The 115,343-nt window shown below is 33.8% G+C and carries 108 protein-coding genes and 1 riboswitch (2 of these 109 cut by a window edge); of the genes, 39 read left to right on the top strand and 69 right to left on the bottom strand.

Annotated elements, in window-relative coordinates; translation table 11 throughout:
• The 5 genes from AC1Q7L_RS10455 to AC1Q7L_RS10435 form a co-directional block, all read left to right on the top strand.
• Positions 1–563: the 3' portion of a sensor histidine kinase gene (locus tag AC1Q7L_RS10455; protein WP_492305341.1), read on the top strand. 682 nt of this gene lie to the left of the window's left edge; the window shows 563 of its 1,245 coding nt (coding positions 683–1,245); its start codon lies off the left edge, out of view; its stop codon occupies positions 561–563.
• 17 nt (positions 564–580) lie between these two features.
• Positions 581–1,261 carry a response regulator transcription factor gene (locus tag AC1Q7L_RS10450; RefSeq protein WP_492305340.1) on the top strand — a complete coding sequence of 227 codons (681 nt, stop codon included), beginning with the start codon at positions 581–583 and terminating at the stop codon, positions 1,259–1,261.
• Positions 1,262–1,573: 312 nt separating this feature from the next.
• Positions 1,574–3,871, top strand: coding sequence for a GH92 family glycosyl hydrolase (locus AC1Q7L_RS10445; RefSeq protein ID WP_492305339.1), 2,298 nt, complete (start codon positions 1,574–1,576; stop codon positions 3,869–3,871).
• A 316-nt stretch (positions 3,872–4,187) separates the two neighbouring features.
• Complete coding sequence (locus AC1Q7L_RS10440) at positions 4,188–5,189, top strand: aldo/keto reductase (protein WP_492305338.1); 1,002 nt, start codon at positions 4,188–4,190, stop codon at positions 5,187–5,189.
• Between the two features lie 188 nt (positions 5,190–5,377).
• Complete coding sequence (locus AC1Q7L_RS10435) at positions 5,378–6,274, top strand: helix-turn-helix domain-containing protein (RefSeq protein ID WP_492305337.1); 897 nt, start codon at positions 5,378–5,380, stop codon at positions 6,272–6,274.
• Positions 6,275–6,407: 133 nt separating this feature from the next.
• On the opposite strand, the gene AC1Q7L_RS10430 is transcribed toward AC1Q7L_RS10435, so the two are convergent.
• Entirely contained in the window at positions 6,408–7,745 is a 1,338-nt protein-coding gene (locus AC1Q7L_RS10430) for a dihydroorotase (protein WP_492305336.1), read from the bottom strand.
• 202 nt (positions 7,746–7,947) lie between these two features.
• Here AC1Q7L_RS10430 and AC1Q7L_RS10425 point away from each other — a divergent pair, with 202 nt between their 5' ends.
• The 8 genes from AC1Q7L_RS10425 to ribA all read left to right on the top strand — a co-directional run bounded on the left by AC1Q7L_RS10425 (position 7,948) and on the right by ribA (position 15,003).
• Positions 7,948–9,375 (top strand): oligosaccharide flippase family protein, encoded by a 1,428-nt coding sequence (locus tag AC1Q7L_RS10425; RefSeq protein WP_492305335.1) that lies wholly within the window; start codon positions 7,948–7,950, stop codon positions 9,373–9,375.
• A 156-nt stretch (positions 9,376–9,531) separates the two neighbouring features.
• The gene (locus AC1Q7L_RS10420; RefSeq protein ID WP_492305334.1) at positions 9,532–10,548 is read left to right on the top strand and encodes a sugar phosphate nucleotidyltransferase; all 1,017 of its coding nucleotides are present in this window, start codon (positions 9,532–9,534) and stop codon (positions 10,546–10,548) included.
• A gap of 108 nt (positions 10,549–10,656) precedes the next feature.
• The gene (gene lolB1, locus AC1Q7L_RS10415) at positions 10,657–11,502 is read left to right on the top strand and encodes a lipoprotein insertase outer membrane protein LolB1 (protein ID WP_492305333.1); all 846 of its coding nucleotides are present in this window, start codon (positions 10,657–10,659) and stop codon (positions 11,500–11,502) included.
• Entirely contained in the window at positions 11,499–13,058 is a 1,560-nt protein-coding gene (locus tag AC1Q7L_RS10410) for a peptidoglycan DD-metalloendopeptidase family protein (protein ID WP_410694131.1), read from the top strand. Before lolB1 ends, AC1Q7L_RS10410 begins: the two co-directional genes overlap by 4 nt.
• Before the next feature lie 31 nt (positions 13,059–13,089).
• Positions 13,090–13,299, top strand: a complete 210-nt coding sequence (locus AC1Q7L_RS10405) for a twin-arginine translocase TatA/TatE family subunit (RefSeq protein ID WP_492305332.1) — start codon at positions 13,090–13,092, stop codon at positions 13,297–13,299.
• 15 nt (positions 13,300–13,314) lie between these two features.
• Positions 13,315–13,926, top strand: coding sequence for a DUF4254 domain-containing protein (locus AC1Q7L_RS10400; RefSeq protein ID WP_410694130.1), 612 nt, complete (start codon positions 13,315–13,317; stop codon positions 13,924–13,926).
• Positions 13,923–14,381: a hypothetical protein gene (locus AC1Q7L_RS10395; RefSeq protein ID WP_492305331.1), complete on the top strand. Its 459-nt coding sequence runs from the start codon at positions 13,923–13,925 to the stop codon at positions 14,379–14,381. The genes AC1Q7L_RS10400 and AC1Q7L_RS10395 overlap by 4 nt, the downstream gene beginning before the upstream one ends.
• 25 nt (positions 14,382–14,406) lie before the next feature.
• Positions 14,407–15,003, top strand: coding sequence for a GTP cyclohydrolase II (gene ribA, locus AC1Q7L_RS10390; RefSeq protein ID WP_410694128.1), 597 nt, complete (start codon positions 14,407–14,409; stop codon positions 15,001–15,003).
• 75 nt (positions 15,004–15,078) lie between these two features.
• Here the strand turns inward: ribA and AC1Q7L_RS10385 are convergent, their stop codons facing one another.
• Positions 15,079–15,570, bottom strand: coding sequence for a hypothetical protein (locus AC1Q7L_RS10385; RefSeq protein ID WP_492305330.1), 492 nt, complete (start codon positions 15,568–15,570; stop codon positions 15,079–15,081).
• A 151-nt stretch (positions 15,571–15,721) separates the two neighbouring features.
• Here AC1Q7L_RS10385 and AC1Q7L_RS10380 point away from each other — a divergent pair, with 151 nt between their 5' ends.
• Genes AC1Q7L_RS10380 through AC1Q7L_RS10360 form a run of 5 tightly spaced genes read left to right on the top strand, consistent with a single transcriptional unit; the run spans position 15,722 to position 20,646 of the window.
• On the top strand, positions 15,722–17,470 hold the full coding sequence (locus tag AC1Q7L_RS10380; RefSeq protein WP_492305329.1) for a glycoside hydrolase family 3 protein: 1,749 nt from the start codon (positions 15,722–15,724) through the stop codon (positions 17,468–17,470).
• Positions 17,470–18,618: an N-acetyl-alpha-D-glucosaminyl L-malate synthase BshA gene (gene bshA, locus AC1Q7L_RS10375; protein ID WP_066752650.1), complete on the top strand. Its 1,149-nt coding sequence runs from the start codon at positions 17,470–17,472 to the stop codon at positions 18,616–18,618. The genes AC1Q7L_RS10380 and bshA overlap by 1 nt, the downstream gene beginning before the upstream one ends.
• Before the next feature lie 26 nt (positions 18,619–18,644).
• Positions 18,645–19,907: a DUF2851 family protein gene (locus AC1Q7L_RS10370; protein WP_492305328.1), complete on the top strand. Its 1,263-nt coding sequence runs from the start codon at positions 18,645–18,647 to the stop codon at positions 19,905–19,907.
• 1 nt (position 19,908) lies between these two features.
• On the top strand, positions 19,909–20,130 hold the full coding sequence (locus tag AC1Q7L_RS10365) for a PspC family transcriptional regulator (RefSeq protein WP_034712816.1): 222 nt from the start codon (positions 19,909–19,911) through the stop codon (positions 20,128–20,130).
• A 3-nt stretch (positions 20,131–20,133) separates the two neighbouring features.
• On the top strand, positions 20,134–20,646 hold the full coding sequence (locus AC1Q7L_RS10360) for a GNAT family N-acetyltransferase (RefSeq protein ID WP_410694124.1): 513 nt from the start codon (positions 20,134–20,136) through the stop codon (positions 20,644–20,646).
• A gap of 165 nt (positions 20,647–20,811) precedes the next feature.
• Here the strand turns inward: AC1Q7L_RS10360 and AC1Q7L_RS10355 are convergent, their stop codons facing one another.
• The 3 genes from AC1Q7L_RS10355 to AC1Q7L_RS10345 all read right to left on the bottom strand — a co-directional run bounded on the left by AC1Q7L_RS10355 (position 20,812) and on the right by AC1Q7L_RS10345 (position 23,234).
• Positions 20,812–21,546, bottom strand: coding sequence for an SIMPL domain-containing protein (locus AC1Q7L_RS10355; RefSeq protein ID WP_410694123.1), 735 nt, complete (start codon positions 21,544–21,546; stop codon positions 20,812–20,814).
• 84 nt (positions 21,547–21,630) lie between these two features.
• Entirely contained in the window at positions 21,631–22,440 is an 810-nt protein-coding gene (locus tag AC1Q7L_RS10350) for a peptidase associated/transthyretin-like domain-containing protein (RefSeq protein ID WP_492305327.1), read from the bottom strand.
• Between the two features lie 47 nt (positions 22,441–22,487).
• Complete coding sequence (locus AC1Q7L_RS10345) at positions 22,488–23,234, bottom strand: hypothetical protein (protein WP_492305326.1); 747 nt, start codon at positions 23,232–23,234, stop codon at positions 22,488–22,490.
• Positions 23,235–23,417: 183 nt separating this feature from the next.
• Here AC1Q7L_RS10345 and AC1Q7L_RS10340 point away from each other — a divergent pair, with 183 nt between their 5' ends.
• Complete coding sequence (locus AC1Q7L_RS10340) at positions 23,418–26,558, top strand: UvrD-helicase domain-containing protein (protein ID WP_492305325.1); 3,141 nt, start codon at positions 23,418–23,420, stop codon at positions 26,556–26,558.
• A 1-nt stretch (position 26,559) separates the two neighbouring features.
• Complete coding sequence (locus AC1Q7L_RS10335) at positions 26,560–27,012, top strand: hypothetical protein (RefSeq protein WP_492305324.1); 453 nt, start codon at positions 26,560–26,562, stop codon at positions 27,010–27,012.
• Between the two features lie 72 nt (positions 27,013–27,084).
• Here AC1Q7L_RS10335 and AC1Q7L_RS10330 read toward each other — a convergent pair whose 3' ends face one another.
• The 8 genes from AC1Q7L_RS10330 to folE all read right to left on the bottom strand — a co-directional run bounded on the left by AC1Q7L_RS10330 (position 27,085) and on the right by folE (position 36,578).
• Positions 27,085–27,594 (bottom strand): ferritin, encoded by a 510-nt coding sequence (locus tag AC1Q7L_RS10330; RefSeq protein ID WP_066759553.1) that lies wholly within the window; start codon positions 27,592–27,594, stop codon positions 27,085–27,087.
• Between the two features lie 126 nt (positions 27,595–27,720).
• Positions 27,721–28,179 (bottom strand): DUF4890 domain-containing protein, encoded by a 459-nt coding sequence (locus AC1Q7L_RS10325; protein ID WP_492305323.1) that lies wholly within the window; start codon positions 28,177–28,179, stop codon positions 27,721–27,723.
• Positions 28,180–28,363: 184 nt separating this feature from the next.
• Positions 28,364–29,461 (bottom strand): hypothetical protein, encoded by a 1,098-nt coding sequence (locus AC1Q7L_RS10320; protein ID WP_492305322.1) that lies wholly within the window; start codon positions 29,459–29,461, stop codon positions 28,364–28,366.
• A gap of 139 nt (positions 29,462–29,600) precedes the next feature.
• Complete coding sequence (locus AC1Q7L_RS10315) at positions 29,601–32,252, bottom strand: 4-alpha-glucanotransferase (protein ID WP_492305321.1); 2,652 nt, start codon at positions 32,250–32,252, stop codon at positions 29,601–29,603.
• A 123-nt stretch (positions 32,253–32,375) separates the two neighbouring features.
• Positions 32,376–33,542, bottom strand: a complete 1,167-nt coding sequence (locus AC1Q7L_RS10310; protein ID WP_492305320.1) for a T9SS type A sorting domain-containing protein — start codon at positions 33,540–33,542, stop codon at positions 32,376–32,378.
• 310 nt (positions 33,543–33,852) lie between these two features.
• Complete coding sequence (gene cysS, locus AC1Q7L_RS10305) at positions 33,853–35,319, bottom strand: cysteine--tRNA ligase (RefSeq protein ID WP_492305319.1); 1,467 nt, start codon at positions 35,317–35,319, stop codon at positions 33,853–33,855.
• Between the two features lie 150 nt (positions 35,320–35,469).
• Positions 35,470–35,901, bottom strand: a complete 432-nt coding sequence (locus tag AC1Q7L_RS10300) for a DinB family protein (RefSeq protein WP_492305318.1) — start codon at positions 35,899–35,901, stop codon at positions 35,470–35,472.
• 11 nt (positions 35,902–35,912) lie between these two features.
• Positions 35,913–36,578, bottom strand: coding sequence for a GTP cyclohydrolase I FolE (folE, locus tag AC1Q7L_RS10295; RefSeq protein ID WP_066752686.1), 666 nt, complete (start codon positions 36,576–36,578; stop codon positions 35,913–35,915).
• A gap of 98 nt (positions 36,579–36,676) precedes the next feature.
• Here folE and AC1Q7L_RS10290 point away from each other — a divergent pair, with 98 nt between their 5' ends.
• Complete coding sequence (locus AC1Q7L_RS10290; protein ID WP_492305317.1) at positions 36,677–37,831, top strand: hypothetical protein; 1,155 nt, start codon at positions 36,677–36,679, stop codon at positions 37,829–37,831.
• Positions 37,832–37,890: 59 nt separating this feature from the next.
• Here AC1Q7L_RS10290 and AC1Q7L_RS10285 read toward each other — a convergent pair whose 3' ends face one another.
• The 7 genes from AC1Q7L_RS10285 to AC1Q7L_RS10255 form a co-directional block, all read right to left on the bottom strand.
• Entirely contained in the window at positions 37,891–39,408 is a 1,518-nt protein-coding gene (locus AC1Q7L_RS10285) for a phage tail-like protein (protein WP_492305316.1), read from the bottom strand.
• Between the two features lie 194 nt (positions 39,409–39,602).
• Positions 39,603–40,559 carry a methylenetetrahydrofolate reductase [NAD(P)H] gene (gene metF / locus AC1Q7L_RS10280; RefSeq protein ID WP_492305315.1) on the bottom strand — a complete coding sequence of 319 codons (957 nt, stop codon included), beginning with the start codon at positions 40,557–40,559 and terminating at the stop codon, positions 39,603–39,605.
• 84 nt (positions 40,560–40,643) lie between these two features.
• Positions 40,644–43,304 carry a methionine synthase gene (gene metH, locus AC1Q7L_RS10275; protein ID WP_492305314.1) on the bottom strand — a complete coding sequence of 887 codons (2,661 nt, stop codon included), beginning with the start codon at positions 43,302–43,304 and terminating at the stop codon, positions 40,644–40,646.
• Positions 43,305–43,367: 63 nt separating this feature from the next.
• Positions 43,368–44,378, bottom strand: a complete 1,011-nt coding sequence (locus AC1Q7L_RS10270) for a homocysteine S-methyltransferase family protein (RefSeq protein WP_492305313.1) — start codon at positions 44,376–44,378, stop codon at positions 43,368–43,370.
• Positions 44,379–44,565: 187 nt separating this feature from the next.
• Positions 44,566–45,732: an O-succinylhomoserine sulfhydrylase gene (locus tag AC1Q7L_RS10265; protein ID WP_492305312.1), complete on the bottom strand. Its 1,167-nt coding sequence runs from the start codon at positions 45,730–45,732 to the stop codon at positions 44,566–44,568.
• A gap of 160 nt (positions 45,733–45,892) precedes the next feature.
• On the bottom strand, positions 45,893–47,431 hold the full coding sequence (locus AC1Q7L_RS10260; protein ID WP_492305311.1) for an ACT domain-containing protein: 1,539 nt from the start codon (positions 47,429–47,431) through the stop codon (positions 45,893–45,895).
• Between the two features lie 3 nt (positions 47,432–47,434).
• Positions 47,435–48,373, bottom strand: coding sequence for an alpha/beta fold hydrolase (locus AC1Q7L_RS10255; protein ID WP_492305310.1), 939 nt, complete (start codon positions 48,371–48,373; stop codon positions 47,435–47,437).
• Between the two features lie 65 nt (positions 48,374–48,438).
• Positions 48,439–48,546, bottom strand: a riboswitch (SAM riboswitch).
• Positions 48,547–48,733: 187 nt separating this feature from the next.
• On the opposite strand from AC1Q7L_RS10255, the gene AC1Q7L_RS10250 reads away from it, so the two are divergent.
• The 4 genes from AC1Q7L_RS10250 to AC1Q7L_RS10235 all read left to right on the top strand — a co-directional run bounded on the left by AC1Q7L_RS10250 (position 48,734) and on the right by AC1Q7L_RS10235 (position 59,363).
• Positions 48,734–51,349: an MGH1-like glycoside hydrolase domain-containing protein gene (locus tag AC1Q7L_RS10250; protein ID WP_492305309.1), complete on the top strand. Its 2,616-nt coding sequence runs from the start codon at positions 48,734–48,736 to the stop codon at positions 51,347–51,349.
• 328 nt (positions 51,350–51,677) lie between these two features.
• The gene (locus AC1Q7L_RS10245; protein WP_492305308.1) at positions 51,678–53,942 is read left to right on the top strand and encodes a T9SS type A sorting domain-containing protein; all 2,265 of its coding nucleotides are present in this window, start codon (positions 51,678–51,680) and stop codon (positions 53,940–53,942) included.
• Between the two features lie 21 nt (positions 53,943–53,963).
• On the top strand, positions 53,964–57,488 hold the full coding sequence (locus AC1Q7L_RS10240) for a DUF7619 domain-containing protein (protein ID WP_492305307.1): 3,525 nt from the start codon (positions 53,964–53,966) through the stop codon (positions 57,486–57,488).
• Between the two features lie 201 nt (positions 57,489–57,689).
• Positions 57,690–59,363 carry a T9SS type A sorting domain-containing protein gene (locus AC1Q7L_RS10235; RefSeq protein ID WP_492305306.1) on the top strand — a complete coding sequence of 558 codons (1,674 nt, stop codon included), beginning with the start codon at positions 57,690–57,692 and terminating at the stop codon, positions 59,361–59,363.
• A gap of 81 nt (positions 59,364–59,444) precedes the next feature.
• Here AC1Q7L_RS10235 and AC1Q7L_RS10230 read toward each other — a convergent pair whose 3' ends face one another.
• From AC1Q7L_RS10230 to AC1Q7L_RS10195, 8 genes are all read right to left on the bottom strand, one after another.
• Positions 59,445–59,864: an OsmC family protein gene (locus AC1Q7L_RS10230; RefSeq protein WP_410691298.1), complete on the bottom strand. Its 420-nt coding sequence runs from the start codon at positions 59,862–59,864 to the stop codon at positions 59,445–59,447.
• 18 nt (positions 59,865–59,882) lie between these two features.
• Positions 59,883–60,380 carry a YegJ family protein gene (locus AC1Q7L_RS10225; protein ID WP_492305305.1) on the bottom strand — a complete coding sequence of 166 codons (498 nt, stop codon included), beginning with the start codon at positions 60,378–60,380 and terminating at the stop codon, positions 59,883–59,885.
• 8 nt (positions 60,381–60,388) lie between these two features.
• Positions 60,389–61,714 carry a DUF58 domain-containing protein gene (locus AC1Q7L_RS10220; protein WP_492305304.1) on the bottom strand — a complete coding sequence of 442 codons (1,326 nt, stop codon included), beginning with the start codon at positions 61,712–61,714 and terminating at the stop codon, positions 60,389–60,391.
• Position 61,715: 1 nt separating this feature from the next.
• The gene (locus AC1Q7L_RS10215) at positions 61,716–62,747 is read right to left on the bottom strand and encodes an AAA family ATPase (protein WP_410691300.1); all 1,032 of its coding nucleotides are present in this window, start codon (positions 62,745–62,747) and stop codon (positions 61,716–61,718) included.
• A gap of 93 nt (positions 62,748–62,840) precedes the next feature.
• Positions 62,841–63,998 (bottom strand): DUF4350 family protein, encoded by a 1,158-nt coding sequence (locus tag AC1Q7L_RS10210; protein WP_492305303.1) that lies wholly within the window; start codon positions 63,996–63,998, stop codon positions 62,841–62,843.
• 16 nt (positions 63,999–64,014) lie between these two features.
• A complete protein-coding gene (locus tag AC1Q7L_RS10205) occupies positions 64,015–64,812 on the bottom strand; it encodes a DUF4129 domain-containing protein (RefSeq protein WP_492305302.1) in 798 nt (265 codons plus the stop codon).
• Positions 64,805–65,767: a DUF4013 domain-containing protein gene (locus tag AC1Q7L_RS10200; RefSeq protein ID WP_492305301.1), complete on the bottom strand. Its 963-nt coding sequence runs from the start codon at positions 65,765–65,767 to the stop codon at positions 64,805–64,807. The genes AC1Q7L_RS10205 and AC1Q7L_RS10200 overlap by 8 nt, the downstream gene beginning before the upstream one ends.
• Positions 65,751–66,734, bottom strand: a complete 984-nt coding sequence (locus tag AC1Q7L_RS10195; protein WP_066752729.1) for a stage II sporulation protein M — start codon at positions 66,732–66,734, stop codon at positions 65,751–65,753. The genes AC1Q7L_RS10200 and AC1Q7L_RS10195 overlap by 17 nt, the downstream gene beginning before the upstream one ends.
• A gap of 27 nt (positions 66,735–66,761) precedes the next feature.
• Here AC1Q7L_RS10195 and AC1Q7L_RS10190 point away from each other — a divergent pair, with 27 nt between their 5' ends.
• On the top strand, positions 66,762–67,511 hold the full coding sequence (locus AC1Q7L_RS10190; RefSeq protein WP_492305300.1) for an RDD family protein: 750 nt from the start codon (positions 66,762–66,764) through the stop codon (positions 67,509–67,511).
• A 171-nt stretch (positions 67,512–67,682) separates the two neighbouring features.
• Positions 67,683–67,973, top strand: coding sequence for a GNAT family N-acetyltransferase (locus tag AC1Q7L_RS10185; protein WP_066752734.1), 291 nt, complete (start codon positions 67,683–67,685; stop codon positions 67,971–67,973).
• Here AC1Q7L_RS10185 and AC1Q7L_RS10180 read toward each other — a convergent pair.
• The 5 genes from AC1Q7L_RS10180 to smpB form a co-directional block, all read right to left on the bottom strand.
• Positions 67,962–68,933, bottom strand: coding sequence for a glycosyltransferase family protein (locus tag AC1Q7L_RS10180; RefSeq protein WP_492305299.1), 972 nt, complete (start codon positions 68,931–68,933; stop codon positions 67,962–67,964). The two genes, AC1Q7L_RS10185 and AC1Q7L_RS10180, sit on opposite strands and share 12 nt — an antisense overlap.
• Positions 68,934–69,758: a UDP-2,3-diacylglucosamine diphosphatase gene (locus tag AC1Q7L_RS10175; RefSeq protein WP_066752742.1), complete on the bottom strand. Its 825-nt coding sequence runs from the start codon at positions 69,756–69,758 to the stop codon at positions 68,934–68,936.
• 56 nt (positions 69,759–69,814) lie between these two features.
• Complete coding sequence (locus AC1Q7L_RS10170) at positions 69,815–70,555, bottom strand: YebC/PmpR family DNA-binding transcriptional regulator (protein WP_492305298.1); 741 nt, start codon at positions 70,553–70,555, stop codon at positions 69,815–69,817.
• Between the two features lie 93 nt (positions 70,556–70,648).
• On the bottom strand, positions 70,649–72,151 hold the full coding sequence (locus AC1Q7L_RS10165; RefSeq protein ID WP_492305297.1) for an OmpA family protein: 1,503 nt from the start codon (positions 72,149–72,151) through the stop codon (positions 70,649–70,651).
• Positions 72,152–72,228: 77 nt separating this feature from the next.
• Positions 72,229–72,687, bottom strand: a complete 459-nt coding sequence (gene smpB / locus AC1Q7L_RS10160) for an SsrA-binding protein SmpB (protein WP_492305296.1) — start codon at positions 72,685–72,687, stop codon at positions 72,229–72,231.
• Positions 72,688–72,880: 193 nt separating this feature from the next.
• On the opposite strand from smpB, the gene AC1Q7L_RS10155 reads away from it, so the two are divergent.
• The gene (locus AC1Q7L_RS10155) at positions 72,881–74,503 is read left to right on the top strand and encodes an ABC-F family ATP-binding cassette domain-containing protein (protein ID WP_410691308.1); all 1,623 of its coding nucleotides are present in this window, start codon (positions 72,881–72,883) and stop codon (positions 74,501–74,503) included.
• 80 nt (positions 74,504–74,583) lie between these two features.
• Here the strand turns inward: AC1Q7L_RS10155 and AC1Q7L_RS10150 are convergent, their stop codons facing one another.
• The 4 genes from AC1Q7L_RS10150 to AC1Q7L_RS10135 form a co-directional block, all read right to left on the bottom strand.
• Complete coding sequence (locus tag AC1Q7L_RS10150; protein WP_492305295.1) at positions 74,584–76,326, bottom strand: T9SS type A sorting domain-containing protein; 1,743 nt, start codon at positions 76,324–76,326, stop codon at positions 74,584–74,586.
• A gap of 416 nt (positions 76,327–76,742) precedes the next feature.
• Positions 76,743–77,555, bottom strand: a complete 813-nt coding sequence (locus tag AC1Q7L_RS10145) for a M48 family metalloprotease (protein ID WP_492305294.1) — start codon at positions 77,553–77,555, stop codon at positions 76,743–76,745.
• A gap of 106 nt (positions 77,556–77,661) precedes the next feature.
• Positions 77,662–78,471 (bottom strand): ferritin-like domain-containing protein, encoded by an 810-nt coding sequence (locus tag AC1Q7L_RS10140; protein WP_492305293.1) that lies wholly within the window; start codon positions 78,469–78,471, stop codon positions 77,662–77,664.
• A 26-nt stretch (positions 78,472–78,497) separates the two neighbouring features.
• Positions 78,498–79,214 carry a ferritin-like domain-containing protein gene (locus AC1Q7L_RS10135; RefSeq protein WP_492305292.1) on the bottom strand — a complete coding sequence of 239 codons (717 nt, stop codon included), beginning with the start codon at positions 79,212–79,214 and terminating at the stop codon, positions 78,498–78,500.
• Between the two features lie 207 nt (positions 79,215–79,421).
• Between AC1Q7L_RS10135 and recJ the strand changes: the two genes are divergently transcribed.
• The 7 genes from recJ (at position 79,422) to AC1Q7L_RS10100 (ending at position 86,039) form a co-directional block, all read left to right on the top strand.
• The gene (gene recJ, locus AC1Q7L_RS10130) at positions 79,422–81,134 is read left to right on the top strand and encodes a single-stranded-DNA-specific exonuclease RecJ (RefSeq protein WP_410691313.1); all 1,713 of its coding nucleotides are present in this window, start codon (positions 79,422–79,424) and stop codon (positions 81,132–81,134) included.
• A 30-nt stretch (positions 81,135–81,164) separates the two neighbouring features.
• Positions 81,165–81,530: a four helix bundle protein gene (locus AC1Q7L_RS10125; RefSeq protein ID WP_410691314.1), complete on the top strand. Its 366-nt coding sequence runs from the start codon at positions 81,165–81,167 to the stop codon at positions 81,528–81,530.
• A gap of 27 nt (positions 81,531–81,557) precedes the next feature.
• Positions 81,558–82,142, top strand: coding sequence for a nicotinate (nicotinamide) nucleotide adenylyltransferase (gene nadD, locus AC1Q7L_RS10120; RefSeq protein ID WP_066752785.1), 585 nt, complete (start codon positions 81,558–81,560; stop codon positions 82,140–82,142).
• Between the two features lie 82 nt (positions 82,143–82,224).
• Complete coding sequence (locus AC1Q7L_RS10115; RefSeq protein WP_066752792.1) at positions 82,225–82,563, top strand: DUF3817 domain-containing protein; 339 nt, start codon at positions 82,225–82,227, stop codon at positions 82,561–82,563.
• Positions 82,564–82,806: 243 nt separating this feature from the next.
• A complete protein-coding gene (locus AC1Q7L_RS10110; RefSeq protein ID WP_492305291.1) occupies positions 82,807–85,098 on the top strand; it encodes a TonB-dependent receptor domain-containing protein in 2,292 nt (763 codons plus the stop codon).
• Between the two features lie 84 nt (positions 85,099–85,182).
• A complete protein-coding gene (locus AC1Q7L_RS10105) occupies positions 85,183–85,665 on the top strand; it encodes an alpha/beta hydrolase fold domain-containing protein (RefSeq protein ID WP_492305290.1) in 483 nt (160 codons plus the stop codon).
• Positions 85,626–86,039 (top strand): hypothetical protein, encoded by a 414-nt coding sequence (locus AC1Q7L_RS10100; RefSeq protein WP_492305347.1) that lies wholly within the window; start codon positions 85,626–85,628, stop codon positions 86,037–86,039. Before AC1Q7L_RS10105 ends, AC1Q7L_RS10100 begins: the two co-directional genes overlap by 40 nt.
• A gap of 44 nt (positions 86,040–86,083) precedes the next feature.
• Here AC1Q7L_RS10100 and AC1Q7L_RS10095 read toward each other — a convergent pair whose 3' ends face one another.
• The 12 genes from AC1Q7L_RS10095 to AC1Q7L_RS10040 all read right to left on the bottom strand — a co-directional run bounded on the left by AC1Q7L_RS10095 (position 86,084) and on the right by AC1Q7L_RS10040 (position 98,104).
• A complete protein-coding gene (locus AC1Q7L_RS10095) occupies positions 86,084–87,298 on the bottom strand; it encodes a serine hydrolase domain-containing protein (protein WP_492305289.1) in 1,215 nt (404 codons plus the stop codon).
• Positions 87,299–87,471: 173 nt separating this feature from the next.
• Positions 87,472–89,229: a discoidin domain-containing protein gene (locus AC1Q7L_RS10090; protein WP_492305288.1), complete on the bottom strand. Its 1,758-nt coding sequence runs from the start codon at positions 89,227–89,229 to the stop codon at positions 87,472–87,474.
• A gap of 59 nt (positions 89,230–89,288) precedes the next feature.
• Positions 89,289–90,314: a hypothetical protein gene (locus AC1Q7L_RS10085; protein WP_492305287.1), complete on the bottom strand. Its 1,026-nt coding sequence runs from the start codon at positions 90,312–90,314 to the stop codon at positions 89,289–89,291.
• On the bottom strand, positions 90,311–91,906 hold the full coding sequence (locus tag AC1Q7L_RS10080) for a flavin monoamine oxidase family protein (RefSeq protein ID WP_492305286.1): 1,596 nt from the start codon (positions 91,904–91,906) through the stop codon (positions 90,311–90,313). Before AC1Q7L_RS10080 ends, AC1Q7L_RS10085 begins: the two co-directional genes overlap by 4 nt.
• Complete coding sequence (locus tag AC1Q7L_RS10075; RefSeq protein ID WP_492305285.1) at positions 91,881–93,395, bottom strand: polyamine aminopropyltransferase; 1,515 nt, start codon at positions 93,393–93,395, stop codon at positions 91,881–91,883. The genes AC1Q7L_RS10080 and AC1Q7L_RS10075 overlap by 26 nt, the downstream gene beginning before the upstream one ends.
• Complete coding sequence (locus AC1Q7L_RS10070; RefSeq protein ID WP_492305284.1) at positions 93,388–93,603, bottom strand: DUF350 domain-containing protein; 216 nt, start codon at positions 93,601–93,603, stop codon at positions 93,388–93,390. The genes AC1Q7L_RS10075 and AC1Q7L_RS10070 overlap by 8 nt, the downstream gene beginning before the upstream one ends.
• Positions 93,604–93,615: 12 nt before the next feature.
• A complete protein-coding gene (locus tag AC1Q7L_RS10065) occupies positions 93,616–93,810 on the bottom strand; it encodes a hypothetical protein (RefSeq protein ID WP_492305283.1) in 195 nt (64 codons plus the stop codon).
• Positions 93,811–93,813: 3 nt separating this feature from the next.
• Positions 93,814–95,274 (bottom strand): DUF4178 domain-containing protein, encoded by a 1,461-nt coding sequence (locus AC1Q7L_RS10060; RefSeq protein ID WP_492305282.1) that lies wholly within the window; start codon positions 95,272–95,274, stop codon positions 93,814–93,816.
• A 3-nt stretch (positions 95,275–95,277) separates the two neighbouring features.
• A complete protein-coding gene (locus AC1Q7L_RS10055; RefSeq protein ID WP_492305281.1) occupies positions 95,278–95,637 on the bottom strand; it encodes an S-adenosylmethionine decarboxylase family protein in 360 nt (119 codons plus the stop codon).
• A 24-nt stretch (positions 95,638–95,661) separates the two neighbouring features.
• Positions 95,662–96,585: a citrulline utilization hydrolase CtlX gene (gene ctlX / locus AC1Q7L_RS10050; RefSeq protein ID WP_492305280.1), complete on the bottom strand. Its 924-nt coding sequence runs from the start codon at positions 96,583–96,585 to the stop codon at positions 95,662–95,664.
• Between the two features lie 101 nt (positions 96,586–96,686).
• Positions 96,687–97,088, bottom strand: a complete 402-nt coding sequence (locus AC1Q7L_RS10045) for a four helix bundle protein (protein WP_492305279.1) — start codon at positions 97,086–97,088, stop codon at positions 96,687–96,689.
• Positions 97,089–97,189: 101 nt separating this feature from the next.
• On the bottom strand, positions 97,190–98,104 hold the full coding sequence (locus AC1Q7L_RS10040; RefSeq protein WP_410691328.1) for a dimethylarginine dimethylaminohydrolase family protein: 915 nt from the start codon (positions 98,102–98,104) through the stop codon (positions 97,190–97,192).
• Positions 98,105–98,429: 325 nt separating this feature from the next.
• Between AC1Q7L_RS10040 and AC1Q7L_RS10035 the strand changes: the two genes are divergently transcribed.
• On the top strand, positions 98,430–98,576 hold the full coding sequence (locus tag AC1Q7L_RS10035; RefSeq protein WP_492305278.1) for a hypothetical protein: 147 nt from the start codon (positions 98,430–98,432) through the stop codon (positions 98,574–98,576).
• Positions 98,577–98,635: 59 nt separating this feature from the next.
• On the opposite strand, the gene AC1Q7L_RS10030 is transcribed toward AC1Q7L_RS10035, so the two are convergent.
• Complete coding sequence (locus AC1Q7L_RS10030; protein WP_492305277.1) at positions 98,636–99,013, bottom strand: winged helix-turn-helix transcriptional regulator; 378 nt, start codon at positions 99,011–99,013, stop codon at positions 98,636–98,638.
• A 123-nt stretch (positions 99,014–99,136) separates the two neighbouring features.
• Between AC1Q7L_RS10030 and AC1Q7L_RS10025 the strand changes: the two genes are divergently transcribed.
• On the top strand, positions 99,137–99,931 hold the full coding sequence (locus AC1Q7L_RS10025) for an SDR family oxidoreductase (protein ID WP_492305276.1): 795 nt from the start codon (positions 99,137–99,139) through the stop codon (positions 99,929–99,931).
• Between the two features lie 22 nt (positions 99,932–99,953).
• Positions 99,954–100,277 (top strand): nuclear transport factor 2-like protein, encoded by a 324-nt coding sequence (locus AC1Q7L_RS10020; RefSeq protein ID WP_492305275.1) that lies wholly within the window; start codon positions 99,954–99,956, stop codon positions 100,275–100,277.
• A gap of 73 nt (positions 100,278–100,350) precedes the next feature.
• Here the strand turns inward: AC1Q7L_RS10020 and AC1Q7L_RS10015 are convergent, their stop codons facing one another.
• The 3 genes from AC1Q7L_RS10015 to AC1Q7L_RS10005 all read right to left on the bottom strand — a co-directional run bounded on the left by AC1Q7L_RS10015 (position 100,351) and on the right by AC1Q7L_RS10005 (position 105,062).
• Positions 100,351–101,637, bottom strand: coding sequence for a citrate synthase (locus AC1Q7L_RS10015; protein WP_410691333.1), 1,287 nt, complete (start codon positions 101,635–101,637; stop codon positions 100,351–100,353).
• A gap of 83 nt (positions 101,638–101,720) precedes the next feature.
• Complete coding sequence (gene eno / locus AC1Q7L_RS10010) at positions 101,721–103,013, bottom strand: phosphopyruvate hydratase (protein WP_410691334.1); 1,293 nt, start codon at positions 103,011–103,013, stop codon at positions 101,721–101,723.
• 186 nt (positions 103,014–103,199) lie between these two features.
• Complete coding sequence (locus tag AC1Q7L_RS10005; protein ID WP_492305274.1) at positions 103,200–105,062, bottom strand: glycoside hydrolase family 35 protein; 1,863 nt, start codon at positions 105,060–105,062, stop codon at positions 103,200–103,202.
• Between the two features lie 210 nt (positions 105,063–105,272).
• Here AC1Q7L_RS10005 and AC1Q7L_RS10000 point away from each other — a divergent pair, with 210 nt between their 5' ends.
• Positions 105,273–105,707 carry a hypothetical protein gene (locus AC1Q7L_RS10000; RefSeq protein ID WP_492305273.1) on the top strand — a complete coding sequence of 145 codons (435 nt, stop codon included), beginning with the start codon at positions 105,273–105,275 and terminating at the stop codon, positions 105,705–105,707.
• 40 nt (positions 105,708–105,747) lie between these two features.
• Here the strand turns inward: AC1Q7L_RS10000 and AC1Q7L_RS09995 are convergent, their stop codons facing one another.
• The 16 genes from AC1Q7L_RS09995 to rpsN form a co-directional block, all read right to left on the bottom strand.
• The gene (locus AC1Q7L_RS09995; protein WP_492305272.1) at positions 105,748–107,817 is read right to left on the bottom strand and encodes a T9SS type A sorting domain-containing protein; all 2,070 of its coding nucleotides are present in this window, start codon (positions 107,815–107,817) and stop codon (positions 105,748–105,750) included.
• Positions 107,818–107,893: 76 nt separating this feature from the next.
• Positions 107,894–108,418, bottom strand: coding sequence for a 50S ribosomal protein L17 (gene rplQ / locus AC1Q7L_RS09990; protein WP_034725967.1), 525 nt, complete (start codon positions 108,416–108,418; stop codon positions 107,894–107,896).
• Between the two features lie 6 nt (positions 108,419–108,424).
• Complete coding sequence (locus AC1Q7L_RS09985; RefSeq protein ID WP_123982592.1) at positions 108,425–109,420, bottom strand: DNA-directed RNA polymerase subunit alpha; 996 nt, start codon at positions 109,418–109,420, stop codon at positions 108,425–108,427.
• A gap of 33 nt (positions 109,421–109,453) precedes the next feature.
• Complete coding sequence (gene rpsD / locus AC1Q7L_RS09980; RefSeq protein ID WP_072407383.1) at positions 109,454–110,062, bottom strand: 30S ribosomal protein S4; 609 nt, start codon at positions 110,060–110,062, stop codon at positions 109,454–109,456.
• A 19-nt stretch (positions 110,063–110,081) separates the two neighbouring features.
• The gene (gene rpsK / locus AC1Q7L_RS09975; protein ID WP_034702879.1) at positions 110,082–110,471 is read right to left on the bottom strand and encodes a 30S ribosomal protein S11; all 390 of its coding nucleotides are present in this window, start codon (positions 110,469–110,471) and stop codon (positions 110,082–110,084) included.
• A gap of 12 nt (positions 110,472–110,483) precedes the next feature.
• Positions 110,484–110,861 carry a 30S ribosomal protein S13 gene (rpsM, locus tag AC1Q7L_RS09970; RefSeq protein WP_066752851.1) on the bottom strand — a complete coding sequence of 126 codons (378 nt, stop codon included), beginning with the start codon at positions 110,859–110,861 and terminating at the stop codon, positions 110,484–110,486.
• Between the two features lie 9 nt (positions 110,862–110,870).
• Positions 110,871–110,987 (bottom strand): 50S ribosomal protein L36, encoded by a 117-nt coding sequence (rpmJ, locus tag AC1Q7L_RS09965; protein ID WP_007839480.1) that lies wholly within the window; start codon positions 110,985–110,987, stop codon positions 110,871–110,873.
• Positions 110,988–111,050: 63 nt separating this feature from the next.
• The gene (infA, locus tag AC1Q7L_RS09960) at positions 111,051–111,266 is read right to left on the bottom strand and encodes a translation initiation factor IF-1 (RefSeq protein ID WP_047401287.1); all 216 of its coding nucleotides are present in this window, start codon (positions 111,264–111,266) and stop codon (positions 111,051–111,053) included.
• Positions 111,267–111,269: 3 nt separating this feature from the next.
• A complete protein-coding gene (gene secY / locus AC1Q7L_RS09955; RefSeq protein WP_034702876.1) occupies positions 111,270–112,649 on the bottom strand; it encodes a preprotein translocase subunit SecY in 1,380 nt (459 codons plus the stop codon).
• A gap of 9 nt (positions 112,650–112,658) precedes the next feature.
• Positions 112,659–113,108, bottom strand: a complete 450-nt coding sequence (gene rplO / locus AC1Q7L_RS09950; RefSeq protein WP_066752854.1) for a 50S ribosomal protein L15 — start codon at positions 113,106–113,108, stop codon at positions 112,659–112,661.
• Between the two features lie 18 nt (positions 113,109–113,126).
• A complete protein-coding gene (gene rpmD, locus AC1Q7L_RS09945; RefSeq protein WP_007839493.1) occupies positions 113,127–113,303 on the bottom strand; it encodes a 50S ribosomal protein L30 in 177 nt (58 codons plus the stop codon).
• A gap of 10 nt (positions 113,304–113,313) precedes the next feature.
• A complete protein-coding gene (gene rpsE / locus AC1Q7L_RS09940; protein ID WP_123982590.1) occupies positions 113,314–113,835 on the bottom strand; it encodes a 30S ribosomal protein S5 in 522 nt (173 codons plus the stop codon).
• Positions 113,836–113,854: 19 nt separating this feature from the next.
• On the bottom strand, positions 113,855–114,208 hold the full coding sequence (rplR, locus tag AC1Q7L_RS09935; protein ID WP_123982588.1) for a 50S ribosomal protein L18: 354 nt from the start codon (positions 114,206–114,208) through the stop codon (positions 113,855–113,857).
• A 15-nt stretch (positions 114,209–114,223) separates the two neighbouring features.
• Complete coding sequence (rplF, locus tag AC1Q7L_RS09930; RefSeq protein ID WP_410691338.1) at positions 114,224–114,769, bottom strand: 50S ribosomal protein L6; 546 nt, start codon at positions 114,767–114,769, stop codon at positions 114,224–114,226.
• Positions 114,770–114,786: 17 nt separating this feature from the next.
• Positions 114,787–115,185: a 30S ribosomal protein S8 gene (rpsH, locus tag AC1Q7L_RS09925; RefSeq protein ID WP_072407375.1), complete on the bottom strand. Its 399-nt coding sequence runs from the start codon at positions 115,183–115,185 to the stop codon at positions 114,787–114,789.
• Between the two features lie 146 nt (positions 115,186–115,331).
• On the bottom strand, positions 115,332–115,343 hold the 3' end of the coding sequence (rpsN, locus tag AC1Q7L_RS09920) for a 30S ribosomal protein S14 (RefSeq protein WP_034712998.1). Its footprint extends 258 nt past the window's final position; only the last 12 of its 270 coding nucleotides appear in the window; its start codon lies off the right edge, out of view; it ends in the stop codon at positions 115,332–115,334.

Raw genomic sequence — 115,343 nt, 5'->3', positions numbered from 1 at the left:
ACCCTAAGCTACAGACCTACACTTCTATCATTACCGATCAGGGTTATAAGCTTAATAATCATATTGAAAAAATATTGAATATCGCTAAAAATGATGCTTCCGGACTGTCATTAAAACCTCAGAAAATAGTTTTATTGCCGTTTATTCAGGAAATTGTCGACACAATAAAACAAAAGAATGAAAATCTTTCCGTTGAAATAGAAATTGATAGTAATACGTCAATCATTGCTGATGAATTTCACTTTACAAACATCAGTTATAACATTTTAGACAACTCCATCAAATACTGCGAAACGAAACCTACTATTATAATTTCTTCTTTTAAAGATTCAAAAGGTTTATATTTAAAATTTAAAGATAATGGAATGGGAATTCCGCCTAAAAATATTCCTCATATTTTTGATAAATTTTACAGAGTAAATACAAAAAAAAGTGATGAGGTAAACGGTTTTGGATTAGGTTTATTTTACGTAAAAAAAATCGTTCAGCAACATAACTGGAAAATTTCAGTTGAAAACAATAAGGATGAAGGAATTACGATAACTCTATTTTTACCGTCTTAAAAACATCAGCGCAAACCATGGAAAAATCTAAAATTTTATATGCAGAAGATGACAATACAATCGCTTTCCTTATTCAGGATAGCTTGGAGAGTTATTATGATATAGATTGTTATCCTGATGGAAAATCGGCATTGGAAGCATTCAATACCAAAACTTTTGACATTTGCCTTTTAGATATTATGATGCCCGAGCTCAACGGGTTTGAATTAGCACAATGCATCCGCGATAAAAACTCCGAAATTCCCATTATTTTTATTTCAGCAAAAGCTTTGAAAGAAGATAGGATTAAAGGATTAAAAATTGGCGCAGACGATTATTTGGTAAAACCTTTCAGTATTGAAGAGCTCATTCTAAAAATTGAAGTTTTTCTAAAACGTTCAAAGAAAACAAACACCACTCCATCAAAATATAAGGTGGGGAAATATGACTTCGATCCTAGAAACTATACTTTACAAGATTCATTAAGTACAATCACTCTTACCCAAAGAGAATCTGAACTGTTATTATATTTTATTAATCATAAAAACAGCGTTGTAAAAAGACAAGATATCCTTAAAGCAATTTGGGGAGATGACGATTACTTTATGGGACGGAGCTTGGATGTATTTATTTCAAGATTGCGAAAATTATTGGCTGATGAACAAAATGTAATTATTGAAAATCTACACGGAATAGGTTTTAGGTTTTCTGAAAAATAGCCTTTCAATAATTTACTACATTTTTGTTTTATCTCTAAATCTTAAATTCATTGAAAATTTAACCGCAAAAGGTACAAAAGCTCTCTGCAGATTTAACCATTGTTTAATTGTTAGAAAACAAAAGCTACTCAAAAGAATAAAAAATCAAAGATTTTTAAAAACTTATGTGCTCTTATTAGCGGTTTAATAATTAACTTAAAATACTAAAGTGTTAATCTTTTGTCTCTTTTGTGGTTAAAATAAACACCTTTTTTAAATAAATAATTATTCTTTGATTTTGATTACTTTTATCATTCGAAAATTTACTTATCCATGAAAAATTCGGGAACTTCTGTTTTTCTATTATTTTTATTATTTAGTTTACATCTTAAAGCTCAACAATTCGAAAAGCTCTATCAATATGTAAATCCATTGATTGGAACTGAAAAAATGGGACACACCTATCCCGGAGCAACGGCGCCGTTTGGAGCAGTCCAATTAAGTCCAGAAACAGATACAATTTCCTACGAACTCAACGGAAAATACAACGGTGATGTCTATAAATATTGTGCCGGATATCGTTACGAAGACAAAACAATTGTAGGTTTCAGTTCTACCCATTTTAGCGGAACAGGACATTCTGATTTAGGAGATTTCCTCGTAATGCCAACGGTTGGAAAATTACAATTGAATCCCGGAACTGCTTCAAATCCTGAAAGTGGTTATAGAAGTAGATTTTCTCATCAAAACGAAAAAGCAGAAGCCGGATATTATAAAGTAAAACTTGACGATCATAATATTTTAGCAGAATTAACAGCTACAACAAGAGCCGGAGTTCATCGCTACACATTCCCAAAGTCTGACCAAGCCCATATTATTTTGGATTTGATGGCTGGAATTTATAATTATGACGGTAAAAATGTCTGGACTTATGTTCGTGTTGAAAATGGAAATATCATTACAGGCTATCGACAAACCAACGGTTGGGCAAGAACTAGAACGGTTTATTTTGCGATGAAATTTTCAAAACCTTTTAAATCTTACGGTCAGAAAAATTATGACGGAAAACAAGTTTACAATGGTTTCTGGAGAAAATTTGACCAGACTAAAAACTTTCCAGAGATCGCAGGAAAGAATCTGAAAATGTATTTTGATTTTGATACCAATGAAAATGAAGCTATTGAAGTTAAATTAGCAATTTCACCTGTAAGTCAAGTCAATGCATTAGAAAATTTAGAAAAAGAAGTGGGTAATTTATCTTTTGATGAGGTGAAAGCACAAACTCAGGAAACTTGGAATAAAGAATTAAATAAAATTGTCATTAAAGGTTCTGAAGCTGAAAAGACAAATTTCTATACTGCGATGTATCACACTTTTATTAACCCAACAACGTATACAGATGTCAATGGAGAATATAAAGGTTTAGATCAAAACATTCACAAAGCAGAAGGTTTTACGAATTATACAACATTCTCTATTTGGGATACTTATCGTGCGCTTCATCCATTTTTTAACATTATTCAACCCAAAAGAAATGGAGATATGGTAAAGTCGATGATGGCTCATTACGATCAATTTTCGATGAAAATGTTGCCGATTTGGTCTCATTATGCGAATGATAACTGGTGTATGAGTGGTTATCACAGTGTGAGTGTAGTTGCCGATGCGATTATTAAAGGAAATTATAACGGCGACGCAAAAGCTGCGTTAATGGCTTGTGTAGAAACAGCCAACAAAAGAGATTATGAAGGTATCGGACAATATATTGATTTGGGATATATTCCTGCAGAAAAAAGTGGAACTTCTGTTTCCAACACCTTAGAATATGCGTATGATGATTGGGCCATTGCTCAATTGGCGAAACATTTAGGTGAAACAGAAATTTACAATCAATTCATCAAACGTTCTGAAAACTGGAAAAACAATTTTGATAAAACCATCGGATTTATGCGTCCCCGTTTAGCAGATGGAAGTTTCAAGAAAGATTTTAATGCACTGAGTACACACGGACAAGGTTTCATTGAAGGAAATTCTTGGAACTACAGTTTCTTCGTTCCTCAAAATCCGGATGAACTAATTAAAATGATGGGCGGAAAGAAAAAATTCGCTTCAAAATTAGATGAGCTATTCACAATGCATTTACCCGACGAGTTTTTTGCAGATACAGAAGATATTACAAGAGAAGGAATTATCGGCGGATATGTTCACGGAAACGAACCGGCGCATCATGTTGCTTATTTTTACAATTGGGCTGGGCAACCGTGGAAAACTCAGGCGCAGATCAGACGAATTTTAGAAATGCAATATAAAGCCACTCCCGATGGATTAGGCGGAAATGATGATACCGGACAAATGAGTGCCTGGTATATTTTGAGTTCACTTGGTTTTTATCCTTTAGCTCCGGGTTCGGAAGACTATGCGATTGGAAGTCCAGCTGTAGATCATGCCGTTCTGAATTTAGAAAACGGAAAAACTTTTGAAATTGAAGCGATCAATCAAAGTCCGAAAAATGTATATATTGAAAAAATTCTATTAAACGGTAAAGAAATAAAAAACTTTACATTGAAGCATTCTGAGATTATGAATGGCGGAAAATTGAGTTTTTATATGAGTTCTAAAGCTAAAAAATGATTTGTTTAAACACAAATAACACTAATATTTTACACTAATTTTCACAAATAAAATCTGCAAAGCTGTCATTCAGAGCGGAACGCAGTGGAGCGTGGAATCTAAGCATAGCTTTAGTTACATTGTTTAGATTCCTGCGGGATAACAAATATTATATAAAACTATACCACGGATTTCACGGATTTTCACAGATGATTGTGTATATTTTTTTTAATTGAAAAAAATACAATCCGTAATTTGAATACGACAATCATGGTTTTGCATACACCCGATTCTTAATTTCTGTCCAATTTTGTACTATAAAATCAACAACAAGAATATGGACAAAGTAAAATTAGGAAATCAAGGATTAATCATTCCGAATATCGGTTTGGGATGCATGGGAATGACCGGTTTTGGTGATGCAGATATGTATGGTAAAACCGATGAGAAAGAAGCGATTGCAACGATTCATCATTCTTTAGAATTAGGTGGGAATTTTTTAGATACAGCAGATTTGTACGGTCCTTTCAAAAATGAGCAATTGATCGCAAAAGCTATTGAAGGTAATCGAGATCAATATATTATCGCAACAAAATTCGGATGGGAAATTGATGATAACGACCAAGTAACCTGGAAAATTAACGGAACTAAAGATTATGTAAAAAAATCTGTCGAACGTTCTCTTAAAAATCTAAAAACTGATTATATCGATTTGTATTACATGCACCGTCTCGATAAAAACACTCCAGTTGAAGAAACAGTAGAAGCGATGAGTGATTTGGTTAAAGAAGGGAAAATAGGTTATATCGGTTTGTCTGAAGTCTCTTCTGAGACTGTAAAAAAAGCGCATGCCGTTCATCCAATTACAGCTGTACAAAGTGAATTTTCTCTTTTCGAAAGAACGGTTGAAGAAAAAGGCGTAATCAAAACTTTAAACGAATTAGGAATCGGTTTTGTTGCCTATTCACCTTTAGGAAGAGGATTTTTATCCGGACAGATCCGTTCTATTGATGATTTGCCTGAAAATGATTTCCGAAGAGGAATTCCGCGTTTTCAGGGGGAACATTTCCATAAAAATATTGAATTGGTAGAAGCGATTGAAAATCTGGCAAAGGAAAAAGACATCACTTCTTCACAACTGGCATTAGCTTGGATTATCAGCAAAGGAATTATTCCAATTCCGGGAACTAAGCGAAGAAAATACTTAGAACAAAATATTGAAGCAAGTAAAATTGTGTTAAGTGAAGCTGATCTTCAAAAACTGGAAAGCATTGTGCCGTTGGGTACAGACACCGGAGCAACATATGACGAATTCGGAATGGGACTTTTGGATTATTAATTTGTAACTTTAATTGTTAAAAATAGCTCAAACCTCATAGGTTTTTGAAACCTATGAGGTTTATATTAAAACGCAATACGATCGCGCCCCGGCTTGAACGGAGCTCTTTTTGTGGAGCGAAGCGGAACAAAAAAGCGGGAGTGGAAGACGGAAAAAGGCGCCATAAAAGATAAAAAAGTTAAAAAATTATGAACACGATACAATCTATTTCGGCATTTCACAGGTTGCTTTCACTTCCTGAACCTAAGCATCCGATGGTAAGTGTCATTAATCTTCATGAAAGTATTTTTATTGAAGATGATGTCTGGAAAGGTTTTGTAAGCAGATATTATTGTGTTGCCTTGAAACGAAATGCCACGGGAAAAATAAAATACGGTCAGCAACATTATGATTATGATAAGGGTGTTTTGAGTTTTACAGCACCCAATCAGGTTCAGTATCTGGATTTGCAAACGATGGATTGTGAAAACACAGGTTATCTACTGATTTTTCATGAAGATTTTCTGCTGAAACATTCGCTGGCAAAGACAATTTCTTCTTATGGATTTTTCTCGTATGCCGTAAACGAAGCCTTGCATTTGTCTGAAGATGAAGAGAATGATTTGCTTGAAATCATGAATAAAATCGATAAGGAATGTCTGCATATCGACCATCATACGCAGGAAATTATTTTATCGCAGATTGAATTATTGCTGAATTATTCGAAACGATTTTACGAAAGACAATTTATTACCCGAAAAAGTGGAAGTCATCAGCTTCTAACAAAATTTGAATCTTTTTTGAATGATTATTTTAATAAAGAATCTTCTGACAAAGGTCTTTTAACGGTTCATCAAATTGCCGAGGCGATGAATCTTTCTGCGAATTATTTAAGTGATCTTTTGCGAGTTCATACGGGACAAAATACACAACAGCATATTCACGAAAAGTTAATCAGTAAAGCAAAGGAAAAGCTTTCGACGACTGAGCTTTCGGTAAGTGAAATTGCTTATGAATTGGGATTTGAACATTCGCAGTCTTTTTCTACTCTATTTAAAAAGAAAACGAATATGTCGCCTTTGGAATTTAGGCAGTCTTTTAATTAATTCTCCCACAGATTTCTCAGATTTACACAGATGATTGTGTTTAAAAATTTGTGAGCAAAAATTATGTTTTGGCTAAAGCCAAATTTGAATATTAAATGAAAAAGCGGGCTAAAGCCCGCTTCTATTGATATTTTTATTCCTGAACTTCAAAAAGCAATCGCTCTCCGAATTTTTGTTCATTAATTTTTCCGTTATCGTAAACCAGATTTCCATTAACAAAAGTTTGGGTCACTTTAGAATGGAAATTCGTTCCTTCTAACGGGCTCCAACCACATTTATACAGGATATTTTCTTTGGCAACTGTCCAATTTTCATTTAAATCAACTAGAACTAAATCTGCTTTGTACCCTTCTCTTATAAAACCTCTTTTTTCAACTCTAAAAAGAATCGCAGGATTGTGAGACATTTTTTCAACGATTTTCTCTAAAGAAATTTTTCCGTTGATATAATTCTCCAACATCACAACCAAAGAATGTTGAACCAAAGGCGCTCCGGAAGGACATTTTGTATAAACATTTTGCTTTTCTTCCCAAGTGTGAGGCGCATGATCTGTTGCGATCACATCAATTCTGTCATCCAACAAAGCTTCCCAAAGTGCATCTTTGTCTTTTTGCGTTTTTACAGCAGGATTCCATTTGATTAATCCTCCTTTTGTATCGTAATCTTCATTCGTGAACGTCAAATGATGTACACAAACTTCTGCTGTGATTTTTTTATCTTTTAAAGGAATGTCATTTCTGAAAAGTTCCATTTCTTTTGCAGTTGAAAGATGGAAAACGTGAAGTCTTGCTCCTGTCTTCTGTGCTAATTCAATTGCTTTTGAAGAAGATTTATAACAAGCTTCTTCACTTCTGATCAAATGATGAAATTTAACCGGAATATCCTCACCATATTCATCAAGATATTTTTGAGTATTTGCTTTAATTGTGGCTTCATCTTCGCAATGAACAGCGATCAGCATTTTTGTATTGCTGAAAATATTTTCTAATGTTTCAGGATTATCAACCAACATATTTCCCGTTGAAGAACCTAAAAACAACTTAATTCCGGGAACATTTCTGGGATTTGTTTTCAAAACTTCTTCCAGATTATCATTGGTTCCACCCATCATGAAGCCATAATTGGCATAGGCTTTCTGAGAACCTATTTCGTATTTGTCAGCTAATAATTCTTGCGTAACGGCATTCGGAACAGTATTTGGCTGATCGATAAAACTTGTAATTCCGCCTGCGATGGCAGCTCTGGATTCGGTTTCAATATCACCTTTATGAGTTAGTCCCGGATCACGGAAATGCACCTGATCATCAATCACTCCCGGCAAAAGATATTTTCCTTCACCCTCAATAATTTGATCAGCCTCTTCCGAGATATTGGAATCTATTTTAGAAATTAAATCATTTTCAATTAAAATATCACCTTCAAAGATCTGGCCTTCGTTAACGATTTTTACATTTTTGATTAAGGTCTTCATTTATTTTTTTAGAAATTAGATGTTAGACATTAGAAGTTAGAAAAAGTTTTGAGTTATAAATTAGACGAATTTTTACCACTAATCTCTAACCTCTAATTTCTAGCTTCTACATAAAAGCAAAATTAAGGTTTATGAATGAATTTTAAGATCGTTCACAAAAATCTATTTCTAAATATTTACATTTGCAGAAAAAATTTCGACATTGTATAAGAAACTATTAGGGCAGACAATCATATACGGAGTAGGTGCAATTGCGCCAAGAATTATTTTATTTATTCTTAATCCACTTTTGATCTATAAAATTCCCAATGAAGGTTTTGCTACTTTCACACAGCTTTACGCATGGATTTCGTTTGTGAACATCATACTTTCTTTTGGTTTTGAAACAGCTTATTTTAGATTTTCTGCAGAAGAAGGAAATGAGAAAAAAACTTTCAATACTTCTTTTTGGTTTTTATTTTCAACCTCTACTGTTTTCCTTGCGTTGTGTTATTTATTTAATCAGCAGTTAGCAGATTATGCCGGATATCATGATAATCCTGAATACATTAAATGGTTCGCTTTAATTGCATTTTTTGATAATTTACTGGTGATACCTTTTGCTTGGTTACGTTTTCATAATAAACCAATAAAATATTCAGTAGTAAGGATCGTTCAAGCGATTTTTCAGGCGATTTTTACGGCTGCGTTATTTTTCTGGATTCCACAAAGTATTTCAAGAAGCTTTGGACTAGACCAAAATGTAGATTATCCCTTCTTTAGTAATCTTGCGGGAAGTGCATTAGGGTTTTTATTATTGCTTCCGATTATAGTAAAGGTAAGATTTCAATTCATTACTTCTTTGTTTAGGCGAATGATCAAATATTCATTCCCATTGATGTTAGCTGGTTTAGCATTTATGGTTAATGAGAATTTTGACAAATCGATTCAAAAAGGTCTTATATCAGATGAAGAGGCCGGTGCTTATGGCGGTTGTTACAAATTAGCCGTTTTGATGACACTATTTGTTACCGCTTACAGAATGGGTATTGAGCCTTTCTTTTTTAAACAAATGGACAAAGGCGATTCTAAAAAAACGTATGCAAAAGTTGCTGAATATTTTGCATTTTTTGCCTGCGCTGTTGCACTAGGAATTATTGCGAATATTTCTTGGTTAAAAAGCGTTTTTATTCCTAACAAATCTTATTGGATCGCGATAGATATTATCCCAATTATTGTCCTAGCTAATCTTTGCTTCGGAATTTACTATAACTTTTCGACTTGGTATAAAGTAACAGATAGAACAAGTGTTGGAACGATTATTTCTTGGCTTGGAGCGGGGATCAATATTGCATTGAACCTTTTAGCCTTAAAATATTTCCACAGCATGGTTGGTTCTGCATGGGCTACTTTTGGTGCTTATGTCATCATGATGATAGTTTCTTATCTATTAGGTCAGAAATATTATCCGATACCTTATAGAATGAAAAAAATGTCTTTCTTCCTGATATTACTTGGTGTTTTCAGTTTTATCATTGTGAAATATCTTAACTATAATATCTTAATGAGTAATATACTATTCTTAATTTTCATTGGAATTTTATTTTACTCCGAAAAAGATATGATCCTCTCCCGAATCAAAAAAAGCTAAAAATTGGTCTCTCTTTTGATAGTAATCAATTCTGTTTTTAAAAATTAAACAAACTCACTAAAGCTGATAAATATTACGAATAACAATAGTTTTAATTATTATCTTTAGCCGACAAATAAAAAATACTTAAATAATAAAACACTTAGAATTATATAAATGAAAATTATAGTACCTATGGCTGGACGCGGTTCCAGATTACGTCCACATACATTAACTGTTCCAAAACCTCTTATTCCTATCGCAGGAAAACCGATCGTTCAAAGATTGGTAGAAGATATTGCAAAAGTTGCTGGAGAAGAAATTGAAGAAGTTGCTTTTATCATCGGAGATTTTGGTCCTGAAATCGAAAAATCATTACTTCATATCGCTGAAAAATTAGGTGCAAAAGGAAGCATTTATTATCAGAATGATCCACTTGGAACGGCTCACGCTATCAAATGTGCCGAACAATCCATGACAGGAGACGTTGTGATTGCCTTTGCAGATACGCTTTTCCGTGCAGATTTTGTTTTAGATAAAAACTCAGATGGTGTAATTTGGGTAAAAAGCGTAGAAGATCCGTCTGCTTTTGGTGTTGTAAAATTAGACAACTACGGTTTCATTACTGATTTTGTTGAAAAACCTACAACATTCGTTTCAGACTTAGCTATTATTGGTATCTATTATTTTAACAGTGCCGAAAAATTGATGAGCGAGATCAATTATATCATGGATAATGATATTAAAAACGGTGGAGAATATCAATTAACGACAGCATTAGAAAACTTAAGAGCAAAAGGTGCAAAATTCTCACTAGGAAAAGTAAACGACTGGATGGATTGCGGGAACAAAAATGCAACCGTAGAAACAAACAGTAAAATTCTTGCTTACGAGATTGAAGAAATGTCAACCTACCCGGCTTCGGCAGTTATTGAAAATTCATTGATCATCCAACCTTGTTTTATTGGTGAAAATGTGAAAATTTCGAACTCAAAAGTAGGTCCTGGAGTTTCTTTAGGAAATAATACAATCGTTGTGAATTCAAATATTGAGAACTCGTTGATTCAGGAAAATACAAGAATCAACCACGGAAACCTTTCTAATTCTATGATTGGAAATTCTGCTCAGTATTTTGGAGTTTCAAGAGAGATTTCTTTAGGAGATTATTCTGTTTTAGATTTTTTGTCTAGATAAGATCAGAATTTATTATATTTAAATAACATATCTTCAAACCACACAAAATGTTTTGTGTGGTTTGGCGTTAATATTGCAAAGTATTATTTTAATCCAAAAGATAAATACATGAAAAACTGGATACCATTAATTTTACTGCTTCTCGTTTTGTCGTCCTGTAAGACAAGAAATGCCGCTAAAAAGAACAGCAACAACATACAAGACAGCACTATCGTAGTAAAAGACGATGGAAATCCTAAAGACGCCAATGAACCTGTAAGAGATAAGATTACATTCTTTGAACATGTAATTATTCCACCAAAATTTGATCAGATAAAAATCAGCAGTAAGGTAAATGTTGAAACAGGAAGTTTCATCCCGACTCTTGACGCTACCATTTATATTGAAAACAATAAAAAAGTTTGGATGAATCTTCAGGCATTTTTATTTACTGTTGCACGAGGAATTGCAACTCCTGAAGGAATAAAAGGGCAAGATAAAACCAGTAAATCTTATATCGATTCAGATTTTGAATATCTTAACAACTTATTGAATGTCAATTTCATTGATTATAAATCTTTGGAAAAAATATTGATGGGAAGAACGTTTGTAAAGATCAGTGATTCACAGTTTACGCTTACAAAAAACGCTCAGGGATTTAAAATGACATCCAATGGAAATCAAAAGATCGTCACTGATGAAAAAACACGGGAATATAAAATTACCTTGCAGTATGATACGAATTACGATTTATTGAATGTAAATTTAAAAGATGTTTTATCTCCTGATGAATTAGAAATATCTTACAGCAATTGGGATGAATATAATGGAATTCGTTTACCTAAAAATGTTAAAATAATTATAAAAGGGTCAAAAAGCAGTCAGATTTTACTAGAAAATACGAAATTTGACTTTTCCCCGATGGAAACACCGTATTCAGTACCATCCAGTTATAAGAAAATTGAAATTAAATGATTAAAAAATTTAGCTTTTTAATAGGTATTTTGCTGTTCTCATTGCAATATGGGCAAAAAAAAGAGCAATTACAAAGCCAGAATGCTGACCTTAAAAAACAAATTGCACAAATAAATTCAGATTTAGCTAAAACCAGAAGCGAATCTAAGCTTTCTATAGCATACCTTACCAACGTCAATAAAAAATTAGTTTTAAGAGAAAAAGTATATACTAATACTCAAAAAGAAAAACGTTTTATTGAGGATGACATTTACCTTCGTCAGTTGGAAATTAACCGTCAAAACAAAGAATTAGCGATTCTCAGAAAGAATTACGCTGAAGTTTTGGTAAATGCCTATAAAAATAAGGGAGTACAAAATAAGGTAACTTTTATTCTTTCTGCCAAAAATATGGGAGAAGCAATAAGAAGGGTTCAATATTTAAAACAATACGCTGATTATCAAGATAAAAAAGCTGCTGAAATTTCAAATGCTGCAGCCAAGATAAAAAACACCATTACGCAAAGACAAAAATCTATTAAAGATAAAGAGCAGCTTTTAGTAAATCAACAAAAAGATTTAACTACAATCAATGCTGAAAGAGCCCAAAAAGAACAACTTGTTGCAGAATTCAAGAAAAATGAATCTCAGTTAACGGTTGAGCTTAAGCAAAAACAAACTCAGTCTAAAGCTCTTGAAGGACAAATCAGATCTATTATTGCTGAAGAAATCAGAATCGCAAAAGCTGAAGAAGAAGCAAGAAGAAAAGCAGAAGCTGAAAAAATACGTCTTGCAAAAATCGCTGCAGAAAGAGAAAAGGCTAGAATTGAAGCTGAAAACAGAGCGAGAGCAGAAGCATTAGAAAAAGAAAGATTGCTGGCAGAAGCAGAAGCCAAAAGAGCAACAGAATTAGCTGCAAAACGAGCTGCTGAAGAAAAGAAACGTACAGAAGAAGCTGCAAGAGCAGAAGCTAATGCAAAAGATGCTGAAAGAAAAATAGCTGCTACTAAAGCGTCGGAAGAAGCCAATGCAAGAGCAAGAGAAGCATCAAACAAATTGATCGCTGCAAGAGCTGCAGAAGCTGCACTAACAAAGAAAAAAGACGACGAGAAAAAAGCTGCAGAAACCAAAGTAATGACCAACTTTGGAGTAAATTCTACAGTTGCAGGAAATAATTTCGCAGAAAACAGAGGAAGGCTAGGTTTCCCTGTAGATAAAGGACAAATTACCCACCGATTCGGAAGACAGCCTCACCCGGTTTTCAAAAATATTGTTGAAGAAAATAATGGGATCAAGATATCCGTGCCTTCAGGTACACGTGCAAAATCTGTATTCCCGGGAACAGTTTCTTCAATCTTGGCTAATAGTGACGGTACAAAAACCGTTATGATCAAACATGGAAGCTATTTTACAATCTATTCCAACTTAGGTGGTGTAAATGTTTCTAAGGGACAACAGGTCTCTGCAGGCACTCCGGTAGGTGTTGTAGGTCAGGATTTTGACGGATCTTACACCCTTGATTTCCAGGTATGGAGCGGAACTACACCAGTTGATCCATTAGGTTGGGTTTCCTATTAAAAAATAGATTAACTTTGTAAAAAATTAAGCAATGCAAACACTAACAATATTAGCCTTATCTTGGCAACATATCCTTATCGTAGCTGTACTTCTTGTGTTACTTTTTGGAGGTAAAAAAATTCCGGAATTAATGAGAGGTGTTGGTTCGGGTATCAAAGAATTTAAAGATGCGGTAAAAGAAGAAGACAAACCAGGTTCTGAAAAGAAATCTTCTTCTGATAATAATCCTACCAGCAACTAAAATTCTACAGAATTAATGAACTTTACAGAGATTGCATGGCAAGTCTTTAATACTTCTATTGAAGATTATCACGTGCTTGATGACGTTAACACTCTAATTAATAACCCGTTCGAAAAAGATAGTTTGGAACGAATTTTGTATGCAAAGAACTGGATTGATACCGTTCAATGGCATTTGGAAGATATTATTAGAGATGAAAATATAGACCCGACCGAAGCTCTTCAATTAAAGAGAACTATCGATGCTTCTAATCAGAAAAGAACTGATTTAGTAGAATTTATAGACAGTTGGTTTCTTACAAAGTATGAAAATATAACTCCTAAATCTGATGCAAAAATCAATACTGAAACTCCCGCTTGGGCTGTAGACAGATTGTCGATTCTTGCATTAAAGGTTTATCACATGTCATTAGAGGCCAACAGAGAATCCGCTTCTGAAGAGCACCGCCAGAATTGCCAGGCAAAACTAGATGTGCTACTAGACCAGAAAGAAGATCTGTTTACTTCTATTAATCAGTTGCTTACTGATATTGAGAACGGTAACGTTAAGATGAAAGTGTACAAACAAATGAAAATGTACAACGATGATAGTCTTAACCCAATCCTTTATCAAAAGGGGCAAAAATGAAACGACTATTTTTTTTCGGAGTACTAATAATTCTAACAACTTCCTGCGCAACGGAAAAATTAAATTTTTCTCCGCTGTCTAATAATTTTTATAGCGAAGCCAAAGGTTCAGATTCTGATAGAGGAGTAAAGAAAAGCATAGACATCAACATTAAAGAAAATGTAAATGCATCTGAGATCTCTAACCTAATTTCAACTTTTCCTAAGTTTAAAAATGCAGATTTGAATGAAGAAGTTACAAACTTGAAATACAGTTTGCAGAACTATCTTTATGCAATCGATGCAAGCAATGTGTCAGGAAAAAACAGATCTATTAAAAGCTTCGAAAAGTCTTATAAAAAAATTCAGAAACTGAGACAGAATCTTAACAAAGATGATGACGAAGTACTTAACAGATATTTGGTAAGATTAAAAACCAATATCACCGTTATCGAAGATTCCTTAAAAGGAAATTAAAACAACAAACAACAATTGAGCTTTAATGATTAAAATTCAGGCGGAGGCCAACGTTCCTACAGAACACGGCAGTTTCCGAATGATTGCTTTCTCTGAAAATGAAAATGATTGGATGCCTCACATGGCTATTATTGCCGAAAACACAGACTTTTCTAAGCCTGTAAATGTACGTTTCCACTCAGAATGTATTACCGGAGAAGTTTTCCATTCAAAAAAATGTGAATGCGGGCAGCAACTTGATGCCGCAATGAAATATACCCATGAAAATGGAGGAATGATAATTTACCTTCGACAGGAAGGGAGAAATATAGGAATCATCAATAAGCTTAAAGCTTACTCTCTTCAGGAAAAAGGTTTTGACACCGTAGAAGCTAACCTAAAACTAGGACTTCCGGCAGATGACAGAAACTTTGAAGTAGCCATTGAGATTCTTAATATACTAGATGTAAAAGATATCAACTTACTTACAAACAATCCTGAAAAGGTGAAACATGTAGAGAAAAGTAATATTCATCTTAATTCAAGGATACCTTTACAGATTCCAGCCAACGAGAACAGTAAAGAATACCTACAAACAAAGAAAGATTATTTTGGACATCTTCTGGATGACAACGATAATTAAAACTTAATAAAAGCAAAGGCTCCGAAAGAATTTCTTCCGGAGCCTTTTTAATTATAAAAAATTGAAAAGATATTCTTAATTTACTTTAGTGTTGCTAACATTAGAATCATTAAGATTGTAATATTTAACTACGGCGTTGTAATCGTTATAATCTACACTTGCAGATTTAGAAGCTTTTCCAGCAGCATTAGCAGGAACAAGTACAATTCTAAATGTCTGGTTTGTTAAATATTGATTTGTTTCTGTCCCTGTCATCTGTGTTGCCTGATTAAAGTTAGCAGTAGTTCTAATTTCAACATCCTGAGATGTAAAATCGAAATTATAATCTAACTCTCTACCTGTTGGCAAGTTTTGAACATCATCTAAATAATATGTCTTAGGTATAATTTGCCAAACATTCCCTACTCTTCTATATACTAAAACTACATCTGTACCTTCAATATTAATATCTAATCCAAGTGTAAAGTTATTACCACTTGAAAATGTGCCTGTAGCGTCTTTCATTACAGCAACAGTATCACTGTCAGCATCATCATTATTATCACAGCTAAATATGAATAAGCTCACAAAAGCTAATAGTAAAATTGGAAGAAATTTTTTCATTTTATAAAAGTTTAATTTATTATTGATATGGCTTATTCAAAACATATACCAAAAAACTCAAAAACTTTGTTTTCATCATTTTTTTAATTGTATTTTTGTTCATATTCAAAAAGTCATGAAGAAAGCAGTTTATATTTCCCTCTTTGTATTCTTATGTATTGGCACAAAAATTACAGCGCAATACCAGCCGAAAAACATTTCCCAAGCAGACATAAACAAAGCCAATCAATGGGTTGATGCAACATATAAATCTCTTTCTCAGGATGAAAAATTAGGTCAGCTTTTCATTGTTGCTTTATACACCAATAAAGATGAAAACCACATCAATCAGGTAAGAAACATTGTTTTAAATGATAAAATCGGTGGTTTGATTCTGATGCAGGATGATGCGGCGAGAGAAATTAATTTGGTTAATGAATTTCAGCAAAAATCTAAAATTCCATTAATGATCGGGATGGATGCAGAATGGGGTTTATACCAAAGAATTGCAGCTGCACATAAATTCCCTTGGGCAATGACTTTGGGAGCTATTCAGGATAAAAATTTAATTGAGCAGATGTCTGCCAAAATAGCCGAAGACTGCCACAGAATGGGCATCAATTGGGACTTTGCGCCAGTTGTTGACGTAAACACAAATCCAAATAATCCGATCATCGGAAACAGAAGTTTCGGTTCTGAGGTTGATAATGTAATTAATTCGGCATTATCTTATTCGAACGGACTTCAAAATAACAATATTCTTGCTGCAATAAAACACTTCCCGGGACACGGTGATACGAGTACAGATTCGCATCTTGATCTTCCTGTAGTTTCTCATAGTTTAGAAAGATTAAACAGTATTGAATTAGCACCTTTCAAAGCGTTGATGAATAAAGGAATCGGCGGTGTAATGGTGGCGCACTTGTACGTTCCAAGTTTAGAATCAGGAAAAGGAATTCCGGCTTCTGTTTCTAAAAATATTATTACAGGTTTATTAAAAGAAAAACTAGGCTACAAAGGTTTAATCATTACTGATGCCCTAAATATGGGTGCTGTAGCCAACAAATACAATCCGGGAGAATTAGATGCAATGGCCTTCAAAGCCGGAAATGATATTATGCTATTTTCTCAAGGTGTAGCTAACGGTAAAAAACTAATCCAAAAGGCAATTGACAACGGAGAAATTCCTCAATCTAGAGTTGAAGAAAGTGTAAAGAAAATTTTATTGACAAAATATTATTTAGGATTAACCCAATACACTCCAAAAAATCCTGAAAATGTTAATCAAGATCTTAATAATGATTCACATAAAAATTTAGTTCAAAACCTTTACGCAAACGCTTTAACATTACTAAAAGACGATAAAAAACTGCTTCCATTGAACGGAAAGCAAATATATTATGTTCCATTGGAAGAAGCACCTTATCAAACATTTGCCAATCAATTAGGTTCAAATATTATCATTAAAAAAGCTGGAGAAATTAATTCGATTCCAAAGAATTCTACTGTAATTGTTGGTTTTCATAAAGACAATTCAACAGCTTACAAACCTTATAAAATATCAGAAGCTTCTAAAAAAGTTTTATCTGATTTAACGAAAAATCAAAAAGTAATTTTAAATGTTTTTGGAAGCGCTTACGCTTTGAAAGACATCGATATTTCAAAAGTTTCAACCGTTCTCGTTTCTTACGAAAATAATGATGATTCAATGACTGCAACAGCAAACGCATTCAACGGAAAAACAAAAATCTGGGGCAGACTTCCTGTTTCAGTAAATGATAATTTGAAAGCAGGAATGGGAATTGATTTAAATCCAACTTCCGCTTCCAATACAAAAGTAAGTTCAACAGTGTTTACAACATCCAAAAAAACAACAATAAACTAATGAAAATAGGCATACTTTGCTATCCAACATACGGCGGAAGCGGAATTGTAGCTACAGAACTTGGAATGTCTCTTGCCAATAAAGGTTATGAGGTACATTTCATCAGTTCCGCGCTTCCCGCAAGACTAGACATCACCAATCCGAATATTTTCTTTCACAGAGTAAATGTTCAGACTTACCCGCTTTTCCAATATCAGCCTTATGATATCGCGTTAAGTTCGATGATTTACCGTGTCGTGAATCTTTATAAATTGGATTTACTTCACGCTCATTATGCGATTCCTTACGCTTATGCGGCTTTTACGGCTAAGCAAATGTTACAGGAGGACAACAACGACGTTCCATTGGTAACAACGCTTCACGGGACGGATATTACGCTTGTCGGGCAACATCCAAGTTACAAACATGCGGTAGAATTCTCAATTAACCAATCAGACGCGATTACTTCTGTTTCTGAAAGTTTAAAAAGAGATACGCTACAATTTTTCAAGATTAAAAAAGAGATTCAGGTGATTACCAATTTTATTGATAATTCTGAATTTGATGAACCAAGTGATTGCCAGAGAACGCAATTTGCAAATCCTGATGAAAAAATATTGATTCACGTATCCAATTTACGTCCTGTAAAACGTGTGGAAGAGGTTCTTCAGATTTTTAAAAATGTTCAGAAAAAAGTAAAATCTAAACTGATCATCATCGGAGAAGGTCCGGATATGGAAAAAGTGAATCAGTTTTTAGAAGAAAATCCTGATTTGATTTCGAAAATCCGTCTTTTAGGAAAAGTGAATGATCTTTACAGAATTCTTCAGCTTTCAGACGTGTTTTTATTGCCTTCTGAGCAGGAAAGTTTCGGTTTAGCGGCGTTGGAAGCAATGGCAGCAAACACGCCGGTTATCAGTTCAAATGCAGGTGGAATTCCGGAAGTTAACATTCAGGGAGAGACAGGTTTCTTGGCAGAAATTGGAAATGTAGAAGCGATGAGCAACTACACAATCAAATTATTGAGCAACGAGGAACTTTTAACCCAAATGAAGAAAAACGCGAAAGAACAGGCTATAAAATTCGATTTGAAAAACATTCTTCCTATATATGAAGAAATGTATAGAACAACGATAGAAAATTTTAAAAAGGAGTTGTCTAAAGTATAGCAGTCCGCTATATTTGTAAGACACTCATGACGGAAAAACTACTTCAATATCTTTGGAACTTTAAGGTTTTCAAACATTTTGACTTCAAGGATATTGAAGGAAATTCCGTTGAAATATTAGATTTCGGCAAATGGAACACCGATTCCGGACCCGATTTTTTATTGGCGAAAATTAAAATCAACAACGTAATTTTTGCCGGAAACATCGAACTTCACGTAAAATCCTCCGATTGGATTTTCCACAATCATTCTAAAGATCCCAATTATCAAAACATCATTCTTCACGTCGTCTTCCAAAACGATGCTGATATTGATGAACTGAAAAATAAAAATATTCCAACGCTAGAATTGAAAAATTTCATCGATGAAAATATTCTTTGGAAATATGAAAAATTGGTGAGCGAAAATCAATTTATTCCTTGTGAAAATATTTTTGATCAAACTAAAATTCCAGTCAATTTTCATGAAGAAAACGTTCTTAAAAAACTTCAGCAAAAATCTTTAGAAATAGAAAAAAGTTTAGAATTACATAAAAATAATTTCGAAGCTGTTCTTTTCCATAACCTCGCCTACTCTTTTGGTTTAAAAGTGAATGCTTTTATTTTTAAACAAATTGCAGAAAGCATCAACTTCACGACCATCAATAAAATCAAGCAAAATGAAACTCAGCTTGAAGCATTATTCTTCGGGGTTGCCGGTTGGTTAGAAGTTCCAAAAGACAACCAAATGCAAATTTGGAAACGAGAATTTGATTTTATTAAAGCTAAATTCAATATTTCAGAATTAAAATTTCGCCCAAAATTTTTAAGATTAAGACCTCCGAATTTCCCGACCATTCGTTTGTCACAATTGGCGAATCTTTATCATCAGCATCATTTATTTTCAAAAGTAATTTTTGCAAAAAGTTTTGATGAATTATTTGAAATATTTAAAGAGATAAAAGCTTCAGAATATTGGGATAATCATTTTAATTTTGGGAAAATTTCCCCAGTTGATCAACCTAAAGTTTTGACTAAAGATTTCATTGAATTAATTATTTTGAATACAATTCTTCCTTTAAAATATACCTATCATAAATATCACAATGAAGAAATCAATGATGAGATCTTAGCATTTTATACAAACATTTCATCAGAAAAAAATTCAATTATTGATCAATGGAAAAATCTTGGTTTAAAAACTAAAAATGCCTTAGAAAGTCAGAGCTTGATTTATCACTATAAAAATTCCTGTGAAGAAAAAAATTGCTTAAATTGCAGTATTGGATTTAAACTTTTAAAAGAAACCTAAAATGTTCGATAATATTCGCCATAAAATGGAAAGAGAATGGTTTGGCGTTCTTACGAGAATGGGCGCTAAATTGGGAATTCCTGTATCTAAACTTAGGGTTTTCTTTATCTACTCTACTTTTGCAACGGCAGGTTTTTTCTTTCTTATCTATTTAGGATTGGCATTTACCCTTTGGATCAAAGATATTTTTATCACAAGAAGACCCAGCGTTTTCGACTTATAAATTATGGAATTTTTACCGATTACATCACCAGACGACTTTAGAGTCCAAGAAATTTATTCTTCATATTCAAGTACTTTCCCTGAAGATGAAAGAAGAGATTGGAATAAATTTAAAAACCTTTTTTCAAATTCGAACGTTAAAATAATTTCTGTTTTACACGAATCAAAAACAGTTGGTTACCTCATTTTGTGGGAATTAAGTAATTATGTTTTTGTGGAGCATTTTGAGGTGTTTGAAGAATTTAGAAGTCAGAAATTCGGATCACATATTACAGGATATTTATTTGAAAACTATCCTAGAATTATTTTAGAAATCGAACCTGAACATTTAGGTGAAGACGCTAAAAGACGCTATTCCTTCTATCAGAAAAATGGCTTTAAACTTCTTGATGAAATGTATGTGCAGCCAAGTTATGGTGAAGGTAAAAAACCGCTAGACCTTTGGTTATTATCGAATTATACTCCTGAGAATTTGAAGGAGGTTAAAGATGAAATTTATGATATTGTTTATCATTAAAATATAGTAACGCTGGAAATTATTCTGGCGTTTTTTTATTTCCCACGGATTACACAGATTTTCACAGATGTTTATGTAAAATTTTATCTTTAAAAACTATGCGCAATCATCTGTGAAAATCTGTGTAATCCGTGGGAGAAAAAAATATTTTCAATCAATAAAAATTTAATTCACTTCATATTCCAATTTAATCGTAATACTCGCTTCTTTTTCTTTAGAAGAAGTATTAAAAGTTCCGCCGTAAGAATAATCTTCATTAGAATTTGGAGCTGTAATTTGAATAACTCCCATTGTCGCTTTTTTAAGATTCCCTAACTTACTTCCAGAATTTTCCGCAATTTTTTCGGCTCTTTCTTTCGCATCTTTTGTTGCGGAAGCAATCATTTCCTGCTTTACAGTCGCTAGTTTGGTATAAAAATAAGAAGGTGAAGAAGAAGTAAATTCTATTCCACGATTGATAATTTCTGTAATATTTCTGGAAAGGTTTTCAATTTTCGCAACCTCTTTGCTTTCAATAGAAACCCTTTGTGTTAGACTATATCCCGAAAATTCTCCCTGTACATTGTTTCCATTTGAATCCGTATAATTTCTAAACTGCTTCTGAATATCTACCGAAGAAAAAACGATTTCATTCTGTTTGATTCCTTTTGAAATAAGATAATCGTTGATAACTTTTCTGTCCATCGCCAATTCATCGTAAGCAGATTTCAAGTCGGCGTTGTTTTTAGAAAAACTTCCCGACCAGGTAATTAAATCGGAAGTAAATTGTTTAGTTCCAAGACCGGTAATTGAAATAGTATTTTCAGATTTATTTCTGTTTTTAATAGCACTTCCTAAAAGTCCAAGACCAATAATGAAGCCTAAAGATGCAACCGCGATTGCAATAATGTTTTTATTCATAAAAATTCGTGAATTTGGTTGATTTTAATTCTATGAGTATATCAATTTCTATTCCGAAATTTTAAGATTTTATTAACATTTAAATTATTGCTTAATTTGCTTTAATCTTTCGGCATAAAGAGGGATTGTTTCTTCGAGACTTAATAATACTCCGGAAAGGTTTTTGGCTTTAACGTAAGTTCTCGTTCGAGGTTTTGTCAGAAAAGAAAACTCTATAAATTCCGAAATTCTTTCAATAGGAATTCCCGCTTTTGTAAAGTAGTCATCGTCTACTCTTTTACGAATCCACAAAATATGTTCCTGCAGATCATCATATCGATATTGTCGTTTTTGTCTTCTCGCTTTTCCGCTCACCAGATCATAAACGCCCTGTACATTAAGATTTCCCAAAAGGATCGGAAGTAAAACGCTTTTCACTTCGGCGGGCGTTTCTCTCATTTTACCAATAGGTTGTGGAAGTCCAACCGCCTGTTGAACGATTTCGCCTTTGTCCACTTTTGCGACAGCTCTGGAATCATCAGCCAAATCACCTGTCAATTTTTTGGCGACTTTAACCTCTTCTATTTCTTCAGGAATTTTAATGAGTGTGATAAATAATTGAGAATTTATTCCGTCCGTCATTACTCTTTTGGAAACTCTTTCGTAGCCGGCTCTGACAAATCTTAATTCATTATTATTGAAAGCTTCAATAGAAAATTCTCCTTGAGAATTGGTATATACTTTTTGGTCTGTCGAAATATTAATTACCGTAACAGAACCGAGATTAATATCATTATCGTCTGTAATTTTTCCCGTGACAATTTGTTGGGAAAACACATAATTACTCAAAAATATAAGGAACAGAAAAAGTTTCTTCCAGCCTGATAAAAATGTGTATTTATTGTTAAATTTCACTATTTTGTTTGCTAATTTCTATTTTCCAGCTTTCTATTCATCTGCTATTATCTTTGAGTTTGAGGAGCACGATAAGACGAAATTCTCGTTAAAACAAATCGTTGAAATCTATACAAATCTGCATCACTGCAATACCCATATTTCAAAATATTCTTTCTCTCAAAACCGCCTGCAAAAACATAATAAATAAAATTTTGAGTTAGTGCTTTATCAATCTTTAGATCTATAAAATACTGTTCTCCCAAAGCCTTTGTAAGATAATCCATTAAATCAACATCATCCCATTTATTTTTAATCTTTCCGATAGAAAAACCTTGTCCTTTCGGCTGGACAAATTCTCCGGCTCTTGCAGCCAGAAGCCTTGGATCAGATTTTTGAGACATATAAACTGCCAGATCGCTTTTTAGCTTCTCAACTTTTTTTGGTGGATTAAGATTTTTAGAATCAATTTTTAGATCTCCGGTGAGTCCTTTTTTAATTTCAACCTCAGCAATTAATGCAGCAGATCTTATCAAAGTAATATTGATCGCAGAGCTGATGTTTTCTGAAGTTACCTTTTTATTCAACCTTTCATAACCCGATTTTACAAATCGGAGTTCATCGCCCTGTCTTCCCGAAATCATAAAATGTCCGTCTCGGTTTGTGGATATCCTTTCATCAGTTCGGATATTGATTACCGTAACATCGGGCATTTCAATATTTTCTTCAGAAGATATCTTCCCAAAAATATAATCCTGAGCATTGATATTGATGAAAAATATGGTAAATAAGAAAAAGAGTAGTTTAAATTTCACGGAAAGTTTTTTATAACGCAAAACTAAAGCTATTTTTAAATTAAAATACAAGTTTAACCACAGTTAACGCGTTTTAGGAAATTTTTGTGAATTTTCTGTTTCCAAATTGTTAAATAGTGAATTCAAATTGTTAAAATTTCACTTAAAAATTAGCTAACTTGCACTCTCAATTCTTTCAAAAAAATGCAAAATTCTTATACAGTTATCAACGCTTCTGCGGGCTCAGGGAAAACGTACGCCTTGGTTCAGAGACTTTTGATGATCTGTCTTCGTTATCCTAATCAACAACACGCCATCAGAAATATATTGGCTTTGACCTTCACCAATAAGGCCGCCAATGAGATGAAAGAAAGGATTTTATCTTGGTTAAATAATTTCGCAGCAGATACTTTTGCTGACAATGCGGATTTAAAAAATATTCAAAAAGAATTTGAAGAACAGGGTTTAAGAATAACGATTGATGAGTTGCATGTTCGCTCTAAAAAACTGTTAGATTACGTTCTTCACAATTATTCTACATTAAATATTGGTACGATTGACCGTTTCAACGCGCGATTGGTAAGAAGTTTTTCTTATGAATTAGGTTTAGCTAAAAATTTCAATCTTGAAATTGATGCAGAACCTTTTTTGATTGAAGCGGTAGATAAAATGCTTGATCAGATTGGGGAAAACGAGTCTATTTCCAATTCTTTCATGGATTATGTAGATTACAGTCTTGAAAATAATGAAAGAATCAACCTTAATAAAAACCTTTACGACTCGGCAAAAGAGTTTGTAAAAGACATTCATTATGAGCAACTGAAAAACAATAAAAGTTTTGATGATACGAATTATGAAAGTATAAAAAATACAATCCGAAAAGAGATTATTTTTAATAAAAAGCATTCTTTGGAGATTGTAACAAAATCAATTGAATTATTTAAATCAAGAAATATTGAGATTGAGGATTTTGCACAGGGAAAAAATGGAATTGGAGGATTTTTTACTAAGGTTTTAGATTTTTATAATCAAAAAAGACCAGGATTCCCGTTCCCGACAACTCAGGAAGAATCGGTTGTTAATAATTACAGAAAAGGAGCTTCTACAAAATCAAAAAGTAAAGAATCTGAAATTTTTGAAATCTTAGAGCAATTGCTAGAAAACAGAATGCAGTTGATTCTTTTATTCATCGAAACTCAGAAAAATGAGAAAATTTTATCAGCTCTACTTCCTTTGAAAGTTAATAAAGACATTCAGGATGAATTGAAAAAAATTGAAGATGAGAATGACCTTGTTTTGCTTTCAAAATTTAATATTTTAATTAACGAAAACCTTAAAAACGAGCCTTCTGCCTTTATTTATGAAAAAGTAGGCTCACAATTCCAGCATTATTTCTTTGATGAATTTCAGGATACCTCTGAGCTTCAGTGGCAGAATTTTGTTCCGTTAAGAGATCACAGTGTTTCAACAGACAATACATCTTTTACGTTGGTTGGTGATCCAAAGCAAAGTATTTACCGATTCCGTGGTGGAGAAAGTAAATTGATGCTCGATATTATCAATAAAAAAGAGATTTCGCCCAAAGAAGCAGAGTTACTTGTTTTAAAAGACAACTGGCGAAGTGCAAAAAATATTGTTCATTTTAATAATGAATTGTACGAATATCATTCTATAAATCTTGAAGAAGAACATAAAAATATTTTCGGAACCGACGCCGAACAAAACGCAAAATCAGCACATGAAGGTCGCGTAAAAGTGAATCTTATTGAAAATTTCACCAACGAAGATTTCTATAACGATACTTCCGAAAGAATGAAAACAAATATTCAGGAATGTCTGAATAATGGTTTTAAGTTTTCTGATATTACGATTCTATGTCGTGGAAATTTTGACATTTTCAGTTATTCTCAAAAATTGGGGAATCTTAAAGTCAATTATCGAGGGGAAGAAACGAACATCAAAACTATTTCTGATAAAGGATTAACCTTAGAACTTTCCAACACCTTACAGGCTGTTATTGAATTTTTGAAGTGGGAAACCAATCCGAAAAACAAACCTAATCTGATCATGATGATGTATCATCTGAATACATTAGGAAGAGTAAATATGCCGGATTTCACTTTGGAAATGAAGGAAATTCTAGATATTGAAACGCATGAGGAGATTTTGCAATTTCTTCAACTAAAATATGCTTTACAATTAAAACAGGAAAATTTCCCGAGATTTAATTTATACAACTTTGTAGAATATTACGTTAATGAATTTTCTATTGAGAATAAAGAAACCGACTTTCTTTTGAACTTTTTGGAAATGCTTTTCAACTTTACGCAAAATGCAGGCGCAAGCACCAAGGAGTTTTTAAAATATTGGGATGAAGAAGCTTCGACATATACGATTCAGGCTTCGGAAAATATTGATGCGATCCAGATCATGACGATTCACAAATCTAAAGGACTGGAATTCCCTATTGTTTTTATTCCGATGATGAATAAAAATCGTGACAGTGAATTTACTAACTGGTTTGAAACGAGCAGCGATGAGGCGTTGAAATCTGTTAATATCAATCAGTTCAGTAAAAATCTTGAAGTTTACGATCAGGAAATTGAAAAATTCAACAAACAAAATTCTTACAAAAACCTTGTCGACAGGCTTTGCCTGCAATATGTTGCGACTACCCGACCTGTTGAACAATTATTTTTCTATCTTCAAAAAGCAAACAAAACTTCAAACAATTTGGAGCTTCTTGAGTTTTTGCAAACTAAAAACGTCAATGAAAGTGACGAATTTGATTTGTATGAAGTGAAGCCAGAAATGCTGAAAAAGTATTCGAAAGATAAAACGTCTTCTTTCAAAACAAAAAATATTGAGAATCTTAAAAATATCAATGAAAAAAGTAATTCCATAAAAATTGCGACTCCATCAAAAAATTATCAGGTTCGAAATGAGAAAGTGAGAATCGGTCTTTTCGTTCACGAATTATTATCAAAAATCAATACCGAAAAAGATATTACCAAAGTGCTTGAAAGTTATCTTTTGGAAGGACAAATTACCTTGGAAGAGAAAAATGATATTCAGGAAACGTTGCAAGAGATCGTCCATACTCATTCTGAATTTTTTGATGAAAAATGGGAAGTGATCAATGAACAAGATATCATGATCTCAGAAAATGGAGAAAGCCGAATCTACAGACCCGACCGAATTTTGAAAGGTAGCGAAGGTTATATTATTGTGGATTTCAAGACTGGTGAAGAAACTGCGAAGAATGATCGACAGATTGAACGATATAAGAATGTTTTGGAGCATCTGGGAAGAAAGGTGTTGAGAACTCAGCTTATTTACTTGTAACATGATTGATTTTCTTAAGAAATATCATGCATACTTTTGGATAATTCTTATTATTGGTCTTATACTTTCAGATCATCATTTTAGGAATAAGTATAAAGAATTATATAAAACAGAGGGATTTTATACTGTTGGAAAAATAAGAGATGTAAAGCCTTACGGAAGAGGTACTGGATATGATTTTGTTTACACTTTTCAAATTAATGATAAAGAATATGAATCTCAATGTGACGTCGGAAATTTAGATTTTAACGACGCAAAAAAATATAAAGAAAACACTTTTCTAGTTGTCTATTTAAAAAGCAATGTTCACGTCAATAGAATATATGTTTCTATTCCTGTTTCAAAAGATTTGAATCAAATTCAATTGAAAAATCTGATTCATAACAATACAGATTTAAAAAAGAAACTCGATACCATTCCTTATCCTAGCTGGTTTTGGAACAATTATTTTTAATACTTAAAATAGTTTCGGCGGCACCTTTGGTGCCCCCGAAACTGTTATCTTAAACTTTATTTAAAGTTAAATCTAAGCCGTTGCATTCGCCACAAAAACTCTCTGTGACAATTCCTGATCAAAAAGATATAATGCAGATGGATTATCAGAAACCATTTTGATTTTCGTAACGTATTGAGACGCACTTGCCTCCTCTTCTACCTGCTCGTTGATGAACCACTGTAGGAAAGAAGTTGTAGCAAAATCTCCTTCGTCATTCGCATTTTTAACGATATTGAAAATACTTTTTGTTACTTTTTTCTCGTGCTCTAATGCTTTTTCAAAAATGTCGATGGCATTTGCAAATTCGTGTGGTGGTTTTGCAATTTCTCCGATGATGATTTGTCCTCCAACATCATTTAAATAATCAAACATTTTATCAGCATGCATCAATTCTTCTTTGCTTTGTACTCTGAAATAATTGGCGATCCCATCAAGGTCTTTGCTAGAAAACCAAGCAGACATTGAAAGATAATATTGTGCGGCGTATTGTTCGTGAGCTATTTGTTCGTTAATTAATTGTGCAATTTTATCGCTTACCATAATAATAAATTTTACAGTAAAATTATGGAATAAAACCCCGAAATCAAAAGATTTAATCAAATTTAATACAAAAAGGACGGAAATACATCCGTCCTTAACACATTAAAAAATCAAAATTGAAAACTCTTAATTCACAGCAGGAGCGGCCGTATCCATTGATCTCTTCATTTTTCCACCCTTCATTCCTCTGTCTTTCATTGCTGCTTTTCTTTGCTCCATTTTAGCCTGTCTGTCAGCTTGCCATTTACCGTACTGCTCAGGAGTTAAGATTTTTTTCATATCTGCATCCATTTGCTCTCTCTTGCCTTTCATCTTCTCCATTTTAGCTTGTCTTTCTCCTTTGTTTTTATCAAACTCAGCTTTCATTTCAGCTTTTCTCTTTTCGTGAAGACCTTTTATCTGAGCAACCTGTGATTGATTTAAGTTTAAATCTTTTTGCATTTTATCTAAATGCTCTTGCTCTTTTTGTTGCATTTTCTGCTGCATTTCTGCTCTCTTTGCTTGTTTGTCCTGAGGAGTAGTTTGTTGTGCCATTGCAAAACTTCCCATTCCGATAAATGCTATTGCTAATACTAATTTTTTCATCTTTTTAAATATTTAATTATTAATTAATTGTTATACATCTTTTTGATACTTAATTAAAACAGAAGTTAAAGCCGAATATTCATAAAAAATGTTAAATTTTAATATCAAAATAATAAAACACAAAATAAAAAGGACAGATTATAAAAATCTGCCCTTCACACCACTTAAATATAATATATGAAAATTAATTACTCGTTAATCTGAAGCCTCCGGAAGCACTTCTGTTTCCTCCTCCATTATTACCTTGTCTTGGAGCCGAACTCTCAGATCTTTGCTGTCTGAAACCTCCGTTGCTTTCTCTTGGTGCAGAACTTTCTCTTCTTGTTTCAGTTCTGAATCCTCCAGCGCTTCTGTTTCCACCGCTATTTCCTGCGTTTCCTCTAAAACCACCGTTATTTTCTCTAGGAGCAGAAGGTTCTGTTCTCACATCATTTCTGAATCCTCCTGTATTTCTCGTTCCGCCAGTGTTTTCAGTTCCTGCTCTAAAGCCTCCGTTATTTCTTGTTCCGTTATTTCCAGAATCACGGAAACCTCCTGAGTTATTATCTCTCTTAATAGACTGATTACGGAATCCTGAGTTATTATTATCTCTTCCAGATCCTCTAAATCCGTTATTTTCTCTTTGGCTCGTTCTTGCAATATTAAAGGAAGGATTATTATTTCCTCTAAATTTTGCTCTGTCTACTCTATAAATATTGATATTTACGTTTCTATAGCGAGGCATTGGTCTGCAAATGGAAGCATAATGTGTTCTTCTGTAATTTTGAAAATACACAACCGGGCTAGCTCCTCTATAATAATTGTTTTGAAAACTAATAAAAATCTGCGGTCCCATAATTCTTTGTAACGCATAGAATCTATCATAATACCATCTGTCCGGATTGTATCTGTAGTAGTTATCCCATGTTGAAAAGCTTACGTACAGATTATTCAATCTTAAGATTTGATCAATTTGCCAACGGTTCAATCTATTCTGATTAAAGAACACATTCCAGTTGACATTTACGATACTGCTTCTGTAATCGTTATAGTTATTCTGGTAATAATCTTGAGGATAATAATCCTGAGGATAGTTGTAGTAATAATCATCAGGGAAATAATTCTGATCATCTTCGTTAGAATAATATCCGTCATTACTTCCATAGTTGTTATTTTCATAACCATTATTTCCGTAACCGTTATTGTATCCGTCGTTACCATTACCGTAACCGTTGTTTGGATATTGCTGAGCAAACGACAAAGTCGCCAAACTCAAAGCAAATCCCAAAAATATTTTTTTCATTCTTATTGTCGTTAATTGGTTAATATATAGTAGACTATCTCTAATCTATCTTTTGGATATAAATAAAAAAAAGAAGTTAAATCTTTCGATACAACTTCTTTTAATTTATTATTAACTAATTGATAATCAAATGTTAAATTTACAATCTCCCACTGTCTTTAACCCAATATTTTATTTTTTGGTTAAAATCTGTACTGTTTTTTAAATCTTCTAACTTTAAATGCATTCTGTAACGCCAATAATGCGGAAATACTGCAGGATTATTGATCCTTTCATTTTCCATTTTCGGGTTGGTAAGCTCTTTATCCGTTGCAAAAAACTCCTGAATCGGGAAAATAGCCAACATTGCATTTGTATAAAGATGTTGCTTCATAATAATCTCGGCAAGATGAGTATCTAATTCTTGTGGAGCTTTTCCGTATTGAATTAATTGTTGATTAAAATATTTCTGCGTCAAAGCCGGATCTTCCTTCCACCATTGTCTTAACGTTGAACTGTCATGTGAAGAAGCCGTAATTACATTCAGATATCCTGCATTTTTAGGATTATAAAAAGGGATATTATCCGAAGGCATACGCTGAACTTTTAAGGCTATGATCGCCAATTCATCCATTACAGCAGGTACGCAATCAGGAACCATTCCTAAATCTTCACCACAGATCAGCATTTCGGTTGCATTTAAGATCATTGGAAGTTTTTCCATTGCCTTTTCGCTCCAAAGTTTATCCTGTCTCTTGAAGAAATAATCGTGATACAGATCGTAAATAGACTTCTTTTCCCAATCCGACAAATATTTGTAAGACTCAGTATTATAAACATTAAATCTTGGATGATAAACTGTTTCGCCTTCTCTTTCTTCAGTTAAAAATAAAACATTCGCACAAAGGGCAATTAATTGTTCTTCAACCGAACCTCTTGGATTTTTCTTAAAGAAATCTGATAATTTTCTCTGAGTATCAAATTCTTCTTTGAAAGAATACGTTCCGTTAGAATTATTATTGATGAATTCAAGCGCTTTTCCGTGATCTTCTCCGAAATAATTCCAAAGAATCTGATCATTAATAAACGGTTTGCAATACCTGTTAAAATCAAAAGGAATATGCCAAGCCTTAAATTCTTCCTCAGTAACTGGAACTGCAGGATAAAAATACCCCAAAATCCCTTGAGTAGCAGAAATCGGCATTCTCCAGATTCTGAAAAACCCTAAAATATGGTCAATTCTCATCGCATCAAAATACTGTTCCAATGCTTTGAATCTGTTTTTCCACCATGTATAATCATCAGCCTTCATCGCTTCCCAATTATAGGTTGGAAATTCCCAGTTTTGACCCAATTCCGTAAACTGATCCGGCGGTGCTCCGGCTTGGAAATCCATACCGAATAATTCAGGCTCCGTCCAAGCTTCAACAGAATGACGGTAGATCCCGATCGGTAAATCTCCTTTTACGGAAACGCCTAAACTATGTATATATTCAATCGCCTCTTTTAACTGCTTATGAAGTTGATATTGCACCCAGGCATGAAGCATTGAGGCATCATACTCTTTATTTTTTGCTGAAAAGAATGGTGAAATTTTTCCTGCAATATATTTTTTATGTGTCTTCCAGTCATTGAAATTCGGAGTTTTATATTTATCTCTCAACACACAAAATGCAGAATATGGAATCAGCCAATCTTCATTATCTTTTATAAATTTCTTAAAGTTTCTGTCTTTATAGATCTTTTCTTTTTCTGTATTGAAAACTGCTTTCAAAAATTTCCATTTTCCGGAAATCATTTCTTCGTAATCAATTAATTCTAAAGAATTTAGTTTTAATTTTTCAGCATTATATTCTTCAACTAAATCTTTAGGCAACTTAAAATCAAGATTCTCCAAAGAAATATATTGAGGGTGTAAAGCATACACAGACACCGCTGCGTAAGGATAAGAATCCGTCCAAGTATAGTTGGCCGTTGTATCATTGATCGGAAGAATTTGGATAATTCCTAAACCTGTCTCTTTTGTCCAGTCAGCCAATTCTTTCATATCAGAAAATTCTCCGACACCGAAACCATTTTCACTTCTCAAAGAGAACACAGGAACCGCAACTCCTGCATCATGATACATTTGATATAGTTTGAATTTAAAATAATGACTTGAAACAACCTGCAAAACATCTTTCTGTTGATTGGCAACCGCAAATCTGTTTTCTCCGGCTTCTACATCAATTACTTTACCTTCATTTTTGTCATAAAGACAATATTTAAATTGGATAAATTCGTTCTCAGGAATTTCAACCGAAGTCTCCCAAATACCGAAATCCGTCTGAGATAAATGAATTACTTTCTCATAGTTCCAATTTCCCAGAGAAGCCGTACTTCCGAACAATACAATCTTCCAATTCGGATTGTACACCGGAGCTTCTAATCTGAATAAATGGGTATGTTTTTTTAAGACCGAAATCTTTTCAGGAACAAACTGATTCAGTTTATTATAAAGAATTTTATTATTTAAATAATTTTCGGGGAAATTTTTATTGTTCCATTCATCGAAAATAGAAAATTCTTTATAGTTGTGAGGGAAATTAAGATGATGCAAAACAAATTCTTCTCTAAGAATACTTTCTTTTTCACCCGCAAGCTGATATTTATAAGAGATTGATTTTGAAAAATAGTCTACTTCACATTTCCACAAACCGTTCTCGGTGCAAAACATTTTATGAGTTTTGGGTACAGCTCCTTCTTCATTGATGATCAACTGCAAAGATTCCCCTGTTTTTGCGCTGTAACCTATATTAAAGTATAATTTCATCTATATTTTTTTATAAAAATACATTTTAATCTCGAAAAACAAAACTTATTGAATATCAAATATTCATTAAAAAAGCCTTCTCAGATATTTGAAAAGGCTATGATTTTAAAGAAAGCTAAAAGATTATTCTGTTACAATAATTTTCTTGCTTAATAATATTTTTCCGGACTCATTAGCGATACTTACAATATACGCTCCATTGATCAGATTTTTCAAATAAACCTGTTGGTTTAATGAACCGTCTTTTACGGATAAATTCTGTTGCATTACATTCTTACCCGAGATGTCAAAGATCGTAAGTTTAAGATTTCCTTTTACCGATTTATCATTCACATTTACGTTGATTAATTGCTCATCAACTCTGGTCGGATAAATATCTAAATTTGCCAAAGCATTATTTGAAATTGCTTTATCATTAGCGAAATATTTACTCGCCAAATCATAAATATGTAAATTTAAATTTCCGGGAAGTTGTTTTGCCCGTAAATCATTTAAATTCACTTCATATAGAGGCGCTCCTTTTGCACTTGCAATCACAACTTTTCCGTTAGAATTCACCGCAGCTCCGTTTACAGAATATCCTTCGGGAATTCCTGTTATTTTTCCGACAAATTTGGACTTTAATTCTTTAGTTGAAACTTTAAAAACATTTCCTGAAGTTGCAAAAACATAGAAATTATTATCTGCATCGGCAATCATATCACCTCCAAAGCCTGTTTCAATTGTTGTGAAAGAATTTTTTCCATTTGAAGAATCATCTTTAACAATCCCAAGATCATTTACAACATATTGATTGTTCTTTTTACTGATCTGTAAAAACTGTGTTCCGGAATTATTCATCGCGTAAATATTACCGTCATATCCGGTCGCCATTCTCGTTATGTGAGAATTAATATCGCAAGAAGTTACTCTTGCAACACTGTTCTCCACCAAAGTGATTTCTTTCGTTTTAGAATTTAAAACATAGATATTTGATGAAAACATCGGCATATAAACCAGATTATTATTTCTGGAATCGTATGCTAAAGTCGCCATAGTTGTTGCCTGAGAATTGTTGTAAGAATTTTTATCCTCAGTTACAGAGCCGTTTCTTGTCTGCGAAAATATTTTTGCAGAAGAATCTGCCGTGAAGACAGCTTCTCCGGGAGTTCCATTTACTACATCAATGGCGCGAAAGTCATTGAAAACAATACCTGGAGTATCTTTTCCCGTCAATGCAAAAAAATCTTGCTGGGCATGAGCATTTGCTCCTAATAGTATCAAAAATAAAGGGAATAAATGTTTTTTCATAATAAGTTGGATTTAGATTCGTAATGATTTTACTATTACTAAGTTACATAATTTTCAAATTGAATAACAAAAAATCTCTATTAATTGAATAACATTTACAATAATTTAATTTTAATGATGTGATTGTGATAATTTGGAGAATGTTTTAAGCCTAATATCTTTTTATACTTAAATTTTAACCATTAAGATTTTATTTAAGGTGTTAAGGTTATTAAGATAGGGATTTCTCCTTCGTCGAAATGACAAAAACACGCATAAAAAAACTCCCACAAATTTGTGAGAGTTTAAGTATATACTATTTTTTAAAATTTTAATTTAAAACGTAAGTTGTTCCGTCTCTTCCGTCTTTCAATTCGATGCCTTCAGCAAGTAGTTTATCACGGATTTGATCCGAAAGGTCAAAGTTCTTCGATTTTCTTGCCTGATTTCTCAGTTCGATTAAAACCTGTAACGTTTGATCCAACTTTTCATTGTTATTTTCTTCAACCGCCTGAAGTCCTAAAACATCAAATATAAGAGCATTTAAAGTTGATTTCAAATCCTCTAAATCTTTCGTTGAAATGGTTTCTTTCTCATCATTTAAAGCAAAAATAAATTTCACAGCTTCAAATAAATGAGCAATCAAAACCGGAGAATTGAAATCATCATTTAAAGCTTCGTACGCTTTATTTTTCCACTCTTCCAGATTAAAACCTGATTGTTTTTCATCATTCGGAGTGATTGAATTCAATACTTTTACCGCTTCCATTAATCTTATGAAACCTTTTTCGCTCGCAATCATTGCATCATTAGAAATATCTAAAACACTTCTATAATGAGCCTGTAAGAAACAAAAACGTACAATCGACGGATGGAAAGGTTTTTCAAAGAAATCATTATCTCCCGTAACCAACTGCATTGGTAAAATGTAATTTCCTGTCGATTTACTCATACGTTGCGTATTCATTGTCAACATATTGGCATGCATCCAGTAATTTACCGGAGCGATATCATTGCAAGCTTTTCCTTGAGCGATCTCACATTCGTGGTGTGGAAATTTCAAGTCCATTCCACCTCCGTGAATATCAAATTTTTCACCTAAATATTTAGTGCTCATCGCAGTACATTCAAGATGCCATCCCGGGAAACCTTCTCCCCAAGGCGAATTCCATCTCATGATGTGTGCAGGTGAAGCTTTTTTCCAAAGGGCAAAATCCTGTGGATTTTTCTTTTCTCCTTGTCCGTCCAAATCACGAGTGTTGGCAAAAAGTTCTTCAATATTACGTTTTGAAAGTTCGCCGTAATTAAGGCCTCTTTTATTGTATTCAAGAACGTCAAAATATACAGATCCGTTGCTTTCGTAAGCGAACCCTTTTTCAATTAATTTTTGAGTTAACTCGATTTGCTCAACAATATGACCAGTTGCTGTTGGTTCGATGTTTGGAGGAAGTAAATTAAACATTTCCAAAACCTTATGAAAATCAACTGTATATTTTTGTACGATCTCCATCGGTTCTAACTTCTCAAGACGGGTTTGCTTTACAAATCTGTCGTTGTTTACGTCTCCATCGTCTGTAAGGTGCCCTGCATCGGTAATATTTCTTACATATCTCACTTTATATCCCAAATGCGTTAAGCTTCTGTAAATAAAGTCGAAAGAAAGGAAAGTTCTCACATTTCCCAAATGCACATTGCTGTAAACGGTAGGTCCACAGACATACATTCCGACGTTTCCTTCTAAAATTGGGTTAAATATTTCTTTTTCCGCTGTAAGCGAGTTGTATATTTTTAATTGCATTGTGTTATATTTGATTTAATGATTTTAAAATTTAGTTTAAAGTTTAGATATATTAAAAGACCAAAATCTTTTAACAGCAGCATTTACAGCAACAACAAATAATTGTCATTACGAAAATTTTATCCGAGCTTTTTTTAAATTTTATCATTATTAAATTGCTTTTAAGTGATATTTTAAATGATCAACATAATCCTGAATAATAAATTCCAAAGTGAAATTCTGAGGATTTGTTTTTGTGGTATCGCAAGTTCTTTGCAATGCCTCATCCGGAATATTTTCAACGGTATGAACAATTTGAAAATTCAAAAATTTCCAAAGATTGATCACATCCTGAGTGGGAATATTCTGATAATTCTGAGCTTTTACCCAAAAATCCTGATCATAAACAATATTCTCGTTTTCTTTATATTGAGTGACTACAAATCTTCTGATGTTTGTAATTGCACTATCACAAAGATGACCTAAAATTTCTTTTTTTGACCATTTTTCCGGCGAAATTTTATAAGACCAATCTTCTTCATAGATCTTTTCGAATCTAAGAAGTTCTTCTTCAATAATATTTTTAAGAATCTGATAGTTCATTACAATCGAATTTAATCCAATTTAGCATGACTTCCTACATAATGTAAGAATTCCTGTCTTGTAATAGGATTTGTCTTGAAAATTCCGCTAAGTTCTGCTGTGATGGTAGAACTTGCCGTGTCTTTAATTCCTCTACAATTTACACAAAGATGTTTAGCATCAATGATACAAGCAACATTTTTTGTACCTAAAGCTTCTTTTAAAGCGTTCACGATCTGCATTGTCAATCTTTCCTGAACTTGTGGTCTTTTCGCGTAATAATCTACAATCCTGTTAATTTTTGAAAGTCCAATTACTTCACCATTTGAAATGTAGGCAACATGCGCTCTTCCAATGATCGGTAAAAAGTGGTGTTCACAAAAAGAATATACTGTGATATCCTTTTCAACCAACATCTGACTGTATTTATATTTATTGGAAAACGTGGAAATTCCCGGTTTGTTTTCAGGCAATAATCCTCCAAAAATTTCATTTACATACATTTTAGCAACACGCGTTGGAGAATCTTTCAAGGAATCGTCTGTCATATCCAATCCAAGCGTTTCCATAATCTCACCGAAAAGTTCAGTGATCTTTTCTATTTTTTCCTGTGGCGATTTATCAAAAGCATCTTCCCGTATAGGCGTATGTTCTTTTCCTGTGAAAATATCATCGTCGTTATCAGTAAAATCAACCATTTTTTATTTAATTTGCAACAAAAATACGGATAATATCTGTTCGTATATTTCAATTTAACCCAAAAATATTACCTCATCTCCTCATTCGTATAAAAGTTATGATTATTGCTGAAGAAGTACACCATGAAAATCAGAAAAAGGAATTTCTAGAATTCCCTGTCAGACTTTATCAACATGACAAAAACTACATCAGACCTTTAGATAAAGATATTGAAGCTATTTTTGATCATCAAAAAAATAAATTCTTCAAAAACGGAGAATGTAAAAGATTCATATTTAAAAATAAAGACAATAAAACTGTTGGAAAAATAGCGGTTTTTGTTAATCAATTATACAAACAAAATCAACCTACTGGAGGAATTGGATTCTTTGATTGCATTAATGATCAGGAAACAGCTAATTTTATTTTTGATTATTGTAAAAAATGGCTTCAGGAAAGAGGAATGGAAGCGATGGATGGACCTATAAATTTCGGTGAAAGGGATAAATTCTGGGGATTGCTCATAGATGGATTCATAGAACCTTTATATGGAATGAATTATAATTTTCCTTATTACAAAGAGCTTCTTGAAAATTATGGTTTTCAAATTTATTTTGAACAGCTTTGTTTTTCAAGACCTATTTTCGCGGAAGTTTCGAGAGTCTTTACAGTTATGCATGCAAAACACAGTAAAAATCCTGCAATTTCAGCAAGACCATTGAAAAAGAATAATCTTGAAAAATTTGCTAAAGATTTTACTGAAATTTATAACAAAGCCTGGGCGGCTCACGGAGAAGGGAAACAAATAGAGGAAGTAAAGACTTTAAAAATGTTTAAAACGATGAAACCCATCATCAATGAACATATTTCATGGTTCGTTTACGAAAATGAAAAACCTGTTGCGATGTGGATGAATATTCCGGACTTGAATCAATGGTTTAAATATATGAATGGGAAATTTGGATTTATTGAGAAACTAAAGTTTTTATGGATCAAAAAATTCAAAAAAAATGAAAAAATGGTTGGTCTTGTTTTCGGAGTTGTACCCGATTGGCAGAAAAAAGGACTTGAAGGCTATATGATTTGGGAAGGTACCCAACACCTAAGAAAACATACCGATTTTAAAGTTACCGAACTTCAATGGATCGGAGATTTTAATCCAAAAATGATTAAGATTGCGGAAAATCTGGATACAGAGGTGACTAGGAAATTGGCGACTTATCGGTATTTGTTTGATAGGGGAAAGGTTTTTGAAAGGCATCCAATGTTGTAAGATAGAGTTTCGGCGGCACCTTTGGTGCCGCCGAAATTGTTTATAAATAAAGTAAATTATTATCTCAATCTCTGTATCAAGATCAAACTTCTGTAAGAATTCCCCGTACTCGGACTCTGACTTGATGCTGTCGTAAAAGTATTTGTTCCAGGAAGTATCGTAAAATCAACAGTTTGTGCCGATCCTGTGATATTAATGAAATCATCAAAATAGTAAGTTGTAGTCTGATTTGAGTTATTGGTAAAATTTACCAAAGAATATTCATTATTATTTACAATACTTTTCAGGAAAAGATTATTTAATGAACTTGTTGCTGCAAAATTTCCTACAAGTCTCACCTGTATTTTATATATTCCAGGCTGTAATAAAATCTGATCTGCAGTTCTCGCCGGCGATCCTTGTCCTGCAGGTGCAGACACAGCATCATTTATCGTTGCTCCTACAATGGTATTAATAAAATTGGGTGCAGTGTTGGGCGCATTTCCCATTTCTGCTGTACTATCATTTGAGTTAAACCTTAGTCCAACTTCACTCACTGTTGTGTAAGTAAATGCATTCAAACCTATTCTTAGAATCTGACCTTCTACCGAAACTGTATTATTTTTATAAATATCCCCGTTTGTATCAATAACTAAACTAGTCGCAGCTGTGTTAGTCGGTAATGTTGCTAAGCTTTCAAATCTTACAGCACTTGAATTGGCATTTACATGAAGTCTTCTAGCCGGAGTGCTTGTTCCGATTCCTACGTTTCCTGCAGAAGTAATTCTGAAACGTTCATTTAAACCTCCACCTAAAGAATTCCCTACATAAAAATCTTCCTCAGTACCATTTACAATCGTTGCACCAGTACGAATACTTCCCAAAGCCCAATTGGCACCGCCGGATGTAGGTCCGCTATTGGTAAATCCTAGTAAAGAATAATTACCTGTAGCCAAAGGAGAAGTATTTCTTAATGCTAAAAATGCATATTGATTAGTAGAATTGGCAGCATCAATAATATTATACCTATTAGAAATTGCAGTCCCCGAAATCACCTGTAACTTTGTTTCGGGTGTTGTGGTACCAATTCCAATTCTGTCAGTTACAGCATCAACAGAAAAAGTATTTCCATCGACAGAAAAATGGTTTGTTCCTGCAGTTGCAGAATTTGCAAAAGTTAATGTATTTGTCCCCTGCGAAACGGTTCTGTTTGTAGTAAGAGTTCCATTTGCATTGTAAATATTTGTGAAACCTGTAGAATTGACAACCTGCTTCCAAATTGAACCATCAAAGTAATAATAACCTGCTCCTGCAACTTCTGCAACTTGCGTTAAACTTGGAGTTGTGCCTGAAGGAGCCGTAACATCTGTAACATAAACCAAAGCTCCACTTTCTGTTGCACCGTAAACTCCGGCAGATTTTGCTGCTAATTGCTGCTTTGTAATTCTTGGAGCTCTAAAACCATCTTTGATGCTTGCAGATGCCCCATTTCCCACAACATCTAAAGTAGTTTGAGGTGTTGGGGTATTGATACCAACTTGCGCATTAAAAGTTGTAGCTAAAGAAATAAAACTTAGAAATAACGTTATTTTTTTCATGAAAATCGAATTTGAAATGAAAATAATAATTATAATTAATAAATTATGTTAAAAAATATATTTTAACATATTAATTCTATGGCAATTCATACTTATAAGTTTTATATTCCTTAATCATTAAATAAATCAATAATTTTTAAATATAAAAGCCCTGCTCAAAGCAAGGCTTAAAAAAATCAAATATCATTTTTACTTTAGAATAGCTCTCCAGCTACTTTTTTAATATTGTCACTTTTCCCCATTGAGTAAAAGTGTAAAACAGGAACTCCAAAATCTAGAAGTTCTTTGCATTGATTGATTGCCCATTCTACTCCAATTTGTTTTACGGCTTCATTGTTTTTAGCACTTTCCACTGCATTAATTAAATCTTCCGGTAAATCGATTTTGAAAACCTGTGGCAATAACTTTAAATGTCTTTTTGTTGCAATCGGCTTAATTCCAGGAATAATTGGAACTGTAATTCCCATTTCTCTAGCTTTTGTCACAAACTCGATAAATCTTTTATTATCAAAAAACATTTGAGTCACGATATAATCTGCTCCGGCATCTACTTTTTGTTTCAGCCATTTTAAATCGTAATTCATGGAAGGTGCTTCCATATGCTTTTCAGGATAGCCGGCTACTCCAATGCAAAACTTGTTATTTTCTTCACAAGCCTGCTCGTCATGAAGGTATTTCCCTCTTCCGAGATCATTGATTTGATGAACCAAATCCATCGCACTTTCGTGACCTCCTTTTGTAGGCTCAAAATATTGATGACCTTTCATCGCGTCGCCACGAAGTGCCATTACATTATCGATTCCAAGATACATACAGTCTACCAAAAGATATTCTGTTTCTTCTTTCGTAAACCCTCCACAAAGCAAATGCGGAACAGTATCTACATTATATTTATGCTGAATTGCCGAACAAATCCCCAATGTTCCGGGACGCATTCTGGTAATTTTACGTTCCATCAAACCGTTGCCTTTATCAATGTAAATATATTCTTCACGAGAAGTCGTTACATCAATAAAAGGAGGTTTAAACTCCATCAAAGGGTCTATATTTTTATACAAATCTTCAATCCCGATTCCTTTCTGGGGCGGAACAACTTCTAAGGAGAACAAAGTTTTTCCGTTTGCATTTTTTATGTGTTCTGTAATCTTCATTTTATATTTTTGTTGAGTATTGATTGTTACTCGTTGATTGTTTTAAACCAGCAACAAACAACTATCAACCATTAACTATTTTTATTAATCTGCTAAATTAGGTGACAACCATTTCCTCGCTTCCTGTAAAGAAATTCCTTTTCTCTTCGAATAGTCTTTCAATTGGTCTTCTGTAATTTTTCCGAGTCCAAAATATTTTGCATGCGGACTTCCGAAATAATACCCTGAAACTGCTGCTGTCGGGAACATTGCTAAACTTTCTGTAAGATAAACTCCAATATTTTCTTCTACTTTTAAAAGATCCCAAATGGCATGTTTTTCCAAATGATCTGGACAAGCCGGATAACCTGGTGCGGGACGAACTCCTTTATATTTTTCAGCAATTAAGTCATCATTGCTTAAATTTTCCTGATTGGCATATCCCCAATATTCTATTCTTACTTTTTTATGTAAAAATTCGGCATAAGCTTCTGCAAAACGGTCAGCCAAAGCTTTTACCATGATTGCATTATAATCGTCATTGGCTTTTTCATACTCATCTGACAATTCATCAGTTCCAAAACCTGTGGTCACACAGAAAGCTCCCACATAATCAGTTTTTCCTGAACTTTGAGGAGCAATAAAATCGCTTAATGCTAAATATTCTTTGCCTTTAGATTTTTGAAGTTGTTGTCTTAATGTGATAAATTTAGATTGCTGCTGATCATTTTCATCAAATATTAAAATATCATCATCTTCAGTTGAATTTGCTTTGAATATTCCGAAGATCGCTTTGGCTGTCAATGACTTTTCATCTAAGATTTTCTTTAAAATAACCTGAGCATCTTTAAATAATTCTTTAGCCTGCTCTCCTACTACCTCATCATCAAAAATATTTGGGTATTTACCGTGAAGATCCCAGCTTCTGAAAAACGGTGACCAGTCGATAAAAGGAACCAATTCATTTAAATCTTGACCTTCGAAAACCTGTATTCCTAAATTATTCGGTGTGAAAATCTCTTCATTTTCCCAATCAATTTTAAATTTATCTTTTCTTGCATCTTCAATGGAAACATATTCTTTGTCAATCTGTCTGTTCAGAAACTTTTCACGGAAATCTGAATAGTCACTCTTTAAATCACTTACATATTCTTTATTCCTATCTCCCAATAAAGAACTCACCACATTTACCGCTCTGGAAGCATCGTTAACGTGAACAACTGCATTTTTATATTTTAAATCTATTTTTACGGCAGTATGTGCTTTTGAAGTCGTTGCACCACCGATCAATAAAGGAAAATTAAGATTCTGACGCTCTAATTCTGATGCAATGTATACCATTTCATCTAAACTTGGTGTGATCAAACCACTCAGACCGATAACATCAACATTATGTTCAATCGCAGCCTGAATAATTTTTTCGGCTGGAACCATTACCCCAAGGTCAACAATTTCGTAATTGTTACAACCCAAAACAACGCTCACAATATTTTTACCAATATCATGAACGTCACCTTTTACTGTTGCCATTAAAATTTTACCGTTGGCTGGTCTTTCGCCATCTTTTTCAGCCTCAATAAAGGGCTGTAAATAAGCCACCGCTTTTTTCATTACCCTCGCCGATTTTACAACTTGTGGCAAGAACATTTTTCCGCTTCCGAATAAGTCGCCGACTACGCCCATTCCTGTCATTAAATTAACTTCAATAACATGCAAAGGTTTAGCAGATTGTAGTCTTGCTTCTTCCACATCTTCTTCAATAAAACGGTCAATTCCTTTTACCAAAGAATGGGTGATTCTTTCCTGTAAAGGTCTGGTACGCCATTCCAGTTCTTCAACAACTTCTTTTTTGACAGATTTATTCTTTTCAGAATAATCCAACAACCTTTCTGTTGCGTCTTCTCTTTTATCGAGAATTACATCTTCTACAAGACCTAATAATTCTTTATTAATTTCATCATAAACCTCCAACATCGCAGGGTTTACAATCCCTATATTCATTCCCGCCTGAATTGCGTGATAAAGGAAAACCGAGTGCATTGCTTCTCTCACCGTATCATTTCCACGGAAAGAGAATGAAACATTACTCACTCCCCCACTTACAGACGCATACGGAAGATTTTGGCGAACCCATCTTGTTGCTTCGATGAAGTCGATTGCATTTCTTCTATGCTCATCCATTCCTGTTGCAACAGGGAAAATATTTAAATCAAAAATAATATCCTCTGCCGGAAACTTCACTTCATCCACTAAAATATCATACGACCTTTTTGTGATTTCAAGTCTACGATCGTAAGTATCGGCTTGTCCGTCTTCGTCAAAAGCCATGACAATAACCGCCGCACCATATCTTTTGATAGCTTTAGCCTGTTTGACAAACTCCTCTTTACCACCTTTTAAACTGATGGAATTCACTACAGATTTTCCTTGAACAACCTGTAATCCAGCTTCCAAAATTTCCCATTTTGAGGAGTCGATCATGATCGGAATTCTGGAAATATCCGGTTCTGAACCTACTAAATTCAGGAATTTTATCATGGAAGCTTTTCCATCGATCAATCCGTCATCAAAATTAACGTCAAGGATCTGTGCGCCGCCTTCAACTTGGTGACGGGCAATATCCAAAGCTTCAGAAAATTTCTCTTCTTTAATTAATCTTAAAAACTTTTTGGAACCGGCAACATTCGTCCTTTCACCAACATTGATGAAATTACTTTCCGGCGTTATAATAAGAGGCTCAAGCCCCGATAATCTTAAATATTTCATTAATTGTGTATTCTTCTAAAATAAATTAGTAGCGTTAATCCTAAGCAATAAATGTTGAAAAATTTATACAATTTCTCTCACTTTTCTTGGCTCATATTTATCAACCAAATCCGCAATTGCTTTGATGTGATCTGGTGTTGTACCACAGCAACCTCCGATGATATTGATGAGTCCTTTTTCTACATATTCTCTGATTTGTTCTGCCATAAATTCTGGCGTTTCATCATATTTTCCGAATGCGTTGGGAAGACCAGCATTGGGATACGCTGAAACAAAGAAATCTGAATTATGCGCCAATGTTTCTAAATAAGGAGTCAACTGATTGGCTCCTAAAGCACAGTTGAAACCAACACTCAATAAATTTAAGTGTGAAACTGAGATCAAAAATGCTTCTGCAGTTTGTCCGCTCAGCGTTCTTCCTGACGCATCGGTAATGGTTCCTGAAACCATGATTGGAATTTTAATTCCTCTTTCTTCGCTAATTTCATCAATAGCGAAAAGAGCAGCTTTTGCATTTAACGTATCGAAAATAGTTTCTACCAATAAAATATCTGAACCTCCATCTAATAAAGCTTCAGACTGTTGTTTGTAAGCAATTCTCAATTCGTCAAAAGTGATTGCTCTGTATCCTGGATCGTTTACATCCGGACTTAAACTTGCCGTTCTGTTCGTTGGCCCGATTGAACCTGCTACAAATCTTGGTTTATCAGGATTTTGAGCTGTAAATTCATCACATGCTTTTCTCGCAATTTTTGCGGACTCATAATTCAGTTCGTACACAAGATCTTCCATATGGTAATCTGCCATAGCAATTGTTGTTCCTGAGAAAGTATTGGTTTCAATAATGTCTGCGCCTGCTTCCAGATATTTTTTATGAACTTCCTCGATCGCATGAGGTTGCGTTAATGAAAGTAAATCATTATTTCCTTTTACAGGGTGTTCATAATCCTTAAACCTTTCGCCACGGTAATCTTCTTCCTCGAATTTGTATCGCTGAAGCATTGTTCCCATTGCTCCGTCTAGCACAAGAATTCTTTCGGATAATGCTTTATATAATTGTTCTGAATTTTTCATTTTATTTATTTTTCATTGGTGAATTAATCCGTTGATTGATATTTTTCCACAGGTTTCACCTATGGCTATTGTTGTTGAACCCTTCGGGTTCTTTTGCAGCCCGACTTGAGCGGAAATCCTTTTTTATCAGGCAAAAGCGATGGAAAAAAAGATTGGGAGCGGAAGGGGGATACAGCTGCCCAAATAATTAATCCAATGCCTGTTTCAGATCTGCGATGATATCGTCTACATTTTCCAAACCTACTGAACAACGAACTAAGCCGGCTGTAATTCCTACTTCATTTCTTTCTTCATCTGATAATTTCGAGTGCGTGGTAGAAGCCGGATGCGTAACAATTGTTCTGGTATCACCCAGGTTTGCAGAAAGAGAACACATTTTTATTTTATCTAAAAAGTTTCTTCCGCCTTCAATTCCGCCTTTGATCTCGAATGCGACGATATTCCCACCCAACTTCATTTGTTTTTTTGCCACTTCATAACTTGGATGCGATGGCAGGAAAGGATATTTTGTCAATTCTACATTCGGATGGTTTTCTAAAAACTCGGCCACTTTTAAAGCATTTTCACAATGTTTCTCAACACGGATTGCCAACGTTTCTAAACTCTTTGACAAAACCCAAGCGTTGAAAGGTGACATTGCAGGCCCCGTATTTCTTGCAAAAAGATAAATCTCACGAATCAAATCTTCTCTACCAACAGCTACTCCTCCTAAAACACGACCTTGTCCGTCAATTAATTTTGTTGCTGAATGAACAACAACATCTGCACCATATTTAATCGGCTGTTGAAGATAAGGTGTTGCAAAACAATTATCTACAATAAAAATAAGGTTATGTTTTTTCGCTATTTTTCCAAAAAACTCTAAATCTAATACTTCAATTGCAGGATTTGTAGGGGTCTCAAGATATAAGATCTTGGTATTTGGTTGAATATATTTTTCTACATTTTCGGCATCTTCAGCTTTGAAATAGGTTGTTTCGATATTCCATTTCGGGAAATATTTTGTGAACAACGTGTGAGTAGATCCGAAAACCGACTGACAGCTTACAATATGATCTCCAGCATTTAACAAAGTTGCAAACGTTGAATAGATCGCTGCCATCCCTGTTGCGAAAGCATACCCTGCTTCTGCGCCTTCCATTTTCACAATTTTATCTGTGAATTCCGTTACATTAGGATTTGAAAATCGGCTGTATAAATTCTTTGGTTTTTCTTCTGCAAAACTCGCTCTCATATCTTCTGCATCCTGAAAAATAAAGCTTGATGTAAGATATAATGGCGTTGAATGCTCGTCAAACTGGGTTCTTTCAGTTTGCGTTCTTATTGCGAAGGTTTCAAAATTTTCGTTTTCCATTTCTATATTTTCCGTAGGTTTTATTTACGGTTGTTTGTTATTATTTCGTTACATAGGTTTCACCTACGGCTATTAATGTTGAACTCTTTGGGTTCGCTGATTATTTCGTTCCATAGGTTTCACCTACGGCTATTGATATTGAACCCTTCGGGTTCACTGATTATTTAGTTTCACTTACTCTTAAAATATCTCCGAAAACTCCTCTTGCAGTAACCTGAGCTCCGGCTCCGGCTCCCATAATTACGATTGGGTTTTCACCATAACTTTCTGTATAAATTTCAAAGATTGAATCTGAACCTTTTAATTGTCCTAATGCGGAAGTTGCAGGAACAGAAATTAATTTTACATCCAATTCACCTTTGTCTTTTTGTAAATCACCATGCAAATCTCCAACATATCTCAATACGTGACCAGGTTCTTGGTTTTCTTTGATTTTTTGATATTCTTCATCCAATTCATCCAATTTGGATAGAAATTCCGGTTTTGAAACGGAAAGTAAATTTTCAGGTACCAAATTTTGAACATTGATGTCATCGAATTCATTAATTAAGTCAAGTTCTCTCGCCAAAATCAATAATTTTCTCGCAACATCGTTTCCTGACAAATCTTCTCTTGGATCCGGTTCTGTAAATCCTTTTTCTAGGGCTTCATTGATGATTGTTGAAAATTTATCATTTCTTAAAGAAAAATTGTTGAAAACATAACTCAATGTTCCAGAGAACACTCCTTTAATTCTAGTAATATTTTCTCCTGAAAGGTGTAAAAGTTTTATGGTATCAATTAACGGCAAACCTGCACCAACATTGGTTTCGTATAAATAACGTCTGTTATTTTTGTTCAACGTATATCTTAGTTTACGATATTCTTCGATCGGAAGTGTATTGAAAATTTTATTGGAAGAAACCAAGTCAAATCCATTTTCTGCCAATGCATGATAGTTATGAACAAAATCTTTGCTTGCCGTGTTATCAACAACGATCAGGTTTTCTAACTGATTTTCTTTTGAGAATTTAATTAATTCCTGAACATCTGATGGGCTTTCTGCAGCTAAAACCTCATCGCTCCAATTACTATCAAAACCTGTTTTATTGAAGGCAATTTTTCTTGAATTTGCAACCGCTACCACTTTAAGATCAATCTTTTTACGTCTTCTGATTTCTTCTGACGACTGTAAAACCTGCTCTATCAAAGTCTTACCAACGTTTCCGTGACCGATAATTGCTAAATGAACCGTTTTTGGTTTTTTAGAGGTCTCAGATTCGATGATATTTTTTGCTTTTTCGTCTTGCGAAGACGTTACCACGATATTGATACGCTTTTCGCTTCCTACTTGATTTAAAAGCAATGGAAAAACGTTGTTTCTAGCTAATTCAGCCAACACTTTATTTAAATCTTCTGCAACAAAACCTATTACAGAAACATTATTTATACTGTAAATCTGGGAAACTTTTCCCGATTTTCTTTCTGCTTCAAACTCGTCAATCAGACAATTTACCGCTTTTTCGGAATCAGCTTCCTGAACCAAAATTGATAATCCGTTTTCAATTGCCTGTTGAGAAATTACCCCAACACTTATTCTCGCTAAAGTAAGCGCTTTAAAAATTCGTCCGTCAATCCCGATTTCACCTAAGAAATCCTCCCCTTCAAATTTGATGATTGATCTGTTTTTTAAAAATTTTATTTCGTTAGCATTTTTCATCGTCTATAAAATATTTTTAATGATGTTATTTAATTGTTCGTATTCCATTAAGAAGGCATCGTGCCCATGAATTGATTTGATCTCGTGATAGAAAACATTTTCCTTTTTTTCTTTAAGCTTTTCAAAGCACATTCGGATCTCGGAAGCAGGAAAGAATAAGTCTGTATCAACGGAGATCATGTGCATTCGCGCCTCGATTTTTTCCAGTTGAGCTTCTTCTGCGTTAATGTTCATTAATAAATGGTTCATCAGTTTATATGATTCTAAACTAAACCTTTCGTTTAATGAATTTCCGTGATAAACAAGCCAATCTTCCGATTCTAAAAGCTGTTTTTCCGGATTGTATTTGTTTTGAAATCTATCGTTTAAAGATTGTGGTGTTCTATAACACAACATCGCATGAATTCTGGCTTTTTGCAGTGGTTTATCATTTCCATTTAATAAAAATTTCTGAACCAGACATTGTGCATGAAGCCAATCATGAGTTTTGTAATCGCAGGCAATAGGAATGAAAATTTCGGCAAGCTGTGGGTTTTTCACCAACATTTCCCAGCCAATTCCTCCTCCTAAAGAACCTCCAATAATGGCGTACAAGTTTTTTATATTAAGCTTTTCAAGGCCTTTTAAAAAGATATTGGCAATATCTGAAGGCGTGAAATCTTCATATTCATCAATTAAAAAATTATCATAGCCGTTTCCGGGAATATTGAAACACAGAACTGTGTATTTATTTGTATCAATAACCTGATTTTCACCAATCAGCTTTTTCCACCACCCCTTTTCTCCTGAAACATCTGAATTTCCGGTTAAGGCATGATTAACTAAAATGATAGGTGCTGAAAACAGGTCTTTCCCGAAAAGCTGGTAGCTCAACGGGATATTGTATTCCTTATTGGAATTTGTCTGATACGAAAGATTAATATAGTTTAGTTCTGTTTTCAATTCTATTATACTTTTTGATAATACAATTTGAAAATGCCATTAGAAATGGCTGAAAGAACTTCAGTAAGTTATCTGTCCAAAATTATATTTGGTAGAACGTAGCACCTTCTTCGCTTGCGCAAAGGGTTGCTAAGGTTTCACAGGGTCTATCCCTCAACCTTTCTTGATAACATTTTCAATATGTGAATGATCGAATGCTGCAAAGATAAAACATTTATTTTAAAAATTTATAAAAATTTAATTTAATCTCGAAAAGCCTTTAAACAAAAGAGCTTCAGGGATATGTTACGTTTTATTCAGATTCCAAATGTTGGAATTATTTTTCAAAAAACTTACCTTCGTAATGAAAAGTGATGAAATATGAGTGTTGAAAAACAAAGACTACAAGATAAAGACTGGAAAAAATGGGGACCGTATGTAAGCAACCGACAATGGGGAAATGTGCGTGAAGACTACAGTCCGGACGGTAATGCGTGGGGATCTACAAGTCATGATAAAGCGGAAAGTTATGCTTACAGGTGGGCAGAAGAAGGCATCGCCGGAATCTCGGATCCGAAGCAGCTTTTATGTTTTGCCCTTTCTTTCTGGAACAAAAAAGATAAAATGGTAAAAGAGCGATTTTTCGGGTTGAGCAATCATCAGGGAAATCATGGCGAAGACCTCAAAGAACTCTTTTATTACTTAGATAACACACCTACTCATAGCTATATGAAGATGGTGTACAAATATCCTATTAACGAATTTCCGTACGACCAAATTATTGCCGAGAACGGAAGACGAAGCAAAAAAGAACCCGAATACGAGCTTTTTGATACTGGAATTTTCAACAATGACGAGTACTTCGATATTTTCATTGAATATTGTAAAGCTGAGCATAATGATATTTTAGTAAGAGTAACAGTTGCCAACAGAAGTCAGAAAGAGGCTCCTATATTGGTTGCTCCGACCGTATGGTTCAGAAATAACTGGAAATGGGGATACAACGTTTACAAAGGTCAGCTGAATGCTTCTTCGGAAAACTGTATCGATATTAATCACGACAGTATTTCCATTAAAAAATTCTATTCGAGAAAGAATAATTCCAACAGTGTTTTCTGTGAAAATGAGACGAATGCTCCCAAATTATACGGAACGCTTTATTCAGGAAATACCTATTTTAAAGACGGAATTAATGATCACATCATCTACGGAAGCAACACTGTAAATCCTGAAAAACAGGGAACAAAAGCTTCTTTTTTAATTGATGAAATGATTGGAGTGGGAGAATCAAAAACGTTTGATTTCAGACTTTCTCCGAATGAAACAGATGAACCATTTAATCACTTTGATGAAATTTTTAATGCAAGAATTTCTGAAGCTGATGAATATTATAACGAAATTCAACATGATGTAAGCAGTGAGGACGAAAAAAATGTGCAAAGACAAGCCTTCGCAGGGTTACTTTGGAACAAACAGTTTTATCATTACAATGTTGGAAAATGGTTAAAAGGTGATCCCAATTTTGAAGCTCCGAGAGATTTCAACAATTATGTAAGAAATACGGAGTGGAATCACATGCACAACAAAGACATCATTTCGATGCCCGACAAGTGGGAATATCCCTGGTATGCAACTTGGGATCTGGCTTTCCACTGTGTCCCTTTTGCTATAATTGATGCCGAATTTGCCAAAAACCAACTTCTTTTATTAACCAAAGAATGGTACATGCATCCCAACGGGCAACTTCCGGCTTATGAATGGAATTTGAGTGATGTAAATCCGCCTGTTCATGCATGGTCTTGTTTCCGAGTTTTTAAAATCGATGAAAAAACAAATGGAAAACCGGATCTTTTATTTTTAGAAAAAGTTTTTCAAAAACTGCTTCTTAATTTCACCTGGTGGGTGAATAGAAAAGATAAAAGCGGGAATAATATTTTCGGTGGAGGTTTCTTAGGTCTTGATAACATTGGTGCTTTTGACCGGAATATGGAGTTGAAGGACGGTCAACACCTCGAACAAGCAGACGGAACAAGCTGGATGGCGATGTACGCTCTGAATATGATGAGAATGGCAATGGAGCTGGCTCAATATTATCAGGTTTATGAAGATATGGCCATCAAATTCTTTGAACATTATCTTTATATCGCTGAAGCCATGGAAAACATGGGAGATGGCAAAGAAGGCTTGTGGAACGAAGAAGACGGGTTTTTCTATGATGTTTTACAGCTAGGAAACGGCGAAAGTGTTTCTTTACGCTTGAGAAGTATTGTTGGATTAATTCCATTGTTTGCGGTAGAAGTTATTGATCATCATTTGCTTGATAAAATGCCAAATTTCACCACAAGAATGGAATGGATTTTAAAAAACAAACCTGAACTAACGAAATTGGTTTCTCATTGGGAAGAGGAAGGACACGGGAGAAAACACTTGATGAGTATTCTCCGTAAAAACAGACTCTCAAAAGTATTGACAAGAATGCTTGACGAAAAGGAATTTTTGAGTTCTTACGGAATCCGTGCAATGTCTAAAGTTTATGAAGAAAATCCGTTTGTATTCTCTGTTCATGGAAGAGAAAATATGGTTTATTATACTCCCGCAGAAAGTGACAGCAGAATGTTTGGAGGAAATAGCAATTGGAGAGGTCCGATTTGGTTTCCCATCAACTTTTTGATTGTTGAAAGTTTGCAACGCTTCCATTTTTATTATGGGAACAGCTTAAAAGTAGAGTTACCAACCGGAAGCGGAGATAAAAGAAATCTTGATGAAGTTGCCCAAAATATCAGTGGAAGATTGTGTTCTATTTTCTTAAAAGATGAAAATGGAGAACGAGCTTTTAACGGCGGAAATGCTAAGTTTAATTACGATGTCAACTTTAAAGATTACATTACTTTCTTTGAATATTTCCATGGAGATAATGGTCGCGGAGTTGGTGCATCACATCAAACAGGATGGACGGCCACAGTCGCAAAACTGATGAAACCTAGAATGACAATATAATGTAAAGCCTCTTTTTAAGGGGCTTTTTTGATACACATAATTCATCGATTTATATCTAAATAATAGAGCCGCGAGATATTGATAATTTATTTATATTTGCATCAAGAAAACACAAATAAATGAACACAAATTTTTCACCTGTGTTCCTAATATACTTATTAGGAATCCATAAACAGACCTTAAAGCAATCTGTTCTCTATCTTAATTTTACGTCAATAAAATCTCACTTACAAGCTATTATTTCTGATAAAATGTTATCGGAACGTATTTTCTTTATTGCTTAAAATTCAGAAATATCTAAAATTTAAAAACACAATAAAATCATATAATGAAAACAAAATTATTTTATACTCTCCCTTTTCTATTGACTAGCTTGGGAATGAATGCTCAAAGTTTGGATTTGGATGGAAATTTTAAAGCAAAACTAGTTGCTTCTTCATCCGGAAATACCATAGCAAAGAATCTTAACGGAAATTATTTCGCAGTTGATGCAAATGCAGATGGAGATATTAGTAAAGATGAAGCTGAAAAAGTAAGTGAACTGAATTTATCAAATTCTAATATATATGGGCTTGGTGGAATATTTCAATTCAGAAATCTTGTAAAACTTGACTGCTCTAACAATACTATTCAAAGATTAGAACTACAAGGGCTTGAAAGTCTGCAGACAATTATTGCCAACAATAATAACATCTCTGGTGCTTATTTTCAATATTCACCAAACATAAAGAATATTAATTTAGCTAATAACAGCCTTATCTATATCAACGTATCGAATTTACCTAATCTTATTACCGTTAATTTATCCGGAAATCAGCTTTCAGGTTTATCTTTTATTGATGCGCATTCAAATAATATTCAAACACTTAATGTTTCAAACAATCCTGCTTTAACGGAAGTTTTAAAAGACAGTTCTGATATTTTGCCATCCACAGGAAGTATTTCACAAACCATCAGTACAATACCCTATCTTGATCCGGCTTTTAAAGCAGCATTACTTTACTCATCCTCATCTAATATGGTTGCAAAAAATCTTAGCAATCAATATTTTAAAATTGATGCAAACGGAGATGGTATTTTACAATTGTCTGAGCTTTCTCAAATTAGAGAATTGGATTTGAATGAATCATTTCCTATTACTCCTACATCTTTAAGCTCCATCAATACTTATGGAATGATTAATTTGAAAAAAATTAAATGTGATGGTGGCGGGTTAGAAAATATGGGGCAAACACAATTCTATTATTGGGGCAGCTTATATGATGTAGATTTAAAAGGCTCTCCAAATCTAGAAACGATAGCTTTTAATAATCATCCTTTAAGAGGAATTGATGTAAGCAATATGGCCAACTTAACTAGCCTAGAAATGAGCATTGAAAATAATTCTTTTATACTGACTAGCTTACCCGAACAAGGAACGAGGTTAAAATATTTAAACGGGGAAAACTGTACATCACTTATAAATATTGATTTGAGTTTTCAAAGTGCTTTAGAAATGGTTAATCTGAAAAATTGCATTTCTCTTACTCAATTTAATCATAACCATCAAGATTATTTTGGTCCGAATCATATTTCTTCCCCGGAAAAATTGGCTTTAAAAGAAGTGAATCTAGAGGGTTGTACAAATTTAATTTCCACCAATGTTGCGAGAACAAGTCTTACCAATCTAAATGTAAAGAACTGTCCAAGCTTACAAGAAATTATTGCCTATAAAGGCTTGCTTACAACCACAGACAATATTTTGATGGATAACAGTCCAAATATCAAAGCATTATCCGTAACGGCCAATAAAATTACAAATGTGGACTTATCGAAAATGCCAAGTGTAGAAATATTAGATTGTAATTCTAACATGATAACAAGCATTCAAGGAAGTTCAAACAAATTAAAAAAGCTTCATGTTTTTAATAATAATCTGACTGCCTTCAACATTCACAGTACTCCAAACTTAGAGTTGATTTCGATTGGATATAATAAATTCGTTGATATAGATTTTAGCGGACATCAGAAATTACAATCAATTCTTATTAAAGACTATGGTTACAATGAGTTTTACGACACTAACGTCCCTGTTATTAACAGTGACAACTATTTAAAAAGCCTCAATGTAAATAACTGTCCAAGCATGCAGAATATTTCTGTAGCATCTTCGGTATTGGAAAGAATGTATATAAAAAATGGAGCTAATGAATTTATTGACTATTTTATTTTATCTCCAACCCAATTTATCTGTTGTGATGCAAGCGAGGCTACAGACGTTCAAAATCAACTTGATTTAATGAATAATACAACGTGCGCTGTTTATACCGATTGTAATGTAACTGGTCCCGTATTATCAACAAATGATATTTCAAACAATAAAAATTCTGTAAATGTTTATCCAAACCCTACTAAAGGCGATGTCAATATCAACGCATATTCTAAGATTAGTTCAATTGAAATTTATGATGCACAGGGAAGAATTACCCAGAAGCAAACAGGTATTAATTCTCAAAATACAAAGATTTCAATCCACGGGAATACTTCGGGAACTTATATTCTTAAAATAAGTACCGAAAAGGAAACATTTATGAAAAAAGTGATTAAAAATTAAAACATACAATAAAAACACATAATGAAAACAAAATTATTTCTCTTGCTTTCTTTCTCAATGAGTATTTTGGGATTAAAAGCACAAAACATCAGTATTCCAGATGCAAATTTTAAAGCCAAACTTCTATCTTCATCAGCAAGTAATACTGTTGCTAAGGATTTAAATGGAAATTATTTTAAAATTGATGCTAACAGTGATGGGCAAATACAGCAGAGTGAGGCTAATCAGGTTGGAGCTTTAGAAATTATTGATCTTAATTCAGGTTATAACAGTACCAATCCTATCCAAAATTATCAGGGAATTTTATCTTTTGTGAATGTAAAAAACATCAAAATTGATTATTATAATACTCCCAGTTCTGGTATTATGGTTTCAAATCTTAACTTATTAGAGAATTTGGATATTTCATTCGGGAGTTTTGACAATGGAAATGCATCTGTAGCTAATTGCACAAATTTAAAGAGTTTTTCTATTAAGGGAATTAATCTTCAAAGCTTTTCAAATACTCCGTTATTAAAAGATGTTCGTATAGATCTTCCGCTAAATGTAAGTTATATTCAAAATATTTTAGCTTCTATCCAAACTTTAGCCAATCTTGAAAATCTTACCCTAAACGGTAATACTTTTTTTAGTGATCCAATTTTTGGTAATGAGACACTAAATCTTAGTAATCATCAATCTTTAAAACAGGTTAACATAAATTATTTCGGTTTATTAAAACTAGATGTAAGTCATTGTAATTTATTGAATACTATAAATATAGAGATGGGATATAATTTCCCTAATCAAAATTCTGTTTATTTTGGAACATTGGATATGAGTTATTGCCCACTTTTTACAAATTTAATTATTGATGGAAATATAACGGGACTTGCAACTAATGGCTGTCAAAATCTACAGAGTATAAAATGCAATTCTCAATATTTAAGTCATTTAAGTACAAACAATTGTCCAGCTTTAACTGAAATAGACTTGGCAATGATTGCCAGCCAACCTCAAATAGCAAACTGTCCAAATTTAAAAAACATTTCGATAGTTGATTATTGGTCTGATACTTTTGATGCAAGCCCTGCTGTAAATCTTGAAAACCTAGACCTTGCTTATCATAATGCATATAATAATTCCCCCGGAAGCCTTCAAAATTTAAATATTAGCAATAATCTAAAACTGAAGACACTTTCGGTGCACAATCATGTCTTAACTCAATTTAATTGTAATGGATTACCGAATTTGGAAAATGTATCAATAACTGCCCCCACTTACAACCAAATAAATTCACCTATTCTTGATTTTAATACACAATTTTTACAATCCGTAAACATAGAAAATTGCCCTTTGCTCGCCAATATTTCTTTTGATAAACAAGAAGGATTAAAGAATGTTATTATTAAAAACTGCCCCAGCTTACAACAGTTTAATCACAGCAGCACAATTAATAGCATTTATTTTTCTACCCCTCCAATTTGGAGCTTACAAAGTTTAGATATTGAAGACTGTAATGCTTTAAATTCAATAGACGTAAGTTATAATAAACTGACTCATCTAAAGGTAAAAAATGCCTCGAATTTAGAAGATGTAAATACAGCAAGAAATGAACTGGCATCATATGAATTTGTCAATACAAATAATTTAAAAAAATTACAGTTTCAAGCCAATAAGTTAACAAGTTTCAATACATCAACTATTCCAAGCCTTGTTACTTTAAATTTAGAATATAATCAATTAAACAACTTAACAGGGACTTCTAATATTCTTAAAAACTTAAATGTCGTAAGTAATAATCTAACAGACCTGAATATTAATAACTATCCTAATTTGGACTCTTTGGTTATGGGTAGAAATAGAATTATAGATGTGGATTTCAGTGGACATTCTAAAATAAGAGCAGTTTCAGAAACCTATGCAGACACATCCTTTGGGCTTACAGGATTAACTCCTACCAACGATGGTACATTTACAAAAACATTCAATGTAAATAATTGTACTAATTTGGAAGTGGCCTCTTTTGAATCTTCATCAATAGAGAAAATTTTTATGAAAAATGGGAAAAACGAATATCTCATGTTCCCAGACAATTCCAACCTTCAATATATCTGTTGTGACGTTTCTCAAATAACTGATATTGAAAGTTATCTTGCCTCAATGAACATAGTTGCCAATGTAAATGATTACTGTAATTTCGCTCCCGGCGGAAACTACAATACCATCACAGGAACTGTAAGATTCGATGAAAACAACAATGGCTGTGATACTAATGATGAAGTTTTCCAACATATGAAGCTGAAAGTAAATAACGGAACAACTACCGAAGAAACTTTCGCTAAAATTGATGGAAATTATAATTTATTTGTACAAAATGGAAATTTCACAGTAACAGCGGAGCCTGAAAACCCATCACTTTATACAGTAACACCTTCAAGCTTCACGACAACCTTTGCAGATAACAACAATAATATTTCAACTCAAAACATCTGTGTTACCAAAAATGGAAATGTAAAAGATTTGGAAGTTGTTTTTGCTCCTGTTACTGATGCAAGACCTGGTTTCGATGCAGTTTATAAAGTGATCTGGAGAAATAAAGGAAATACGACTCTTTCTGGAAGCGTAATAGTTAATTTTAATAATTCTAAAATAAACTTCCTTTCTTCATCATTGCCTTCTACGGCTTCGGGAAATCAAGTGACGTTTAATTTTTCTAATTTAAAGCCTTATCAGAATACAGCTTCTGAAATTACATTTAATGTGAATCCTCCAACCCATGCTACAAATCCTGTGAATATTGGAGATATTCTTAATTTCTCAGCGAATATCACTCCTGTTTCCGGAGATGCAAATCAGGATGATAATCAATTTGTGTATAAGCAAACTATTGTAGGTTCATATGATCCGAATGATATTACTTGTCTTGAAGGAAATACAATTCCATTAGCAATGGTCGGAAAATATCTTCATTATATGGTTAATTTTGAAAATACAGGAACAGCTCCGGCAACGAATATTGTTGTAGAAATGGAGATAAATCCTGATGATTTTGATATTTCTTCATTACAGTTACAAAATACATCTCATAATTCTTACACTAAAATTACAGGTAATAAAGTAGAATTCATGATGAAAGACATCAACCTTGCAGCTTCTGCCCACGGAAATATCGCATTGAAGGTTAAATCTAAAAATAATTTGGTATCGGGTGACAGTGTAAATAATAAAGCCAATATTTATTTTGATTATAATTTCCCTGTAGAAACCAATGATGCAGTTACAAACATTGAAGCATCAGCGTCATTATCTGCTGTAGATAGCAGTAAAGATAAAACCTCGGTAAATGTTTATCCAAACCCAACAAAAGGAGATGTAAACATCAATACTGATTCTAAGATCAATTCAATTGAGATCTATGATGCACAAGGAAGAATTATTCAGAAACAAATAGGAATTAATTCTCAAAATACAAAGGTTTCAATTCACAGTAATTCTTCGGGAATGTATATTCTTAAAATAATTACCGAAAAAGAAACATTCACGAAAAAGATCATTAAAAACTAAAGAAATAATTTTCAATATTCTACCCTTTCATTTTATGAGAGGGTATTTTTTTTATGATTATTTACCAACTTAGCATCAACAAATAAAATATAGGTACTTTAAAAACCATTTTAATCGAAATTTAATATTAAATTTTAATTTTTATTAAATTATTTACAACATATTACATATATTAGCACAACAAAAACCATTATAGCTTTTATGAAAACAAAACTACTACCTCTTACAGGCTTGGTGTTATCAAGCATGTTCATTAATCAAATCAAAGCTCAAGAATATCAACCGATCTCGATTCAAAGTGGATTTAATGCCGATGTTATCGCAAACGGAGTTGGCCCTTCTGCTTCATCCACCAACAACGATGTAGACGGAGTAAGTTATGCCTTTATATCAAAAGATTTTCAACTGACTTCTTCAAGTACTGCGCTTAGTTACGGGCTACCAATTAACAGAATTATTAATTCGGCAGTTGGTTCTACTTCAGGATTGAGTTATCAGCTTGCACCTTATAGCTCCAACAATTCTTTAAGACTGCAAAACGTAAACGATTCCGGAACATTGACACTTTCAACGCCTACTCCCGTTCTAAGCCTATACATGCTGGCAACCGGCGGAAGTGGAGATTGTACAGTGAATGTTACCGTTAATTTCTCAGATGCTACCACTCAAACCTTCAGCGGAATTGCTATCTCAGACTGGTATTACGGTTCCAATTTTGCCATTCAGGGGATTGGAAGAATTAATATAAATAATGACAATCTAGAAGCCGGAGGCGGAACAGATCCCAGATTATATCAAATTCCGTTAGCTATAGACGCAGGGAATCAATCTAAAAATGTACAAAGTATTACAGTAACCAAAGCATCAGGCGGAGTTCCTAATATTTTTGCTTTTTCAGCGGATCTTTATGCTGCATGTGCGTCTCCTTCAAATATTACTTACACTTCTACAATGACGAACGCTACTTTAAGCTGGACGCCTTCTGCCAGTGCGCCTTCGTCAGGATATCAATATTATGTAAGCACCTCTCCTACAGCCCCAACAGCAACAACGACACCAACAGGAAGTGTAGCAGCTGGAAATACTTCTGTAACCTTAAACAATTTAATAACAGGTCAAACTTATTATTTCTGGGTAAGATCAAACTGTGGTTCATCACAAGGTTTCTGGAAAATGAAAGAATTCACAACCGGACAGGTATCTACAACCTACACAGCAGGAAACATCAACACCATGTACAGCAGCGGTACGCCAAGCATAACATCAACAACAAACTGTCCTGGCTTACTTACAGTTGCAGTTCCGGCAGGTTACAAAATAAAATCTACGAGCGTATCTTACACCATGACCACGCAAGGAAACGGATGGATGTCTGAACAAAATAGTTTGCTGGTTTGTACTACCAACAATACTTCAGAGCCATCTATTACAACAGGTTCAGGAGGAAATACAGGAACTTTTTCATATGAAAGATCAGGTTTAACTTTAGCGAATAACCTTACAGGAAATGTAAATTTCGAGCTGAGAGCGTGGAGAACATACGGAGGATCTGATTGTAACGCAGACTACAACCAAGTTGATGCTAACACATGGAAAGTAAACGTAACCTTAGAGCCATTGGTTTTAGCGACAAATGAAGTGAAAGCTGAAAAGCAACTAACTGTTTATCCTAATCCTTTCACAGATGTTTTAAATATAGAAAAATCAGACAACATAAAACGTGCTGTGGTAACGGATCTTTCCGGAATTATAGTAACAACTTTTGATAATCCATCTTCTGGATTGCATTTGGAAAGTCTAAAAACAGGAGTTTATATTTTAACGTTAACAATGAAAGACGGTACTCTAAAAAGTACGAAGATCATTAAAAAATAATTTCACAAACAACTTTATTGATAAACAAAAAACCGGACGTAGAGTCCGGTTTTTTTATTTCGTGATGTAAAGAAAAAATAATTAAATTTTCTCTCCATTTACATAGACTTCATATCCAATTTCTACATTCGGCTCTAAGGTTTTAGAAACTGAACAATATTTTTCAAAAGATAATTCCGCTGCTTTTTGTGCTTTTTTAGGATCGATATTTCCTTCCAGCAAAAATTTAACTTTAATAGCTTTAAAAGGTTTTGCATCATCAACCTGAACTCTTTCTCCTTCTACTTCTGCTTTGAAATCTGTGATTTCCTGTCTTTGTTTTTTCAAAATAGAAACTACATCTATTCCGCTGCAACCTGCAACTGCCATTAAAACACTTTCCATTGGCGAAACTCCTTTTGCTCCCGGCTGTGTTGTGTTATCCAAAAGAATGGAATTCCCTTGAGAATTGGTGCATTCAAATAAAAAATCGTCGTTTATTCTGTTGAGTGTTATTTTCATTTCTATTTAATATTTTTCTTATTCATAAATTAATCCTTCTGCATCCATTTCCTTTTTTTCATTAGGACTCATATATTTTCTTATGACCTTTATGGTATAAGCTCCTTTTACAACATTTTTGTCATTATACATCCAATCACTTATTCTCTCAGGGATAACTTCAACAGAATCTCCTAACTTAACCGTTATTTTCGCATCAGCAGGTTCATTTTGAACTATTCCATAATACTTCCCTTCTTTAAGCTGAATATCACCTATCCAAATATGCTCACCTCCTCCATCAGATGTGTCAAACTTTTGCTTTAGAGTAAAATTGGAATAATTAGGATTATCACTTTGTATTGCTTTTTCAAATTCAGGCAAAGTTTTTTTTGCACTTTCTACGGCAGCATTCATTTCCTCATCCGAATTCTTAAAATATACAACATCCGGCTCTCCTTCTCTTTTAAGCTTTTCATGCTTCTCCTGACAATTAATTACTAAAGCCAGAAGGCAAATAACTACTACTTTTTTCATCTACAAAATTATAAAATTCCTCTCGCTTTTATCTCTAAATATTTATTAATAACATCGATATTTAAATTTTCAGGAAGCGTGTAAACCGTATAAATCCCATATTTACGAAGCTCCTGAATGATTAATTTCTTTTCAAATTCAAATTTCTCAGCGATAATTTCATCATAAATTTCCTGCATGCTTTCAGGATTTTTATTGATCAATGTGTGAAGTTCTGCATTTTTGAAAAATACAACAACCAACAAATGGTTTTTCGCAATTCCGCGTAGATATTTTAACTGACGGTTGAGCCCGTCCAATGTTTCAAAATTTGTAAATAATAAAATCAAACTTCTTTGATTGATCGAGTATTTTACGTCCTGATATAATCTGTTAAAATCACTTTCAAAAAAGTTGGTATTGATATTATAAAGTGCTTCCGAAATCTTTTTAAGCTGACCTGATTTATTTTCTGCCGCAATTTTATTCTCCGTTTTTTTTGAGAACGTCATCATTCCCGCACGATCACCTTTTTTCAAAATAATATGAGACAAAGCCATCGTTGCATTGATTGAATAATCTAAAAGACTCAATCCGTTGAAAGGCATTTTCATCGTTCTACCGGTATCAATCAACATAAAAATACGTTGTGATTTTTCATCCTGAAATTGATTAACCATCAAACGGTTGGTTTTAGAAGTCGCTTTCCAGTTGATCGTTCTGATATCATCACCGGGAACATATTCTTTGATCTGCTCAAACTCCATCGTGTGACCGAGCTTTCTTATCTTTTTAATTCCGCCCAGTAAAAATTCACTTTGAAGTGCCATTAATTCATACTTTCTGAGATGTACAAATGACGGATAGGAAGCTAAATTGGCATCTTTCTGAAACCTAAATCTCTTTGAAATAAATCCGATCGGAGATGATGCATAAATATTTAAACTTCCAAAATTATATTCGCCTCTCTCCTTTGGCTCTAAAGTATACTGAAAATAGGTATTTCTTCCCGACTCTATCTGCTTTCTGATCAAGAAATCCCTCTTCTGAAACTGGAATGGAATTTCATCAATAATTTTAGTATCAATCTTAAAACCGTAATTATTTTTGACATCAATTTTCACAGGATTTTCATCGCCGTTGGATAATTTTTCCGGTAAAATTCTTTGTGCTAAAACTGCCTCTTTTTGGTTAAAAAGCAAGAGATAATCAACCATTGCCGCAAGAAAACAAATCAATAAAACAGCATGAGCCAACACCATCAAAATAGGGAAGAAAAACGCCAAGACATAAAGAATCCCCACTCCGATGAGCGCGACGAAAAAGCGAGTATTTATGTAAAGGTTTTTAAGCATTTTATCTAGGAATCTCTATTCCTTCTAATATTTGTCGGATTATTTCATCGGCAGTTAAGCCTTCCATTTCTCTTTCAGGAGAAACGATTACTCTGTGTCTTAAAACAGCGTAACTTGCTTCTTTGATGTCTTCTGGTGTTACAAAATCCCTCCCTCTCAAAGCTGCGAAAGATTTTGAAGCTGTTAATAAAGCCAAACTCGCTCTTGGTGAAGCTCCCAAATACAAGAACTGATTTTCTCTTGTATTAATAATGATTTTCGCAATATATTCTATCAAATGAGTCTCAACAATGACTTCTTTAACTAATTGTTGATAACTTTTCAACTGTTCTGCACTAACCACTCGGTTTACAGCTTCCGTTTTGTCCTCTCTTTTGCTTTCGTGCTGATTTTTAATGATGGTAATTTCCTGTTCAAGATTAGGATATCCAACATTAATTTTGAATAGAAAACGGTCTAATTGAGCTTCCGGAAGCCTATACGTTCCTTCGTGCTCAATAGGGTTTTGTGTGGCAACTACCAAAAACGGTTCTTCCATTACGTAACGGATTCCGTCCATTGTAATTTGTCTTTCTTCCATAACTTCAAACATTGCAGCCTGAGTTTTTGCAGGTGATCTGTTGATCTCATCGATCAGAATAAAGTTGGAAAAAATTGGTCCTTTTTTAAATTCAAATTCAGAGTTTTTGACATTGAAAATTGATGTTCCCAGAATATCGGAAGGCATCAAATCCGGCGTAAACTGAATTCTGCTGAAACCAACATCAATTGTCTTAGCCAACAATTTTGCAGTAATCGTTTTTGCAACCCCCGGCACCCCTTCGATCAAAACGTGACCGTTGGATAAAAGTGCAGCCAAAAGATGTTCGATCATACTTTCCTGACCAACAATAACTTTTGCAATTTCAGATTTTACTTTTTCTAAGCTTGCACGAAGTTCAATCATATCAATTCGAGACTGAAAATCGTTTTCTTTTTTATCGAGATTTATAGAATTTTGATTTTCTATATTTTGGTTTTCAAGGTTTTCCATATTGTTTTAATTTAACAATGTAACAGTTCTATTTTAATTTGATTGGACTTCATCCAACGCTGTTTTATGTCGTCCCTTCGGGACTCCCTGTTTTTATTTTAAAATTTCGTCAAGCAATTTATTCATTCTTGCTAGATCTTCTTTCATCACATGAGCGTAAGGATCTTGCGCTTTTCTGATCAGATTAATGGCTTCATTAATCATTTCGATTGTTTTTCCTGTTTTTAATTGAAGCTTTTTGGCAAATTCTTCATCTAAATTTTGGGTGTCAATGAGAAAATCAAGCCTTACTTTATTTAGGAAATATTGGGCTTTTTTTGCCATCATATCATGAAAATCGCCTTCCTGAAGATAGAGATTTCCGATACTTTTCACAAAATCTACCGAGGTATTTTTTAACGGCTCAATGACAGGAACGATACGCTGCTTTCTTTTTGCATTAAAGAAAACGAATAACACCAATCCTCCCAAAAGTACCCACCAAGCGTATTTCAAGGCCGGATTCGACAAAATAAATCTCATAAAGAAACGAGAAACTTTCGCATTACTTTCTACAAACCAAATCGTTTCCTTATCGTCAAGATACGAAAAAACATCTTGAGCATATTTTATGTTTCCGGATTTCAGCAGGTAATAATTCGTCATGAAAAGAGGTTCGCAATGAACATAAATATTTCCCTTTCCGAATTTAATTTTAATGAAATTAGCCTGATCCGAATTGTTTTTTTCAACTGTTTTTCCAAGAATTTCAACTTGTGGTTTAATATAAGAAAATCCTCTGCCCGAAGGAAATTTATCTAATTTAATAAAATCGTTCTGGTATTTTTTATCAGTTAGTTTCAACACATTTTCATCCGCAAAAGATATTTCTGAATCATAATATCCGATGCTGTCCGAAACCTCTTTTGGAATTTGACTTACAACCAACATCGCGTCTGAACCTTTGGAAACCTGATCTAAAATCTTGTTCCAGGATTCTGTATCGACATCGGTTTCTACAACCAGAATATTATGTGATTCTTTTTTATGAGTATTGTAATAATCGTAAGGTGTCTGATCTACTTTTTTCAGTTTATTTTTAAAAAGATCTTTTGCTTCATGATCGAAAATAAACAATCCGAAAGGCGATTTTTCATTCGTATCGAAATTCTTACGCCAATCTGTAACTTCTTTTTTGTTCACTTCAAGCAACGCCAAAATCAACATCACAACGATGAAAATTACAGCATATATTTTGAAAGTTTTATTCATTGTAAAAAGAGTTTAATTAAGGTTTAAAGGCTTGATATTGGGCTTTGAATTTCTGATAACTCTGCTCATCAATATTGAATTCTCCGTACCAAACGTATTCGAAAATGTAGGATAAATTAGAAAAATCATTTTTCAGATGAGGAGCTTTCAGTTCTGTAACATAATCTTTATTGGTCTTTTCAGGATTCCAATTGATGGATTTTTTATCACTTAATTTTTTCAAGACAAATAAAAACTGATAACGAACCGCCGAACGGTAATCTCCTTCCCTTTCAAACTTAGCAATACTTTCCGGGAAATTGATCTCATGAATATTTTCATGAAGCTCTTCATCTTTAATAATTACTTTCTTATTCTTTTTTCCGAAGATAAAATCTCCGTCTTTTCCAATTAAATATTTAATAATAAAATACAAAAGAAAGCCGACCAGAATAATGGCAAATATTCGAATTAAAATTCCTGCAATATTGCCAGATTTCGTGAAAACGGTATCGCCAAAAATACTTTGCAATATTTTATCAATCTTTCTTAAAAGCTTTTGCCAGAAAGATTCTTTCGGTTTAATGGTTGTGTAATCAAACTCATATCCTTTGTATCTCGACTGAATATTTTCCTTGAACTTCTTTGGATAAACCGTGTTTTCAGAAACTGGATTTTTAAGCAAAACAGAATCTGCACGGTACATATTTTTGTAATGCCCAGTGCTCAATGAATCTATATATGCTTCCGCAACAGGCGGCGGACCTGTCTGATCCTGAGCAAATGAGGATTCAAAGGAGAAAAATATCAGTAAGAAAAAAAGAATTTTATTCATTATTACCGATGGTGTCTATTTCTGCTAATTCTACTTTTTGATGAAGGTCTGTTCTGCTGTCATAATACATCAATCCTGAATTTACGTACAGCATATTTGAAAGGAAAAACGACACAAGCATCGAGATTCCGTACAATATAAAGAAAAATATTCCGGCTGTTCCTGCAAACGGATTCTGTTCAAAATTACCATCCGGAGCGGAAGTTAAAAGTGATCCGTAGAAAAACATCATCGGAACAAACGTAAAAATTGATGTTACAACATATAAAATGATTGAAACAATGATCGTTGAGCCCCAATATTTCCAATAGGGTGATTTTTCACGTCCGTTTGGATAAGAAAACTGAGATCGGATGGAATAGCTTAAACTTTCGAAAAAGCCTCGGTTAGAATTAAAATAATCATACATCAAAAATGTAACAACATTGAATAACGTTGGGAAAACCAATAAGATCAAGAAGATTCCTATTACAATCAAAACCAACACATAAGAAAATCCTATGATGATAAATGACAATGGTGTAACGATAAACATCATGCCTAAACAAAGCTTAACAATTTTGCCAGCATTATTTTTAAAATCACTCAGAATATCATCTGTTTTGATCTTTTCCTGTCCTTGTCCCAGTCTTTTTAGATAAAAAACAGGAAACAAATAATTGATGATCATTAAAAGCAAGAAAAGAAGAAAGGTAAAAATCCCAACAACGATCAGCATTCCCAGATTGTCCTCAAAATATTGTTGAAAATAATAGCTTTCGCCACTAAGATTAGAGCCTAAAATTTGCGAGAACAATTCTCTGTATCCTAAAACAAATACAGTTACCATTAGGATCATCAGCAAACCATTCAGTAAAATGTAACTTTTGAAATAATTTTTACCGTATAATTTGAAAAAATTAAAACTGTCGCTTATAAAAGTTCCGAAATCTCTTTTTTTATAAAACTGCATCATTGATTTGGTTGTTAGTTTTTTTGTTGACAATTGACGGATAAATAATATAATAAAATCCTATGATCGCCAGTGTCCCGAAAATAATAATTAAATTCAGAATCAAAGGCATTTTTAAAGCATGTCTTGTGATATATCCCTCAATAATTCCTGCACAAACCGTAAATGGAATCGTGCTTAAAAATATTTTAAATGAATCTTTAAAACCGTTTTTAAAAGAATTAAATCTCGAAAAAGTTTTCGGAAATAAAATGGAAGCTCCCAAGATTAATCCGCACATCGCCTCAACGACCATCGAGAAAATTTCAAAAACTCCGTGAAGCCAGATTCCTCTTGCACTGTCTTTTAAAGCTCCATAATCATAGAAAAAATATTGAAATGAACCCAACATCACACTGTTTGAGAGTAAAGCGTATAAAGTTCCAACTCCGCCTGCAATTCCGTAGATGTATAATTTTGCACCGACTCCGATATTGTTGAAAATAATTCCGATCGTACTTCCCCACGTTGAGCCGCTTTGATATATTCCGACCGCGTTTCCTTTTTTAATATTTTCTATGGTTTGATTGACATAATCTTCGCCAAGAATAATATTCGTAAAATCCTTATCATAAATCGCGGAAAGAACTCCAATCAGTGTAAATAAAGTGAAAAACAGAAATGCATATGTCAAATATCTTCTGTATTGATAGACCAGCAAAGGAACTTCAGTTTTGAAGAAATATAAAATCCTATTTTCCTCTACTCTTTTAGTTTTATAAATTTTTTGAAATATCTGAGAAGATAAGTGATTTAAATAAACCGTTGTATTACTTTTGGGGTAATAAGTCTGCGCAAAAGAAAGGTCATTGATAAGGTTGATGTACAACGAAGACAGGTCATCAGGATTTTTTTTAATTTTCCCTTGAATAACCTGTTCAATTCCCAACCATTTTTCTTTATTTTGTTTAATGAAATAAACCTCTCTCATAATTGTAAGGCTAAAATAATAAAAAATATGTCTCAAATTGCGATTAATACTTCACAAAATGTAAATATTAATTTCAACATCGCCAGTGTTGGAGAAAGGATGCTTGCGTTTATCATCGATCTTCTGATTAAGGTTGCGTATGCAGTGATTGCTTTTTACGTATTTTTTAATTTTTTTGATCTTGGATATTTATTAAATGGTCTCGATCAATGGTCACAAATGGCAATTTATATTGCGATTACATTTCCTATTTACATTTATCCTGTAGTTTTAGAAAGTTTGACGGAAGGCCAGACTCCCGGAAAAAAACTAATGAAAATCCGTGTGGTGAAAATTGATGGTTATCAGGCAAGTTTTGGAGATTATTTGATTCGCTGGATGTTCAGATTGATTGATACTTCTTTTGCGGGAGTTGTTGGTTTAATTTCTATGATCGTTTCTAAAAACAATCAGCGTTTGGGAGATATTGCTTCTGGAACGGCTGTGATTTCATTAAAAAACAGCATTAATATTTCTCATACGATTTTAGAAAATATTAAAGAAGATTATATCCCATCATTTCCACAGGTTATTGCGTTAACCGACAATGACATGAGAATTATTAAAGACAATTACACAAAAGCTTTGAGAGTTGATGACAGACAGATTATCAGCAAACTTTCCGATAAAATAAAAGGGATTTTAAAGCTTGAAGTTGATGCTACAAAAATGACGGAAAGACAGTTTATTAATGTCGTTATTAAAGATTATAATTATTATACGGGAAAGGATAGTTAAAATCTGGCTTTAAGTTTTGGCTAAAGCCAATTGAATCCATAAAACATTAAACGGGCTAAAGCCCGTTCCTATTGAAATACAACATTGTGTTATTTGTGAAAAAAATTAGTGTAATTTGTGTTTAACAAAAGCTCGGTGCAGTTTTTGTATTTAATCAACAAAGCCTTAATTATGAAATTTGAAAACAATAAATCCGGAAACGGCGGAGTTCTTACGCTAAATAACGAAATCAAAGAAATAGGAAGATTGACTTATACGATTTTCCCTGAAGATAATAAACTGATCATTTCTTTCGTCTTGGTTCATCCAGAATTTGAAGGTAGAGGAATGGGGAAATATTTGGTTGAAGAAGCCATCAAATTCTCAAGAGAAAATAAATGGAATGTTTATCCACACTGTTCTTACGCAAGAGCTGTGATGACGAGAATGAGTGATGTTGATGATATTTTTTTAAAGAATTAAAACTTCATTCACCAATATTTGCTCAATATCATCCGGGTAGTCAACTTTCAGATGATGATCGGAAGCTACCCAATCCGTTATTTCATTTAAATCTAAAACTTTAGAATTCGGGATTCCCATTTTATCTAAAGCACAAGCATTACATTCCTGTTCGTACTGATTATGAATCGGAATAACGAATAATTTTTTATCCATAAAAAGAGCTTCGGCAGGGGTTTCAAAACCGGCGTTGCATAAAATTCCTTCACAGTTTTCAAAGGATTTTAAATATTGAATTTCATCAATTGGGAAAACTTCAACATTTTTTACTTTAGATTGAATTTTACTGTGCTTAGAAAATACTTTCCATTCAATAGGAATTTGTTCTAAAACTTTAATGATATTTTCATCAGAAAAACTCGGTAAATAAACAAGATAATAGCCTTTTTTATCGGGATTGAGATTTCTGATCTTATGTCTGATAACAGGTTTTTTAATCTGAGGATGGTAATTTTCAAAATGGAAACCTATCTTTCTTTCACTCGGAACATAATATTCCAAAATTAATTCTCCAAGAAAATCTTTCTTTTTGGGTTTAGGAGTTTCAGGAAAACTCATTGACGCCTGATGACTTAATTCGATCATTGGAAGCTTATTTAATTTAGAAGCCCAACCCGTCAAAGGTTCGTAATCGTTAATAATCAAATCATACTGTTTTAACTCTAATTCTCTGATCGTTTTTACCGCTTCAAGAAATTTATTCTCAAAAAACGTTTTTCGATAGGATAATCCTCCGGTTTTATTATAAAGCAGCGAAATACCTTTATGTTGATAGTTAATGTCGAAATCGGCCTTTAATTGCGATTGATGCCCGCTGATCAAAGTGTCAACCGAAGCATATTTTTTTAGAATAGGAATAATTTCCTGCGCTCTTGCGACATGTCCGTTCCCGGTGCCCTGAAATGCGTATAAAATCTTCATTTAAGAAAAATTGGTTACTATTTTTAAAAGCTCAGTGTTATCCATCTCCTGAATTTCTTCAACTTCATCATCTTGCAGCAAATGTTTGTGCTCATCGTAATAAAAAATCTTCCATTCGTTATCGTTGTATTCCAATGCAGAAAGGTTTTCAATCCAATCTCCGGAATTAAGATAAGTGCAAGACCCTTTTTTAGTTACAACTTCACGGATTTGAGGCTGATGAATGTGACCACAGATAACGTAATCATAATGATTATCAATGGCCAGTTCAGAAGCTGTTAATTCAAAATCTCCGATATATTTCACTGCTTTTTTTACGTTGTTCTTTATCTTTTTTGAAAATGAATATTTCTCTTTACCCATTTTCTCTAAGAACCAATTTACAACATTATTGATTACAATTAATAAATCGTAGCCTTTTCCACCCAATTTCGCAATCCATTTGGAATGCTGAACAGATGCATCAAAAACATCTCCATGAAAGATCCAGGTTTTCTTTTGATTGATATCTAAACAGATTTTATTGCAGACTTTAAGCTTACCCAATTGAAAATCGGTAAACTTGCGGAACATCTCGTCGTGGTTCCCTGTGATGTAGTACACATCCGTATTTTTGGTGGCCAAAGAAAGAATTTTCTTGATCACCTTTAAATGAGGTTTAGGGAAGTAAGACTTTTTGAATTGCCAGATATCAATAATATCACCATTCAAAACTAAAGTTTTAGGCTGAATAGAGTTCAGATATCTTAATAATTCTTTAGCCTTACATCCATAAGTTCCCAAATGAACATCCGAAATAACAACTAACTCAATATCTCTTTTCATAGTTTTATGCAAAGAAACTAATTGAAAGTTAACTGTATATGAATGTTATATTATTTTTATAGAGAGTTCATCAACTCTTCTGTAATTTCCATGTTATGATAAACGTTTTGTACGTCATCATCTTCCTCGAAACGGTCAAGCATTTTCATATTTGCCTTAAACTGCTCTTCTGTAACTTCTTTTGTATTGTTGGCGATTCTTTGAAGTTCTGCACTTTTAACCTCGATTTTAAGTTCATCAAGTTTGTGAGATAAAGAACCGAAATCTTCAAAAGCAGTTGTAATCATTACTTCTTCGTCATCTTTTTCTACGTCTTCTGCTCCACCGTCGATCATTTCCATTTCGAAATCATCCCAATCCATTTTGATCTGAGCGATATCGATACTGAAAATACCTTTTCTGTCGAAGATAAATGCTAATTCGCCATTCTTACCAAGATTACCATCAAACTTATTGAAAATAGCTCTTACGTTAGCTACCGTTCTAGTAGTATTGTTCGTAGTACACTCTACGAAAAATGCAACACCACCTTGTCCGTATCCTTCATAAGTGATCTCTTCATAATTTTCTGCATCTGCACCACTTGCCTTTTTGATCGCTCTTTCAACGTTATCTTTTGGCATGTTTGCTCCTTTCGCATTCTGGATACATCTTTTCAATGCCGGATTTGCTTCAACATCAGGGCCACCGGCCTTAACTGCTAATGCAATGTCTTTACCTATTTTAGAAAAAGTCTTGGCCATTTTATCCCAACGGGCCATTTTAGAAGCTTTTCTATATTCAAACGCTCTTCCCATTTTTATTTTTAAATTTTCAACAAAATTAATTAAAAGTAAACAAAAAAAAAATACCCCCAGAGAACTGGAGGTATTTATATTTAGAAAAATTAATTATTTTTTCTTTTTAGCTGTAGCTTTCTTAGCCGGAGCTTTTTTCTTGCTAGTAGCTTTTTTCTTAACTTTTACTGGAGTTGGATCTGCGTAATCTCTTTTTTGAATAGAATTCCACTGAGCAGCATCTTCAACAGCAGTTACAACTACTTTTCTGTCAACTTGTCTTTCAGCATCAGAAGCTGTAGCAGGAACTGTAGCTTTAGCTTTACCAACACCGATAGATTTAAGAGCGTTAGCGTCTACACCTCTTGCATCTAAAGCAGCAACTACAGCAGCAGCTCTTTCTCTAGATAGTTTCAAGTTATAAGCTTCAGCACCTTTAGCATCAGTTCTACCTTCTAATAGATAGTTACCTCCGTCTTTCTTAATTAAGTCAGAAGCAGCATCTAAAGCTCCTTTAGATTCAGCTTTGATTGTAGCTTTGTTGAAATCAAAGAATACACTTCCAAAGTTTTTCTCTAATTCTTCAGCTGTTACTTTCTTAGGCTTAGGACATCCGTTGTATTCTGGAAGACCTGGAACTGTAGGACAAGCATCATCTTTATCAAGGATACCATCACCGTCAGTATCTGGCCAAGGACAACCATTGTTTTCAGCAGGACCTGCAACTGTAGGACAAGCATCATCTTTGTCGATTACACCGTCACCGTCAGTATCTGGCCAAGGACAACCGTTGTTTTCAACTGGACCAGCAACATCTGGACACTGATCGTCTTTATCTGGAACTCCATCACCGTCAGTATCAGGACATCCTTGGAATTCTGGTAAACCTGGTGTATCTGGACATAAATCGTCTTTATCTAAGATACCATCCTTATCTCTGTCTCTGTTTCCGAATCTGAAGTTAAGAGAAGCAGAAGCTTGCCAGAAGTTAGCAACAGTAGACTTGTCACCTGGAGTTGAAACGTAATCTCCTTGTACCCCTAAACCGAAGTTTTTAGTCAACCAGAAGTTTACACCAGCACCAGTAGAAACTGTAAAGAAGTTAGCTTTACCGTTTTCGTTACCGTTTTCTCCATTCTGTACCCACTCTCCGTTAACATCAGTTCTAGGGAAAGTAAGAGCAGTATAGTCATGTCTTAAGTAGTTAGCACCAACTCTTAAATATGGATCAAACCAAGATTCTTCGTTCCATAAAAGACCTGCAGCCTTTACTTGTAAACCAAGACCTGTCATCAACATAAACTCTTTACCCATGTTGAATCTTTTGTTTTCAACATTACCAACAGTAGTCTGCCAGTCTACTACAAAACCTTTAGCTACGTTTCTTGCAACTGTAAGTTTAGATAGTGGAGGTGTAATAGAGAAGTTGTTCGTATTGAACATTGTCTTCGTTAAATTCTTTGCAGCAAAAGTGTTACTGAATGTATTTCTAACTGCCGTGTGGTTCTCTGCATGAGCACCAACTCCGATCATCCACGGATTGTTGGTAGTCTGAGCGAACACAGTAGAAGCAACAGTAAGTGCCAATGCTGAAATTCCTAATTTTAGATTTTTCATAGAATTAAATGATTAAATAATTGATAATGCAAAATAAATATAATTTTTCTTTATATACAAAGTTTTTCAAATGATTTTTAACTTTTCTTTAATATTCTGTCCAGATTTCGTTTGTTTTCTCTATCTTTTATGCTCTCCCTTTTATCAAAAAGCTTTTTCCCTCTTCCCAAGGCGATCCAGACCTTTGCTTTTCCTCGATCATTGATATATAGTTTTAGAGGAATTATAGTGTTTCCTGCATCTTTTAACTTCTTTTCGAGCTTTTGCAATTCTTTTTTGTGCAACAGCAATTTCCGTTCCCTTTTTGTTTTGTGATTATAAAAAGTCCCCAATTTATACTCATCAATCATCATATTAATGATGTACAATTCCCCATCAATAAACTGACAGAACGATTCCGTTATAGAGGCTTTAGAAGAACGTAAAGATTTAATCTCAGTACCGGTTAAAACCATACCTGCTTCCATTTCTTCGATAAATTCATATTCGAACCTAGCTCTTCTATTTAATATATTGACTGTTTTTTCAATCTTCATTTTAGTATTCCTATAGTTACATTAAAATTGAGTTTTACCCAATCCTATACAGAGTTATCCCCTTTGGAACTCCCTTTTTTAAATTTCATTAATGAAATATATAAAAAATACCCCATATTAAAAACTTGAATATTACATTATTACGAAATACCCAATTTCTTTTCGTATTTTTGCGCCAAATTTACAAAACTATATGTTAACAGTATCTAACTTATCTTTACAATTCGGGAAAAGAGTTCTTTTTGATGATGTAAACATCATGTTTACAAAAGGAAACTGCTACGGAATCATCGGAGCAAATGGTGCAGGAAAGTCTACATTCCTTAAAATATTAACAGGAAAGCAGGATCCAACGACAGGACATGTATCTCTGGAACCAGGGAAAAGAATGTCAGTTTTGGAGCAGGATCACTTTGCTTATGACGAATTTACTGTTCTTGAAACTGTTTTAAGAGGAAATAAAAAATTATTTGAAATAAAAGAAGAGATGGACGCTTTGTACGCCAAAGAAGATTTCTCTGATGAAGATGGTATCAAAGCAGGTGAACTTGGTGTAGTGTATGATGAAATGGGTGGATGGAACTCTGAATCTGATGCACAAACGATGCTTTCTAACGTAGGTATCAAAGACGGTATGCATTGGCAGATGATGAGCGAACTTGAGAATCAGGACAAAGTAAAAGTTCTTTTGGCTCAGGCTCTTTTTGGAAATCCTGATGTATTGATCTTGGATGAACCTACGAATGACCTTGACATTGAAACAATTGCATGGTTAGAAAACTTCCTTGCAGACTACGAAAATACAGTAATTGTTGTATCTCACGACCGTCACTTCTTAGATACGGTTTGTACAAATATCGGGGATTTAGATTATGCTAAATTAAACCTTTATACAGGTAACTACTCTTTCTGGTATCAGGCTTCTCAGTTAGCGACAAGACAAAGAGCTCAGGCTAACAAAAAAGCAGAAGAGAAGAAAAAAGAACTTCAGGATTTCATAGCAAGATTTAGTTCAAACGTTGCAAAAGCTAAACAGGCTACTGCGAGAAAAAAAATGATCGATAAATTAAACATCGATGATATTAAACCTTCTTCAAGAAGATATCCTGCAATTATTTTCGAAATGGAAAGAGAAGCAGGTGACCAAATTTTAGATGTAAAAGGCCTTGAAAAAACGAAAGACGGAGAATTATTGTTCTCAAACATTGATTTAAACCTTAAAAAAGGGGATAAAGTTGCTGTACTTTCTAAAAGCTCTTTAGCTATCACAGAATTTTTCGAAATTCTTGCTGGAAATACTGAAGCAGATAAAGGAACTGTTGCTTGGGGAGTTACAACAAACCAGTCTCACATGCCTTTAGATAACACTAAATTCTTTCAGGAAGATATTAGCCTGGTAGATTGGTTGAGACAATTCACTAAAAATGATGAAGAGCGTCACGAAGAATTCATGAGAGGGTTCTTAGGCAGAATGTTGTTCTCTGGTGATGAAGCGTTGAAATCTTGTAAAGTACTTTCAGGAGGTGAAAAAATGAGATGTATGTTCAGTAGAATGATGCTTCAGAAAGCAAACGTTCTTTTACTTGACGAACCTACGAATCACTTAGACCTAGAAAGTATCACAACGTTGAACAACTCATTGTCTAACTTCAAAGGAAATCTTTTATTGTCATCTCATGACCACGAAATGCTTTCAACTGTCTGTAACAGAATCATCGAATTAACTCCTCAAGGAATTATCGACAGAGAAATGACTTACGACGAATATCTTGGTGATAAAAAGATCAAGGAATTAAGAGAAAAAATGTATTCTTAATCATTAAGAATTCCATCAATAAAAACAAATAGCTACTCGTTTGAGTAGCTATTTTTATTACTAATTTAGTAATTAAGTTATTATTTTTTAATAAACTTATGTGTTGAAGAAGTTCCGTCTGCATTTTTCATGGTAAGGATATAAGCTCCTTTAGTTAAATGAGAAACATCAATTCTTTCTTCTGATTTATCTGAAGATAAAACAACTTTACCTGAAACATCGAAAATCTTGATTCCTGCAACTTTCTTATCTCCTTTTATATTTAAGTAATCACTTGTTGGGTTTGGATAAACCTGTACCCCTTTTGCTAACAAGTTCTCTGAAGTAGATAATGAACTTGTAGTTAATGATATATTATCAAGCATCATAAGTCCAAAACCTGTACTCATAGCTGCGGTTGTATATACATTAAATCCGAAATAATAAACTCCGCTCGTCGCAGGTGTGATTGTAAAAGATCCGGTTGCATATGTAGTTACATTTACGTTAGGATAATCACTAATTATGTTAGTCATTGAAGTATTTACTGGCGAAGTACCATATGCAACTTTAAAATTTTGAGGATCGTAATTAGCATAATCAAACGTAAAGCTATAGGAAGTTCCTGCCTGTAGATTAACACCATTTGTATAGAACCAAGTGTTTGCATCCGTTGTATCGTTGGTTGAAGTATAAACTACATTAGACGAAAATCCGGATAATCCAGTAGCATCATCAACAGTCCAATCTCCTCCCGGATTTATAATCTGCTGTGAAGTACACATTGGCAGAGTTCCAGCTGTAGTGGAATCAAAATCTTCTGTATATGGAGTATTTACAGAAGTACAAGATGTCGTAAAATTGGCCTTTACAGGACTCCAATCACTTACGCTTCCTCCTCCACAGTTCGATCTTACCCATACATTATATGTTGTAGCGGGAGACAATCCTGTAATATTTTTTGTTGCAGCTGTTATTCCTGTATCTGTTGGTGTAGTAGAACCCGAAGGAGCTACAGTTGAAGTACTTCTATAAAGCTCATAAGATGAAACTCCGGAAACGGCAGACCAGGAAACTGTAGCCGAATTTGAAGTCAAATTCGATGGTGTTACAGAATCCGGTGCTATACATGAATTTGCAACTTGATAAGAAAATCCGAAAACACAAAGAAAGCCTGTAGCAGATGATGTTTTTGTTACCGAAACATTAGAAATGTTCTTTGACTGATTAGCTGCACTTATATTTAAGGAAATTTCATATAATCTAGGGTCATTAACATTATTTTCGATAGCATCCGTAACCCTACTTGCGCGACCGATACCCTTTATAGCAAATGAAGAACCTCCATACCAATCACTTACTGACTGATTAGTAAATGTTTGACTGGTACCATCTGTAAAATTAACAACTACGCTTGCAACCGATGTCCCACTTCCCGTTGTTGCCAACATAAATAATTTTGAAGCTTTTGGTGTTGATCCGAAATTTAAAACTCCTGAATCATTTGTACTTGCCAACCTCAAAGCGTTATTTGAAGTATAGGGAGCCATTTGAAATGATAAACCTGTGGTACTTGCGGAATTAATTAATCCCGAACTTGGCAATCCTGAAGTTGGCATTGCTCCTGTGCCATTCATAAAATCTGTAGACATAAACACATAACCATTGGTTGGCGAGTCTACACTTTGAGTTGTGCTGGATGATGCTATACCCGATCCATTTGCAACAAGATCTGCATTGTAGCCACTGGTTACATTTAATGTTTGATAAGTCTGAGCGTTAATTTTGCAAAACAACGAAGCTGTCATTAAACAAAAGAAACCTACTGTAATTTTTTTACTCATAATGTTTTTTTATTGTTTAGCAAATATATATTTTTATTACACAATAACTATATTTTAACTTATTTTAACAAATTAAAATCAATTTTAAAACATAAAAATTATATTATAAATAATCAAAATTACGAAATTATTATAAATCAACATTATCTTTTAAAGAATAAAATTTTCTCAATTACAGATTCAAATTATTTTCATTTTTTTATAAATATTTTCATTAAAGAGCTTTTCCATTTCCTTTTCAAGTGAAATAAAATAGCATTGAAAATTATTAAAAATGAACTATTTGCGTTTTTAAAAACATCAAACAAGTTTATTTAATGAAAGGAATTAATAAAGAAAATATATTTTAACAAAAACATTCAACAAAAAAAGCCTCAAAGTAACTTTGAGGCTGTATGATAAAAATTTGGTCTTGATTATTTCGTAAGTTTCACTGTTGGCAACGTAACCGCTCCGGGATCTTTCCACAAACCGTCTTTTTCTGCTTTTTTCTTAATTACCTGAGCTCTTTTTTCGCTGTCAGGGTGAGAATTAAACATTTTCTGAAAACCGGATTGAGTACTTCCTTCCGAAAGCAATGCTAGCTTTTTGAAAGCAGTGTAAGCCCCAACAACATTATATTTATTAGCCTTCATGAAATCATAAGAATAAGTATCAGCTTCGGATTCCTGTTTTTTACTGTGTGAAGCATCCAGAAATTCATTAGCCATTTTACCAACCTGACTGTCATTCAATGTCGCCACAGAAGATGAAGCCGAAGAAGCCGCATCTAAGGCAGCAGCCTTTAAATAAGCAGATTTAATAGCATCTTTCGTATCCTGATTTTTAACGTGACCAATTTCATGACCAATTACTGCAAGCAATTCATCATCTGTCATAATATCCATCAAAGAAGAGAAAACACGTACACTTCCGTCTGCACAAGCAAAAGCATTAATATCTTTTACTTTGTAGACTTTATAGTTAAGATTAAGGCCGTCCTGAGTTTTATGTTTCCCGAAAAGTTTGTTCAACCTTACTGTATAAGGATCTTTTGGTCCTGCGATAGCATTATTTTTATCCATATAATCTACCGATTCTTTAGATAATTTTATAGCATCTTCGTTTGTAAAAGTAAGCGCTTTTGAACCTTTAGATACTACATCCACCGCTTTTCCAAGACTAATTTTTTGTGCATTGACGCCACAAATTGTGCCCAATAAAAACACACCGATAATAATTTTTTTCATAGTAATAATTTTTAAGTTTAGTCTGGCGAATATATCATTTTTAAATGAAAAATCCTTCTCCAGAAAATTCTGAAAAAGGATTTTACACCTAATATTAAGAAATCACTTATACAATAAACAAAGATGCAATTGCCGTTGCGTCACTACCACTTAAAACTTCGTCGTAAGCAGCAGAACCAGCAGCAGCACCAAAAGCGTTTGCCGTATTGAATCCAGCTTGATTTGTATTCCCTTCACCTGCATATACAGCATTCGTTGCAGCAGGCATATTTCCACCATCTGCCAATTCTATCCAGCCTTTATTAGCTCTCATTCTTCTCACCTGAGAAGCATGTCTTGCCTCAACTGAGTGTATCTGTAAAGCTGCCTGTAAAACTGCTTTGTTCGACATCACATTTCCTGCCTGTCCTTTATATGCTCTAACTCCGGTATCTTCAAAAGCCTGAGCCAGAATAAGGAATTGATTATAATCTGTAAAAGGAGAAAAATTACCACCAACAGTAAAATCGAAAGTTGGTTTAGCTATAGGCGTTACGTTTAAAGAAGTCAATGTACTTTTCAAAAAGGCAACGTGAGCCGTTTCATGTTTTGAGATCTGCATAAATACAACTTTGTCCGAACTCGGAATAAGTCCTGCAGTACCCAAACCTTTTGCATAATATTCGTCTTCAAGATATTCTAAAGTTAAAGCCAGCTGTAAAGCATCTGTTAACGGAGTTTTAAAATAAGTTCCTGAAGTTGTTGTGGTTTCAGCTTTAGCCGAAGTTGCCATTAAAGTTCCCAATCCTAATGGTACAGCAGCAACTGCTGCTTTTTTACCGATTGAAGATATATTCGTAAGAGTTTCTAATCTTGATGATTCTGTAGTGAAAAATTTATCGTTAGAAAGCTTATCTAGTAATTTAAGAATGTTCATAATTGTTGATTTTGAAGATGAATAATTTAGCTAATACCTCTTTCTTTCCAAGTGAATGGCGTTTTGATGAATCCTCCGGCCACACTTACAATTTCAGTTGGCTCTTTAGCAACATCCAACCCGGTTGCGTTGATTACATCATCTCCTGAAAAATCAGCAGAACCAGGATTAATCAAATTTCTGATTGCAGAGGCATGTCTTGCCTCAACAGAAACGATTTTCCCTGCAATGACTAAATAATCCGGATTTGTAATATATTTTCCTGCTCCATTATAAGCAGCTACACCAGTGTCTTCCAAAGCTTTTGCCGTAGCTAAAACTGAAGCTCTGTTACTGAAATTCACGTTTGGATATTGAAATTCCAAAGTTGGCAACACATTGGTTGTTACTCCGCTGAGGGCAGCTTTAAAGAAATCTCTGTGAATCACTTCATGATGATAAAGATCTGTAAAAAGTGTTTTTTCGGCATCAGAAATCCCTGAGTAAAAGCTGTTTACTACTTTGGTATAAAAATCTGCTTCAAGTTGTTCAAGTGCATACGCATAGTTTAAAACGCCAACATCTCCTATACCGAGATCAAATCTATTGGCTGGATCCATGTACTGATAATCAAACTCATTATCTGAACATCCTACAAGGGCAAGGCCTGCCATAGCAATACCAAGTCCTCCAAGTTTAAGAAAGTTTCGTCTTCCGGTATCCAAAGTGGCACCTTTGTTTGAAACACTGATCGTTTTTTTCATAATATTAATTTTTTAAGTGTTATAACCTTACTTACGAGAGCAAATCTGTTTCGGTTTTCATTATTTCAAATTTTATTGAATTTTATTTGAAAAAGTTTCAACAAAACAATCAAAACACTGATAAACAATAGATTATTAAATATTTCAACATTTTTTTTATGATAACAATTCCTCGTTTTTAAAATATATTTTCCTTATTTTTGTGAAATGAGTCAAAAATGGATTTACAAGCCTGAACCCGATGAGGATATAGTGGATGGATTAAGTTCGTCACTTGGTTTTGGAACTTTTGAATCTAGGCTCCTCGTTCTTAGAGGGATTGACGATTATCAAAAGGCCAGAGAATTTTTCAAACCTAATCTTACCGATATACACAGTCCGTTTTTAATGGCAGATATGCAAAAAGCCGTTGAGCGCATTGCAAACGCTATTGAAAATGGAGAAAAAATAATGGTTTACGGAGATTACGACGTAGATGGAACTACGGCCGTAGCTTTAATGTACCTATACCTCAGCAAAATTGTTGAGAAAAAATACCTTGATTTTTATATTCCGGACAGAAATTCTGAAGGATACGGAATTTCCACAGAAGGAATTGATTTCGCCAAGCAAAACGGTTTTTCGTTAATTATTGCTTTAGACTGTGGAATCAAAGCACTTGATATGATCAATTATGCTCAAAGTTTAGACATTGATTTTATCATTTGCGACCACCATTTACCCGGAGACGAAATTCCGAATGCGGTAGCTGTTTTGGATCCGAAAAGACGCGACTGCAGATACCCGTTCAAAGAACTTTCAGGGTGTGGAGTTGGTTTTAAATTATGTCAGGGTTTAAATACCATTTACAAACTTCCCGATGCCGAATTATTTGAATTAACAGATCTTCTGGCGATTTCTATTGCTGCTGATATTGTTTCTATGACCGGCGAGAACAGAGTTTTGGCTAAAATGGGACTTAAAATTCTTAGAAAAACGAGAAATTTAGGGTTAAGATTATTAATTCCAGAAGATAAATTATCTCATTTCGAGATTTCGAATATTGTTTTTGAAATTGCTCCGAAAATCAATGCTGCAGGAAGAATTTCTCATGGAAAAGCTGCCGTTCAGTTGATGGTTTCGGATAATTTGAAACATGCTAACCAAATTGTTGGTGATATTATGAACCTCAACGATGAAAGACGTGAACTCGATATGAATTCTACGCTTTCTGCATTGAATCAAATCATTGAATCTCAACAACAAAGCAAATTAACAACCATCGTTTACCATCCGGAATGGAACAAAGGTGTTATCGGAATTGTTGCTTCAAGACTTATTGAAACCTATTACAAACCTACTCTGGTTTTCACTGATGGGAACAATGGTGAAATGGTAGCTTCTGCAAGGTCTGTTTCGGATTTTGACGTTCATGAAGCATTGGATATCTGTTCAGAATATTTCCTGAAATTTGGAGGACATCACGCTGCTGCAGGGCTTTCAATGGAAAAAGATAAGTTTGATGCTTTCAAAATAAAATTTGAAAAAGTTGTTGCCGAAAAGATCAAAGAACATCAGAAAGAACCTTCTATTTTGATAGATTCTGAGATTCAGATCGATGATGTGAACAGAGAGTTTATTAATTTCCACAGAAAGCTGGCTCCATTTGGTCCTCATAACATGAAACCGATTTTGGCGATCAAAAACCAAAAACTTTCAGGTTATGTAAAAACGATGGGGAAAGATAATAATCACGTTAAGTTTTATATTAAACAGGAATCTACAGGCCGAAATATTGAATGTGTAGGCTTCAAATTGGGTCAGTTTGTAGAAGATTTTAAAAATAAAAATTTCGATATTGTATTCACTTTAGAAGAGAATCATTGGAAAGGAAATGTGACGCATTATCTTAATATTAAAGACGTTAAGTTTAGGGATTAGGAATTAGGAAACAGGAATTAGGTTTTAGCAATGGGAAATTATAAGGAATTAATTGTTTGGCAGAAATCTGTAGCACTTGTAACAGATATTTATTCCAGTACAAAGAATTTTCCTAAAGAAGAAATTTACTGTCTTACGAATCAAATTCGTCGTTCATCGATTTCAATTCCGTCAAATATTGCTGAAGGACATTCGAGAAGATCTCAATTAGATTATATTCAGTTTTTGAAAATTGCCCGTGGAAGTTCTGCTGAATTGGAGACACAATTACTTATTTCCAAAAATTTAAATTATTTAAATTTGGAAGAGTTTCAGATTCTCGATGAAAAGCTAACGGAAATATCAAAGATGTTGAATGCAATAATTTCAAAACTACAAACCAACCCTAAACCCTAAAAGCTTATTCCTAAGCCCTAATGAAATATGAAAAAAATAGGCTTATTTTTCGGTTCGTTTAATCCAATTCATATTGGACATCTGATTTTAGCTAATTATATTTTAGAAAATTCAGATATGGAAGAATTATGGTTTGTGGTAAGTCCGCAAAACCCTTTCAAGGACAAAAAATCCTTATTGAAAGACCATAACAGACTGGATATGGTACAGCTTTCCATTAAAAATTACCCGAATATGAGGGCTTCCAATGTAGAATTTTCTCTTCCAAAGCCGAGTTATACGATTGACACGCTGACTTATCTTCATGAAAAACATCCTGACTATTCTTTTAGTTTAATTATGGGTGAAGATAATCTTAGCAGTTTACACAAATGGAAAAATTACGAAACGTTGATCAAAAATCATCACATAATTGTTTATCCAAGAGTTTTTGATGGAGAGAAAAAAGATTCTGATTATCTTCAAAATGAAAATATTTCTTTAATTAAAGCTCCGGTTATTGAACTTTCTGCAACGGAGATCCGAACGATGATTAAAGACGGTAAAAATGTAAGACCTATGCTGCCTCCGGAAGTTTTTGACTATTTGGACGGTAGTAATTTTTATAAGTAAATTTGCAGGCAGGAAAATGGTTTAGAAATTAAGGTTTAAGCTTTAATTCATAACTTATAATTCATCATTCATAACTCAAGAAATGGACTTCATCGATAAAATTTTCTCAAAATATTCTCAGGAAAAAATCATTAAATGGTTTAAACAAATCTGCGTGGCAGAAGCAATTTCCTGTGTTTTATTATATGGAGTTGCCATGATTTGGATTCGTTATGATGAAAATTTATATTCCATCATTTTCATAAGTGTTATTGGAAGTCTGCATGGACTTTTCTTTACCCTTTATCTTTTACTTTGTCTTCCGGCAAGAAAAATTTATAATTGGGATGATGAAGATTTTGTTTTCGCACTATTATCCGCTTTCTTTCCTTTCGCGACTATCTGGGTTGATAAAAAATTAGCACGTTTCGATAGAGAATAAAATTTATTTTTAACAATTTCACTTTTCGCTGTAACAAAATCCTTGTTACAGTTGTCTTATTATGTAGAAAATCAAAGTACATCAAAATTTTTATTTAAATTTTAGCTACTGTAAATCAGATTGTTAAAATAAGTATGAAAATATTTTTACTACTTTGTATTGCAAGATACTAAATTTATTACATATCTTTGCAATGTAAAATAATAACAGATACAAGCTATTAAACTCTCTAAAACGATTATCATGAAAACTCAAATTCTTATCGCAGCCATATTTTTCAGCGGATTGACCTTCGCACAAGAAAAAAAATCAGATACTTTAAAAACTAAAAATATAGAAGGTGTTACTTTAACGAAACAGGTTTTCAAAAAACAAAGTGACCGTTTTGTGTATGATGTTGCCGCTTCACCAGTTACGAAAGGAAACACGACTTTCGATATCTTAAAGCAGACTCCACTACTCTCTTCTACTGACGACAAAACGTTGAAAATTGCAGGAAAGAACAATGCTTTAATCTATATCAATGGTAGAAAAAGTAATATGGATGCGGATTCTTTGGTTCAATTCTTAAAAAATACGCCAGCAGAAAACATTCAGAAAATTGAGGTAATTACTGTTCCGGGAAGTGAATATCAGGTAGAATCTTCAGACGGGATCATCAATATCGTTTTAAAGAAAAAGATGAGTGATGGTTTGAGCGGAAACATGAGAATGTCGAATTCACAAAACAAATTCAACGGAAGCAATGCGAGTTTCTCAGCAAACTACAGAAAAGATAAGCTGGGAATCAGTGCTAATTTAAGTGGCGGTGAAAATATTCAGGGACAATCTTATGTGTTAAGAAACGGAAACGATTTATCCTCAAACGAATCTGTAGGTGACATTAATGATCCTAACAAAAATCTTGGTGGTTATTTAAATGTTGATTATCAATTAAATGACAACAGCAATTTAGCTTTATCATGGAATACTTGGGCTAATAAAAGCTATAATTCTACGGTGGATTTATTTAACACAATCCGTTATTATGATGAAATAAAGAAAGAATATGTTACCAATTATACTAATTCCAGAAACAAAGAAGATGCGAGATCATACAATAATTCAGTTAACTTAAACTATGAATTGAAAACAGATTCTTTAGGAAGTAAGTTAAATGTAAATGCGGCATACCTTAATTATAAAAGATTCCAGTTTACTGACAATAAAACTTATCTGGCAAATTCTGCAGGCAACAATACCGACCTTAGCCAGACAATTTATCAGGATCTTCCTCAAATCATTAATAACTTTTCAGGTACAGTAGATTACATCCAGAAATTTAAAAATGATTTTACAGTTTCTGTAGGTGGAAATTATAATAAAACAAAAACCGATAATGACACCAAAAATGACACTTATAGAGAAAACGCAGTACTTCCTATAAAATCCGAAGAACATCAACCCAATCATTTTGTTTATGATGAAAATATTTACGGATTTTATATGACTTTCGAAAAGAAATTTTCAGACAAATTCTCAGGAAAAGTAGGTGCCAGATATGAGATCACCAGCAGCTTAGGAACAGCAGATGCACCTTTAAATGATGAACCAACAATGCGTCATCAGGAAATAAAAAGAAATTACAATAACTTCTTACCGTATGCAAGCTTTAATTATGCTATCAATGAGAACAATAATATTTCTTATTCATTCTCAAGCAGAATGAGAAGACCAAGTTTCTGGGAAATCAATCCTGTAAGAAATATCCTGACAGAAAATAACTACACTCAAAATAACCCATTTGTAAAAGCATCTTCTACGTACAATCAGGAATTAACGTACATGTACAAAAGCTCATATTTCTTGATCTTAAATCACTCTTATTTCAAAGATCAGATCACTCAAGTTCCGTTGCAGGGTTATCCTGTGTCACCAAATGGAACAGTAGGCGAACAAAATGTACTACGTTACATCAGAACAAATTTTGGGGACAAACAAGAAATGTCTGCCATGCTTGGAATACAGAGATCGTTCTTTAAACAATATTTAACCATGAATTTCAATGCGGGAATTCAGCACAATATCAACAACGGAACTCTTGCTCAGGACCCAACAACTGGGGATACTTTTGTAGATAAAGAAGGAAATCCTTTAGTTTATTCAAACAGTGTAAAATCTACAAGTATCATTATTCAAACCAACAATACATTACGTTTAGACAAGAAAAAAACTTGGTTCTTAGGAGTTAATTATTTCTATGTAGACAAACAGCAAATAGAATTAGGAATGTTGAAAAGCCTAATGAGTCTAGATCTAAGTTTAAAGAAAAACTGGAACGATTGGACGTTTGCAGTAAACGTAACTGACGTATTGAGAACAAACGTTGTGGAAATCGAGGATTTCCAAGATAACGGAAATTATAATTACGTAAAAAATGACCAATTCAGAAGAGGTATGACCGTAAGCATCACTTACAACTTCGGAAACCAGAAAGTGAAAAAAGTAAGAGACATCGAAGGTGCTTCTGACGCCATCAAAAGCAGAACAAGATAGAAAACAATCATTATCATTCTTCATATAAATTATTTTGTACAGTAACTCGTTGAGAAATCAGCGAGTTTTTTATCTTTAATGTCTATGAAAAATTTAATTCTAATTTTCGGATGTTTCTTTATGTTACTGTTCACCACAAGCTGTAGGAAAAAAACGATAAATCTCGGTAAGGAAGTTTCTTTTGAAAGCGAGGAAAATGTTTCTTATGGAAAAGATTCAGAACAAAAAATGGATCTTTACATTCCGAAAAACAGTTTAAATTCTAAACCTGATGTTTTTATCATCATACATGGCGGCGGCTGGCGCGGAGGAGAAAAATCTCATTTATCATTCTTCACTTTATCAATGATGCAGAAATTCCCAAATCATATTTTTGCTAATATTGATTATCGATTGGCTTCAACTTCACGTTTTGCAATCCCAAATCAGACCGAGGATATAAATAAAGCAATGCTTTATTTAGAAAAAACATTACAATATAAACCTAAATTTATTCTCTTAGGAAACAGCGCAGGCGGCATTTGTCTATGCTGTATGCTTATAAATTTGATCAGGCTAAAAAAGTAAAAGCGGTAATCAATATTGTTGGCCCATCCGATTTGTCTGATCCCAATTTTAAAAAATATACGGATTATTCTTTTGTTGAAAAACATTTAATTGATCCTAAAAGTCTTTTTTCTGATGTATTAATGATAAATTTTGCCAGTCCGACACACTGGATAAGCAGTACCTCAGCTCCAACACTTTCCTATTATGGAAATAATGATCAGATCATTCCGTTATCTCAAAAGCAAATATTAGATTCTCTTTTAAATAAAAACAAAGTCGTTAATGAATCTTTCGAGTTTAATGGAGGGCATCTTGATTGGGACAAAGAAAATAATGCTCCTTTTTTAATGAATAAAATTGATGCATTTCTAAAAAAAATCGACAAAAAATAAACGCTCTGAAAAATTTCAAAGCGTTCTATTTTATATTTAAATTTTTAATATCCGAGTACTTTTTTCACTTCAAGACCTGTGACATTTAAGGTATTCAGGCATTTTGCAAAATTGGCAGTACTGCTCAAATCCCAATACGGTAATAATACAATCACAGAAACATCATTGGTTGGATCATACGTCATTAAGGATAAATACCCTTCTGTAGCCCCGTTATGACCATATCCGATGCCTGCAAAATTAGAACATCCCAACGCGTAACCGGAAGTTGTAGCTGCACCTTTACTCGTCCTCATCAGTTCAGCACTTGAAGCATACAAAACATTCTGACCTTTCATTAAACTTCTGATATAATCTGTAAGCATCACCATTGTTCCTACTCCATTTCCCTCTCCGATGTGGGCACTTGCGTTCTTTTGATCGGTGATTTCGTTATGATTGGCATATTTAATAAAACCTTTTACATAAGGTGAAGGTAATTGTTTATCCGATGCTAACTCAGGAAACTTGATATCGAGAGGCTTTTTTGTTCCAGGGCCAACAATATGATCATACATATAATTCCCATACGTTTTTGAAGAACTTGTTTTTTGAGAATAAATCCTTGCAATTATCTCGCTTAAAATAGCAAATCCTGTGTTTGAATAATGATAAACAGAATTTGGAACTCCATACTTAAGGTTATGATCTTTCAAAATTTTGACATATTCACTTGCTGTAAACTGATGATCCGGGAAGTTTTCCAGCATATAATCTGTATACGTTTCACCATTCACATCATATTGAGAAGGATCATTCGTTACGTCATAAATTCCTGCATTATGCTGTAAAATCTGACGAATGGTTATAAGATTCTTATTCGGAAAATCCCAATCCGCAACATCAGGTGTATAAGGAACAGTCGTTCCCGGAATGTTTGCTGTGATTTTATCATCAAGTTTAAGCCAACCGTCCTGCATCATTTTCAGAATAGCAGTTGAAGTAAAGTTTTTGGTATTGCTCGCAAAACGGAAATACGTGTTTGGAGTAACAACAGAACCGTTGGTTCCTTTAATTGTACTAAAATAAGTCCCTTTTGGAGAAACGACATAAACGCTTAACGAAGGAACATCAGTATTAAGATCCTTTTGAAGGTTGGCATGAATATTCTTTACAGCTGCATCCACTTCAATTTGATAATCTTTTTCAGTTTCATTATCACTACAACCTAAAATAAAAGGCAGAAATAATGAAAGTGACAGAAGTTTAAGTTTTTTCATGGTTTAGTTTTAAATATTTTACACTGTAAATTTCGGTATTTTTTTAGAAATATTTCATCTAATAGAGATTATGTGTTAAAATATTTATCAATTTATTGAATATGAATGCCACACTAAAAACAAAACCTCCCAGAATCAAATCCTGAGAGGTTTAAATAAATATTTTTAAAATGTTATTCTGATTTTACAACTTCCGTTCTTTCCGAAATACCATTAGCATTAAAAGCTTCAATCTGGAAATAATAAGAATCTACTCTGTCTGCTCCGGTAAAGAAATATTCATTCTTTCCGTATACCATGATGCTACCGTACATTTTATCAGGAGATTTACCCCAATAAATAACATATCCGTCTGCATCCTGATTTTGCTGCCATTTCATCCAGATGCTTCTTCTTTCACCATATTTTTTAGGGTCAGCTCTTAACGGAACAAAGTTTTCAACCTTTGCAGGCGCTGTTCCGGCTCCTTTTCCGAATACTCTGAAACCGCTTAATGCAAATTTTCCTGTTGGCATTTTTAAGTTTTCCATTTTCAGGAATCTTGCTTTGGCAGGTTTCTCCAATTCTACATAATCGTGAGGAACATCTTTGGTATTTTTGCTTTTATCAACAATCACAGTCCATTTTTTACCGTCGTCTGAACCGTAAATTTTATACTGATGCATTTTGCCTAAAGTTTTACCCATAAACTCAACATCCTGATCCGCATAATTAATCTGAATCGCATTGATCGTAGAAACTTCTCCTAGATCCGTTTGAAACCATTCTCCTGAATTTCCAGTTTTTGCGCTCCAATATGTTTTAATATCTTCATCCACTGCATTATTTGAGTGATAACCACCTAAAGTAGATGAAACCTGAACAGGTTTATCGTAATTCAACAACATCCAACCTGCAAAAAGCCCTTTAGAAAAGTCTTTTCCCTGAGCATATTGTGGAAGGAATGTAGGATAATCTCCATAAGCTGTATTCGTGTACATCACATCATCCTTATCAAATCCCGCTGGCCAAATCCCTAATCTTCTTTCAAAATTATTTTTTGTTGAAATAAATATTGTTGAAACGTGCCACCAGTTCTTGAAATTATCCTCAAAAGTAGCTCCATGCCCCGCACCTCTCGCAAAACCACCCGGTTTATATGAAAATGGGTTATGTTGTTGATATTCGAAACCTTCCAAAGGATTTTTACTCACATAAACTCCGTCAGAATATCCACTGAACTCAGTTGCCGGAGCGCCATACTGCATATAATATTTTCCGTTGTGTTTTGTAACCCAAGCTCCTTCTACAAAAGGTTGCAAGAAAACATTATCATTATATTCTCCGAAACGTTCCCAACCGTGATCTTCAGGTTTTAATCTTAAAATAGGTTTCACAAAACCTTCAGACTGTAAATTTTTAACCTTTACTTCTGTACCTAACAAAGGCCATTCATTGCTTGAACCCCAATATAAATAAAGTTTGTTTTTGTCTTCGTCATAATGAAAAGCAGGATCCCAAGCTCCAACTTTTAAGGTATCGACAGCAATATGCCAGTCATCTTTTGTTGGATTTGTACTTTTCCAGATCGGGAAATCCTGTTCCCAAGTTGAGCCGTACACATACAAAGTATCTTTCATCGCCCAAACTGCGGGTGCATTAAGATCGTGGGTATATTTGTTGTCTCTAAGGAATTTTCTTTTTACAAATTTCCAATCCAGCATATCGTCGCTGTACCAATAACCTTCCTGATTGGTTGAAAAAAGGAATAATTTATTTTTAAAATTAACGATCACCGGATCAGCCGTCGCACGGTGCTTCCCCTGATTCGAAAAATTCTTGAACGGCGTATATCCGTAATCAATATTGATCGGGTTACAAAATGTTTTTTGCTGAGCATTGATAAAAAAGAATGGCAGCAGAGCCATCAATAGCATAATTTTCGTTTTCATAAGCACTTTTCAGTTCATCCCGGTTAATAAATATTATTTTAAATTGAATTTTTACAAAGTTAAATGATTTTTTTAGGTTTTCTCCAAATGAACCCGTCTAAAAGATAGTGTGTTAACTGAGGAACAACTAACAATGGCACTACAAACTGAAACCAATTTAATGAAATTTGAAAATCAAATGAAAAATGTTCGCGCCAAATTAAAATTTCCCATAAAAATTCCTCGAAAAAAGCAAATCCAATAATTACGGCAATAAATAAAAAAATTCCGGAAGTCGATTTAAAAATTGAAAATGTATTGAGATTTTGAGTTTCTTTTTGTTTAATTTCTCTTATGTAAATCAAGGCAATGTAAGGTATGCCGTGAGAAATTACATTTAAAAAAGTAAAGACCAAATCATTATTAAAATAAACAATCCCAAAATACCATGAAAGATAAGTTCCTGAAATCAGGGCTATTTTGGGAACGTTGACGGATTTCGTTTTAAAAATTTCAACGACCGTTTTGATAATCCAAACGAATAAAATAATGAAGTAAATTACTGTAATGAAATTAATATAATCCGGAAGATTATTAAACCAATAAAATTCGTTTTCAACAAACCAAGTGAAAGCTCTTGGCGTTTTAAACCAATACATCATCGGAAAAATCGTGGCAGAATAAACCGCCACCTCATCTATTTTTTTACTGAAATTATTGGGTTCAAATCTCGCATAAATTCTCATAAAACCATACTGTTGCCTGATAAAATGAAAAACTGCGATCAAAGCCAGAACCGACCAAAATATTAAGCTTCCGAATTGATATAAAATCAAGCCTAAAATCCAGCTCAAAGCAGGAATTCCGTAGTACAATAATTTTCTTTTTCGAACTTCTTCTTTTACAAAATAGGTTTTAAATAAAGTAGAATAAACGTGGGCAACATCCACAAAAACAATTAAAAACAGCCAAGTGTAGAAAGAATAATGATTTTCTAATCCCTGAATTTGTTTCTGAAACAGAAAAATAATCAACAAAATAAGAAAAGGTGGTGATAAAATAAACCAACCATCTGTTTTTGCATTATGTATCCAAGGTTGTTTCATATCATCTTTTTTGCAGTTCTCCAACCTTGATAAAAGGCTTCTTCAAAAATTGAAATTCCTGATAAGTCTGAATGGGCAAAGAAAATTTTATCATCAATTGGTTGTTTTGCCTCTTCTGAAATTCTGCCAGTAATTCGATTGGGAACCGGAGCAATCATTGCGTGACCGATTTTGTGAAATTGCATTTCAATAATAAAATCTTCAATCAAAGGATGCGCTTTTTTAAGATCATTTAAAACTAAATCTTTAAGTTCAGCTTCTTTCATCGAATATAATTTCCTTCTGGCTTTTTTACAATCGTCGGTGGAAAAACTTCTGTAATAGGTGATCACTTTTTCGCCAACGTTTTGACCAATATTTTGGTGTTGATCATAAATATATCCCAAACCATCCGAACCATAGATCACATTATCCCAAGCCAATTCATTGTCTCCGCCAAATTCATTTTTAAGCGTTATCGTCGTTAAAAGCCACGGAACGTAATTAAAATTTTCAGCTCTTTTATTGTTAAAAATTCTCTCATTCACGAATTGTGGTGTTGCAAAAAGAACTTTTTCAGCGATAATTTTTTTTGTTTTTTTCTGATTGTTATCGAAGCTCAAAACCTCAACATGATTTTCATTAAATTTTACATCAAAAACCAAATGATCAAGTAAATTTTTATCCTTTGTATATTTTGAAAGGTGCTTGGATAATCTTGCATTTCCCTCCGGCCAGGTGAAAACCTGATCTTTATATTTTTTGCTCCAATTGTTTTTTCTTCCTGCAAAATAATGAATACCCGCCCAAGCTGAAACGTAGTCGATTCCCAAACCGTAATCATCCCGACAGGAATAATCCAGCAGCCAAAGAAGCTCTTCTGATTTAAAATTATGGGTAGCGAGAAAACTTTTAAACAGCATTTTTTCCAACTGAACAAAATCAGGTTCTTCAAAGCTGGAATCTTCAACTGGAATGGCGAAGTAATAATTTCCTTTGGAATCTTTTTTATCTCGAAAATTATCCATTAGCTTAAAAAATCGATCAAATTCCTCTTGAGTTTCAATGGAAATTCCTTTTTGGGGAACAATATCATTTTGCCACGAATTTTTATAGAATAATCTTTCCTGCTGTGGAAAAGTCATTTGATATTCATCTAAAATCGGGTCGCCGTTTTGATCGTCTCCCTGATAAATTTCAATTTCTTTTAGAAACTCAATGATCTCTGTATTTTCTTTATTAGGCAACGGCAAATAGTGAGCCCCTAAAGGGAATTTTGAAAATTTATTTTGTCCGTTTGATGAATTTCCGCCTAAATGATTTTCCATTTCCAGTAAAAGGAAATCATTTTCGTTGTTTTTGCTAAAAAACCTGCAAGCCGACAGCCCAGAAATTCCACCACCGACAATTAAAAATTTAGTTTTAATTTCTTCTGAAGCTTTTGGGAAATCTTTTGCCCATAAACGATGCCCTAAAACAGAGTTTGTTCCGGTAATTTTAAGTAAAAATGACTTTGTTTTCTTTTCACAATACTGTAAAAAAGACAGCGCGATTCCTCCCCAAAACAGGGTTGTCAGAAACTCTTTTCTATTGTACTTTTCCCCACTCTTCATCGAAATACCTTACTAAGATTTGATTATCCAACCTATTGACCTCAACCTCTTTCACCATCATATCTTTACTGAAATAGCTCATCTGCGGGAAATTATAATCATAAAACCTTAAACCCGGAAGTTTTCTCATCACATGATTATTAATCGAATCATTTGAGGCCATACAATATCCCCATTCCCCAAAAGACGGAACATACGTGTGATAAGCCTGAACAAAAGGAAATACCTGATTCAATGTTTTCTGAATGCACCAGAATGATTTCGGAGCAAAATAAGGCGATGTCGTCTGTACAACGATTCTTGTATCTTGGGTCGTCAGATTTTTTAATTCTTTATAGAACTGCAATGAATATAATTTTCCTAAACTGTAATTTGATGGATCAGGGAAATCAATGATAATGACATCATATTTTTGAGTGGAATTTTTTACCCAAACGTACGCATCTTTGTTGATAACTTTCAGTTTTGAACTAGAAAGAGAGCTGTTATTAAGCTTACGCATGGTTTCATTGTCCTTGAAAAACTTTGTCATTTCTCCATCAAGATCAACTAATGTGATATCTTTTACCTCTTTATATTTTAACACTTCACGGACTGCAAAACCATCTCCACCACCTAAAATTAAAACATGATTAACCTTTTTTGCCATAGACATTGCAGGATGAACCAATGCTTCATGATAACGATATTCGTCTGTGGAAGAAAACTGCAAGTTATTGTTTAAATATAATCGAAACTCATTACTATTTCTCGTCAAAACGATCCTTTGATAAGGCGAATTATTAGCATAAACGATGTTTTCACCGTATAATTTCTCTTCAGAAAATGCTAAAATTTTATCTGAAAATATAAATAAAACAAGCAATAATAGAAATGCTCCAATTGATTTTACTTTTAATGAAAAAGGCTTTACCAAATCGTTTTTTAAATAAAAACAGAGAAAAATAGCAATGGAAATATTAATTAAACCAAAAAACAAAGGTGTTTTAATGATTCCCAGATTCGGAATTAAAACCAATGGAAAAAGAATGGAAGCGAGTAAAGCTCCAACATAATCAAATGCAAAAACATTGGAAACTAAATCTTTAAACTGAACTTTATCTTTCAGAATATTCATTAACAAAGGGATTTCCAGACCGACTAAACATCCCGTTGAAAAAACGAATAAGTATAAAGCCCACTCAAAATGTCCAATTGTATTGAATAAAAGGAAAAGCACAACAGAACTTATTCCGCCGACAATGCCGACAAGGATTTCAATTTCTATGAACTTATCGATTAAGCTTCCTTTGATAAATTTAGCCAAATACGAACCAACGCCCATCGAAAAAAGATAAACCCCAATAATGAAAGAAAACTGCTTTACAGAATCTCCCAAAAGGTAACTTGCCAAAGCACCCGCAACCAATTCGTAAATAAGTCCGCAGGTTGCGATTACAAATACTGATGATAAGAGAAGAATTTCTAAGGACAGTCGTTTTCTATCCATGAATCGCTGCTCCTATAATGATCGAGATCCCGATAATGAAAGCTCCAAAAACAATTGCCAATGCTGTATTTTTGTTTTGAGAAATTTCATGCCATGTTTTTTCGGGCGTTATTTTTTCCAGAATAAAATAGCAGATCAGCAGAATGATAATTCCAAGAAATGAATATAAAACGGAATTGATGACGGGTAGAAAGTTTATATTTTCCATAGTTATATATTTTTATTTGTGATAGTATCTGTAAAATCCTCTACCGGAAGAATGGCTTCTTGTAGTTCCGTCGCGGTAGGTTTCTGTTTTTTCGCAATCACAGAGCTGATTTCCTGCGTAGGTAAGATAAGTAAATCCACCAAGAAATGTACTTCCTACTAAAAGGATTAACCAATTTTCTTTTATATAGTTTAAAATATTTGCCATATGTTAAGATTTTGGATAAGGTGAATTTGAGCTGTTATTCCATTTTGAAACATTGAAAAGATGTCTTCCCCAATAGCATACAATAAAAAAGACGACCATAACACTAAGGATTATTCCAAAATTCCAGAAAGAAACAGGAAACCAAGTTGCATTTACATCTATTGAACTTTCGTCCGCTGTATTTGCCGGTGAGGACTGAACTACCGGATTTAAGGCTAAAAGAGAATCTAAATTTTTATTCGGAAAAACCTGCTTAACCAATTTTCCCATATCACTTGAATCTTTTTCCAATGTTTTTACATCACCAAATGAAACAGTTTGTTTTGTACTGTTATCCAATACATTTACTATTCCCGAGCCTTCTTTGGTTATGGTTAAGCCCGTATCCGAACCTGAAGTAAATATTGCACCTGTTGACTGTTGAGATTCGGCAGAAACGACAAAATGATATTTCCCGGGAGAAACTCCGCAAATATTAAATTCTTCGGTAGTTTTACCCTCTCTCCAAACTTCTCCATCCTCATATCCGGAGTATTCTTCTATGTCTTTAGAAGCATAAACAGCTTCGTTCGTATTTTCATTTACAAGACTTAATTGAAGATTTGCCCATGAATTATCCACTTCAGAATGTGCAATGATCTTCAAAGGCGCTGAACCTCCGGAAAGTGTAAAACTTTTAGAAACCATTTCCTTATTTTTCACATCTCTAAACTTGATTGTATCCTGAAAAACAGAGGCATTTGTTCTGGATGAATACACGTAAAGCTGTAGTAAGCAAATTAAGAGTGCTGCAATTCCCAGAACATTTATTAATTGTTTAATATCAATATAATAAGGCTGAACAATCCCAATTCCGGAATAATTCGGCATATGAGAAAGTTTGAAAGTTTTTTTAATGAAATGTTTAGAAATATGTTTTCCTCCGAAATACTGAATTTTATTTCCGTATTGTTCCTGAGAAATCATATTCGTGCCATTCACGTATTCTTTATAAGTAGCAAGATTGAAATTAAGTTTTTCCTCGAAAAAACCTGTCGCAGCATGAATATTACACGGAGTAGTCTCATACCAACGGTAATTTCTGGTATGAACAGTCATTGTCTTGGAACTTCCTTTCTTATTTACATCATCAGCGTGAATTGAATGTAGAAAAACCCAATGCCCATCGCTTTCGCTCAAGAAAGCATCGTTATTCTTATAATCTTTCAGGTAATATTCTCGCCAGAAAATGTTTGTGCCATATTTACGGACTATAATGGCAACAACAGTATATTCAATAAGATCTATTATTCCTTTTTGACCAATATTTAAAACTACATTTTCTATTGGTTTTTTAATAATAGATTTTGCGTTGTTTGTTTCTACATTAATAATATTTGAGCACGATTTACACACATACTCTTCTATTGGAAATGTAAGGTCATGTTTATTTTCTGTATTACAAACGGGACAAGTGTAATGCATTTTTTATCTGTAAATCTTGTGTTTTTGAATGATTTTAGCTTTAAAATATTCACAGATCTCATCAGCGATCAATTCTACTTTTCCGGTATTATCCTGAAGATAATTACAAAGAAAAACATCGAATGTAAGTTGCTTAAATTCCGGCCAGGTGTGAATACACATATGGGATTCTTTAAGACATATTGCCGATGTAAAGCTCAGATTTTCAAAAACATGATCTGTTATACCAACAATTTCTACATCTTTAGTTTCCAGAATAGCTTTTGCATATTCCAAAAAACCGGCACTGTCTATTAACAAAGATTCTGACTCTGTTTCCAAAGTCAGAAGAATATGTAAGCCTTTATTGCTTAATGAGTCCAATTAATTATATTTTCCGCAAATATATTATTTTTTTGGTAAGAAAACTTCGGCAAGCATACAACGTGCACTTCCACCGCCGTTTACTTCAATTGTATTTAAATCCGAATAAATGATCTCACAGTACTTTTCAATAACTGAAACTTGATTTTCATTTAAAGATTTAAACGCAGTTTGACTCATTACTAAAAATTTTTCTCCGTCTTTATTCTGAACCTGAAGCATGTTTCCTGCAAATTGCTGCATTTGCTCTTCAGAAATTTCAATGATTTCTTTTCCTGAATTTTTGATGGTTTCGATGACTTTGCTTCTTTCCAATTCATTATCAATACAGTCAAGGCAAATTACCACAAATTTATCTGCTACACACATCATAACGTTTGTATGATAAATCGGTAGTCTTTCTGAACCTACTGTCTGAAAAGAATGAAAAACCACAGGCGTAAAATCATATTTCTCACAAAATTCTCTGAACAATCTTTCATCCAATCTTAAAGAAACCGAACCGTAAGCCAATTTATTGTCATGGTCGAAAATCATACTTCCCGTACCTTCCAAAAAGTGACCCTGGATTTCCGGCAATGACCAGTCATCAATTTCGGAAACCTCAAAACCTTTTTCTTTAATCGTTTCAATAATATCTTCTCTTCTTTCTACTCTTCTGTTGGAAGCGAACATCGGGTATAAAACTACCTTCCCATCCTTGTGAAAACTTACCCAGTTATTCGGAAAAATTGAATCCGGTGTGTGAGGATCTATCGTGTCTTTTATCGTAATGACATTAATTCCCTTACTTCTTAATTTCTCAGCGAAAATATTAAATTCTGCCAAAGCTTTAGATTGAATATCAGAACCTTTCTGTTCAACTTGAAAATAATTATTTTCCGCTGTCTCTGCGTTATAACCGAATGCAATCGGCTCTATCATTAATACTGTATCTGTTGTCTGCATCTGTTTTGAGTTTGAGGGGGGGGGGTTGAGAGTCTGAGTGTTTTAGTGTTTTAGTGTTTTAGTGTTTTAGTGTTTTAGTGTTTTAGTGTTTTAGTGCAAAATTATTTTTCTTCCTTATTTACTGATGAAAATGAACACCAACTTTGTGACTGACTCATCATATTGACCAACATCCCAATTATTTGATTATACTGATTGTTTAAATTATTAAATTGTTCTTCATTAATGTAGTTACATTTTAGAGCAAATAAAAGCCATGTTTGAGTTTCCCTCGCTTCACCTTCAGAATCTGTAAGTTTGGCAACAAAAGATTTTTCATACTTTCTTTTTCCCCAAGCTTCACTGATATTTGCAGAAACAGATCTTGAAGATCTCCTGATTTGATCGGTAAGAGAATAAAGTTCTTCCTTAGGAAAAGATTTTGAAAGCTCATAAATAATCATTGCGACATCAACCGATTTTTGAAAAACCTTCAAATCCTGATGAAATTTAATTATTGACATATTTGTATTTTCAACTAAAATAGAAAAAAAACAAATACTTTTTATAAACCCTCAAACACTAACATTCTCCCACTCTCCAACACTAAAACTCTACTATGCTCCTACTCCCTAACAAGCGGCATCGTTGAACAACGTAGAAGCCCTCCCATTTTAGAAATTTCTCTGTACGGAATTTCTTCAACGGTCATTCCCCATTCGTTTCTCAGGTGATTATTCATTCTTGTGAACGCTTTATCTGACACTACAATTTCCGGAGAGATTGAGAAAATATTCGGGCACATTTCAAACATTTCTTCGTCTGTAACGTGGAAACAGTTTTCTTCCCCGAAAATATCGATGATCAAACGGTAATCACTTTCATCCACAAAACCGTTTTTGTAAATGATACATTTATCTTTTCCAACCGGATTGAATGTACAATCTAAGTGTAAAATTCCCTCGTATGGAATTCTGTCATTTTTCTTTAATTCTAAATCGATAATTCTCTTTTTTGGAAAATATTCCTTTAGAATTTCAATCGCGTATTCGTTGGTTCTGGCTGTTTTATAATTTCTGTAATCTTCACTGAAACATGTTCCGATGAAAAGAAAATCGTTCCAAACAATTACGTCGCCACCTTCAATGTGGGCAGTTTCTGGAAGGTTGATTATTGTTCTCCATGCTACTTTTTCGTAAACATTTTTGTAAGCTTCCTGCTCATCGGCTCTGTCTGCAATGACGTTTGAAATGATCATTTTATCATCAATCACAAAAGCTACATCTCTTGCGAAAACCTGATTGTAATCTTTAATGATACTTGGACGAAGCACTTCTACATCATATTTTTTCAAAACTGCTTCAAAAGCATTCATTTCATTGATGATATCCTCTTCTTTTGGATACATGTTGTTTTCGATTGAGTAATATGACTTGGCATCATAACTTTCCTCAAGTGTGGGAACGGGTCCCATTGAATTGGGTTGGCCTAAAACTACTGATCTCAGCCTCCCCGTTTCGTTTTTAATGTTTAGTTTCATAAAGATTTATGCAATACTACAAATATAAGTAAAGGTCTGTATTTAGGAAACTTTTGAGCTGTTTTATAAACAAGCTTTAATTTTATACTGCAAAATCTCAGTTCTACAGTTTTTAGTTAAGTTTTTTTGAATTAATGGCAGATTTAATTGCTTTCATCAAAGCGTTTGAAAGATAATTTTAGATCTAACATATTGCTAATTATTAATTTACATATAAAATTTTATTCACATTTAAAATAAATTCATATATTAGTGATATAGTTTTCGCGAAAATTAAACTTAACTATTAACATCAAATCACAAAATCATGAACAAGAAAAACCCAGTGCTGAAACACGCACAAAAATTAGGAAGAGATCAACAAAAATCAATTGTAGGAGGCATCGCAATCGGTGGAGCAAGACGCTGCTGCGAGTGGGATGACTCAGGAAAATGCTATATCTGGACTTGTAACAACTGCCAATGTCCTTAATTAAAAATAAAAAACCTGCTTACACCAAGCAGGTTTTACTTTTATCAGATATCATTTTTTTAACTTTTTTCTCCTGAAATATTTTCTAATCGATTAAGAATAACTGTTCTCAGACGTTCTTCATTTTCGTCTCCCCATTGTCCTAAAACAGAGATCACAGGTATCAAAGTTTTACCAAAATCGGTAAGACTGTATTCAACTTTTGGGGGAACGACGGCATAAATTTTCTTCGTAACTAATTGGTGCTCTTCCAATTCATTCAATTGGATATTTAAAACTCTGCGGGAAGCATCCGGAATTTTCCTCTGCAACTCACTTGGTCGCAGAAAACCTTCATTGATAAACCATAACAAACGGATTTTCCATTTGCCATAAAGAACTTCACCGATCAGATCTAGTCCACAATTTAAATTTGGCGGAATTTTTCTTTCATACATATTACAAAATTAGTCAATGTTCTAAAAACAGCAATAGGGGAAAAATTTATCCCTATATGAATCGTATTTCCGTACTTGTATAAACTCATCATACTCCTGAAATTTGTACCAAACTTTAAACATATGAACGAACAATTTAATTTTAATAATGAACTAAGCAATAAAATAGCCTTAGTAACAGGTGGAACAAAAGGCGCAGGAAAAGCCATTGCAGAGAGACTATTAATTGCAGGTGCAACAGTAATCGTGACGGCAAGAAACCAACCAGAAATCATGAATGAAAACATTCATTTTATCGCTGCAGATCTGAGTAAAGCTGAAGGTACACAAAAAGTTGTAGAAGAAGTTTTGTCAAAATTCGGGAAGCTTGATATTTTAATTAATACTCTTGGCGGTGCGGAAACAAAAGGCGGCGGATTTTCTGTTTTAACGGATGAAGATTGGGAAACATCCATTCAAACAAATTTATTAGCTCCGGTTCGTTTAGACAGAGGATTTTTACCCCAAATGATCGAACAAAAATATGGAGTAATTATCCACATTGCTTCCATTCAAGGGAGATTACCGTTGTATGATTCTACTTTGCCTTATGCAGCTGCAAAAGCGGGTTTAATTAATTACAGTAAAGGTTTATCTAAAGAAGTTTCTTCAAAAGGGGTTCGCGTTTTGACGGTTTCACCGGGCTGGATCATGACAGATTCTTCGACGAGAATGATGGAAAGAATCGCTGAAAGTTCAAATTCAACGATAGAAGAAGCAACCCAAAGTGTGATGGATGCACTGGGCGGAATTCCCATCGGAAGGCCTGCTCAACCGGAAGATATTGCTGAATTTGTCGGATTTTTAGTTTCACCAAGAGCAAGTTATTTAACCGGAACTGAATATGTAATCGATGGAGGAACGATTCCAACAATTTAAATTAACCAAAAAAAATATAAAAATGGATTTACCTATTATTTTAAAAAATTTATTAAAAGCTCAGGAAAACTTTGACAGTATTTCATATTCAGAGTGTTTTTCGGACAATGCACAGGTCTTTGATGAAGGAAAAACCCACCAAGGAAAAGAAGAAATAAAAGACTGGAACGAAAAAACCAATGCAGAATATAAAACCAAGCTAGAAGCTATTGATGTTTTTAATGAAGATAAAATGACCGTTTTAACAACTAAAGTTTCGGGAACTTTTGATGGAAGTCCGATTGTTTTAAAGTATAACTTTGAGATTGAAAATGAAAAAATTTCAAGTCTGAGAATTACTAGCTAATTTTTCATTATTTAAAACAAAAAAAAATCCCAAAGCACAAAACTTTGGGATTTATATTTATCTGAAACAAATATTATCTGTTTACTAAATCGATATAGTCTCTTTTTTGAGCTCCTTGGTAAACCTGTCTTGGTCTTCCGATCGGGTCTCCTTTTAATCTCATTTCTTTCCATTGAGCGATCCATCCCGGAAGTCTTCCTAATGCAAACATTACTGTAAACATTTCTGTAGGAATTCCTAAAGCTCTGTAGATAATTCCCGAATAGAAATCTACGTTTGGATATAATTTTCTTTCGATGAAGTACTCATCTTCCAATGCTACTTTTTCTAACTGCATAGCAATATCAAGAGCTTTGTCTTCAATTCCTAGTGCAATTAATAAATCGTCAGCAGCTTTTTTGATAATTTTCGCTCTTGGATCGAAGTTTTTGTAAACTCTGTGTCCGAATCCCATCAAACGGAAGCTGTCGTTTTTATCTTTCGCTTTTTCAACCCACTTGTTAACATCTCCACCGTCTTTTTCAATCAATTCAAGCATTTCGATAACTGCTTGGTTTGCACCACCGTGAAGTGGTCCCCAAAGTGCAGAAATACCAGCAGAAACTGAAGCAAAAAGACCTGTGTGAGCAGAACCTACCATTCTTACAGTAGATGTAGAACAGTTTTGCTCGTGGTCTGCATGAAGAATTAATAATTTATCTAAAGCAGCAGTTACCACAGGGTTGATTTCAAACTCTTCATTTGGTAATCTGAATGCCATTTTGTAGAAATTCTCTACATAGTTTAGGTTGTTATCTCCGTGGTTTAATGGTAAACCTAGAGTTTTTCTGTACGTCCAAGCAGCAAGGTGAGCAAATTTAGCAATAAGCAATTCTGCAGCAAGATCCATTTCTTCTTTAGAGTTTACGTTAACCGCTTTCGGGTTGAAGGCAGTTAAAGCAGAAGTTAAAGAAGATAAAACTCCCATTGGGTGAGCAGAACGAGGGAAAGCATCGATGATTTTTTTCATCTCCTCTGCTACGAAGTTATATTTTTTAATATTACCGTTGAAGGTATTGAATTGGTCTGAAGTTGGTAATTCACCGTGTAACAAAAGGTACATTACTTCTGTGAAGTTAGACTTTTCAGCAATCTGCTCAATAGGATATCCTCTGTAGAATAATTCCCCTTTATCACCGTCTAAGTAAGTAATGTCGCTAAGTGTAGCTCCTGTATTTTTGTAACCTAAATCTAGAGTGATTAAACCTGTTTGGTCTCTTAGCTTTGAAATATCGATCCCTCTGTCTCCGATAGTACTATCCACGATTGGATATTCATATGAATTACCGTCGTAATTCAATATTACTTTGTTGTCTGACATTTATTTATTTTTTTTCTAAATTTACTAAATTCCATAAAATACGGCAAACAAAAATTATCGCTTGCCGTTATTTATAATTTCGATTATCTTTTGATCTTAAATGCACCTAATCCTGGGAAAATTGCTGTTTCTCCTAGAGCTTCTTCGATTCTCAATAATTGATTGTATTTCGCCATTCTGTCTGATCTTGAAGCAGAACCTGTTTTGATCTGTCCGCAATTCATTGCTACAGCTAAATCAGCGATTGTAGAATCTTCAGTTTCTCCTGATCTGTGAGACATTACTGAAGTGAATTTGTTATGTTGAGCCATTTGTACAGCTGCCATTGTTTCAGAAAGAGAACCAATTTGGTTTACTTTTACAAGGATTGAGTTAGCAATTCCTTCTTCAACACCTCTTGCTAATCTTTCAACATTTGTTACGAATAAATCGTCACCTACCAATTGTACTCTGTCACCGATCTTGTCAGTTAACATTTTCCAACCTTCCCAGTCATTTTCCTGCATACCATCTTCGATAGAAATGATTGGGTATTTATTTGCAAGATCAGCTAAATAAGAAACTTGCTCACTGCTTGTAAATTGTGCAGCATCCGGAGTCTGGAATTTTCTGTAATCATAAATTCCGTCTTTATAGAATTCTGAAGCAGCACAGTCTAATGCGATCATTACATCGTCACCAGGCTTGTAACCAGCTTTTTCAATTGCCTGAAGCAAAGTATCCAAAGCATCTTCAGTTCCTTTGAAAGTTGGTGCAAAACCACCTTCGTCACCTACCGCAGTAGAAAGACCTCTTGAATGAAGAATTGCTTTTAGGCTGTGGAAAATCTCAGTTCCTTTTCTCAACGCGTGAGAGAAAGAATCTGCTTTTACCGGCATTACCATAAATTCCTGGAACGCGATAGGCGCATCAGAGTGAGAACCACCGTTGATAACGTTCATCATCGGAACAGGAAGTGTATTAGCATTAACACCACCTACATATTTATATAAAGGCATTTTCAATTCTGCTGCTGCTGCTTTTGCCGCTGCCAATGAAACTCCAAGGATTGCATTTGCTCCAAGACTTCCTTTATTAGGTGTACCATCAAGCTCGATCATGATCTGATCTAAAAGATTCTGATCAAAAACCGGAAGACCAACTAACTCAGGCGCTATTACTTCTCTTACGTTTTCAACAGCTTTAAGAACTCCTTTCCCCAAATATTCTGAACCACCATCACGTAATTCAACCGCTTCATGTTCTCCTGTAGATGCTCCCGAAGGTACTGCAGCACGACCCATTGCGCCACTTTCTGTAAATACATCTACTTCTACTGTAGGATTTCCTCTTGAATCCAAAATTTGTCTCGCTTCTATGTAAGAAATGTAACTCATTTTTCCGTTTTTTTTATAGTTTATACAAATTTAATCAATTTTTAACTTTTTTGATCATAAATGGACTGCCTTTTCGACCAATTCCAAGTTAAATTTTAGTTAATATTGAAAAGCAAAAAAGACAGTATTTCATCTTTTAAACAAAATTAGTTCCTGATATTTTTATTTTAAAATTTTTAGCAATAATTAATTAACCAATTGATCAAGAATCGGAGTTTTTATACTACTAATTTCAGAAATATTATTTTCATTGATTTGTTCAAAAATCTGAATCGTATTCTTTCCTTTATTTAGCCAAACTCCAGGAACATACAAAGTAAGTTGCGGCCCGACTCTGCTCCAATATCTTCCAATATTTTTACCGTTAATAAAAACAATTCCTTTTCCAAATTTTCGCATATCGAGAAATGTATCTCCTGTTTCTTCAAGTATGAATTCACCTTCCTTTAAGGCCGGTGTGCTTATGGCAATATCTTTTTCTTTATAATTGATCTTTGGAAATTTATCAAAAGGTAACGGATACATTTTCCAATTGCCATTAATTTCATTTCCATTGATGATTACGGGACTGATTATTCCTTTTAAATTATGAACAATCTCAGCTCCATAATTTATTCGTCCCATGTTTTCGACAATAATATCTAAGGTTTCGCCTTTTTTAATATCTATTTCAAGATCGTATTTTTTGTAATATCTGTTGACTTCGCCTTTCCATAATTGATTGATATAAATATTGGCGTAATCTCTCAATCCTTTTATCTCGAGCTTTCCTTTGTAATCGACCTCAAATTTTCTTCTGTATAAAATGTAGCCGTGGCCAATATTAAGATCTTCAAATGTCAAAGGTTTATCTGCTGAGATTGATTTTTGCTGATCAATAATATCAAATAATGAAGTTGTTTTTAATTTTATATCTGAAAAAGAAATTACTTTCATCGGTTTTGGAACATCAGGAAGTTTTTCTTTATTTAAATTTTGAAAAACATTTCTCAACGCATCATATTTTGGAGTAGTCCAGCCTGCTTCACTGATCGGAGCGTCATAATCGTAACTTGTAATGTCGGGCTGAATGTCGCGGTCTTTATCATAATTCGCACCGCTAGTAAATCCAAAGTTTGTACCTCCGTGAATCATGTAATAATTAAACGAAATTCCATTTTTTAAATATAATTCTGTCTGCTTTACAACATCTTCTGTGGAAACTTTTACAAAAGGTTCTGCCCAATGATCGAGCCAGCCCGGATAATATTCTGCAACCATGTACGGACCTTTACCTCCGTGATATTCATTGATACTTTTTTTGAGAGTCTCGATATTACTTTCTCCATTTGCAGTTGGTAACGCTCCTTCAATAGAACCTCCTTTGAAAAGAGAACTAGCATCAGAAGTAAAAAATGGAACTGAAATTCCAGATTTCACCAATAGATCTTTTATTTTATGGCTGTACTTTCTGTGTTGTTCCAATGAAATATCTTTTCTTTGGGCAACATAAGATCCAAATTCATTTTCAGCCTGAACCATAATTACAGCACCTCCATTATTAATCTGCATCGGAATAATCTGCTTTGCCAATTGATTGATATATTTCTCACATTCTTTAAGAAAAGCTTTATTATCAGTTCTAATTTCTAAATTTTTATCTTTTTGCAACCACCAAGGATATCCTCCGAATTCCCACTCAGCACAAACGTAAGGGCCGGGACGAATGATTACATACAGTCCTACCTCCTGTGCAGTTTTTATAAATTTCTGTAAATCTTTTTCACCAGAGAAGTTCCATTTTCCTGGACTTTCTTCGTGGTAGTTCCAGAAAACATACGTGGTGACTGTATTCAGTCCCATTGCTTTCATCATCTGTAATCGATGTTTCCAATATTGGGAAGGTACTCTTGGATAATGAAGTTCACCAGAATAAATGTTGAATTGTTTTTTATTCAACCAAAAATGTCCGTCTTTAATTTCAAAACTTTTAATATTTTTTTGGGAGAAAGCTGAAATACTGATGAGGATCAATAGAAATATATACAAATATTTAAACTTGATTTTCATAACAAATGTGATTTTTACAAATCTAAATAAAAAAACAAATAATTGATTAAAATCTTATGATTTAACCATTTTTGAAAATTTAATTACACATTTACTTAAGATTTTATATTTAAGCGATAATTATTGGTTTGTTTTTTGTTTTATTAAATTTATTCTAATTTCTTTACGACAGAAAATTAACTTTCAAATACATTAAAAAGAATAAATAACATGAAAAAAGGACTTTTAATCACAGCTTCTCTTGTAGCTTTATCATTAGTAAGCTGCAACAAGACTGAAAGTGGAAACAAAAATATCATCAAATCTGATAGTTCGGAAACAACGATTGTTGATAATAATGGGAAAATAGATTCTTCGACGGTAAATTCATCTACGATAATAGTTAATGGACAGAAAACAGAAAAGACAGATTTTGTTTACAAAGCAACAGATGGTGCTTTAGTAAAAGTAGTTTTCAAAAATGATCCGAAAGAAAGTACGGTTGCCATTACAAGCAATAAAAAAACTTTCACACTGGAAAAGAAAGAAACAAAGGATGGCGAAACGGTTTATAAAAAAGATGATATGACAGCAAGAGTAAAAGGAGATAGTATTCATCTTGAGCAAGGCAATAACGTGATTGAACTGAAAAGGACAAAAATCTAAAACATAAAAAAACCGTTCAGAAATCTGAACGGTTTTTTATTTATTTCTTAATTACCTTTTCTAAGTATGTCTTATCTTCAGTAATAACTTTTACAAAATAGTTTCCTTTTTCAAGATCAGAAATATCGATTGAATTTGATTTTGGGTTCCCTATATTTTTAAAAATTCTTCCAGAGATATCAAATACTGTAATATTTTTAATCTGATCTTTAATATCAAAATATAAAGTTGAAGAAGTAGGATTTGGATAAATTCTTATTTTATTATTCGTTTCTAATTTAGGATCGTTGGTAGAGAGGTTCCCAGTCACAAAATCCAATACATAAAAACCTGTATATCCTACTGCAACCATATAGTTTTTAGAAAAAGCGACCTTGTTTATATAACCACCGGGTGTAAGCAATAACTGTGTATCTATAATTTTCAGCCATGAAGCGCCATAGTTTGTTGTTTTATAAACATCTCTTTCGTCGTCCATCGCATATCCAGTACCATCCGAAAAAACGTCATAATCTTTAAATGACACCATTGGTGAAGGCACAGAATTCCATGTACTTCCTAAATTCGTTGTATAATATTTTCCGAAATAAACCCTTGAAGAGTTTCCAAAAACAATATTTCTTACATCTGCAATTGCTCCGGGAAAGTTTGTAACGGCACTCCATGTTAATCCTCCGTCCAATGTTTTCATGATCTTGGTTTGGTTCACAAGAAATCCTACATTGTCATCAATAAACTTCATGGAAGTAACTTCAGATTCTACATTTACCTGAGGAGTCCAGCCCGTTGCAGCAGAATATGTAGAAACAAATCCTGTAAACGCAAATGAATTAGTACCCATATTGGCAATTGCATAATTTCCGTTTGGTTTCATGGCCGGAACTCTTAATTGCAAATTGGGTGATATTTGCTGAGTCCAGGTCAGTCCATTATCATCTGTGATCCAAAATTGGGACAGTCCTAAAGAAATTCCTTTACCATTGGGTAATATATTCATTGGCCCGACCGGATAAGGATTGTATAATGCCGCTGTCCAGGTATATCCTCTATCCTGAGAAAAATATCCCATTGCAGGTACAGCTGCATAATTTTCAAATGCATAAACCTTATTATAAGGTTGTGAATAGATCCATTTAATGTTTAATGGATTCCATGTTAATGCATTATTTGTACTTTTAAAAATTGTATGGCGTAAAGTATAAGGATCATCATTATTTGTCCCTGCAAGAATAAAATCCGGGTGGATTGCCAGACATGTAAAACCATGAAAAGAAGAAGGGTACATATCTCCTGTATTTGTCCAGGACTCTCCGGTAGCAGTTTTATATAATTTATTCGGATTTACTATGGCAATATATTCATTGTTATAAACTTTAATGTCATTTACAGTTCCAATTCCTGCCGCTTCATTCCACGTATTTCCACCATCTAAAGTATATAAAGGATTTCCGCCATATTTTACAGCAATTCCATTCATTGAATCTTTAAAAGTAACTTTCGTAAACTCAACAGAGCTTGTATTCATTTTAGTCCAGGTCTGTCCTCCATCGGTGGTCTTAAAAATAAAACTGTTCCCACTAGTTGCATCTGTAACGCAAAATCCAGTATTGGCATCAGTAAAATACACACTTGTAATTCTGTCCTGGTATACTGTCGGAACGATGGCACTCGTCCATGTCGCTCCACCATTAACGGACTTATACATTCTGCTGTTTCCACCACTTACGAATATTGTATTATCATTCAATACAAAAATAGATTCAGCATTACCGGGAAAAGTGTAAGAAACTCCAGGAGTTGAAAACTTAGGATCAGTGATTCTAAAATCTGTCCCTATTACAGCATATCCTTTATTATTATGAACCGTAAAATCGTAAACTGTTTTTGCATTATCATTAATCTGTCTCCAGGTCTTCCCATTATTTTCAGTAATAACCAAATCATCAGTACCGTTATTCTTCTGGACAAGATAACTTCCGTCTGGTAAGATTTCCATTTTCATGATCTCTTCCAGGCGTAAAAAAGGTGTTACAAGCTGCCAGTCTAAATTTGTCTGAGCAAAACTTATAATACAAAATTGTAATAAAATAAAAAGTAAAGTTTTTTTCATGGTCATAATTTTTATAAAAATAAAGGAGCCTGTAAATAAATACACGCTCCTTTTATATTTTGAAGAAAATATTATATTATTCCTCAGTTTTCTCTTCAGTAGAATCAGTTGCTTCAGCCTTAGGCTCTTCAACTTTTTCTTCTACTTTAGGAGCATCAGCAACTACAGCTTCTTTTTTAGCAGTTGTAGCTCTTCTACTTCTTCTAGTAGTCTTTTTCTCTTCAGCATTAGGATTGTAAAGTTCGTTGAAATCAACTAGCTCGATAAGAGCCATATCAGCAGCATCACCTTGTCTGAAACCAGTCTTGATGATTCTTGTATATCCGCCGTTTCTTTCTGCGATTTTAGGAGCTACTGATCTGAAAAGTTCAGTAACCGCTTCTTTACTTTGAAGATATGAAAAAACAATTCTTCTATTGTGTGTAGTATCTTCTTTTGCCTTTGTTAATAGAGGTTCAACATATACTCTTAAAGCTTTCGCTTTAGCTACAGTAGTGTTGATTCTTTTATGCTCAATTAGAGAACAAGCCATATTAGAAAGTAAAGCACTTCTATGAGAAGCTGTTCTTCCTAAGTGATTGAATTTTTTACCGTGTCTCATTATTAATTATTTATCAGCGTCTAACTTATATTTTGCAACGTCGAAACCGAAGTTAAGACCTTTTGAATGCACTAATTCTTCTAGTTCTGTCAAAGATTTTTTACCAAAATTTCTGAATTTCATCAAATCAGACTTACTGTAAGAAACCAGTTCTCCAAGAGTTTCTACTTCAGCTGCTTTTAGACAGTTAAGGGCTCTTACTGAAAGATCCATATCTGCTAATTTAGACTTAAGAAGTTGTCTTGTGTGAAGAGTTTCTTCATCGTACTGGATAGATGCTTTTACAGCTTCAGTCTCCAACGTGATTCTCTCATCAGAGAACAACATGAAGTGATAAATTAATATCTTAGAAGCTTCTGTTAAAGCATTCTGAGGGCTGATAGAGCCATCAGTTTCTATATCTAATACAAGTTTTTCGTAGTCTGTCTTTTGCTCTACACGATAATTCTCAATACTGTATTGTACTTTCTTAATAGGGGTAAAAATAGAGTCAATAGCAATAGTTCCTACAGGAGCATTGTTTGTCTTATTTTGTTCCGAAGGAACATAACCTCTACCTTTCTCTACATTGAAGGTGATTTCGAAAGTTACATCACTGTTTAGGTTACAGATTAATAAATCCGGATTTAAAATCTCGAATCCATTGATTGATTTACCTAAATCTCCAGCAGTAATAATCGTTTGTCCCGAAACTTTAGCAACAACCTGCTCATTTGTCTGGTTTTCTGCCGTAGCTTTTAGTCTTACCTGCTTAAGGTTAAGAATAATTTCGGTTACGTCTTCGATTACTCCTGGAATAGTTGAAAATTCGTGCTCTACACCTTCTATTTTGATAGATGAAATAGCATATCCTTCCAGAGAAGAAAGCAACACTCTTCTCAAAGCATTACCGATTGTAAGCCCGAAACCTGGTTCTAGAGGTCTGAATTCGAATTGACCTTTAAATTCATCAGAGTTAAGTAAAATTACTTTATCGGGTTTTATGAATTGTAAAATTGCCATATTATTGGGTTGAGCAAAAATTTGATTAAAAAATTATTTAGAGTAAAGTTCGACGATAAGCTGTTCCTTGATGTCTTCCGGGATTTGGATTCTCTCAGGAGCAGAGATGAAAGTACCTTCTTTCTTCTCATCGTTGAATTGTAACCACTCATAATTTGCTTTAGCAGCTAATGAGTCAGTAACAACTTCAAGAGATTTAGATTTCTCTCTTACAGCGATTACGTCACCAGCTTTTACTAAATAAGAAGGGATGTTAAGGATCTCACCATTCACAGTAATGTGTCTGTGAGAAGTTAACTGTCTAGCACCAGCTCTGGTTTTAGCAAAACCTAATCTGTATACTACGTTATCCAATCTTGATTCACAAAGCTGTAATAGAACTTCACCTGTTACACCTTTACTTCTGTGTGCTTTATCGAATAAGTTTGCAAACTGTCTTTCTAAAATACCGTAAGTATATTTAGCTTTTTGTTTTTCAGCTAACTGAACTGCATATTCTGATTTTTTAGCACCTCTTCTTTTGTTAGGACCATGTTGTCCTGGCGGTTGGTTTTTTCTCTTTTCGAAGTTTTTATCATCTCCGTAGATTGCAGCACCAAACTTTCTAGCAATCTTAGTTTTAGGTCCAATATATCTTGCCATAATGGGTAAATTCTAAAAATTAAACTCTTCTTCTTTTTGGTGGTCTACATCCATTGTGTGGCATAGGAGTAACGTCAATAATTTCGCTAACTTCAATACCTGAATTGTGAATTGTTCTGATCGCAGATTCTCTACCTGCACCAGGACCTTTCACATACACCTTTACTCTTCTTAGTCCAGCTTCGTGGGCTACGTTAGAGCAATTTTCAGCTGCCATTTGAGCAGCAAAAGGAGTGTTCTTTTTAGAACCTCTGAATCCCATTTTACCGGCAGAAGCCCAAGAGATAACTTCTCCGCTTTTATTTGTTAAAGAAATGATGATGTTATTGAAAGAAGCTTGAATATGCGCTTCACCAATAGCTTCAACTTTTACTTTTCTTTTTTTAACTACTTTACTTTGTTTTGCCATAATTCCTAACGATTATTTACTTGCTTTTTTCTTGTTAGCAACTGTTTTTCTCTTTCCTTTACGGGTTCTCGAGTTGTTTTTCGTTCTCTGGCCTCTTAAAGGTAGTCCTAGTCTGTGACGTATTCCTCGTTGGCATCCTATGTCCATCAATCTCTTGATGTTCAATTGCACTTCAGATCTTAATTCACCTTCAACTTTTACGTTTTCAGTAATAAAATTTCTGATTGCAGCCAATTCATCGTCATTCCATTCGTTGACTTTCTTATCTTCGCTAATACCGGCAGCTTTAAGGATTTCAGAAGAAGTACTTCTTCCAACTCCATAAATATAAGTCAAACCGATAACGCCTCTTTTGTTTTTTGGTAAATCAATACCTGCAATTCTCGCCATAATTTAATATTAGCCTTGTCTTTGTTTAAATTTTGGGTTCTTCTTGTTGATTACAAATAGTACACCCTTTCTGCGTACGATCTTGCAATCAGCACTTCTTTTTTTGATTGATGCTCTAACTTTCATTTGATAGTATTTATTTTTTAACAATAGCCAAATGGAAACCCGAAGACTCCATTTGGCGGTTGTTTAATATCTAAAAGTAATTCTCCCTTTTGTCAAATCATAGGGAGACATTTCTAGTTTTACCTTATCACCAGGTAAAAGTTTAATATAATGCATTCTCATTTTACCAGAAATATGAGCGATAAGCATATGCCCATTTTCTAGCTCTACACGGAACTGGGCGTTCGAAAGTGCTTCCGTAATAACGCCGTCTTGTTCAATATGTTTTTGTTTTGCCATAAATTAATATCCAGTCGTTCTTGACAGTTTAGACTGCATTAAGCCATCATAGTGATGGTTCAGCAGATATGTATTAATCTGTTGAACTGTATCCAAAATAACTCCCACCATAATCAATAGTGATGTTCCCCCGAAAAATAGGGCGAACGCATCTGTCTGAACAAAGCTTCCATGCACAATTGCTGGAAGGACTGCAAAGATAGATAAAAATATTGCACCTGGCAAGGTAATTTTTGATAAAATATCATCTAAATAATCAGCTGTCTCTTTACCGGGTCTTACTTTCGGTACTAAACCTCCATTTCTCTTCAAATCATCAGCCATTTGGTTTACCGGAATAGTAATTGCAGTATAGAAAAATGAGAAGATAATAATTAATAGCGCGAACAATACGTTGTACTGCCAGCTAAAAACATTCTTGAAACCTGCAAGAAAAGTATTAGACTCATCGAATTTAGTTAATAAACCAGGTACGAACATCAATGCCTGAGCAAAGATAATTGGCATAACACCGGCAGCATTAACTTTCAATGGAATCCATTGTCTTGCTCCTTGCATAAGATTTCTATTTACACCTCCTCTTGCTTGAGCTCTGCTTACATATTGAATTGGAATTTTTCTAACAGCGACCGATAGGACGACTGCTAAAAGAACCACCAACATCCAGAATATCACTTCAATAAGGATCATGATAGATCCCATTCCTCCTTTTCCGTTCTGCACGGCCATTTCCTGTACAAATGCTTCTGGAAGTCTAGATAAGATACCAACCATAATAAGGATAGAAATACCATTTCCGATTCCTTTGTCAGTAATTTTCTCACCTAACCACATTGCAAATACTGAACCGGCAACAAGTATAACAATACTTGGTAACCAGAACATGATAGAGTTTGGCTCTACATAGTATGCAGATTGGAACTGAGCATATGGTAAGAATAATTGAGTAATAGAAGTTAAATAAGAAGGTGCCTGTACAAGACAAACCCCAATTGTTAACCATCTAGTAATTTGATTCAATGTATTTCTACCGGACTCTCCATCTTTCTGAAGTTTCTGAAGATAAGGAATAGCCATCCCCATCAACTGAACAATAATAGAAGCTGAAATATAAGGCATGATACCTAACGCCATTACAGAAGCGTGACTGAAAGCCCCACCCGTAAACGACGAAAGCAAGCCAAGGAGACCTGCTCCTTGCTTGTTACCGCCTTGATTTTTATAATGCTCTAAGAGATCCCCTACTTCTGCAAGGTTAATTGCAGGCAACGAGATATAAGATGCGAATCTATACACAAGGATAATACCTAACGTAAAGAGAATTTTATCTCTTAATTCCTTTAGGCTCCAAATATTCTTAAGGGTTTGTATAAATTCTTTCATTAGTTACTATTATAATGTAATTGCTTGTCCACCTGCTTTAGAGATAAGCTCTAATGCAGATTTAGTGAATTTATCAGCAGAGATTGAAACCGCAGATTTCAATTCTCCTCTACCCATAATTTTCACTGATTCGTTTTTAGTAGCTAAACCGTTTTGTACCAAAACTTCTTTTGTAATATCTCCTGTTACAGATTTAGTATCAATTAAAGTTTGAATATCGTCTAGGTTAATAGCTCTAAATTCTTTTCTGTTTACATTTTTGAAACCGAATTTCGGTAATCTTCTTTGTAAAGGCATTTGACCTCCTTCAAAACCGATCTTCTGAGAATAACCAGCTCTTGCTTTCTGTCCTTTGTGACCTTTCGTAGAAGTACCTCCTTTTCCACTACCTTGACCTCTACCAATTCTTTTTGAACTAAAAGTAGAACCTGCAGCAGGTTTTATGTTGTTTAAATTCATTTTAATTTCTTTTTAAAATTATTTTTGAACTTCAAGTAAATGACTAACTGCAGCTATCATACCTAAAATAGAAGGCGTAGCTTCGTGTTCTACAACTTGGTGAAGTTTCTTAAATCCTAATGCTTCAAGCGTTCTCTTTTGGGTTTTTGTTCTACCAATAGCGCTTCTTACTTGTTTTACTTTAATTGTTGCCATTGTTTATTTATTAACCGTTAAACACTTTACTTAAAGAAACTCCTCTCATTCTTGCAATTTCTTCAGGTCTTCTGATGTCTAACAACGCTTTGAAAGTAGCTTTCACTACGTTGTGAGGGTTAGAAGATCCTTTAGATTTTGAAAGGATATCGTGAATACCAGCAGACTCCAATACCGCTCTTACTGCACCACCTGCAATAAGTCCTGTACCGTGAGAAGCAGGTCTCAAGAAGATATCTGCACCACCATATCTAGCAGTAGTTTGGTGAGGGATTGTATGGTTCATTACAGGTACCTTAACAAGGTTTTTCTTAGCGTCTTCAACTGCTTTCGCAATTGCAGAAGCAACCTCTTTAGATTTACCTAAACCGTAACCAATAACTCCTTCTTCATTTCCAACAACAACGATAGCAGAAAACCCGAAAGCTCTACCACCTTTTGTTACTTTAGTTACTCTGTTAACTGATACGAGACGATCTTTTAATTCTAATCCTCCCGGTTTTACTCTTTCTATATTATCTAGTCCTAACATATTTTCCGAAATTTAATGATTAGAATTTAAGTCCTCCTTCTCTCGCACCGTCAGCTAGAGCCTTCACTCTACCGTGGTATACGAAACCGTTTCTATCAAATACAATAGCTCCAATTCCTGCAGCAACTGCTTTAGCAGCAATAGCTTTACCAACAGCGGCAGAAACTTCACTTTTTGTACCTTTAGCGTCAACTCCTTTATCTCTAGAAGAAGCAGATACTAAAGTTTTACCGTCTTTGTCATCGATTAACTGAGCGTAAATTTCCTTATTACTTTTATATACAGATAATCTTGGCAATTCAGAAGATCCAGAGATTTTCCCTCTTACTCTTCTTTTTATTCTTATTCTTTTTTCTACTTTACTTAATGCCATAATACTTATAATTTATTAAGCAGATTTACCAGCTTTACGTCTAACAATTTCTCCTACGAATCTTACACCTTTTCCTTTGTATGGCTCAGGCTTTCTGAATGAACGGATCTTTGCAGAAACCATTCCTAGAAGTTGCTTGTCATGAGACGTTAAAGTAATAATTGGGTTTTTACCTTTTTCAGTCAATGTGTCGATTATTACTTCTTTTGGAAGTTCTAAAACGATACCGTGAGAGAATCCTAAAGCTAATTCAAGTTTTTGACCTGAATGAGAAGCTCTGTATCCTACCCCTACTAGTTCTAACTTTTTTGTGAAACCTTCAGCAGTTCCCAAAATCATGTTATTGATTAACGCGCGGTATAAACCGTGTAGCGCTCTGTGTTGTTTAGAATCAGACGGTCTGCTGAATGTAAGCACACCATCGTTTTGTTCTAAAGTAATTCCTTCTGTAAGCTCCTGAGTAAGTTCTCCTTTTGGACCTTTAACAGTTACTACACCTTCTTTTTCAGTGACAGTAACACCAGCGGGAATAGTTATAATTGCTTTACCAATTCTTGACATTTTCCTTTGATTAAAAATTAATAAACATAGCAGATTACTTCACCGCCTACTTTCTCTTCTCTAGCTTTTTTATCAGTCATTACCCCTCTAGAAGTAGAGATAATAGCGATACCCAAACCGTTCAATACTCTTGGAAGTTCAGTAGAACCTTTGTATTGTCTTAGACCTGGTCTTGAAGCTCTTTGGATAGACTTGATTGCAGGCTTGCTAGTTTGCTTGTCATACTTCAAAGCTATTTTGATCGTTCCTTGAACAGCGCTCTCTTCAAACTTGTAGTTTAAGATATACCCTTGATCAAATAAGATTTTTGTAAGCTCCTTTTTGATTTTCGATGCAGGAATTTCCACCACCTTGTGGCCTGCGCTTTGTGCGTTCCTTACTCTTGTTAGGAAATCTGAAATTGGATCTGTTACCATTTTTCTTTTTTAAATTATTGGTTAAAGACAATCAGTATTGAAGGGACTTGAAGATTAAAATATCAGACTTCAGAAAAACTTCGGTCTGATATTTATTTCTTTAGTATCCAGACAACTTAATTGTCCCGATTTTTAATTAGTATTGACTACCAACTAGC

This window comes from Chryseobacterium sp. GW823-FHT05E08 (assembly GCF_058795655.1).
Note: the sequence above shows the minus strand (reverse complement) of the source record. Positions and strands in the feature narration are given on the sequence as shown.

Excerpts from the sequence above, each read along its gene's own strand:
- AC1Q7L_RS10450 (WP_492305340.1), top strand. The coding sequence starts at position 581 with ATGGAAAAATCTAAAATTTTATATGCAGAAGATGACAATACAATCGCT.
- AC1Q7L_RS10445 (WP_492305339.1), top strand. The coding sequence starts at position 1,574 with ATGAAAAATTCGGGAACTTCTGTTTTTCTATTATTTTTATTATTTAGT.
- AC1Q7L_RS10440 (WP_492305338.1), top strand. The coding sequence starts at position 4,188 with ATGGACAAAGTAAAATTAGGAAATCAAGGATTAATCATTCCGAATATC.
- AC1Q7L_RS10435 (WP_492305337.1), top strand. The coding sequence starts at position 5,378 with ATGAACACGATACAATCTATTTCGGCATTTCACAGGTTGCTTTCACTT.
- AC1Q7L_RS10430 (WP_492305336.1), bottom strand. The coding sequence starts at position 7,745 with ATGAAGACCTTAATCAAAAATGTAAAAATCGTTAACGAAGGCCAGATC.
- AC1Q7L_RS10420 (WP_492305334.1), top strand. The coding sequence starts at position 9,532 with ATGAAAATTATAGTACCTATGGCTGGACGCGGTTCCAGATTACGTCCA.
- lolB1 (WP_492305333.1), top strand. The coding sequence starts at position 10,657 with ATGAAAAACTGGATACCATTAATTTTACTGCTTCTCGTTTTGTCGTCC.
- AC1Q7L_RS10410 (WP_410694131.1), top strand. The coding sequence starts at position 11,499 with ATGATTAAAAAATTTAGCTTTTTAATAGGTATTTTGCTGTTCTCATTG.
- AC1Q7L_RS10405 (WP_492305332.1), top strand. The coding sequence starts at position 13,090 with ATGCAAACACTAACAATATTAGCCTTATCTTGGCAACATATCCTTATC.
- AC1Q7L_RS10400 (WP_410694130.1), top strand. The coding sequence starts at position 13,315 with ATGAACTTTACAGAGATTGCATGGCAAGTCTTTAATACTTCTATTGAA.
- AC1Q7L_RS10395 (WP_492305331.1), top strand. The coding sequence starts at position 13,923 with ATGAAACGACTATTTTTTTTCGGAGTACTAATAATTCTAACAACTTCC.
- ribA (WP_410694128.1), top strand. The coding sequence starts at position 14,407 with ATGATTAAAATTCAGGCGGAGGCCAACGTTCCTACAGAACACGGCAGT.
- AC1Q7L_RS10380 (WP_492305329.1), top strand. The coding sequence starts at position 15,722 with ATGAAGAAAGCAGTTTATATTTCCCTCTTTGTATTCTTATGTATTGGC.
- bshA (WP_066752650.1), top strand. The coding sequence starts at position 17,470 with ATGAAAATAGGCATACTTTGCTATCCAACATACGGCGGAAGCGGAATT.
- AC1Q7L_RS10370 (WP_492305328.1), top strand. The coding sequence starts at position 18,645 with ATGACGGAAAAACTACTTCAATATCTTTGGAACTTTAAGGTTTTCAAA.
- AC1Q7L_RS10365 (WP_034712816.1), top strand. The coding sequence starts at position 19,909 with ATGTTCGATAATATTCGCCATAAAATGGAAAGAGAATGGTTTGGCGTT.
- AC1Q7L_RS10360 (WP_410694124.1), top strand. The coding sequence starts at position 20,134 with ATGGAATTTTTACCGATTACATCACCAGACGACTTTAGAGTCCAAGAA.
- AC1Q7L_RS10355 (WP_410694123.1), bottom strand. The coding sequence starts at position 21,546 with ATGAATAAAAACATTATTGCAATCGCGGTTGCATCTTTAGGCTTCATT.
- AC1Q7L_RS10340 (WP_492305325.1), top strand. The coding sequence starts at position 23,418 with ATGCAAAATTCTTATACAGTTATCAACGCTTCTGCGGGCTCAGGGAAA.
- AC1Q7L_RS10335 (WP_492305324.1), top strand. The coding sequence starts at position 26,560 with ATGATTGATTTTCTTAAGAAATATCATGCATACTTTTGGATAATTCTT.
- AC1Q7L_RS10330 (WP_066759553.1), bottom strand. The coding sequence starts at position 27,594 with ATGGTAAGCGATAAAATTGCACAATTAATTAACGAACAAATAGCTCAC.
- AC1Q7L_RS10325 (WP_492305323.1), bottom strand. The coding sequence starts at position 28,179 with ATGAAAAAATTAGTATTAGCAATAGCATTTATCGGAATGGGAAGTTTT.
- AC1Q7L_RS10320 (WP_492305322.1), bottom strand. The coding sequence starts at position 29,461 with ATGAAAAAAATATTTTTGGGATTTGCTTTGAGTTTGGCGACTTTGTCG.
- AC1Q7L_RS10315 (WP_492305321.1), bottom strand. The coding sequence starts at position 32,252 with ATGAAATTATACTTTAATATAGGTTACAGCGCAAAAACAGGGGAATCT.
- AC1Q7L_RS10310 (WP_492305320.1), bottom strand. The coding sequence starts at position 33,542 with ATGAAAAAACATTTATTCCCTTTATTTTTGATACTATTAGGAGCAAAT.
- cysS (WP_492305319.1), bottom strand. The coding sequence starts at position 35,319 with ATGCAATTAAAAATATACAACTCGCTTACAGCGGAAAAAGAAATATTT.
- AC1Q7L_RS10300 (WP_492305318.1), bottom strand. The coding sequence starts at position 35,901 with ATGAACTATCAGATTCTTAAAAATATTATTGAAGAAGAACTTCTTAGA.
- folE (WP_066752686.1), bottom strand. The coding sequence starts at position 36,578 with ATGGTTGATTTTACTGATAACGACGATGATATTTTCACAGGAAAAGAA.
- AC1Q7L_RS10290 (WP_492305317.1), top strand. The coding sequence starts at position 36,677 with ATGATTATTGCTGAAGAAGTACACCATGAAAATCAGAAAAAGGAATTT.
- AC1Q7L_RS10285 (WP_492305316.1), bottom strand. The coding sequence starts at position 39,408 with ATGAAAAAAATAACGTTATTTCTAAGTTTTATTTCTTTAGCTACAACT.
- metF (WP_492305315.1), bottom strand. The coding sequence starts at position 40,559 with ATGAAGATTACAGAACACATAAAAAATGCAAACGGAAAAACTTTGTTC.
- metH (WP_492305314.1), bottom strand. The coding sequence starts at position 43,304 with ATGAAATATTTAAGATTATCGGGGCTTGAGCCTCTTATTATAACGCCG.
- AC1Q7L_RS10270 (WP_492305313.1), bottom strand. The coding sequence starts at position 44,378 with ATGAAAAATTCAGAACAATTATATAAAGCATTATCCGAAAGAATTCTT.
- AC1Q7L_RS10265 (WP_492305312.1), bottom strand. The coding sequence starts at position 45,732 with ATGGAAAACGAAAATTTTGAAACCTTCGCAATAAGAACGCAAACTGAA.
- AC1Q7L_RS10260 (WP_492305311.1), bottom strand. The coding sequence starts at position 47,431 with ATGAAAAATGCTAACGAAATAAAATTTTTAAAAAACAGATCAATCATC.
- AC1Q7L_RS10250 (WP_492305309.1), top strand. The coding sequence starts at position 48,734 with ATGAGTGTTGAAAAACAAAGACTACAAGATAAAGACTGGAAAAAATGG.
- AC1Q7L_RS10245 (WP_492305308.1), top strand. The coding sequence starts at position 51,678 with ATGAAAACAAAATTATTTTATACTCTCCCTTTTCTATTGACTAGCTTG.
- AC1Q7L_RS10240 (WP_492305307.1), top strand. The coding sequence starts at position 53,964 with ATGAAAACAAAATTATTTCTCTTGCTTTCTTTCTCAATGAGTATTTTG.
- AC1Q7L_RS10235 (WP_492305306.1), top strand. The coding sequence starts at position 57,690 with ATGAAAACAAAACTACTACCTCTTACAGGCTTGGTGTTATCAAGCATG.
- AC1Q7L_RS10230 (WP_410691298.1), bottom strand. The coding sequence starts at position 59,864 with ATGAAAATAACACTCAACAGAATAAACGACGATTTTTTATTTGAATGC.
- AC1Q7L_RS10225 (WP_492305305.1), bottom strand. The coding sequence starts at position 60,380 with ATGAAAAAAGTAGTAGTTATTTGCCTTCTGGCTTTAGTAATTAATTGT.
- AC1Q7L_RS10220 (WP_492305304.1), bottom strand. The coding sequence starts at position 61,714 with ATGCTTAAAAACCTTTACATAAATACTCGCTTTTTCGTCGCGCTCATC.
- AC1Q7L_RS10215 (WP_410691300.1), bottom strand. The coding sequence starts at position 62,747 with ATGGAAAACCTTGAAAACCAAAATATAGAAAATCAAAATTCTATAAAT.
- AC1Q7L_RS10210 (WP_492305303.1), bottom strand. The coding sequence starts at position 63,998 with ATGAATAAAACTTTCAAAATATATGCTGTAATTTTCATCGTTGTGATG.
- AC1Q7L_RS10205 (WP_492305302.1), bottom strand. The coding sequence starts at position 64,812 with ATGAATAAAATTCTTTTTTTCTTACTGATATTTTTCTCCTTTGAATCC.
- AC1Q7L_RS10200 (WP_492305301.1), bottom strand. The coding sequence starts at position 65,767 with ATGATGCAGTTTTATAAAAAAAGAGATTTCGGAACTTTTATAAGCGAC.
- AC1Q7L_RS10195 (WP_066752729.1), bottom strand. The coding sequence starts at position 66,734 with ATGAGAGAGGTTTATTTCATTAAACAAAATAAAGAAAAATGGTTGGGA.
- AC1Q7L_RS10190 (WP_492305300.1), top strand. The coding sequence starts at position 66,762 with ATGTCTCAAATTGCGATTAATACTTCACAAAATGTAAATATTAATTTC.
- AC1Q7L_RS10185 (WP_066752734.1), top strand. The coding sequence starts at position 67,683 with ATGAAATTTGAAAACAATAAATCCGGAAACGGCGGAGTTCTTACGCTA.
- AC1Q7L_RS10180 (WP_492305299.1), bottom strand. The coding sequence starts at position 68,933 with ATGAAGATTTTATACGCATTTCAGGGCACCGGGAACGGACATGTCGCA.
- AC1Q7L_RS10175 (WP_066752742.1), bottom strand. The coding sequence starts at position 69,758 with ATGAAAAGAGATATTGAGTTAGTTGTTATTTCGGATGTTCATTTGGGA.
- AC1Q7L_RS10170 (WP_492305298.1), bottom strand. The coding sequence starts at position 70,555 with ATGGGAAGAGCGTTTGAATATAGAAAAGCTTCTAAAATGGCCCGTTGG.
- AC1Q7L_RS10165 (WP_492305297.1), bottom strand. The coding sequence starts at position 72,151 with ATGAAAAATCTAAAATTAGGAATTTCAGCATTGGCACTTACTGTTGCT.
- smpB (WP_492305296.1), bottom strand. The coding sequence starts at position 72,687 with ATGAAGATTGAAAAAACAGTCAATATATTAAATAGAAGAGCTAGGTTC.
- AC1Q7L_RS10155 (WP_410691308.1), top strand. The coding sequence starts at position 72,881 with ATGTTAACAGTATCTAACTTATCTTTACAATTCGGGAAAAGAGTTCTT.
- AC1Q7L_RS10150 (WP_492305295.1), bottom strand. The coding sequence starts at position 76,326 with ATGAGTAAAAAAATTACAGTAGGTTTCTTTTGTTTAATGACAGCTTCG.
- AC1Q7L_RS10145 (WP_492305294.1), bottom strand. The coding sequence starts at position 77,555 with ATGAAAAAAATTATTATCGGTGTGTTTTTATTGGGCACAATTTGTGGC.
- AC1Q7L_RS10140 (WP_492305293.1), bottom strand. The coding sequence starts at position 78,471 with ATGAACATTCTTAAATTACTAGATAAGCTTTCTAACGATAAATTTTTC.
- AC1Q7L_RS10135 (WP_492305292.1), bottom strand. The coding sequence starts at position 79,214 with ATGAAAAAAACGATCAGTGTTTCAAACAAAGGTGCCACTTTGGATACC.
- recJ (WP_410691313.1), top strand. The coding sequence starts at position 79,422 with ATGAGTCAAAAATGGATTTACAAGCCTGAACCCGATGAGGATATAGTG.
- AC1Q7L_RS10125 (WP_410691314.1), top strand. The coding sequence starts at position 81,165 with ATGGGAAATTATAAGGAATTAATTGTTTGGCAGAAATCTGTAGCACTT.
- nadD (WP_066752785.1), top strand. The coding sequence starts at position 81,558 with ATGAAAAAAATAGGCTTATTTTTCGGTTCGTTTAATCCAATTCATATT.
- AC1Q7L_RS10115 (WP_066752792.1), top strand. The coding sequence starts at position 82,225 with ATGGACTTCATCGATAAAATTTTCTCAAAATATTCTCAGGAAAAAATC.
- AC1Q7L_RS10110 (WP_492305291.1), top strand. The coding sequence starts at position 82,807 with ATGAAAACTCAAATTCTTATCGCAGCCATATTTTTCAGCGGATTGACC.
- AC1Q7L_RS10105 (WP_492305290.1), top strand. The coding sequence starts at position 85,183 with ATGAAAAATTTAATTCTAATTTTCGGATGTTTCTTTATGTTACTGTTC.
- AC1Q7L_RS10100 (WP_492305347.1), top strand. The coding sequence starts at position 85,626 with ATGCTGTATGCTTATAAATTTGATCAGGCTAAAAAAGTAAAAGCGGTA.
- AC1Q7L_RS10095 (WP_492305289.1), bottom strand. The coding sequence starts at position 87,298 with ATGAAAAAACTTAAACTTCTGTCACTTTCATTATTTCTGCCTTTTATT.
- AC1Q7L_RS10090 (WP_492305288.1), bottom strand. The coding sequence starts at position 89,229 with ATGAAAACGAAAATTATGCTATTGATGGCTCTGCTGCCATTCTTTTTT.
- AC1Q7L_RS10085 (WP_492305287.1), bottom strand. The coding sequence starts at position 90,314 with ATGAAACAACCTTGGATACATAATGCAAAAACAGATGGTTGGTTTATT.
- AC1Q7L_RS10080 (WP_492305286.1), bottom strand. The coding sequence starts at position 91,906 with ATGAAGAGTGGGGAAAAGTACAATAGAAAAGAGTTTCTGACAACCCTG.
- AC1Q7L_RS10075 (WP_492305285.1), bottom strand. The coding sequence starts at position 93,395 with ATGGATAGAAAACGACTGTCCTTAGAAATTCTTCTCTTATCATCAGTA.
- AC1Q7L_RS10070 (WP_492305284.1), bottom strand. The coding sequence starts at position 93,603 with ATGGAAAATATAAACTTTCTACCCGTCATCAATTCCGTTTTATATTCA.
- AC1Q7L_RS10065 (WP_492305283.1), bottom strand. The coding sequence starts at position 93,810 with ATGGCAAATATTTTAAACTATATAAAAGAAAATTGGTTAATCCTTTTA.
- AC1Q7L_RS10060 (WP_492305282.1), bottom strand. The coding sequence starts at position 95,274 with ATGCATTACACTTGTCCCGTTTGTAATACAGAAAATAAACATGACCTT.
- ctlX (WP_492305280.1), bottom strand. The coding sequence starts at position 96,585 with ATGCAGACAACAGATACAGTATTAATGATAGAGCCGATTGCATTCGGT.
- AC1Q7L_RS10045 (WP_492305279.1), bottom strand. The coding sequence starts at position 97,088 with ATGTCAATAATTAAATTTCATCAGGATTTGAAGGTTTTTCAAAAATCG.
- AC1Q7L_RS10040 (WP_410691328.1), bottom strand. The coding sequence starts at position 98,104 with ATGAAACTAAACATTAAAAACGAAACGGGGAGGCTGAGATCAGTAGTT.
- AC1Q7L_RS10030 (WP_492305277.1), bottom strand. The coding sequence starts at position 99,013 with ATGTATGAAAGAAAAATTCCGCCAAATTTAAATTGTGGACTAGATCTG.
- AC1Q7L_RS10025 (WP_492305276.1), top strand. The coding sequence starts at position 99,137 with ATGAACGAACAATTTAATTTTAATAATGAACTAAGCAATAAAATAGCC.
- AC1Q7L_RS10020 (WP_492305275.1), top strand. The coding sequence starts at position 99,954 with ATGGATTTACCTATTATTTTAAAAAATTTATTAAAAGCTCAGGAAAAC.
- AC1Q7L_RS10015 (WP_410691333.1), bottom strand. The coding sequence starts at position 101,637 with ATGTCAGACAACAAAGTAATATTGAATTACGACGGTAATTCATATGAA.
- eno (WP_410691334.1), bottom strand. The coding sequence starts at position 103,013 with ATGAGTTACATTTCTTACATAGAAGCGAGACAAATTTTGGATTCAAGA.
- AC1Q7L_RS10005 (WP_492305274.1), bottom strand. The coding sequence starts at position 105,062 with ATGAAAATCAAGTTTAAATATTTGTATATATTTCTATTGATCCTCATC.
- AC1Q7L_RS10000 (WP_492305273.1), top strand. The coding sequence starts at position 105,273 with ATGAAAAAAGGACTTTTAATCACAGCTTCTCTTGTAGCTTTATCATTA.
- AC1Q7L_RS09995 (WP_492305272.1), bottom strand. The coding sequence starts at position 107,817 with ATGAAAAAAACTTTACTTTTTATTTTATTACAATTTTGTATTATAAGT.
- rplQ (WP_034725967.1), bottom strand. The coding sequence starts at position 108,418 with ATGAGACACGGTAAAAAATTCAATCACTTAGGAAGAACAGCTTCTCAT.
- AC1Q7L_RS09985 (WP_123982592.1), bottom strand. The coding sequence starts at position 109,420 with ATGGCAATTTTACAATTCATAAAACCCGATAAAGTAATTTTACTTAAC.
- rpsD (WP_072407383.1), bottom strand. The coding sequence starts at position 110,062 with ATGGCAAGATATATTGGACCTAAAACTAAGATTGCTAGAAAGTTTGGT.
- rpsK (WP_034702879.1), bottom strand. The coding sequence starts at position 110,471 with ATGGCAAAACAAAGTAAAGTAGTTAAAAAAAGAAAAGTAAAAGTTGAA.
- rpsM (WP_066752851.1), bottom strand. The coding sequence starts at position 110,861 with ATGGCGAGAATTGCAGGTATTGATTTACCAAAAAACAAAAGAGGCGTT.
- rpmJ (WP_007839480.1), bottom strand. The coding sequence starts at position 110,987 with ATGAAAGTTAGAGCATCAATCAAAAAAAGAAGTGCTGATTGCAAGATC.
- infA (WP_047401287.1), bottom strand. The coding sequence starts at position 111,266 with ATGGCAAAACAAAAACATATTGAACAAGACGGCGTTATTACGGAAGCA.
- secY (WP_034702876.1), bottom strand. The coding sequence starts at position 112,649 with ATGAAAGAATTTATACAAACCCTTAAGAATATTTGGAGCCTAAAGGAA.
- rplO (WP_066752854.1), bottom strand. The coding sequence starts at position 113,108 with ATGAATTTAAACAACATAAAACCTGCTGCAGGTTCTACTTTTAGTTCA.
- rpmD (WP_007839493.1), bottom strand. The coding sequence starts at position 113,303 with ATGGCAACAATTAAAGTAAAACAAGTAAGAAGCGCTATTGGTAGAACA.
- rpsE (WP_123982590.1), bottom strand. The coding sequence starts at position 113,835 with ATGTTAGGACTAGATAATATAGAAAGAGTAAAACCGGGAGGATTAGAA.
- rplR (WP_123982588.1), bottom strand. The coding sequence starts at position 114,208 with ATGGCATTAAGTAAAGTAGAAAAAAGAATAAGAATAAAAAGAAGAGTA.
- rplF (WP_410691338.1), bottom strand. The coding sequence starts at position 114,769 with ATGTCAAGAATTGGTAAAGCAATTATAACTATTCCCGCTGGTGTTACT.
- rpsH (WP_072407375.1), bottom strand. The coding sequence starts at position 115,185 with ATGGTAACAGATCCAATTTCAGATTTCCTAACAAGAGTAAGGAACGCA.